The organism is Bradyrhizobium sp. 1(2017), from assembly GCF_011602485.2.
Lineage (GTDB): Bacteria > Pseudomonadota > Alphaproteobacteria > Rhizobiales > Xanthobacteraceae > Bradyrhizobium.
On record NZ_CP050022.2, the window covers coordinates 5,272,215 to 5,382,794 of the forward strand.

At 64.4% G+C, this 110,580-nt stretch carries 118 protein-coding genes, 1 pseudogene and 1 riboswitch; of the genes and pseudogenes, 59 read left to right on the forward strand and 60 right to left on the reverse strand.

Annotation, left to right across the window (positions count from 1 at the left end; all coding sequences use genetic code 11):
- Positions 1-93: 93 nt before the first annotated feature.
- Complete coding sequence (locus HAP40_RS25120; RefSeq protein ID WP_166815221.1) at positions 94-867, reverse strand: EF-hand domain-containing protein; 774 nt, start codon at positions 865-867, stop codon at positions 94-96.
- Positions 868-1,120: 253 nt separating this feature from the next.
- Between HAP40_RS25120 and rpe the strand changes: the two genes are divergently transcribed.
- The 5 genes from rpe to HAP40_RS25145 all read left to right on the forward strand — a co-directional run bounded on the left by rpe (position 1,121) and on the right by HAP40_RS25145 (position 3,089).
- Positions 1,121-1,822 carry a ribulose-phosphate 3-epimerase gene (gene rpe, locus HAP40_RS25125; RefSeq protein ID WP_166815220.1) on the forward strand — a complete coding sequence of 234 codons (702 nt, stop codon included), beginning with the start codon at positions 1,121-1,123 and terminating at the stop codon, positions 1,820-1,822.
- 49 nt (positions 1,823-1,871) lie between these two features.
- Positions 1,872-2,420, forward strand: coding sequence for a hypothetical protein (locus tag HAP40_RS25130; protein WP_166815219.1), 549 nt, complete (start codon positions 1,872-1,874; stop codon positions 2,418-2,420).
- 135 nt (positions 2,421-2,555) lie between these two features.
- Positions 2,556-2,690 carry a hypothetical protein gene (locus tag HAP40_RS25135; protein ID WP_256380469.1) on the forward strand — a complete coding sequence of 45 codons (135 nt, stop codon included), beginning with the start codon at positions 2,556-2,558 and terminating at the stop codon, positions 2,688-2,690.
- A gap of 4 nt (positions 2,691-2,694) precedes the next feature.
- Positions 2,695-2,847 (forward strand): hypothetical protein, encoded by a 153-nt coding sequence (locus tag HAP40_RS25140; protein WP_166815218.1) that lies wholly within the window; start codon positions 2,695-2,697, stop codon positions 2,845-2,847.
- A 50-nt stretch (positions 2,848-2,897) separates the two neighbouring features.
- A complete protein-coding gene (locus tag HAP40_RS25145) occupies positions 2,898-3,089 on the forward strand; it encodes a hypothetical protein (RefSeq protein WP_166815217.1) in 192 nt (63 codons plus the stop codon).
- Positions 3,090-3,114: 25 nt separating this feature from the next.
- On the opposite strand, the gene HAP40_RS25150 is transcribed toward HAP40_RS25145, so the two are convergent.
- From HAP40_RS25150 to HAP40_RS25170, 5 genes are all read right to left on the reverse strand, one after another.
- Positions 3,115-4,554 (reverse strand): serine/threonine protein kinase, encoded by a 1,440-nt coding sequence (locus HAP40_RS25150; RefSeq protein WP_166815216.1) that lies wholly within the window; start codon positions 4,552-4,554, stop codon positions 3,115-3,117.
- Between the two features lie 5 nt (positions 4,555-4,559).
- Positions 4,560-5,300 (reverse strand): metallophosphoesterase family protein, encoded by a 741-nt coding sequence (locus HAP40_RS25155; RefSeq protein ID WP_166815215.1) that lies wholly within the window; start codon positions 5,298-5,300, stop codon positions 4,560-4,562.
- Between the two features lie 114 nt (positions 5,301-5,414).
- Positions 5,415-6,020: a hypothetical protein gene (locus tag HAP40_RS25160; RefSeq protein WP_166815214.1), complete on the reverse strand. Its 606-nt coding sequence runs from the start codon at positions 6,018-6,020 to the stop codon at positions 5,415-5,417.
- A complete protein-coding gene (locus HAP40_RS25165) occupies positions 6,013-6,699 on the reverse strand; it encodes a hypothetical protein (protein WP_166815213.1) in 687 nt (228 codons plus the stop codon). The genes HAP40_RS25160 and HAP40_RS25165 overlap by 8 nt, the downstream gene beginning before the upstream one ends.
- Complete coding sequence (locus HAP40_RS25170; RefSeq protein ID WP_166815212.1) at positions 6,696-7,466, reverse strand: MotA/TolQ/ExbB proton channel family protein; 771 nt, start codon at positions 7,464-7,466, stop codon at positions 6,696-6,698. Before HAP40_RS25170 ends, HAP40_RS25165 begins: the two co-directional genes overlap by 4 nt.
- Before the next feature lie 211 nt (positions 7,467-7,677).
- Between HAP40_RS25170 and HAP40_RS25175 the strand changes: the two genes are divergently transcribed.
- From HAP40_RS25175 to HAP40_RS25185, 3 genes are all read left to right on the forward strand, one after another.
- On the forward strand, positions 7,678-9,048 hold the full coding sequence (locus tag HAP40_RS25175; RefSeq protein WP_166815211.1) for a sensor histidine kinase: 1,371 nt from the start codon (positions 7,678-7,680) through the stop codon (positions 9,046-9,048).
- 7 nt (positions 9,049-9,055) lie between these two features.
- Positions 9,056-9,709, forward strand: coding sequence for a response regulator (locus HAP40_RS25180; protein WP_166815210.1), 654 nt, complete (start codon positions 9,056-9,058; stop codon positions 9,707-9,709).
- Between the two features lie 110 nt (positions 9,710-9,819).
- On the forward strand, positions 9,820-10,125 hold the full coding sequence (locus HAP40_RS25185; protein WP_166815209.1) for a hypothetical protein: 306 nt from the start codon (positions 9,820-9,822) through the stop codon (positions 10,123-10,125).
- 28 nt (positions 10,126-10,153) lie between these two features.
- Here HAP40_RS25185 and HAP40_RS25190 read toward each other — a convergent pair whose 3' ends face one another.
- The gene (locus tag HAP40_RS25190) at positions 10,154-10,741 is read right to left on the reverse strand and encodes a TetR family transcriptional regulator (RefSeq protein ID WP_166815208.1); all 588 of its coding nucleotides are present in this window, start codon (positions 10,739-10,741) and stop codon (positions 10,154-10,156) included.
- Between the two features lie 570 nt (positions 10,742-11,311).
- Here HAP40_RS25190 and purB point away from each other — a divergent pair.
- Positions 11,312-12,619, forward strand: coding sequence for an adenylosuccinate lyase (gene purB, locus HAP40_RS25195; protein ID WP_166815207.1), 1,308 nt, complete (start codon positions 11,312-11,314; stop codon positions 12,617-12,619).
- Between the two features lie 104 nt (positions 12,620-12,723).
- Positions 12,724-13,896, forward strand: coding sequence for a M20 aminoacylase family protein (locus HAP40_RS25200; RefSeq protein ID WP_166815206.1), 1,173 nt, complete (start codon positions 12,724-12,726; stop codon positions 13,894-13,896).
- 27 nt (positions 13,897-13,923) lie between these two features.
- Here the strand turns inward: HAP40_RS25200 and HAP40_RS25205 are convergent, their stop codons facing one another.
- On the reverse strand, positions 13,924-15,723 hold the full coding sequence (locus HAP40_RS25205) for a caspase family protein (RefSeq protein ID WP_166819374.1): 1,800 nt from the start codon (positions 15,721-15,723) through the stop codon (positions 13,924-13,926).
- A 204-nt stretch (positions 15,724-15,927) separates the two neighbouring features.
- Entirely contained in the window at positions 15,928-17,835 is a 1,908-nt protein-coding gene (locus HAP40_RS25210; RefSeq protein WP_166815205.1) for an acyl-CoA synthetase, read from the reverse strand.
- 226 nt (positions 17,836-18,061) lie between these two features.
- Between HAP40_RS25210 and HAP40_RS25215 the strand changes: the two genes are divergently transcribed.
- Positions 18,062-19,141 carry a SecDF P1 head subdomain-containing protein gene (locus tag HAP40_RS25215; RefSeq protein ID WP_166815204.1) on the forward strand — a complete coding sequence of 360 codons (1,080 nt, stop codon included), beginning with the start codon at positions 18,062-18,064 and terminating at the stop codon, positions 19,139-19,141.
- Positions 19,142-19,392: 251 nt separating this feature from the next.
- Positions 19,393-20,199: a Crp/Fnr family transcriptional regulator gene (locus HAP40_RS25220; RefSeq protein WP_166815203.1), complete on the forward strand. Its 807-nt coding sequence runs from the start codon at positions 19,393-19,395 to the stop codon at positions 20,197-20,199.
- Between the two features lie 7 nt (positions 20,200-20,206).
- Here HAP40_RS25220 and HAP40_RS25225 read toward each other — a convergent pair whose 3' ends face one another.
- Positions 20,207-20,848: a glutathione S-transferase family protein gene (locus HAP40_RS25225; protein WP_166815202.1), complete on the reverse strand. Its 642-nt coding sequence runs from the start codon at positions 20,846-20,848 to the stop codon at positions 20,207-20,209.
- 184 nt (positions 20,849-21,032) lie between these two features.
- Between HAP40_RS25225 and murI the strand changes: the two genes are divergently transcribed.
- The 6 genes from murI (at position 21,033) to HAP40_RS25255 (ending at position 25,963) form a co-directional block, all read left to right on the forward strand.
- Positions 21,033-21,830, forward strand: a complete 798-nt coding sequence (murI, locus tag HAP40_RS25230; RefSeq protein ID WP_166815201.1) for a glutamate racemase — start codon at positions 21,033-21,035, stop codon at positions 21,828-21,830.
- A gap of 60 nt (positions 21,831-21,890) precedes the next feature.
- Complete coding sequence (locus tag HAP40_RS25235) at positions 21,891-22,664, forward strand: HpcH/HpaI aldolase family protein (protein WP_166815200.1); 774 nt, start codon at positions 21,891-21,893, stop codon at positions 22,662-22,664.
- A 68-nt stretch (positions 22,665-22,732) separates the two neighbouring features.
- Entirely contained in the window at positions 22,733-23,116 is a 384-nt protein-coding gene (locus HAP40_RS25240) for a cupin domain-containing protein (protein ID WP_166815199.1), read from the forward strand.
- Between the two features lie 105 nt (positions 23,117-23,221).
- Positions 23,222-23,989, forward strand: a complete 768-nt coding sequence (locus HAP40_RS25245) for a 2-oxo acid dehydrogenase subunit E2 (RefSeq protein WP_166815198.1) — start codon at positions 23,222-23,224, stop codon at positions 23,987-23,989.
- 200 nt (positions 23,990-24,189) lie between these two features.
- Positions 24,190-24,807 (forward strand): 30S ribosomal protein S4, encoded by a 618-nt coding sequence (gene rpsD / locus HAP40_RS25250; protein ID WP_166815197.1) that lies wholly within the window; start codon positions 24,190-24,192, stop codon positions 24,805-24,807.
- Positions 24,808-24,895: 88 nt separating this feature from the next.
- Positions 24,896-25,963 carry a threonine aldolase family protein gene (locus HAP40_RS25255; protein WP_166815196.1) on the forward strand — a complete coding sequence of 356 codons (1,068 nt, stop codon included), beginning with the start codon at positions 24,896-24,898 and terminating at the stop codon, positions 25,961-25,963.
- A 106-nt stretch (positions 25,964-26,069) separates the two neighbouring features.
- On the opposite strand, the gene HAP40_RS25260 is transcribed toward HAP40_RS25255, so the two are convergent.
- From HAP40_RS25260 to grxD, 4 genes are read right to left on the reverse strand one after another with little or no spacing between them, the layout of a single operon-like run.
- Positions 26,070-27,329, reverse strand: coding sequence for a serine hydrolase domain-containing protein (locus HAP40_RS25260; RefSeq protein WP_166815195.1), 1,260 nt, complete (start codon positions 27,327-27,329; stop codon positions 26,070-26,072).
- Between the two features lies 1 nt (position 27,330).
- Positions 27,331-28,617, reverse strand: a complete 1,287-nt coding sequence (locus tag HAP40_RS25265; protein WP_166815194.1) for a serine hydrolase domain-containing protein — start codon at positions 28,615-28,617, stop codon at positions 27,331-27,333.
- 43 nt (positions 28,618-28,660) lie between these two features.
- Positions 28,661-29,215 (reverse strand): O-acetyl-ADP-ribose deacetylase, encoded by a 555-nt coding sequence (locus tag HAP40_RS25270; RefSeq protein ID WP_166815193.1) that lies wholly within the window; start codon positions 29,213-29,215, stop codon positions 28,661-28,663.
- Positions 29,216-29,219: 4 nt separating this feature from the next.
- Complete coding sequence (gene grxD / locus HAP40_RS25275) at positions 29,220-29,546, reverse strand: Grx4 family monothiol glutaredoxin (protein WP_166815192.1); 327 nt, start codon at positions 29,544-29,546, stop codon at positions 29,220-29,222.
- A gap of 234 nt (positions 29,547-29,780) precedes the next feature.
- Between grxD and egtB the strand changes: the two genes are divergently transcribed.
- The gene (gene egtB / locus HAP40_RS25280) at positions 29,781-31,076 is read left to right on the forward strand and encodes an ergothioneine biosynthesis protein EgtB (protein ID WP_166815191.1); all 1,296 of its coding nucleotides are present in this window, start codon (positions 29,781-29,783) and stop codon (positions 31,074-31,076) included.
- A 52-nt stretch (positions 31,077-31,128) separates the two neighbouring features.
- Positions 31,129-32,100, forward strand: coding sequence for an L-histidine N(alpha)-methyltransferase (gene egtD / locus HAP40_RS25285; protein WP_166815190.1), 972 nt, complete (start codon positions 31,129-31,131; stop codon positions 32,098-32,100).
- Positions 32,101-32,112: 12 nt separating this feature from the next.
- Here egtD and HAP40_RS25290 read toward each other — a convergent pair whose 3' ends face one another.
- Together HAP40_RS25290 and HAP40_RS25295 are read right to left on the reverse strand one after the other, a co-directional pair.
- Positions 32,113-33,306 carry a low temperature requirement protein A gene (locus HAP40_RS25290; RefSeq protein WP_166815189.1) on the reverse strand — a complete coding sequence of 398 codons (1,194 nt, stop codon included), beginning with the start codon at positions 33,304-33,306 and terminating at the stop codon, positions 32,113-32,115.
- A 26-nt stretch (positions 33,307-33,332) separates the two neighbouring features.
- Positions 33,333-33,569 carry a BolA family protein gene (locus tag HAP40_RS25295; protein ID WP_011088461.1) on the reverse strand — a complete coding sequence of 79 codons (237 nt, stop codon included), beginning with the start codon at positions 33,567-33,569 and terminating at the stop codon, positions 33,333-33,335.
- A 196-nt stretch (positions 33,570-33,765) separates the two neighbouring features.
- On the opposite strand from HAP40_RS25295, the gene HAP40_RS25300 reads away from it, so the two are divergent.
- On the forward strand, positions 33,766-34,125 hold the full coding sequence (locus HAP40_RS25300) for a DUF427 domain-containing protein (protein ID WP_166815188.1): 360 nt from the start codon (positions 33,766-33,768) through the stop codon (positions 34,123-34,125).
- A gap of 129 nt (positions 34,126-34,254) precedes the next feature.
- Here the strand turns inward: HAP40_RS25300 and HAP40_RS25305 are convergent, their stop codons facing one another.
- Positions 34,255-34,428: a DUF1328 domain-containing protein gene (locus HAP40_RS25305; protein WP_166815187.1), complete on the reverse strand. Its 174-nt coding sequence runs from the start codon at positions 34,426-34,428 to the stop codon at positions 34,255-34,257.
- 180 nt (positions 34,429-34,608) lie between these two features.
- Between HAP40_RS25305 and HAP40_RS25310 the strand changes: the two genes are divergently transcribed.
- On the forward strand, positions 34,609-35,796 hold the full coding sequence (locus tag HAP40_RS25310) for an acyltransferase family protein (RefSeq protein ID WP_208024894.1): 1,188 nt from the start codon (positions 34,609-34,611) through the stop codon (positions 35,794-35,796).
- A 111-nt stretch (positions 35,797-35,907) separates the two neighbouring features.
- On the opposite strand, the gene purL is transcribed toward HAP40_RS25310, so the two are convergent.
- Entirely contained in the window at positions 35,908-38,118 is a 2,211-nt protein-coding gene (gene purL, locus HAP40_RS25315) for a phosphoribosylformylglycinamidine synthase subunit PurL (protein WP_166815186.1), read from the reverse strand.
- Between the two features lie 184 nt (positions 38,119-38,302).
- Here purL and HAP40_RS25320 point away from each other — a divergent pair, with 184 nt between their 5' ends.
- Both HAP40_RS25320 and HAP40_RS25325 read left to right on the forward strand, forming a co-directional pair.
- The gene (locus tag HAP40_RS25320; protein WP_166815185.1) at positions 38,303-38,782 is read left to right on the forward strand and encodes a PaaI family thioesterase; all 480 of its coding nucleotides are present in this window, start codon (positions 38,303-38,305) and stop codon (positions 38,780-38,782) included.
- 74 nt (positions 38,783-38,856) lie between these two features.
- Entirely contained in the window at positions 38,857-39,822 is a 966-nt protein-coding gene (locus tag HAP40_RS25325) for a DMT family transporter (protein ID WP_166815184.1), read from the forward strand.
- 1 nt (position 39,823) lies between these two features.
- Here the strand turns inward: HAP40_RS25325 and HAP40_RS25330 are convergent, their stop codons facing one another.
- From HAP40_RS25330 to purQ, 3 genes are all read right to left on the reverse strand, one after another.
- Positions 39,824-40,561, reverse strand: a complete 738-nt coding sequence (locus tag HAP40_RS25330) for a tetratricopeptide repeat protein (protein ID WP_166815183.1) — start codon at positions 40,559-40,561, stop codon at positions 39,824-39,826.
- Positions 40,562-40,737: 176 nt separating this feature from the next.
- The gene (locus HAP40_RS25335) at positions 40,738-41,712 is read right to left on the reverse strand and encodes a tripartite tricarboxylate transporter substrate binding protein BugD (protein WP_166815182.1); all 975 of its coding nucleotides are present in this window, start codon (positions 41,710-41,712) and stop codon (positions 40,738-40,740) included.
- Positions 41,709-42,410 (reverse strand): phosphoribosylformylglycinamidine synthase subunit PurQ, encoded by a 702-nt coding sequence (gene purQ / locus HAP40_RS25340; protein WP_166815181.1) that lies wholly within the window; start codon positions 42,408-42,410, stop codon positions 41,709-41,711. The genes HAP40_RS25335 and purQ overlap by 4 nt, the downstream gene beginning before the upstream one ends.
- Before the next feature lie 158 nt (positions 42,411-42,568).
- Here purQ and HAP40_RS25345 point away from each other — a divergent pair, with 158 nt between their 5' ends.
- Entirely contained in the window at positions 42,569-43,585 is a 1,017-nt protein-coding gene (locus tag HAP40_RS25345) for a magnesium and cobalt transport protein CorA (RefSeq protein WP_166815180.1), read from the forward strand.
- Positions 43,586-43,736: 151 nt separating this feature from the next.
- On the opposite strand, the gene purS is transcribed toward HAP40_RS25345, so the two are convergent.
- Together purS and purC are read right to left on the reverse strand one after the other, a co-directional pair.
- Positions 43,737-43,976 (reverse strand): phosphoribosylformylglycinamidine synthase subunit PurS, encoded by a 240-nt coding sequence (purS, locus tag HAP40_RS25350; protein WP_061847426.1) that lies wholly within the window; start codon positions 43,974-43,976, stop codon positions 43,737-43,739.
- A 15-nt stretch (positions 43,977-43,991) separates the two neighbouring features.
- The gene (purC, locus tag HAP40_RS25355) at positions 43,992-44,759 is read right to left on the reverse strand and encodes a phosphoribosylaminoimidazolesuccinocarboxamide synthase (RefSeq protein ID WP_173015815.1); all 768 of its coding nucleotides are present in this window, start codon (positions 44,757-44,759) and stop codon (positions 43,992-43,994) included.
- A gap of 321 nt (positions 44,760-45,080) precedes the next feature.
- Between purC and HAP40_RS25360 the strand changes: the two genes are divergently transcribed.
- On the forward strand, positions 45,081-45,404 hold the full coding sequence (locus HAP40_RS25360; RefSeq protein ID WP_166815179.1) for a DUF1476 domain-containing protein: 324 nt from the start codon (positions 45,081-45,083) through the stop codon (positions 45,402-45,404).
- A 5-nt stretch (positions 45,405-45,409) separates the two neighbouring features.
- Here the strand turns inward: HAP40_RS25360 and HAP40_RS25365 are convergent, their stop codons facing one another.
- Positions 45,410-46,381 (reverse strand): LysR family transcriptional regulator, encoded by a 972-nt coding sequence (locus HAP40_RS25365; protein ID WP_166815178.1) that lies wholly within the window; start codon positions 46,379-46,381, stop codon positions 45,410-45,412.
- A 106-nt stretch (positions 46,382-46,487) separates the two neighbouring features.
- On the opposite strand from HAP40_RS25365, the gene HAP40_RS25370 reads away from it, so the two are divergent.
- On the forward strand, positions 46,488-47,315 hold the full coding sequence (locus HAP40_RS25370) for an isocitrate lyase/PEP mutase family protein (RefSeq protein WP_166815177.1): 828 nt from the start codon (positions 46,488-46,490) through the stop codon (positions 47,313-47,315).
- On the opposite strand, the gene cynS is transcribed toward HAP40_RS25370, so the two are convergent.
- Entirely contained in the window at positions 47,302-47,790 is a 489-nt protein-coding gene (gene cynS / locus HAP40_RS25375) for a cyanase (protein WP_166815176.1), read from the reverse strand. The two genes, HAP40_RS25370 and cynS, sit on opposite strands and share 14 nt — an antisense overlap.
- A 298-nt stretch (positions 47,791-48,088) precedes the next feature.
- On the opposite strand from cynS, the gene HAP40_RS25380 reads away from it, so the two are divergent.
- Complete coding sequence (locus HAP40_RS25380; protein WP_166815175.1) at positions 48,089-48,841, forward strand: hypothetical protein; 753 nt, start codon at positions 48,089-48,091, stop codon at positions 48,839-48,841.
- Positions 48,842-48,969: 128 nt separating this feature from the next.
- On the opposite strand, the gene HAP40_RS25385 is transcribed toward HAP40_RS25380, so the two are convergent.
- The 4 genes from HAP40_RS25385 to HAP40_RS25400 form a co-directional block, all read right to left on the reverse strand.
- Positions 48,970-49,821 (reverse strand): carbohydrate ABC transporter permease, encoded by an 852-nt coding sequence (locus tag HAP40_RS25385; RefSeq protein WP_166815174.1) that lies wholly within the window; start codon positions 49,819-49,821, stop codon positions 48,970-48,972.
- Positions 49,821-50,705 (reverse strand): carbohydrate ABC transporter permease, encoded by an 885-nt coding sequence (locus HAP40_RS25390; RefSeq protein ID WP_246741356.1) that lies wholly within the window; start codon positions 50,703-50,705, stop codon positions 49,821-49,823. Before HAP40_RS25390 ends, HAP40_RS25385 begins: the two co-directional genes overlap by 1 nt.
- Before the next feature lie 56 nt (positions 50,706-50,761).
- Positions 50,762-52,009: an ABC transporter substrate-binding protein gene (locus tag HAP40_RS25395; protein WP_166815173.1), complete on the reverse strand. Its 1,248-nt coding sequence runs from the start codon at positions 52,007-52,009 to the stop codon at positions 50,762-50,764.
- 112 nt (positions 52,010-52,121) lie between these two features.
- Complete coding sequence (locus tag HAP40_RS25400) at positions 52,122-53,183, reverse strand: ABC transporter ATP-binding protein (RefSeq protein WP_166815172.1); 1,062 nt, start codon at positions 53,181-53,183, stop codon at positions 52,122-52,124.
- Positions 53,184-53,290: 107 nt separating this feature from the next.
- Between HAP40_RS25400 and HAP40_RS25405 the strand changes: the two genes are divergently transcribed.
- The 5 genes from HAP40_RS25405 to HAP40_RS25425 all read left to right on the forward strand — a co-directional run bounded on the left by HAP40_RS25405 (position 53,291) and on the right by HAP40_RS25425 (position 58,220).
- Entirely contained in the window at positions 53,291-53,794 is a 504-nt protein-coding gene (locus HAP40_RS25405; RefSeq protein ID WP_166815171.1) for a MaoC/PaaZ C-terminal domain-containing protein, read from the forward strand.
- A gap of 104 nt (positions 53,795-53,898) precedes the next feature.
- Positions 53,899-54,531, forward strand: a complete 633-nt coding sequence (locus HAP40_RS25410; RefSeq protein ID WP_166815170.1) for a TetR/AcrR family transcriptional regulator — start codon at positions 53,899-53,901, stop codon at positions 54,529-54,531.
- Positions 54,482-56,203: an acyl CoA:acetate/3-ketoacid CoA transferase gene (locus HAP40_RS25415; protein ID WP_208024893.1), complete on the forward strand. Its 1,722-nt coding sequence runs from the start codon at positions 54,482-54,484 to the stop codon at positions 56,201-56,203. Before HAP40_RS25410 ends, HAP40_RS25415 begins: the two co-directional genes overlap by 50 nt.
- A 15-nt stretch (positions 56,204-56,218) precedes the next feature.
- Positions 56,219-57,391 carry a dihydrodipicolinate synthase family protein gene (locus tag HAP40_RS25420; protein WP_166815169.1) on the forward strand — a complete coding sequence of 391 codons (1,173 nt, stop codon included), beginning with the start codon at positions 56,219-56,221 and terminating at the stop codon, positions 57,389-57,391.
- A 31-nt stretch (positions 57,392-57,422) separates the two neighbouring features.
- Positions 57,423-58,220, forward strand: a complete 798-nt coding sequence (locus tag HAP40_RS25425; protein WP_166815168.1) for a shikimate dehydrogenase family protein — start codon at positions 57,423-57,425, stop codon at positions 58,218-58,220.
- 37 nt (positions 58,221-58,257) lie between these two features.
- Here HAP40_RS25425 and HAP40_RS25430 read toward each other — a convergent pair whose 3' ends face one another.
- Entirely contained in the window at positions 58,258-58,587 is a 330-nt protein-coding gene (locus tag HAP40_RS25430) for a hypothetical protein (RefSeq protein ID WP_166815167.1), read from the reverse strand.
- Positions 58,588-58,685: 98 nt separating this feature from the next.
- Here HAP40_RS25430 and HAP40_RS25435 point away from each other — a divergent pair, with 98 nt between their 5' ends.
- A complete protein-coding gene (locus HAP40_RS25435; RefSeq protein WP_166815166.1) occupies positions 58,686-59,621 on the forward strand; it encodes a LysR family transcriptional regulator in 936 nt (311 codons plus the stop codon).
- A gap of 78 nt (positions 59,622-59,699) precedes the next feature.
- Here HAP40_RS25435 and HAP40_RS25440 read toward each other — a convergent pair.
- A pseudogene (locus HAP40_RS25440) lies at positions 59,700-60,928 on the reverse strand (adenylate/guanylate cyclase domain-containing protein).
- Between the two features lie 477 nt (positions 60,929-61,405).
- On the opposite strand from HAP40_RS25440, the gene HAP40_RS25445 reads away from it, so the two are divergent.
- Positions 61,406-62,635 (forward strand): cupin domain-containing protein, encoded by a 1,230-nt coding sequence (locus HAP40_RS25445; RefSeq protein WP_166815164.1) that lies wholly within the window; start codon positions 61,406-61,408, stop codon positions 62,633-62,635.
- Positions 62,636-62,795: 160 nt separating this feature from the next.
- On the opposite strand, the gene HAP40_RS25450 is transcribed toward HAP40_RS25445, so the two are convergent.
- Positions 62,796-63,995 carry a TrmJ/YjtD family RNA methyltransferase gene (locus tag HAP40_RS25450; RefSeq protein WP_166815163.1) on the reverse strand — a complete coding sequence of 400 codons (1,200 nt, stop codon included), beginning with the start codon at positions 63,993-63,995 and terminating at the stop codon, positions 62,796-62,798.
- Between the two features lie 351 nt (positions 63,996-64,346).
- On the opposite strand from HAP40_RS25450, the gene HAP40_RS25455 reads away from it, so the two are divergent.
- Together HAP40_RS25455 and HAP40_RS25460 are read left to right on the forward strand one after the other, a co-directional pair.
- On the forward strand, positions 64,347-65,561 hold the full coding sequence (locus HAP40_RS25455; protein WP_166815162.1) for an NADP-dependent isocitrate dehydrogenase: 1,215 nt from the start codon (positions 64,347-64,349) through the stop codon (positions 65,559-65,561).
- 97 nt (positions 65,562-65,658) lie between these two features.
- Positions 65,659-66,159: a DUF3455 domain-containing protein gene (locus tag HAP40_RS25460; RefSeq protein ID WP_166815161.1), complete on the forward strand. Its 501-nt coding sequence runs from the start codon at positions 65,659-65,661 to the stop codon at positions 66,157-66,159.
- A gap of 29 nt (positions 66,160-66,188) precedes the next feature.
- Here HAP40_RS25460 and alaS read toward each other — a convergent pair whose 3' ends face one another.
- Positions 66,189-68,867 carry an alanine--tRNA ligase gene (gene alaS / locus HAP40_RS25465; RefSeq protein ID WP_166815160.1) on the reverse strand — a complete coding sequence of 893 codons (2,679 nt, stop codon included), beginning with the start codon at positions 68,865-68,867 and terminating at the stop codon, positions 66,189-66,191.
- 249 nt (positions 68,868-69,116) lie between these two features.
- Positions 69,117-69,207, forward strand: a riboswitch (glycine riboswitch).
- A gap of 146 nt (positions 69,208-69,353) precedes the next feature.
- Between alaS and gcvT the strand changes: the two genes are divergently transcribed.
- The 3 genes from gcvT to gcvP all read left to right on the forward strand — a co-directional run bounded on the left by gcvT (position 69,354) and on the right by gcvP (position 73,920).
- Positions 69,354-70,502: a glycine cleavage system aminomethyltransferase GcvT gene (gene gcvT / locus HAP40_RS25470; protein WP_166819369.1), complete on the forward strand. Its 1,149-nt coding sequence runs from the start codon at positions 69,354-69,356 to the stop codon at positions 70,500-70,502.
- Between the two features lie 10 nt (positions 70,503-70,512).
- Positions 70,513-70,881, forward strand: a complete 369-nt coding sequence (gene gcvH, locus HAP40_RS25475; RefSeq protein WP_166815159.1) for a glycine cleavage system protein GcvH — start codon at positions 70,513-70,515, stop codon at positions 70,879-70,881.
- 159 nt (positions 70,882-71,040) lie between these two features.
- Positions 71,041-73,920: an aminomethyl-transferring glycine dehydrogenase gene (gcvP, locus tag HAP40_RS25480; RefSeq protein WP_166819368.1), complete on the forward strand. Its 2,880-nt coding sequence runs from the start codon at positions 71,041-71,043 to the stop codon at positions 73,918-73,920.
- 122 nt (positions 73,921-74,042) lie between these two features.
- Here gcvP and HAP40_RS25485 read toward each other — a convergent pair whose 3' ends face one another.
- Positions 74,043-75,035, reverse strand: coding sequence for a hypothetical protein (locus HAP40_RS25485; RefSeq protein WP_166815158.1), 993 nt, complete (start codon positions 75,033-75,035; stop codon positions 74,043-74,045).
- Positions 75,036-75,133: 98 nt separating this feature from the next.
- On the reverse strand, positions 75,134-76,222 hold the full coding sequence (gene recA / locus HAP40_RS25490) for a recombinase RecA (RefSeq protein WP_166815157.1): 1,089 nt from the start codon (positions 76,220-76,222) through the stop codon (positions 75,134-75,136).
- Positions 76,223-76,503: 281 nt separating this feature from the next.
- Between recA and HAP40_RS25495 the strand changes: the two genes are divergently transcribed.
- Positions 76,504-76,758, forward strand: a complete 255-nt coding sequence (locus tag HAP40_RS25495; RefSeq protein ID WP_166815156.1) for a hypothetical protein — start codon at positions 76,504-76,506, stop codon at positions 76,756-76,758.
- Between the two features lie 29 nt (positions 76,759-76,787).
- Here the strand turns inward: HAP40_RS25495 and HAP40_RS37375 are convergent, their stop codons facing one another.
- Positions 76,788-77,132, reverse strand: a complete 345-nt coding sequence (locus HAP40_RS37375) for a winged helix-turn-helix domain-containing protein (RefSeq protein ID WP_414645340.1) — start codon at positions 77,130-77,132, stop codon at positions 76,788-76,790.
- A gap of 6 nt (positions 77,133-77,138) precedes the next feature.
- Here HAP40_RS37375 and HAP40_RS25500 point away from each other — a divergent pair, with 6 nt between their 5' ends.
- Positions 77,139-77,273 carry a hypothetical protein gene (locus tag HAP40_RS25500; protein WP_256380467.1) on the forward strand — a complete coding sequence of 45 codons (135 nt, stop codon included), beginning with the start codon at positions 77,139-77,141 and terminating at the stop codon, positions 77,271-77,273.
- A 498-nt stretch (positions 77,274-77,771) separates the two neighbouring features.
- On the opposite strand, the gene HAP40_RS25505 is transcribed toward HAP40_RS25500, so the two are convergent.
- Both HAP40_RS25505 and HAP40_RS25510 read right to left on the reverse strand, forming a co-directional pair.
- On the reverse strand, positions 77,772-78,851 hold the full coding sequence (locus tag HAP40_RS25505; protein WP_246741396.1) for a hypothetical protein: 1,080 nt from the start codon (positions 78,849-78,851) through the stop codon (positions 77,772-77,774).
- Between the two features lie 822 nt (positions 78,852-79,673).
- The gene (locus tag HAP40_RS25510; RefSeq protein WP_166815154.1) at positions 79,674-79,931 is read right to left on the reverse strand and encodes a DUF2798 domain-containing protein; all 258 of its coding nucleotides are present in this window, start codon (positions 79,929-79,931) and stop codon (positions 79,674-79,676) included.
- 297 nt (positions 79,932-80,228) lie between these two features.
- Here HAP40_RS25510 and HAP40_RS25515 point away from each other — a divergent pair, with 297 nt between their 5' ends.
- Positions 80,229-80,435: a hypothetical protein gene (locus tag HAP40_RS25515; protein WP_166815153.1), complete on the forward strand. Its 207-nt coding sequence runs from the start codon at positions 80,229-80,231 to the stop codon at positions 80,433-80,435.
- A 132-nt stretch (positions 80,436-80,567) separates the two neighbouring features.
- The gene (locus tag HAP40_RS25520) at positions 80,568-80,801 is read left to right on the forward strand and encodes a DUF6894 family protein (RefSeq protein WP_166815152.1); all 234 of its coding nucleotides are present in this window, start codon (positions 80,568-80,570) and stop codon (positions 80,799-80,801) included.
- Between the two features lie 10 nt (positions 80,802-80,811).
- Here the strand turns inward: HAP40_RS25520 and HAP40_RS25525 are convergent, their stop codons facing one another.
- Both HAP40_RS25525 and HAP40_RS25530 read right to left on the reverse strand, forming a co-directional pair.
- The gene (locus HAP40_RS25525) at positions 80,812-81,066 is read right to left on the reverse strand and encodes a hypothetical protein (protein ID WP_166815151.1); all 255 of its coding nucleotides are present in this window, start codon (positions 81,064-81,066) and stop codon (positions 80,812-80,814) included.
- Between the two features lie 99 nt (positions 81,067-81,165).
- Positions 81,166-81,459 carry a hypothetical protein gene (locus HAP40_RS25530; RefSeq protein WP_166815150.1) on the reverse strand — a complete coding sequence of 98 codons (294 nt, stop codon included), beginning with the start codon at positions 81,457-81,459 and terminating at the stop codon, positions 81,166-81,168.
- 369 nt (positions 81,460-81,828) lie between these two features.
- On the opposite strand from HAP40_RS25530, the gene HAP40_RS25535 reads away from it, so the two are divergent.
- The gene (locus tag HAP40_RS25535; protein ID WP_166815149.1) at positions 81,829-82,293 is read left to right on the forward strand and encodes a PaaI family thioesterase; all 465 of its coding nucleotides are present in this window, start codon (positions 81,829-81,831) and stop codon (positions 82,291-82,293) included.
- 136 nt (positions 82,294-82,429) lie between these two features.
- On the opposite strand, the gene HAP40_RS25540 is transcribed toward HAP40_RS25535, so the two are convergent.
- Entirely contained in the window at positions 82,430-82,723 is a 294-nt protein-coding gene (locus tag HAP40_RS25540; RefSeq protein ID WP_166815148.1) for an HdeA family protein, read from the reverse strand.
- A gap of 182 nt (positions 82,724-82,905) precedes the next feature.
- Here HAP40_RS25540 and HAP40_RS25545 point away from each other — a divergent pair, with 182 nt between their 5' ends.
- Positions 82,906-83,148, forward strand: coding sequence for a PilZ domain-containing protein (locus HAP40_RS25545; RefSeq protein WP_166815147.1), 243 nt, complete (start codon positions 82,906-82,908; stop codon positions 83,146-83,148).
- 44 nt (positions 83,149-83,192) lie between these two features.
- Here HAP40_RS25545 and HAP40_RS25550 read toward each other — a convergent pair whose 3' ends face one another.
- Positions 83,193-85,232: a pyrroloquinoline quinone-dependent dehydrogenase gene (locus tag HAP40_RS25550; RefSeq protein WP_414645341.1), complete on the reverse strand. Its 2,040-nt coding sequence runs from the start codon at positions 85,230-85,232 to the stop codon at positions 83,193-83,195.
- Between the two features lie 13 nt (positions 85,233-85,245).
- A complete protein-coding gene (locus HAP40_RS25555) occupies positions 85,246-85,476 on the reverse strand; it encodes a hypothetical protein (protein ID WP_166815146.1) in 231 nt (76 codons plus the stop codon).
- Positions 85,477-85,629: 153 nt separating this feature from the next.
- Between HAP40_RS25555 and HAP40_RS25560 the strand changes: the two genes are divergently transcribed.
- Positions 85,630-86,034, forward strand: a complete 405-nt coding sequence (locus HAP40_RS25560) for a hypothetical protein (protein ID WP_166815145.1) — start codon at positions 85,630-85,632, stop codon at positions 86,032-86,034.
- Positions 86,035-86,140: 106 nt separating this feature from the next.
- On the forward strand, positions 86,141-86,473 hold the full coding sequence (locus HAP40_RS25565; RefSeq protein WP_166815144.1) for a hypothetical protein: 333 nt from the start codon (positions 86,141-86,143) through the stop codon (positions 86,471-86,473).
- Between the two features lie 73 nt (positions 86,474-86,546).
- Here HAP40_RS25565 and HAP40_RS25570 read toward each other — a convergent pair whose 3' ends face one another.
- Both HAP40_RS25570 and HAP40_RS25575 read right to left on the reverse strand, forming a co-directional pair.
- Complete coding sequence (locus HAP40_RS25570) at positions 86,547-87,014, reverse strand: YeeE/YedE family protein (RefSeq protein ID WP_166815143.1); 468 nt, start codon at positions 87,012-87,014, stop codon at positions 86,547-86,549.
- Positions 87,015-87,019: 5 nt separating this feature from the next.
- The gene (locus HAP40_RS25575; RefSeq protein ID WP_166815142.1) at positions 87,020-87,448 is read right to left on the reverse strand and encodes a YeeE/YedE family protein; all 429 of its coding nucleotides are present in this window, start codon (positions 87,446-87,448) and stop codon (positions 87,020-87,022) included.
- A gap of 176 nt (positions 87,449-87,624) precedes the next feature.
- On the opposite strand from HAP40_RS25575, the gene HAP40_RS25580 reads away from it, so the two are divergent.
- On the forward strand, positions 87,625-88,794 hold the full coding sequence (locus HAP40_RS25580; protein ID WP_166815141.1) for a GNAT family N-acetyltransferase: 1,170 nt from the start codon (positions 87,625-87,627) through the stop codon (positions 88,792-88,794).
- Positions 88,795-88,800: 6 nt separating this feature from the next.
- Here the strand turns inward: HAP40_RS25580 and HAP40_RS25585 are convergent, their stop codons facing one another.
- Entirely contained in the window at positions 88,801-89,466 is a 666-nt protein-coding gene (locus HAP40_RS25585; RefSeq protein ID WP_166815140.1) for a DsbA family oxidoreductase, read from the reverse strand.
- Positions 89,467-89,634: 168 nt separating this feature from the next.
- Here HAP40_RS25585 and HAP40_RS25590 point away from each other — a divergent pair, with 168 nt between their 5' ends.
- On the forward strand, positions 89,635-90,435 hold the full coding sequence (locus HAP40_RS25590; RefSeq protein ID WP_166815139.1) for a thioesterase family protein: 801 nt from the start codon (positions 89,635-89,637) through the stop codon (positions 90,433-90,435).
- On the opposite strand, the gene HAP40_RS25595 is transcribed toward HAP40_RS25590, so the two are convergent.
- The 11 genes from HAP40_RS25595 to HAP40_RS25645 form a co-directional block, all read right to left on the reverse strand.
- Complete coding sequence (locus tag HAP40_RS25595; protein WP_166815138.1) at positions 90,423-91,247, reverse strand: helix-turn-helix domain-containing protein; 825 nt, start codon at positions 91,245-91,247, stop codon at positions 90,423-90,425. The two genes, HAP40_RS25590 and HAP40_RS25595, sit on opposite strands and share 13 nt — an antisense overlap.
- Before the next feature lie 40 nt (positions 91,248-91,287).
- The gene (locus tag HAP40_RS25600; RefSeq protein ID WP_166815137.1) at positions 91,288-92,109 is read right to left on the reverse strand and encodes a helix-turn-helix domain-containing protein; all 822 of its coding nucleotides are present in this window, start codon (positions 92,107-92,109) and stop codon (positions 91,288-91,290) included.
- Between the two features lie 101 nt (positions 92,110-92,210).
- A complete protein-coding gene (locus tag HAP40_RS25605; protein ID WP_166815136.1) occupies positions 92,211-93,614 on the reverse strand; it encodes an amidase in 1,404 nt (467 codons plus the stop codon).
- A gap of 91 nt (positions 93,615-93,705) precedes the next feature.
- Positions 93,706-94,467, reverse strand: a complete 762-nt coding sequence (locus tag HAP40_RS25610; protein ID WP_166815135.1) for an SDR family NAD(P)-dependent oxidoreductase — start codon at positions 94,465-94,467, stop codon at positions 93,706-93,708.
- Positions 94,468-94,518: 51 nt separating this feature from the next.
- Complete coding sequence (locus HAP40_RS25615) at positions 94,519-95,244, reverse strand: ABC transporter ATP-binding protein (RefSeq protein WP_166815134.1); 726 nt, start codon at positions 95,242-95,244, stop codon at positions 94,519-94,521.
- Positions 95,234-95,953 (reverse strand): ABC transporter ATP-binding protein, encoded by a 720-nt coding sequence (locus HAP40_RS25620; RefSeq protein ID WP_166815133.1) that lies wholly within the window; start codon positions 95,951-95,953, stop codon positions 95,234-95,236. Before HAP40_RS25620 ends, HAP40_RS25615 begins: the two co-directional genes overlap by 11 nt.
- 2 nt (positions 95,954-95,955) lie before the next feature.
- On the reverse strand, positions 95,956-97,029 hold the full coding sequence (locus tag HAP40_RS25625; protein ID WP_166815132.1) for a branched-chain amino acid ABC transporter permease: 1,074 nt from the start codon (positions 97,027-97,029) through the stop codon (positions 95,956-95,958).
- Between the two features lie 13 nt (positions 97,030-97,042).
- Positions 97,043-97,909, reverse strand: a complete 867-nt coding sequence (locus HAP40_RS25630; RefSeq protein ID WP_166815131.1) for an ABC transporter permease subunit — start codon at positions 97,907-97,909, stop codon at positions 97,043-97,045.
- 90 nt (positions 97,910-97,999) lie between these two features.
- Complete coding sequence (locus tag HAP40_RS25635; RefSeq protein ID WP_414645342.1) at positions 98,000-99,241, reverse strand: urea ABC transporter substrate-binding protein; 1,242 nt, start codon at positions 99,239-99,241, stop codon at positions 98,000-98,002.
- Between the two features lie 34 nt (positions 99,242-99,275).
- Entirely contained in the window at positions 99,276-100,274 is a 999-nt protein-coding gene (locus HAP40_RS25640; protein WP_166815130.1) for an acetamidase/formamidase family protein, read from the reverse strand.
- Positions 100,275-100,291: 17 nt separating this feature from the next.
- Complete coding sequence (locus HAP40_RS25645; RefSeq protein WP_166815129.1) at positions 100,292-101,692, reverse strand: amidase; 1,401 nt, start codon at positions 101,690-101,692, stop codon at positions 100,292-100,294.
- A gap of 411 nt (positions 101,693-102,103) precedes the next feature.
- Between HAP40_RS25645 and HAP40_RS25650 the strand changes: the two genes are divergently transcribed.
- The 4 genes from HAP40_RS25650 (at position 102,104) to HAP40_RS25665 (ending at position 104,643) form a co-directional block, all read left to right on the forward strand.
- Positions 102,104-103,279, forward strand: a complete 1,176-nt coding sequence (locus HAP40_RS25650) for a transporter substrate-binding domain-containing protein (protein WP_166815128.1) — start codon at positions 102,104-102,106, stop codon at positions 103,277-103,279.
- A gap of 74 nt (positions 103,280-103,353) precedes the next feature.
- The gene (locus HAP40_RS25655; protein WP_246741318.1) at positions 103,354-103,863 is read left to right on the forward strand and encodes an ANTAR domain-containing response regulator; all 510 of its coding nucleotides are present in this window, start codon (positions 103,354-103,356) and stop codon (positions 103,861-103,863) included.
- Positions 103,864-103,982: 119 nt separating this feature from the next.
- A complete protein-coding gene (locus HAP40_RS25660; RefSeq protein WP_208024892.1) occupies positions 103,983-104,213 on the forward strand; it encodes a hypothetical protein in 231 nt (76 codons plus the stop codon).
- 31 nt (positions 104,214-104,244) lie between these two features.
- On the forward strand, positions 104,245-104,643 hold the full coding sequence (locus HAP40_RS25665; RefSeq protein ID WP_166815125.1) for a hypothetical protein: 399 nt from the start codon (positions 104,245-104,247) through the stop codon (positions 104,641-104,643).
- Positions 104,644-104,709: 66 nt separating this feature from the next.
- Here the strand turns inward: HAP40_RS25665 and HAP40_RS25670 are convergent, their stop codons facing one another.
- Positions 104,710-105,279, reverse strand: coding sequence for an SET domain-containing protein (locus HAP40_RS25670; protein WP_166815124.1), 570 nt, complete (start codon positions 105,277-105,279; stop codon positions 104,710-104,712).
- Between the two features lie 159 nt (positions 105,280-105,438).
- Between HAP40_RS25670 and HAP40_RS25675 the strand changes: the two genes are divergently transcribed.
- Positions 105,439-106,044 (forward strand): hypothetical protein, encoded by a 606-nt coding sequence (locus HAP40_RS25675; RefSeq protein WP_166815123.1) that lies wholly within the window; start codon positions 105,439-105,441, stop codon positions 106,042-106,044.
- A 9-nt stretch (positions 106,045-106,053) separates the two neighbouring features.
- On the opposite strand, the gene HAP40_RS25680 is transcribed toward HAP40_RS25675, so the two are convergent.
- Both HAP40_RS25680 and HAP40_RS25685 read right to left on the reverse strand, forming a co-directional pair.
- The gene (locus HAP40_RS25680) at positions 106,054-106,686 is read right to left on the reverse strand and encodes a DUF6321 domain-containing protein (protein ID WP_166815122.1); all 633 of its coding nucleotides are present in this window, start codon (positions 106,684-106,686) and stop codon (positions 106,054-106,056) included.
- 43 nt (positions 106,687-106,729) lie between these two features.
- Positions 106,730-107,455, reverse strand: coding sequence for a TetR/AcrR family transcriptional regulator (locus HAP40_RS25685; protein WP_166815121.1), 726 nt, complete (start codon positions 107,453-107,455; stop codon positions 106,730-106,732).
- A 106-nt stretch (positions 107,456-107,561) separates the two neighbouring features.
- On the opposite strand from HAP40_RS25685, the gene HAP40_RS25690 reads away from it, so the two are divergent.
- The 4 genes from HAP40_RS25690 (at position 107,562) to HAP40_RS25705 (ending at position 110,547) form a co-directional block, all read left to right on the forward strand.
- On the forward strand, positions 107,562-108,959 hold the full coding sequence (locus HAP40_RS25690; protein ID WP_166815120.1) for a carotenoid oxygenase family protein: 1,398 nt from the start codon (positions 107,562-107,564) through the stop codon (positions 108,957-108,959).
- A 105-nt stretch (positions 108,960-109,064) separates the two neighbouring features.
- Positions 109,065-109,328, forward strand: a complete 264-nt coding sequence (locus HAP40_RS25695) for a hypothetical protein (protein WP_166815119.1) — start codon at positions 109,065-109,067, stop codon at positions 109,326-109,328.
- A gap of 77 nt (positions 109,329-109,405) precedes the next feature.
- Entirely contained in the window at positions 109,406-109,981 is a 576-nt protein-coding gene (locus HAP40_RS25700; protein ID WP_166815118.1) for a hypothetical protein, read from the forward strand.
- A gap of 11 nt (positions 109,982-109,992) precedes the next feature.
- Complete coding sequence (locus HAP40_RS25705) at positions 109,993-110,547, forward strand: septation protein IspZ (RefSeq protein WP_166815117.1); 555 nt, start codon at positions 109,993-109,995, stop codon at positions 110,545-110,547.
- Positions 110,548-110,580: the final 33 nt, after the last annotated feature.

Below are 110,580 nucleotides of genomic sequence, written 5' to 3' on the forward strand. Positions count from 1 at the left end.
GACGACAGTGATTGAGCCGGCAGGCCCGCGGCGTACTGGATGCCCGCTTTCGCGGAGCATGACACCATCATCTGTTGAGAGAGCGATCTGCGCTCACACGCTCATCGACATCGAGGATGCGGCCGATCCCGCCGCGGTCTGCGCCTGGCGCTGCATCATCTGTCCGAACCAGTCATAGGGCGAATTGCCGCCACCGTTCGCATTTGAAGAACTGGAGGCGCCAGGGACCGTTGTCGACATCTTGAAGCCGTCGGCATAGGTGACGGTGGTGGTAGACGAGCCGTCGGCATTGGTCGTCGTCGTCGAGGTCGACCCGCCGCTGGACTGCGATCCGTCGCCCGCCCCGCCCGCACCTTGCGCGTGATGATGGCCCTGATGGCCGCCCTTCAGCGCTTTCGACATCTCGTCGAGGCTGACGCTGCCGTCGGCGTTCGAATCCATCTTCGAGAAGACGTCGTCGGCCTGCGCGAGGTTGGTGCCGCCGGCGCCCAGCGCGTTCTCGAATTCGGACTTGGTGATGCTGCCGTCGCCGTCCGCGTCGATCTGCGAGAACAGGTCCTTCAGCGCGGCGTCACGGCTCGTCGAGGTCGAGGATGTCGAGCTGGCCGAGCTGCTGCTCGTGCTGTCCGTCGACTGACCTTGCGCTGCGAACAGCGCGTTCATCGTCTCCGGCGCGATCTGCGGATATTTTCCCGCATTGACCGACGAGGTCGCACCGCTGGTCGTGCTGCTGCCGCTATCGATTGCGAACGGATTGGTTGTGCCTTGGGAAGATCCCGTCTTCTGCGTCGGGGATGACGATTTCGAGCTCGTCAGCGACTGGATCGCATCGAGTGCGCTCGATACCGCGCCAAGGGCGAACAACATTGCACAACTCCAACCGACGCGGCATGCCGCGGCCAATGTTCCGGAGTTGAGGTCAGCAAGCGTCGTGCCAGCGTGAAAAGCTCAATGAAATCCGCCTTGGCTGCGCTTGGCACTGCCCGGAAGGACCGGCAATTCGTGCCGGTCACGGCAGAAATTTCCGCCCACAGGAAGCAGCCTCCCCCTGCATTGCCGGCCGCAGGGGCCCATGTTAGGCGAGGCCATTCCTCGTTCGGCCGCCACCGGAAACCGCGCCATGACCCAAGCCTTCGCCCCTCGCCCCCTGGCCATCGCGCCCTCGATCCTGGCCTCGGATTTCTCCAGGCTCGGCGAGGAGGTGCGCGCCGTGGATGCCGCCGGCGCCGACTGGATCCATCTCGACGTGATGGACGGACACTTCGTTCCCAACATCTCCTATGGCCCCGACGTCATCAAGGCGATGCGCCCGCATACGAAGAAGATCTTCGACGCGCATCTGATGATCTCGCCCTGCGACCCCTATCTCGAGGCCTTCGCGAAGGCCGGCTGCGACCACATCACCGTGCATGCGGAGGCGGGTCCCCATCTGCACCGTTCGCTCCAGGCCATCCGCGGCCTCGGCAAGAAGGCAGGCGTCTCGCTCAATCCGGGCACGCCGATCAGCGCGCTCGAATATGTGCTCGACCTCGTCGATCTCGTGCTGGTGATGTCGGTCAATCCCGGCTTCGGCGGCCAGGCCTTCATCCCCTCCGCGATCGGCAAGATCCGTGACATCCGTGCGATGATCGCGGGACGCCCGATCGACATCGAGGTCGATGGCGGCGTCGGTCCCGACGTTGCCGGCGCGCTCGCAGCGGCCGGCGCCAACGCCTTCGTCGCCGGCACGTCAGTTTTCAGGGGCGGCACGCAGGAAGCCTACAAGGCCAATATCGCTGCAATCCGCAACGCGGCCGCGGGCGCGCGCGGCGAGGCCATCTGATCGCCATTCGCGGTCCGAACCGGCCTTGTAGCCGGTGCGACCAATGGGAATGGATGAGATTCGTGCCACTCCGTTTTCTGCGGGCTTGAGGCGCCTGTGCGCCGAGGCGTTGCTGGACGGCGAGCGGGTGATCTGGGAGGGTCAACCCGACGGCATCGCCCGGATGATCATGTGGCGATTTCTGTGGTGGCTCGGATTCCCCTGGCTGCTTCTGACCGTCGTCGCCCTCAGGAACGATTGGGTCGACCAAGCGGCCCAACCTCTCGTGATGCTGGGAGTTGCAATGATTGCGGCTCCGCTGGTGATGCTGCTGCAAGACCTGCAGACGCTGTACATGATCACCGATCGCCGCGCGCTGATCCTGCGAACAGCCTGGGGCCGACGGACGGTCAGCCAGACGCCGTTCAAGGCGATGGACGCGGTCTTCGAAATCCTCGACATCGGCGGTGGTGTTGGCCACCTCAACTTCGCATCAGGTCGATCGACCCGCTCGCCCGATACCGACTACACCGGCCGCTACGGGTTTCGCTGTGTTCGAGATGCTGCGCGCATTCGCCATATCCTCGAAGGCGCGCGCGCAGGCAAAACGCGGCGGTAGCACACGCAAAGACTGCGGCTTTCGGGAGCGGCAGCACGCAATGCTTAAAATTGCCCAAATCCGTACTCCTCCGGACTTCCCTGATTCGCGCAAATCACTGCTAGTGATTCTTGCCTGTTTTCGCGGGAGCACATCATGACGACGACCCTGGTTTGGACTGGCGTGGCGTTGTGGCTTGGTTTCAGTGCGTTTGTTGTGTTTGGCCCTTCGGCCGGACCGGTGCAGGTCCCGGCACGTTCGGCGCGCAGCATCCGTCGCAATCGGATCTGACACCATGCAAGTCGCGCTCGTGAAGCGTCAGCCGAAGCGCAGGTGCCGCATCCCGCGGCGTCCGCATCCGGACCTCGACTATTTCTTCGGTCGGCTCGAACGCACCGAAGGCGAGATGCGCGACGATCCGGGAGCTGAAGCGGCGGACCTGGACTAACCGATCGGTCACCGTGCCGGCAATGAGATTCTGAATTGGACTTGAGACCGATGAAGCCGCACTGCCCGAACTGCCTGAAGGAAATGACCAAGGCGTCCGCGTCGCGTAACCTGTTCAATTGCGAGCCCTGCCGCGAGATCATCCAGTATTTCGGCGGCAGCTGCGATCACGGCGAGCCCGGCCCGCAATTCTCCTGGCCGATCCGCCGCAAGCGCGTCGCGCACACCGCCCACGCGGCCTGATCCGCCGTCCGGGCGCGCAAGCGGCCTATCCGGCCGCCTCGCCCGCATCCACGTCAGGCGCATCCCCTGCCATCCGCGGCGGCCGGACCACCGTGACGGTGCAACTCGCCTCCGAGGCCACCTTGGCCGAGACGCTGCCGAGCAGCGAGCGCCTGAACGAGCTCTGCCGCGCCCCGATGATGACGTGGTCGACCTGGTTGACCTCGGCGAACTCCAGGATTGCGGCGGCGGGGTCGACGGCCTCCAGCACGTGAACCGACAGCCGGCTCTCGTCCAGCTTGAGCGGCGTCGCCCAATGCCTGAGCGCCACCAGGCGGTCGATATGCTTGTTGGAGCCCTGCTCGTCGAGCGTCCGGTCGATCGCGATACGGTTGAGCTTGAGCACGTTGAGGCAGGCGAGCCGCGCCGAGGGCAGCGTGGCGAGAATGCGCTCGGCCGTCACGCGCAGCGCCTCGTTCAGCTCCGGTGCGCCTTCCACCGTGTCGAGCGCGACCGCAAGAATTGGGCTCGACGCGATCTGCGCCGCGACGTCCGCTTTTGCGCGCGGCGCCATGACGCCCAGGTTGAAGCGGCGCCGCCACGCGACGCCGAGGGAGTCGCGCTTCAGCCGCTCCGCGCGCGCGGTGAGCTTGACCTGGTCCGGATGGGTGAGATCGAAGGCCAGCTGTGCCGCGGTCGGATAGCGCCAGACCGGCTCGATCTCCAGGCACCGCAGCACCACCTCCTGGAGCCAGGGCGGATAGTCGGCGCGCAATGCCCGCGGCGGATAGGGATCGCGCCACAGACGGCGCCGCATCGCGCGCAATGTCTCACCCTCGCCGAAGGGGCGCTCGCCCGTGGTGAAGAAGTAGAGCAGCACGCCGAGCGAGAATAGGTCGCTGCGCGGATCGTCACGCGCCCCGAGCAGCCGCTCCGGCGCCATATAGGGCGCGGTCCCGTAAGGCAGGCGAAATTCCTCCTGCAACAGGTCGGGCAGATGGTTGTGGTGGGACAGGCCGTAGTCGATCAGCACGGCCTCGCCACTGTCGCGGAACATGATGCTGCTCGGCTTGATGTCGTGATGGATCACGTTCTGCCGGTGCAGGTCGGCGAGCCCGGTCGCGATCCTCGCCACGAGCTGCCGCGCCTCGTCGTATGGCAGCGGCAGGTCCGGCAGCCGCTTGTACAGCGTCGTGCCGACGATGCGCTCGATCACCACATAGGCCTGGTGGGCGAAATCGCCGGTGCCGAAGCAGGCCGGCACGTGCGGCCCCGCAAGCCGCGGCAGGATCATCATCTCCATTTCGAAGGAGACGATCGCGGCGGGGTCCTCGCCCTCCGACACCCGCGGGATCTTCATCAGCAAGGGCATGTCGATGCCGGGATGGGTCACGGTCCACAGCGTCGCCATGCCGCCGGCATGGACGCATTCGCCGATGGTGTAACCGTCGATCTCCGCGCCTGATTTGACCAGCGTTTTGGGCATCGTCGTCAGCGCCCCTGCGACAGGCGGTCGGCGAGCCAATGCGGCAGGCCGTTGTCCCGGATCCTGCCTGCGGCAGTCGCAACGTCATAGGGCGCGCGACAATAGGTGATCTGGCACGAGACCGTGTCGAACAGCACGAAGGATGCCGACGGATCGCCGTCGCGGGGCTGACCGACCGAACCGACCACCGCCAGCCATTGCCGGCCGCGCAGGAGCTGCACGGACACGTCGGTCTTCGGCACGAAGCTCGTCATCTTCGCCGTCACCGACATCGAGTAGAGCGCCGGCCTGTGGATGTGGCCGCAGAAGGTGACATGGGCCTGTGTCGCGATCAGGCTTTTGGCAGCATCCGCGGTCGAGCGGACATAGTGCCAGCGCTGCGGGCTGGAGGCTTCCGAATGCACGAACAGACGGCCGTCGTCCTCCACCAGCATCGGCAACTCGGCCAGGAAGCGGCGTTGCGCGGTGTCGAGACGGCCGCGGGTCCATTCGATCGCGACCTGCGCCTCCGCATTCATGGTCTCGGCCGACGAATTCACCGCCTGGTCGTGATTGCCGCGTATGGCCACGGCGCCGCCGGCGACGAGCTCCATCGCGGTGTCCACGACCCATTCCGGATCGGCGCCATAGCCGACGAAGTCACCGAGCAGGATGAAGCGCTCCGCGCCTTTCGCACGGGCCATCTTCAGGCTCGCCTCGAACGCCTGCCGGTTGCCGTGGATATCCGAGAAGACAGCTAGGAGCACGCATCCTCCACCCTCAAAGGCTTATCGGAACCCGATAAGGCCAAATTGAGGGACGTCAAGACGATGCGCCGGCCGGGCCGGTTTTCCAGCTGCCTCTGCCGCGAAGGTGAAGGCCTATTGCTCGTCCTTTGGCGGCATCCGGGGCGGCGGCAAAGGGGTGAACACGGCGCCTTGGGCGCCGGCCGGCGGGGCGGTGAATTCGCCGGTCGAGGAATCGCCGCCGCTGGTCTCCAGGATGGTCTTCGGCGTCACATATTCCCGCACCATGTCGATCAGGCTGCCATCGCCACCGCCGAAATCGGCGGCGCGGCCTCCTTGCGGATGTCCCAATGCGATCTCGTTCTGCGCCGCATGGGTCTTGTTGGCCAGCCTGTCGTCGTAGGGCACCCGGAACGCCCGGGGAATGCCGCTCGGACGATTGTCCTCGTCGAGCGCCTCGACCCACAGATAGATCGAGCCAGGATCGCCTTGCAGCGAATGCGGCTCGACGATGCGGGCCTGGAGCAGCTTGAAAGCGGTCGGCATCCGGTCGGAGCTGGCCCAGCCCAGCAGCCCGCGCATCTCGGAGAAGCTGACGACATAGAAGGCGCTGGTGATGACGACGGCCACGGCCTTCAGCGACCAGTGCAGCCGCGCATAGACCAGCACGACCAGCAGCAACGCGCCGATGACCGCATAGGCGACCGACAAAGTGAGGATGACCGTCTGAAGGCTAATCACGGCGTATCCTCGCAGTGTTCTTGCTCACGCCGGTCCTCGGGTCGAGATCGGCGCCGTTGCGCCAGCCGCTGCGGAACGTCTCAAGCAGCGATTTCGGCCGCTGGTCGACGTTGACGACCTTGCCCTCGGCATCGATCCGGAACCGCACCGCGGTCTTCTCATCGCCGGTGTGGTCGAGTGTGAACTTGTTGTCGAAGACCACCTGCGCGGTCGGATTGAGCTTCTGCACCTTCACACTGGCCGTGACGGGTTCGCCCGTCGTCGCCACGAAATGCGAGACGTTGACGGTATATTCGCCGGCGAGGATGCCGCGCACCGTGACGATCTCCTCGCGGATGGGCGAGGCGATCTTCTTGCCGGCGACGATGATGAAGTCGTTGGCCCCGCCGCGGTCGTCGCGATCGAGCGTGAGGAAGCCGGCCTCGCGGTGCCGGTACCAGGCAATGTTGCCGGCGGGATCCTGCACGAACAGGTCGAGATCGTCAGGATGGTTGTCCGGCCAGTCCAGTGTGATCATGAACTCGGCCTTGGAGTCGATCTTGCCTTCCTTGGCGTCCGGGGACACCGCAAGCAGCGCCAGAAAGAACAGAAATGCGATCACCTGGAGCGCCTTGAACAGCATCACGCCGAGCGGATCGAACGGCTCCTCGCGCGGATACAGACCAAAATCATCCATCATGACGCTGTCCCGGCACCTTTGCGCTCCAGGACCGGCGTCACATAGGTCTCGGTCAGCACCACCGCATCAGAGAACACCCGCTGGGTCGCGGCATCGAGCATGTAGTACTGGATGCGGACCAGGATGGAGCCGACGAGGCCCGCCAGCGTCGTGTACATGGCAACCGCCATGCCGTCGCTCATCAGGCCCATCGAGGACCGCATCGCGACCTTGTCGGCGGCATCCAGGCCCGCGATCGGCGCCAGCATGATGATGAAGCCGATGATGGTGCCGAGCAGGCCGAGCTTCATCAGCGTGTCCGAGACGAAGGCACCGAAGCCGTTGGAGCCGCGCAGGCGGTCGGCCAGCGTCCGCAGCAGCAGCGTCTGGTCGACCGGCCGGTAGTCCTGCGCGGCGGCCTTGGTCACCAGGCTCTCGATGTGATCGCGCACGAGGCCGCGCGGCAGCGCCGTCGCACGCCCATCGAGCAGCTTGCCGCCGTCGGGTGCTGCGAGCGCCGTCCGGCAGCGCCGCGCCGCCGCCCCCTCCCGCGCGATCGCCCGCGTGCGCAGGAAGCAGTGGCCGCAGGTGACGATGTAGAGCACCGCAATCACGCTCGAAATGTAGGTGCGGTCGGACGTCACCATCAGATGGATCAGGCCAAAGCGCCACAGCAGGACGACGGCGAAGATCGAGAGCCCGGTGAAGATCATCCAGAACAAGAGCGCGCTGCGCTCGGATGGGTCGGCAGCCTGCCCCGCGATCGGTCCAATCGTCATCGAACTCATGCTGCACCGCTCCTGCCCGCAACGATTGGCCTGAAAAGATCGGCCTGAAGGATTCCAGGCCGATTAGATCAAAGCCGCCGCGCCCGGTCCAAAGAGCCATGCCCAATCCGGCTTGGGAAATTTGCCCGAGCTGCCAACTTGCCGTTCCCCGCAATTGGCAAGGGGCGGCGGCGTTGTTAGGCTGAGCTTACCAAACGTTGGGGGTGATCGCATGCGCCTCGTGCTTCAGCTCGTCGCCCGTCTGCTGCTCATCGTGGCGCTGTGCCTGGGAGCTGCGACGGTGTGGGCCACATTCGACGCCTATCGGAGCGTCGACCGGGCAACGGCAGCCTCCGCGCAGCGGGTGGCGCAGGCGCTTCAGGCGCTCTATTGGCGCGAGCTCTTGTTGCGGAGCAGCAGAGCGCGCGAGCATCTCCTACCGGTTCCAGATTGGCGTTCGCTGGAGACGATGAAGCTGATCTCGCCCGGCGTCTGCATCGAGTTCCAGCCCGCCACGGCATTCGAGAAGCCGCTGTGCGGTCAGAGCGAGGGACTCGGCAAGACGCCGCCGCGCTGGTTCGCCGCGATCGTGCCGAGCTTCCTCGGCAGCCATGCCGAAGTGGTGCGGCCGGTCAGCCCGCGCGCTGCATCGGCCGGCACTGTGGTCGCGACACCGGACCCCGCAGCCGCAATCTCGCTCGCCTGGGAGTACATTCTCAACGTTATCGACGTCGCGCTGCTGATGGCAGCGGCAATAGCGCTGCTGGCGTCGCTCGCAATCGCGCATGCACTGGCACCGGCGCGCACCATCGTCACCGCGCTGCAGCGCATGGCGCGCGGCCAGTATCGCACCAGGCTGCCGCGTTTCCGCTCGATGGAGCTTGCAATGATCGGCAACGCCGTCGATGCGCTCGGCGGCCGGCTGGAGGAAGCGACCGAGCAGCGCGCGGCACTGACGCGGCGGCTGATCGAGATCCGCGACGACGAGCGCCGCGCACTCGCCCGCGAGCTCCACGACGAGTTCGGACAGAATCTCTCCGCCATCCTCGCCTTCGCCAACACCATCGAGACCGCAAGCGCGAAGGCCGACAAGGATAGCGGCATCGCGCAGGATGCGCGGATGATCTCGCAGGCGACCCATCATCTGATGGCCTCGCTCCGCGATGCGCTGAAGCGCCTGCGCAATCCCCTGCCCGCGGAGCTTGGGCTCGAGGCGAGCCTCGTCAACCTCGTCGACAGCTGGCGCTCGCAGAGCGCGGCGCGGCCGACGATCCAGCTCGACCTCAAGGGCGACCTCACCGACATCAGCGGTCCGGCGGCCACCACCGCCTATCGCGTCGCGCAGGAATGCCTGACCAACGCGCTGCGCCACAGCGCGGCCCGCGAGATCTCGCTCAGGATCGAGCGGCGTGCCGGCGACGATGACGCGCTCCTGATCCGCGTCGAGGACGACGGCGGCGGCGATGCGGAACGCGTCGCGCAATCGGCCGGGTTCGGCCTCACCGGCATCCGCGAACGCGTTGCGGCCGCCGGCGGGTCGCTGTCGATCCTGCCTGCGAACCGCGGCCTCAGCGTCGCCGCCACCATCCCGCTCGCCGCATGAGGCCGACGTGAACGATGTCGCGGCAACAGGCATCTCCGTTCTGCTGGTCGACGACCACCCGATCGTGCGGCAAGGCTACCGGCGCGTGCTCGAAAGCCAGGGCGATCTTCGCGTCGTGGCGGAAGCCGACAACGCCGCGGACGCCTACGGCGCCTTCAAGGCGCACGACCCCGATGTCGTCGTGCTTGACATCTCGATGCCCGGCGCGAGCGGCCTGGAAGCAATCCGCAACATCCGGGCGCGCAATCCGCGGGCGCGCATTCTCGTCTTCACCATGCACAACGAAGCCGTGCTGGTGAAAGCCGCCTTCGGCGCCGGCGCCTCCGGTTTCGTCACCAAGAGCAGCGAGCCGTCCGCCGTGGTGCGCGCCATTCGCGGCGTCGCGCGCGGCGAGCGCGCCATGAGCGACGATGTCGCACATATTCTCGCCGAGGACAGCCTGTCGCCGACGGGTTCAGTGCTGGATCAGCTGGGCGAGCGCGAGATCGAGATCCTGCGCCAGTTCGCCGGCGGCGCCACCACCGAGCAGATCGCGGCGCATCTCAATCTCAGCGTGAAGACGGTCCAGAACTACCACTACCTGATCAAGTCGAAGACCGGGGCGCGCACGGACGCCCAACTCGTGCGGCTCGCGGCGACGTGCGGGCTCACGCGAATCTAGCAGCAAGACTGCCGCACAGCCTTGGTTCATGGAGCCACTCAATCTGCCGAACGACATGGAACAGAGCGCATGCGGTTCCGGTTAGTACGACAGTCAAGGAGTCAAAGGTCATGAGTAAGGGTCATCACAACGCTGTCGACCATCCCCCGATCATCACAGTAGGCGAGCTCATCGACGAACTCTGCCGCTTGCCGGACACCGCCGTCGTCCACTTCCGTTGCCCCATGCTCGAACAGGAACTGACCTTCTATCGCCTGCGCAAGCGGTCAAAGGACGCCGTGGAAATCGCGGTCAATGCCTATCCGGAAAGTCCCCCGGTCGTGCCATCGTCCGAGGCGAACTTCCATGCGCGCAGACGCTCGGCGTCCTCGCAACCGGCTCACAATGGCGCCCTGCTTCAGAAGGCACGCGGTTGACTGGTATGCGGTGAAGAGGTGCGGCGGTCTATCCCGCCTTCAGCCCGCGCAGCAGCAGTGCCAGCGTCGCGTCGACGCGCGCCGGCAGATCGGCGTCCTTCCACTCGTCGGCGTGGGCCGGATGATGGAAGCGGACAGTCGCATCGAACATGGCGCGCGCTGTGGTCTTGACGTCGTCCACGGCGAAAACGCCCTGCTTGACGCCGTCGGTCAGGATCGCCCCGATCTGGTCGATCATGGTGTCCTTGTGACATTTGACGGCCGCGCAGGCCTCACGCGCCAGCGTCAGATAGGTTTCGAACATCTCGGGGTCGTCGAGGACGCGCGAACGCTTGGCGGCGAACAGCGTCCGCAGCCAGCGGTCGAGCCTGTCAGGGGCGGGCCCCTGTTCCTCGGTGATCGCGCGCAACGGCGCGTCGATGCGGTCGAGCCAGCGCTTGGCAACGGCCTCGCGCAGCGAGGCCTTGCTCGGGAAATGGCGATAGACGCTGCCGTGGCTCACATCGAGCGCACGGGCAACGTCGACCACGGTGGCCTTGGCCAGCCCGAAACGCCTGAGCACGTCCTCGGTAACTTCGAGGATCCGCTCCGGCGTCAAGACAACGGCTTCATTCATGCCAGCACCATGTTCCCGTTCGGGGCTCAGTCACTCCGGCAGTAGGGCTGCTTCCGAAGCGCCCTGGCCGGTCGTTTCGGAAAGCCTATGCCTTAATGAGGCAGTTTTGCAGCCTGCGCCGCGATCTGGCGCGCCACCAGCACATTGAGCCAATGCCCAATCACGCCGGTGAAATTGAGGATTTCGGTTGTCATTGTCTTAAGTCTCCATTCGTCCGCGGTCCCCGTTCTTCAATCTGCCGTCCGATCCGAAGGTTGTTCGGATGTCAGGCTCCCCGGGGCTTGTCGCGGGACACTCCAATCGAAGCGTCCGAGAACGGATATACACGTCTCGCTGACAGATTTCAATATCTGTCAGTCAATGATCCGTGATTGACAGCCGATTTTTGGCTCGGGTGCCGCTCGCTCACCCCCGACCGGTGGATAGGTGCTCCCGCGCTCCGCTCCATCGGCCGGATCGTTTGTTTCGCCCTCCCCGCTCTGCTAAATCGCGGCGTAAAAAGCATTTGGCCGGAGACCCACGCCCCCAATTTCTCCCGGGGCGCCCCCGCCTACCTCTTGGAGCCGTCAGATGATCCCCCGCTATACCCGCCCGGAAATGGCCTCGATCTGGGAACCGCAGACCCGGTTCAAGATCTGGTTCGAGATCGAGGCGCATGCGGCGGACGCTTTGGCCGAGCTCGGCACCATCCCCAAGGAGGCTGCCAAAACGGTCTGGGCCAAGGCCAAGGACGCGACATTCGACGTCGCCCGCATCGACGAGATCGAGCGCGAGACCAAGCACGACGTCATCGCCTTCCTCACCCACCTCGCCGAGATCGTCGGCCCCGAGGCGCGTTTCGTGCACCAGGGCATGACCTCCTCCGACGTGCTCGACACCTGCCTCAACGTCCAGCTCACCCGCGCCGCCGACCTGCTGCTCGCCGACCTCGACAAGGTGCTGGCGGCGCTGAAGAAGCGCGCCTTCGAGCACAAGATGACGCCGACCATCGGCCGCAGCCACGGCATCCATGCCGAGCCGGTCACCTTCGGCCTCAAGCTCGCTTATGCCTATGCCGAATTCTCGCGCGCCAGGGAGCGCCTGATCGCGGCACGCAAGGAGGTCGCGACCTGCGCCATCTCCGGCGCGGTCGGCACGTTCGCGCAGATCGATCCGCGCGTCGAAGAGCATGTCGCCAAGGCCATGGGCCTCGTACCGGAGCCGATCTCGACGCAAGTGATCCCGCGCGACCGCCACGCGATGTACTTCTCGACCCTCGGCGTGATCGCCTCCTCCATCGAGCGCATCGCGGTGGAGATCCGCCACATGCAGCGCACCGAGGTGCTGGAGGCGGAAGAGTTCTTCTCGGAGGGGCAGAAGGGCTCGTCCGCGATGCCGCACAAGCGCAATCCGGTGCTCTCGGAAAACCTCACCGGCCTCTCCCGCATGGTGCGGGCCTATGTGACGCCGGCGCTGGAGAACGTCGTGCTCTGGCACGAGCGCGACATCTCGCACTCCTCGGCCGAACGTATGATGGGGCCCGATGCCACGGTGACGCTCGACTTCGCACTGGTGCGCCTCGCCGGCCTGATCGACAAGCTGTTGGTGTACCCCGCCAACATGCAGAAGAACCTGGACCGCCTCGGCGGCCTCGTGCATTCACAGCGTGTGCTGCTGGCGCTGACGCAGAAGGGCGCCAGCCGCGAGGATTCGTACAAGCTCGTGCAGCGCAACGCCATGCCGGTGTGGCGCGGCGAAGGCGATTTCCTTGAGCTGCTGAAGAAGGATACCGAGGTGAAGAAGTATCTCTCGGACGCCGAGATCGAGGAGCAGTTTGACCTCGGCTATCACCTCAAGCACGTCGACACGATCTTCAAGCGTGTGTTCGGGGAGAGCTGAGCGCGCGTCCGTAGCCCGGGTGAGCGCAGCGAGACCCGGGAGCCCAAATCGCAAGAAATCCCGGATGTCGCTATCCGGGCTACAACACCAGAGACGGAGCCTTCATGCCCATCGTCAACCGCGTTGCCGCCCTCTCCGACGAAATGGCCGCCTGGCGCCATGACTTCCACGAGAACCCCGAGCTGCAATACGACGTCCACCGCACCGCCGGCATCGTCGCCGACAAGCTCAAGGAGTTCGGTTGCGACGAGGTGGTGACGGGCATCGGCCGCACCGGCGTGGTCGGCGTGATCCGCGGCCGCAAGTCCGCCTCCGGCAAGACCATCGGCCTGCGCGCCGACATGGATGCGCTGCCGATCATGGAAACCTCCGGCGTGCCCTACGCCTCGAAGGTCCCCGGCAAGATGCACGCCTGCGGCCATGACGGCCACACCGCGATGCTGCTCGGGGCCGCCAAATATCTCGCCGAGACCCGCAATTTCGACGGCACCGCGGTCGTGATCTTCCAGCCCGCCGAGGAAGGCGGCGGCGGCGGCAAGGCCATGGTTGAGGATGGGCTGATGACGCGCTGGAACGTCCAGGAGGTCTACGGCATGCACAACATGCCGGGCCTGCCCGAAGGCCATTTCGCAACCACCCCCGGTGCGATGCTCGCCTCCTCCGACAACATCCAGATCACCGTGCACGGCAAGGGCGGCCACGCCGGCGCCGGCCCGCACAAATCGGTCGACAGCGTGCTGATCGGCTCGCAGATCGTGAACGCGCTGCAGTCCATCGTCGCACGCAACGTCGATCCGCTGAAGTCAGCGGTCATCTCGATCACGCAATTCCACTCCGGCACGGCCTTCAACATCATCCCCGAGGTCGCCGAGCTCGCCGGCACCGTGCGCACGCTGGATCCTGAAGTCCGCGATCTCGTCGAGCGCCGCATCGGCGAAGTCGCCGACAGCGTCGCCCGCGCCTATGGCGGCTCGGCGGAGGTCAAGTACACGCGGATGTATCCGGTGACGATGAACCATGCGCGCGAGGCCGGCCTTGCCGCCGACGTCGCCCGCGACATCGTCGGCGCCGACCGCGTCAACGACAAGTTCATCCCGATGATGGGCGCCGAGGACTTCTCCTTCATGCTGGAGGCGCGTCCCGGCGCGATGGTGCTGGTCGGAATGGGCGACGGCAACGAGTGCCACCACCCTGCCTACGTCTTCAACGACAACATTCTGGGCCACGGCGCCTCGTTCTGGGCGCGTCTCGTCGAGACGAGGATGCCGGCGGGATAGGATCGCGTTCGCCCAGACGAGCGACACTCAATTGCAGACCTCGGCAGTAACGCTGACTCCGTTGTTGAGCTTCGTCGTTGCGAGGCGGCACCCCTTTGCAACCGGCCGGCATCCCGCGCTGCCGCAGACCATCTGTCCCGCAGCCTGCGGTGCCGACGGGGCCGCCTCCGTTTGCTTTCGATCCGTGTCCCGCCTCCGTGACTCCTCGCGTGTCGCCACAGGTTTCTTCTCCGGGATCTTCTCGCACTCGTTGTCGTCACCGACCCGATAGCCGGCCCCGCAGGTGATCTTCACGCATTGATCGCCGTCTGCCTTGAAGCCGAAATTGCAAACGAGCGGGCAGACCCGTCCCGGCTTTGCCTTCAGCGCATCGAGGGCATCCACGCTGGCAAGCTTCACGTCGAACTGGGTGCCGGCATATTTGTTGAACAGCGTCAGCGAACGCTGCGCCGCCGGCGTCCACTCGCTCTCCGCAGACGCGGTCAGGCAGCCGACGCGGCGCAATTCGCTTTGTACGGATTTGGCGAGGTCGGCCGCCGACAATGAGGACGTGGGCCCCGGGGAGAGCGCGGCCACTTTCTGGTTTTCGATTTCGGGCAGCTGCCGATCGGCGGCCGGCTTTGCGGCCTGCCCCGCCTTCTCCGCCGCCTGCTTTGCGGCGAGCTCGGCCTTGGCCTTCTCCGCCGCCTGCTTCTCGGCCAAGGCCTTCGCTGCGGCCGCCTCGGCCGCCTTGCGCTGCTGCTCGGCCGCCTCGGCCCTCGCCTGCTCGATCTGCTTCTGCTTCTCCGCGGCAACCCGCGCCTCTTCGGCCGCCTTGGCCGCGGCGGCTGCCTTCTCCTGCTCGGCCTTCTGGGCGCGCTCGGCAATCAGCCTCGTCTTTTCCTGCTCGGCCGCCTTGGCCCTCAGTTCGGCCGCAGCGCGCGTCTCCTCGGCGCCGATCTTGTTCAACTGACCTTTGGCGAGGTTGGCGTAGAAGCCGTCCGGATATTGCGCCAGAAACGCCTCCCAGGCGTCGCGCGTGGCGAGCTGGAGCGCGAGCTCGTAGTCCCTGCGGACCGCTTCCTGCGGGTTGGCCTGCGGACCGGTCGCAGCCGGCTTGAGCGCGACCAGCGGCACGTCGTCGCCCCCGAGCGAACCATAGACATAGGGCTCCTGCTTGTAGCCGGTCACCTTGAGCACGTCATCACGGACGAAGCCGAAGGCCTTGCGAAGATCGAGCCCCGGCTTCGGCAAATGCTCGACGAGCGCGGCGGCGAACGGACTGTTTCTGGAATCCCCGTCGGACGCGGTCGATCCGGCCTTGGCGGCGAAGGCGATCATCGTATTCGGGCTGGTTGGTTCGACCTTGGCGAGGCCGCGTCCGATCGCGCGCGATGCCAGCGTGCGCTTCATCGTCTTCGCGAACGGGTTGTCGCGGCAGGCATCCAGGATGATCAACCGCAGTTGCTTGGCCGGCTCGACCGCGAACAACGCCCGCTCGACCGGTATGGTCTCATCGAGAACGTCGCCGTCGGTCTCCAGCGTCGCGTCGGTCGGGATGAGATAGTTGTTGCCGTCGAGCTCGATGCCGTGACCGGCGTAGTAGATCACCGCCATGTCGGCATCGCGCGTCCTCCCGGCGAACTCGCGCAGCATGCGCCGCATCTCGCTGGCACTGAGATCCAGCCGCACGTCCACGGAATCGAAGCCGGCCTTCTTGAACATGCCGCCGACGAGGGTGGCATCGTTGGCGGGATTGCCGAGCTTGGGCGCGCTCTTGTAGGCGGAATTGCCGATCACGAGCGCCACCCGCCGGTCGGCATGCGCCGGACCGCAGACAAAACCCATCGTCAAAATAAACAATACAAATAGCCGAAACGGAATCACTTGCGTCCCCCCGGATGCAATTCCCTGAGACTATTCGGTAGCGTTGCCGATTGCCAATCGTACCTATGTGATACCTGTCACATAAGGCGGTCTGACGCGGGTATGATAATGCGACGAAGCGTCGCCCCGCTTTTCCAGCCGAGGCGACGCCACGCGCAGGGTTCGCTACATCTGCACCACCTCGTGGCGCATCACGAACGGTGCAAGCAACACGTGCACTTCGCTCGCAACCACCCTGCGCTGATCCGGCGGCAGGCCCGCGAGCGTCACGGTCGCGATCGATCCATGACTGCCATGGGCACCGACCTTGACCTTGCAATCGATGCCGCGCTCCGCCAGCGGCGCCAGCACCTTGGTGAACACGCGCTCCGCGGCGTCCCAGCGCAGCTGCGGCTTGAACACCTTGCCGACGCCCGTGACCGGCATCGGATTGATCGGAATGACCTGCACCGGAACGGCAGCGCGCTCGGGCGTGCGCTCGCGGACCCAGGCTTCGAGCTCGCCCGGCTCGACGGTCGCACCCGGCTTCAATTGCACATATCCCACCGGAAGCTCGCCGGCATAGGCGTCGGGCTGACCGACCACCGCGGCGAAGCCGACGGCGGGATGTCTGAACATGATCTCCTCGATCGGCGCCGGATCGATGTTGTGACCACCACGGATCACGAGGTCCTTGGCGCGGCCGGTGATCCAGAGATAGCCATCGGCATCGAGCCGGCCGAGATCGCCGGAATTGACCCAGACCTCGTCGACGAAAGCGCCCTTGTTGTGCTCGTCGTTGAGATAGCCGCCGAACACGCCGGGCCCGGCCATGATGACGACACCGATCTCGTCCGGCGCGCAATCGCGGATCAGGCGGCCATCGGCATCGAGCTGCACGATGCGCACGCGCGCGTAAGGCATGGGAAGGCCGACAGAGCCGAGCCGGATCGGCCGCGACGGATAGGCCAGCGTGTGCACGCTGGAGGTCTCGGTCATGCCGTAGACCTCGACCACCGGCAGCTTCAGCTTGTCCTGGATTGCCGAGCCCACGGCGACGGGGATCGCAGAGCCGCCGCCGGCGGCATATTTCAGGCTGGAAAGATCCGCGTCACCAGGCGGCACCGCCAGCGTGGCGGCAAGCACCGTCGGCACGCTCGACAGCGCCTCGGGCTTGTAGCGCTCGACGAGCTGCCAGATGTTCTTCACCGCATTCGGATTGCGCCAGCCGCTCGGCGACAGCACGACCATCGAGCCGCCGCTCGACAGGGTCAGCAGCACCTGCGTCAGCGAGCCCCCGACATGAAACAGCGGCATGCCGAACAGCAGGTTGCCGCCCGGCTTCGCCTTCAGCAGCAGATTGAGCGCCCAGGCCTGGTAGACCTGGTTGGCATGGGTGTGCCGCACCAGCTTCGGCGTGCCCGTGGTGCCGCCGGTGTGGAAATAGGCGGCAATGTCGCCCCCCGAAATCTTGCGTTCGCTGACGAGCCGGTCGGACGGCTGCTGCTTGATCAGGTCGTTGAAGGCATAAATGCCCTTCGCCGGATCGCCGCCGCCGAACACCTGTACGATCGCCTTGAGATGCTTCAGTTGCGGCCTGATCTGCTCGACCTTCTGCCAGATGTCGGTGCCGGGCATCGGTCCGAGCGCCACCAGGATCTTCGTGTTGGCGGCCTCCAGGATTTCCGCAATCTGGTGCGGCTCGAGCAGCGGATTGACGGGATTGGCGATGCCCGCGGCCTCGGCGCCGAACAGCGTCACGAAGGCATCGGGAACCAGCGGCAGCATGAAGCTGATGACGTCGCCCTTCTCCGCACCCAGCGCATGAAACATGTTGGCGGCCTGCGTGGCGCGCGCGATGAAATCGCGGTACGTGACCACGACCGGCGTGTCGGCGGGATCGGCATTCTGCAGGAACTGGATCGCCGCGCCGTCGGGATTGCGCGCGGCACCCAGCCTGATCGCTTCATAGGTGCTCTCGGCCGCGACGCGATCGGCATAAGGAACCTGCTCGAAGGCCCGCACCTCCGCGTCCGTCAAAAATTCCGGATAGTCGTTGCCGATGAGCCGATCGAGCGCGTGGATGCCCGCCATGGAATTCCGTCCTCCCTCAGATGCTCGTCCCGCCGCCCTGTCTTTTGACATTTTGGTCCGGCGAGGCCTCGGCCGATGGCCGGCCGAGCGCGGACAGAATGATGGATGATTTGGCGTTCGTCCATTGCCTGGCGTCTGCGTCGCTTGAACCTCTGCGGCCGGTCTGGGGACCAAGAACTGGCACTGAATTCGCGCGCCAGCGCCCTGCCGCAAGACTTGAGGTCACATGACGACGCCCCCGCGGAACCGCATCACAAGGCTGATCGCCGCGTTCGCCGTCGCATCCGCGATCGCGTTGCCCTCCGCAACATTCGCCGCGGACAGCCAGCTCGACAAGATGCGTGCGAAGATCGCGGCATTCATCACCGACAAGATGGAGAAGCTGGGCGGATCGCGCATCGTCTACAAGGTGGACAGCGACGCCTTGCGGGAGGCGGTCGTCACGGATCTGCGCGACGACGTCTACAGGACCTTGCGCGAGGGCCGGATCGCCTTCTCCGGCCTTGCGATCCGCGACGGCGGCGTCGACGTCAAGATCGCGGACGCCAAGGGCCGCCAACTGCTCACGCGCAAGCTCGCCTCGGCCGCAGAGGGATTGCCCACGCATGCGCTCACCGTGACCGATGCCGGAGACGGGCTGATCAGGCTCGCGCCGACCGATGCCGCGTCCGCCGCACGGCTGCACGACCTCGTCGAAGATTCCATCGCCATGATCGAGCAGCGCCTCAAGGACGCCGGCGTCACGCTGGCCAGCGTCCAGCCCGAGGGAACGGACCGCATCCGCATCTTCCTGCCGGGCATGATGGAGCCCGAGCGCATCACCGCGATCTTCGCCAAGAAGGTGAAGGTCAGCTTCCGCCCGATCGACGTCACGATGTCGGCGGAGCAGGCGCAATCCGGCACGCCTCCCGCGGGCACGGAAGTCATGTTGGGCTTCAAGGACAAGCACCAATATCTCGTCAAGGCCAGCGCGCTCGACGGCGACGACATTAGCTACGCCGGACCTGGATTTACCACCGACACGAAGGAGCCGATCGCCTCGTTCCGCTTCAACGGCCGCGGTACGCGGCGCTTCGCCCACATCACGGCAGAGAACGTTGGAATGCCCTTCGCCATCGCGCTCGACGACAAGGTGATCTCCTCCCCCGTGATCCGCGAGCCCATCACCGGCGGCTCCGTCCAGATTTCCGGCAACTTCACCCTGGAAGAGGCCAACAGCGTCGCCATGCTGCTGCGCGCCGGCTCGCTGCCCGGACGTCTTGGCCTTCTCGAGCAGCAGGTGATCCAACCCGCCGCCAAGCCGTAAGGCGAAGATCGTCCAACGCCCCGCCATGGGCCTCAAGCCCCTTCCGCAACGCCGAAGCCCGCCCCGAATCACGGCCGCATTGCAGCCAGACGCGCAACCAACGGGCAATTGCCGAAACGCCCGATCAGGTTAAAATTTGCCTCTTGCGACATGGCGGCCGAAGGCTTCATTTCAGACGGCCGTCACTCGATTTCGGCTATACCTGTCGAGCATACCGACCAAGACTGAAGGCCTTACGCGGGGTTAGTACCATGCCGTCCGGCAGCGCAGACATTTCGTCGATCCTCGACCGCATTCTAGATGCGGCGACGGACAACCTCAGGATCGCGAAGATCCTGGTCCAGATGGGCCTCGATCCGAACAACGTCACCTATGATGCGATCTTCAACCGGCTGCTGGAGATCTTCGTCCACAACATCACGTTTGCCAATCTGTTCGCCGCGGTCGGCGCTGGTTTCTTCGTCGCCACCCTCTTGATGCGGACCATGGTGCCGCTGCGCGTCGCCAACATGATCGGCTGCGCGTTCTTTGCCGTTTTCGGCGCGCTCTCCGCCAACGTCGCCACGTTCCTGCTCTATCTGCTGCTGCTTCCGATCAACGCCCTGCGCCTGCGGCAGATGCTCAAGCTCGTCAAGAAAGCGCGCCACGCCGCCGAAGGCGACATGTCGATCGAATGGCTCAAGCCCTTCATGACCGAGCGCAAATATCGCCGCGGCGATACGCTGTTCAAGCTGCGCGACCCCGCGAAGGAGATGTTCCTCACCGTCACCGGCAAGTTCCTGGTCAAGGAGATCAATGTCGAGATCGGGCCCGGAGCGCTGATGGGCGAGCTCGGCTTCCTCACGCCGGACAACCGGCGCACGGGAACGGTCGAATGCATCGAAGACGGCCAGGTGCTGACGATCACCTATGACCGGCTGCTCGAGATCTACTTCCAGGATCCGCAGTTCGGCTACTACTTCCTGGTCCTGACCAGCCAGCGGCTCCTGCAAAACATTGACCGCCTGCAGAAGCAGCTCGCCAGCGAGCGAGCGGCCACCACGAACAGGATCGCATGATCGCTGCTCAGCTCAGCAGCAGAGCCATGCCCGGATCGCCCTTCTCCATCGCGCGCCGGTAGGCCGGACGGTCACCGATGCGGCCGAGATATCTGACCACGTTCGGACAGCGCTGGAGATCATAGGGCTGGAAGTAGCGCATCGTGGTCAGCGAGAAACCCATCATGATGTCGGCCGTGGTGAAGGTGTCGCCCGCCAGATATTCGGCCTCACGAACGCGCGCATCCACCAGATCGAAGGCGCGATCCACGCGTCCCCGGGTCGCGCGCAGCATTGGATTGTCCTCTGCGAGCTTGAGCTGGTTCAGGATCATCAGCCGGCCCATGCCTGCTTGCAGCGTGCCGTTGGCGAAGTGAAACCAGTACAGGAATTGCGCGAAATCGGGATCGTCGGCGCGCAGCACGAGGCGCCCATTGCCGTATCTGGCCATGATGTAGTCGACGATGGCGCCGGACTCCGCGAGCACGAGAGCGCCGTCGGTCACGACGGGCGCCGCCCCGATCGGATGCAGCGCCTTGTACTCCGGGGGCGCCAGCATGGTGACGGAATCGCGCGCGTATCGCTTCAGCTCGTAGGGCAGCCCCAGCTCCTCGCACAGCCAGACGATGCGCTCGGATTGAGACTTGCCGAGGTGATGGACGGTGAGCATGAGGCCTCCTGGGACCGCAAGATTGGAGCACTGTGATGCCGCATCATACGTCGTGATGGCCGGCTTCCCGGAATTTTGCGGGCATGTCCCGCCGCATTCAACCCCTCGAGATCGGTCCCAGGCGGGCCCGCCGCAAAATCGCCCTAAAAACCGAATGGTAACCATGGCGGGCTAGGGTAACGACGTGACCAATTCTCCGACCATCCTGGTGTTCGATTCCGGCCTTGGCGGGCTCACGGTGCTCCGTGAGGTCGTGGCCGCTTGCCCGGACGCCCATTACGTCTACGTCGCCGACGACGCCTTCTTCCCCTACGGCCACCACAGCGAGGACGAGATCATCGCACGCGTGGTGCCGTTGATGGGTGAATTGATCGGCACGCATGATCCCGATCTCGTCGTCATCGCCTGCAACACGGCATCCACCCTGGTGCTGTCGCACCTGCGCGCCGCTTATTCGCTGCCCTTTGTCGGCACGGTGCCGGCGATCAAGCCGGCCTGCGCGCAGTCGAAGACCCGCCGCGTCTCGGTCCTCGGCACCAAGGGCACGGTGAAGCGGGAATATACCAAGGCACTGATCCGCGACTTCGCGCAGGGCTGCGAGGTGACGCTGGTCGGCTCGCCCGAGCTTGCCTCGCTGGCTGAAGCCGAGCTCAGCGGAGCTCCGATAAGCGACGAGGCCATCCTCGCCGAGCTCGCCTCCTGCTTCGTCGGCAAGGCCTCGGATGTGGCATCGCGCACCGACACGGTGGTGCTCGCCTGCACGCATTATCCGCTGCTGCTCGACCGGATGAAGAAGCTCGCACCCTGGCCGGTCGACTGGATCGACCCCGCGCCCGCCATCGCCCGCCGCGTCTCCGATCTGCTTGGCCCGCGGATCGGCGCCATCGCGCAGGACCGCGCCGCGATGATCTTCACCTCGAACCGCGTGCATGGCCTGTCGGCCATGCTGACATCGTTCTTCGGCGGCCGCGCAGTCGCCTGACCTTGCGTCCCGACGGCGCGCTGCTAGGCTCGCCGTCGTCATCTCTGCGCAGGTCATCACATGTCGGTCCCCGCAAAGCCGCTCAATCGCCTCCGCCAATTGTGGAGCGAGGGACGCCCCGCCTTCGGCGCGATCGCGACCATTCCGAGCGTGCAGATGGTGCAGATCATGGCGCGCTCGCTCGACTGGATCATCGTCGATCTCGAACACGGCCCGATCGGATTGACCGAAGCACATGCGATGATCGCCGCAACAACCGGCACGCCATGCACGCCGCTTGTGCGGATCGCCGCGAACGAGCCATGGCTTGCCAAGGCGCCGATGGACATCGGCGCCTTCGGCATCAACTTCCCGATGATCACGAGCCGCGCCGACGCCGAGAAGGCGGTGCGAAGCGTGCGCTATCCGCCGCGCGGCGATCGCCTCTGGGGCCCCTTCCACGCGCCGTTCCGCTGGGGCCAGTCGATGCCGGATTACATGGCCAGTGCCGACGACGAGATGATCTGCATGATCACCATCGAGCATGTCGATGCGGTCAATCGCATCGACGAGATCATGGCCACGCCCGGCATCGACGTTGCCGTGATCGGTCCGGGCGACCTCGCCACCTCCATCAACAAGCGCGGCCAGATGGACGATCCGGAATTGCTGGAGCTGGTCGCCCGTGCGGAGGCCGGCATCCTCAGAAGCGGCGTGCCGATCGGCGGCGTGGCGCGCACCGCCGACCAAGCCAACGCCCTGATCGACCGCGGCTACCGCGCGATCGCGCTCGGCTTCGACTGGTCCCTGTTCCAGCGTGGCATCATGACGGCGTTCGACGGGATCAAGCGCTGAACTGGCGAGCACGGCCTTGCCGGGAACCGCGACGCTGCTAGGGTCGGCGGCTCCAGGGAGGAAAAATCATGCTCAAAAAGACCTTGCTCGCCCTTGCCTTCACCGGCCTTGCCGTTGCCGCCTTTGCCCAGCAGCCCGGCATCAAGCGCACCCCACTCCAGAAAGTCGAGTTTCCGGAGGGCTACAACACCATCACAGCCATCGCAGAAGTCCCGGCGGGCGGCGCTGCCGGACGTCATACCCATCCGGGGATCGAGACCGGCTACGTGCTGGAGGGCGAGCTGAATCTCCTCATCGACGGGCAGCCGGCGAAAACCCTGAAGGCCGGTGATTCCTACCAGATCCCGGCAGGCGTCGTACACGACGCCAAGGCTCATGGCGACAAGGCCATGAAAGTGCTTGGAATTTACGTCGTGGACAAGACCAAGCCGTTGGCCTCGCCGGCGCCCTGATGCGGCGAACCGACCGGCCCCAAGCAGGTTGGTTCATGCTAGAGCGAGCGGGCGGGCCCCGCTCGCTGCACATATTTTAATCTTTGATCCGGAACCGAAAGACCAATGCGCGGGACGCCCAAGACCATCTCGCTGCGGCGCCGCCTGATTTGCGACCTCATGCATGCCTCGATGGGCGTGCCTTTCGTCTCGCTGTCCCGCACGCTCAGCATCCGCCCCGTGCTGGAGGCCCGCGCAGGCACAACGGCGCCTGCCGGCTGGGCTGCGATGTTCGTCAAGGCCTTTGCCCTGGTGGCCAGGGATGAGCCGATCCTGCGCACCGTCTACGCCAAATGGCCTTGGCCGACCCTTTATGAATTGCCCAAGAGCGTGGCGCTGGTGGCGATCGCCCGGGTCGACGACGGCGAGGAATGCGTCATCCCGCAGCGAATCGTGGCCCCCGACGCGCTGGCGCTGACGGCCGTCGATGCCGAGATCCGGCGCGCCAAGACGGCGCCGGTCGAGGATGTTCCCATGTTCCGCAAGATCATGCGGGCGACCCGCCTCCCGTTCCCGCTGCGGCGCCTGTCCTGGGCGGTGGGGCTGAATTTCGGCCGGCAGCGCGGCAATTGGTTCGGCAGCTTTGCGGTCAGCTCGGTGGCCGCCTATGGCGGCGGCGAGCTCCACCCCATTACGCCCGGCCCCTTCATCGTCAGCTATGGAACGGTCGAGGCGGACCAGACCATCCATGTCGTGATCCGCTGGGATCACCGGGTGACGGATGCCGCCCCGATCGCCCGGGTCCTGACGCGGCTGGAACAGGTCCTGAACACTGAAATCGCTGGCGAATTGCGGGCGGCCGGGTCAAAGCCGATCCGGGCGGTCAGGACCTGATTCCGGGGCCATTCGCATTGACAGCGAACCCCAAACTCCCCTAAAAGCCGCCTGCTCGCGGGCCGATTTCGGCCCGCGAAGCGTTTCGCGACCCGTGGTCCACTCCCTTAAGCTTTGGGGATCGGACCTGTCGGTGCCGGGCTTATGCCCGTCACACAGGAGGGCGCGTTTCCTCAAACCATGCAACCGAAGAGGACGCGATGACTAAGCGCAGTGAGGCGAAGTACAAGATCGATCGCCGTATGGGCCAGAACATCTGGGGCCGCCCGAAGAGCCCCGTGAACCGCAGGGAATACGGCCCCGGCCAGCACGGCCAGCGCCGCAAGGGCAAGCTCTCCGACTTCGGCGTGCAGCTCCGCGCCAAGCAGAAGCTGAAGGGCTACTACGCCAACATCAGCGAGCGCCAGTTCCACGGCATCTACGTGGAAGCCAGCCGTCTCAAGGGTGACACCGGCGAGAACCTGATCGGCCTGCTCGAGCGTCGTCTCGACGCGGTCGTGTACCGCGCCAAGTTCGTCTCCACGATCTTCGCCGCGCGCCAGTTCATCAACCACGGCCACATCAAGGTGAACGGCCGCAAGGTCAACATCTCGAGCTACCAGCTCAAGGTCGGCGACGTCATCGAGGTGAAGGAAGCCTCCAAGCAGCTCGCCCACGTGCTCGAAGCCAGCCAGCTCCCCGAGCGTGACACGCCCGACTATCTCGAAGTCGACCACGGCAAGATGACCGCGAAGTACACCCGCATCCCCAGCCTCTCCGACGTGCCGTTCCCGGTGCAGATGGAGCCGCATCTGGTCGTCGAATTCTATTCGCGCTAAGATCTGAATATCGAAAGGCCCCGGTTCGCCGGGGCCTTTTTGCTTTAGAGCCACGTCAGTGGCCGTCCCCGCCGCTAGGAGGCGTCTCATGCTCTACACCCCTCCCCCCATCGATCCCAAGGCGCCGCCGGTGCGCATCAATCTGCTGTCGGACACGCAGACCAGGCCGACGCCTGCGATGCGCGAGGCGATGGCGCGGGCAGAGGTCGGCGACGAGCAGGTCGGCGACGATCCAACCGTCAATGCGCTGTGCGAGCGCGTTGCCGATCTGCTCGGCAAGGAGGCCGCGGTCTACATGCCCTCGGGCACGATGTGCAACGTCACCGCGACGCTGGTGCATTGCCGCCCCGGCGACGAGATCCTCGCGCATGAGACCGCGCACATCATCGCCCGCGAAGGCGGCGCGCACGCTGCCATCGGCGGCTTCCAGGTCACCCAGCTCAAGGGCCCCGACGGCCAGTTCACGCCGGAAACGTTCCGCAAGGCGCTGCATCCGCGCACCCGCTACCAGCCGCCGCAGACCGTCGTCAGCGTCGAGCAGACCGCCAATATCGGCGGCGGCACGATCTGGAAGAAGGCCGCGCTCGACGAGATCGTCGCGATCGCCAAGCAGCACGGCCTCATCACCCATATGGACGGCGCCCGCCTGCTCAACGCCACCGTGGCGAGCGGCATCTCGCCGCGCGACATGACCGCGGGATGGGATTCGGCCTGGATCGATTTCTCCAAGGGCCTCGGTGCGCCGATCGGCGGCGTGCTGGCAGGCTCGCGCGCCTTCATCGACGCGGTGTGGCAGTGGAAGCAGCGCCTCGGCGGCTCGATGCGGCAGGCTGGCGTCTGTGCGGCTGCCTGCATCTATGCGCTCGATCATCACGTCGAGCGGCTCGCCGACGACCACACCAATGCGCGCGCGCTCGCCCGCGGCTTGTCGCAGATCGCCGGCATCGAGGTGCAGGAGCCCGAGACGAATCTCGTGTTCTTCAAGCCTGATGGCGCCGGCATTCCCGGCGACAAGATGGTCGCGGCGCTGCGCCAGCGCGGCGTCACGCTCGCGATGATGGACGGCCGCATACGCGCCTGCACCCATCTCGACGTCAATGCGGGCCAGATCGAGGAAACGATCGGATACGTCCGCGACATCGTGCGCGGGGCGTAAAGTTCAGTCCCGTAGCCCGGGTGAGCGAAGCGATACCCGGGACTTCGCTCGCAAGGATCCCGGATGTCGCTGCGCTCATCCGGGCTACGCGGTCTGCGAAAAGGACTCACCGCCCCATCGCCTGATAGATCAGCGTCTTCAGCGCGAGCTGGATCCGGCCGCGCTGCGATGGCGTCTGCACCATGAATATCCCGAACAGATCGTCTTCGGGATCGATGAAGAAGAAAGTCCCTCCGACGCCGTCCCAGCGATATTCGCCTAAAGGCCACGACGTACCTGCCGGCACGGAGGTGCGCACCGCAAAGCCGAGGCCGAAGCCGGAATTGGCGCCCGGATAATAGCTATGGTCGCGCGCGATCTTCGTCTCCGGCCCGACATGATCGGACGCCATCAGCGCGACGGTCTCGGGCTTGAGATAGCGCCGCCCCTCGTAGCTGCCGCCATTCAGCAGCATCTGCGTGAAACGGGCATAGTCACCGATCGTGCCGACCATGCCGCCGCCGCCCGATTCCCATTTCAGCGGTCGCCTGATGTCGCGCATCGGCGTTGTCGGGTTGATGTTGCGGTCCTCCGGCATCGGCTCGGCGATGCGCGGGAATTTGGCGGGATCGGGGACGAAAAAAGCCGTCTCGGTCATGCCGAGCGGATCGAGCAGCCGCTCCTTCTCGAACTGGAGCAGCGTCTTCCCGGAGACGACCTCGACGACGCGGCCGAGCACGTCGGTGGAAAAGCCATAGTCCCACGCGGTGCCGGGCTGCTCCGCCAGCGGCAGCGTCGCGACCTTCGCGACGAAGTCGGCATTGCCAAGATTGCTTTGGAAGAGATTGGCCTCGGCATAGAGCTCGCGCACCATGCCGCCGCCATGATAGCCGTAGGGCAGGCCCGAGGTATGGCGCAGCAGGTCCTTGATGGTGACCGGGCGCGCGAGCGGCTCCAACACCAGCGTCTCCTTGCCGTCCCCGGACTTCTTCTCGACGCCGACCTTCATCTGGGCAAAAGCCGGAATGTATTTCGAGACGGGATCGTCGAGCGAAAGCTTGCCCTCCTCGACCAGCATCATCGCCATGACCGAGGTGATCGGCTTCGACATCGAATAGAGGCGGAAGATCGTGTCCGCACTCATCGAAAGCTGGGTCGCGACGTCGCGAACGCCGAAATTCTCGTAATAGACCGGCTTGCCATGTTGCTGGAGCAGCAGGATGGCGCCGGGGATCTTTCCGGTGGCGATCTCGTTCCGGATGTAGTCGGAGACCTTTGCGAGGCCTTCGGCTGAGAATTTGTGCGCAGCGCGCTCGGAGCTCGCACGCGCACCGACCGCGCTCACCAGAAGAACGAGCGCCGCGATCAGGGCGCGGCGCCCGCGCATTTCATTTCTCCATGGCTTCATAGACGAGCTGCTTCAATGTCCGCTGCACGCGCTGGCGTTCGGTGGGTGTCTGCTCCAGAAGGACGAAGAACATGTCCTGCTTGGGGTCGATCACGAAATAACAGCCGGAGGCGCCGTCCCACTTCAATTCGCCGAGATCGCCGGGCGGCGGCGGCTTGGCATTGCCGGGATCGGTGCGGACGGCAAAGCCGAGGCCGAAGCCAAAACCGTCGCCGGGAAAATAGAAAAAGTCGCGATCGACGCCGGAGCCTGGTCCGACCTGATCGGTCACCATTAGCTTGAATGTCTCGGGCTTGAGGATGGTCTTGCCGTCGAGGCTACCGCCGTTGAGCAGCATCTGGGCGAAGCGCTCATAGTCGGCCATGGTCGTGACCATGCCGCCGCTGGCGAATTGGATCTTCTTCGCGACGGTTGGATCGTTGATCCGGCCAACCCGAAAATCGCTGTCATTCGGCACCGGCTGCGCCAGCAACTTTTGCTTTTCGGGGGCGCTGACAAAGAAGCCGGTATCGACCATACCCAAGGGATCGAGCAGTTTCTCCCGCATGATGTCGATCAGCGGCTTGCCGGCCGCGACCTCCATCACGCGCGCCAGCACGTCGGTGGAATGGCCATATTGCCAGAGCGCGCCGGGCTGGTTGTGCAGCGGCAGTTTCGCGATCCGCTCTGCGAACTCGGCGAGGTCGAAATCGCCGGCATAGATATTGGCCTCGCGATAGGCCTTGCGCACCAGGCTGTCGCCATAGAAACCATAGGTGATGCCCGAGGTGTGGCGCATCAGGTCGAGCACGGTCATCGGCCGGTTGGGTGGCACCAGCTCGAGCGACTTGCTGCCGTCCTCGGCCTTCTTCTCAACGCCGACCTTCACGTTGGCAAAGGACGGGATGTATTTCGAGACCGGATCGTCGAGCTTGATCTTGCCGTCCTCGATCAATTGCATCGCGACCACCGAGGTGATCGCCTTGGTCATCGAGAACAGGCGGAAGATGGTCTTGTCCGTGATCGGCGCCTTGCTGACCACGTCCTGCACGCCGAAGGCCTCGTGATAGACCGGCTTGCCGTGCTGCTTGATCAGCACGGTCGCGCCGGCGATCTTGCCGGTCGTGACCTCGTTCTTGAAGAACTCGCTGATCTTCGCAAGCTTGTCCTGATTGAAATGCGCGCCGGCCGGAATTTCGTAGGTGCCCTCCGCCCGCGCGAACGATATCGCACCAAGCCACACCAGCGCGCCGCAGATCAGCGCACGCAGTCCAGATTGTGAAATCATATCCCCTCCCCGGAACATGGTCCGGTGGAGTGTACCGGCGGCGTCATTGGGCACAAGAGCTACCATGACGCGCAAGCGCCCCGGCATGAAGCTCGGCGCTCGGCTCGGCGAAGCAAGAGAACACCACGCGGGCAATGGACGGAGCGGCGGAGAGCCCTTCGATCACCGTACGCACCGCGATATCGGCCGCCCGGTCGGCGGGAAAGCGGAAAACGCCGGTCGAAATCGCAGGAAATGCCACCGAGGTCAGCTCGTGCCTCCCGCACAGCTCCATCGAGCGGCGATAGCAGGCGGCGAGCAGATCGTCTTCTCCGAGGGTGCCGCCGTTCCAGACCGGCCCAACGGTATGGATCACATGCGCGGCCTTAAGCCGATACCCACTGGTGATCTTGGCGTCGCCGGTCTTGCAGCCGTGGAGCATGCGGCATTCGGCGACCAGATCGGGCCCGGCGGCCCGATGGATCGCGCCGTCCACGCCGCCCCCGCCAAGGAGCGACGTGTTGGCGGCGTTGACGATGGCGTCAACACCAAGCGTGGTGATGTCGGCAACGATGACCTCGAGCTCGGCGCCACCAATCTGGCGCGTCAGCACGGCCATCTCATCAGGCCGCGACGACGACGCCCTTCTCGGTGAACAGCTGCTGCAATTCGCCGGCCTGGAACATCTCGCGGACGATGTCGCAGCCACCGACAAACTCGCCCTTCACATAGAGCTGCGGAATGGTCGGCCAGTTCGAATATTCCTTGATGCCGTTGCGCAGTTCGGCGGATTCGAGGACGTTGAGGCCCTTATAGCCGACGCCGATGTGGTCGAGGATCTGGACGACCTGGCCGGAGAACCCGCACTGCGGAAATTGCGGCGTGCCCTTCATGAACAGAACCACGTCGTTCGACTTCACTTCGTTGGCGATGAATTCCTCGATGCTCATATTCCGTGTCCTTCTGGGGCCTCAACGATCGCTTCGGGCCGGCCCAGCCGATCTAACCCGATATTTGCTCATATATGTAGCCCAAACCGTTGTGCATCCAAAGTAAAATGGCGGCGAACGGCCCCGGGGCAGCCGACCTTGCTGGCGCCAGGTGATGGGCTGATGACACTAATATTAACAGCCGGGAGGACTTTTATCTCGTAACGGAGGCCCCATTTAGGACGAACCCCGGTTTTGGAACCTGGCAACGCCAACAACGTTCTCTTGTCCTGTCTGGAGAAAAACGTGACGAAACAAGCCTCCGCTACGGCCGCCCCCTCGCTTTCGTCACCGTCCTCCGCCGGCAAACTCGCCCAGCGCCTGGAGAGCGCTTTTCGTGCCGTCCGCAACGAGACCGAGCGCCGGGCCGCGCCATTGTCGCCCGAGGACCAGCAAATCCAGTCCATGCCCGACGCGAGCCCGGCGAAATGGCATCGCGCCCATACCACCTGGTTCTGGGAGCAATTCCTGCTCGGCGAGCACTGTCCCGACTACCGGCCCTTCCACCCCGATTTCGCGTTCCTGTTCAATTCCTATTACGTCAGCGCCGGACCGCGTCATGCCCGCAACCATCGCGGCGACATCACCCGTCCGAGTGCGAACGAGGTCGGCGCCTATCGCAACTACGTCGATGCCGCCGTCGTCAAGTTCTTCCGCGAGACCACTGAGGCCAAGCTGCGCGCGATCGCGCCGCTGGTCGAGGTCGGGCTGAACCATGAGCAGCAGCATCAGGAGCTGATGTTCACGGACATCCTGCACGCCTTTGCACAGAACCCGGTCTACCCCGCTTATGATCCGAACTGGCGCTTCCCGGCCGCAGCGCGCAGCGGCGACGACTGGCTGCCACTCAACGAGGGCATCCACACCGTCGGCCATGTCGACGACAGCTTCCATTTCGACAATGAGAAGCCCGCGCACCGTGCCCTCGTCGGCCCGATCAAGCTCGCGCGCAATCTCGTCACCAACGCCGAATGGCTCGCCTTCATGCAGGATGGCGGCTACCGGAATGCAACGCTGTGGCTGATGGACGGCTTTGCCGCGGCCAGCAAGGAAGACTGGCAGGCGCCGGGTCATTGGCGCGAGGTCGATGGCGGATGGCAGGTGATGACGCTGGCCGGCCTCATGCCGGTGGATCCGAACGCGCCGGTCTGCCACGTCAGCTATTACGAGGCGGATGCGTACGCCCGCTGGGCCGGAAAACATCTGCCGACCGAGATGGAATGGGAGGTCGCCGCGCGCACCAGGCAACTCAACGATGCTTTCGGAATCGTATGGCAATGGACCCGCAGCGCCTATGCGCCCTATCCGGGTTATCGCGCCATCGAAGGCGCGCTCGGCGAATACAACGGCAAGTTCATGGTCAACCAATTGGTACTTCGCGGCTCCTCGCTCGCAACTCCCGAGGGCCACAGCCGTATTTCCTATCGCAACTTCTTCTATCCGCACCACCGCTGGCAGTTCACGGGGCTGCGGCTCGCCGACTACGAGTAGAACTCTTATCCGACGACAAATGCGCGCCGGACAGCGCGTTCAGGAGAGTATCATGAATGTGCACGCCAGCGCTTTGGCCGAAGCCCATCTCCCCGACGAGCAGACCACCGCCTTCGCCCGCGAGGCCATCGCGGACCTCTCGCAGCAGCCGAAAAAACTGTCGCCGAAATATTTCTACGATGCGACCGGGTCGGAATTGTTCGAAGCGATCACGCGCCTGCCGGAATATTATCCGACGCGCACCGAGCTTGCGATCCTGAAGGAGCGCGGCAGCGAGATCGCAAAGATCATTCCGGAGCACGCGGCGCTGGTCGAGTTCGGCGCCGGCGCGACGACGAAGGTTCGCCTGCTGCTGGGCCACTGCAGGTTCGCGGCCTATGTCCCCGTCGACATTTCCGGCGACTTCCTGAAGGCGCAGGCGAACGGCCTGAAGCGGGACTTCCCCTCGCTCGGCATCTATCCGGTCGCGGCCGACTTCACGACGCCGTTCGAGCTGCCCCGGCAGGTCGCATCCATGCCCAAGGTCGGCTTCTTCCCCGGCTCGACCATCGGCAATTTCGAGCCGCAGGAAGCGCAGGCCTTCCTGAAAAGCGCCCGCAAGATCCTCGGCAAGGGCGCCCAGATGATCATCGGCGCGGATCTTGAGAAGGACGAACGGGTGCTGCACGACGCCTACAATGACGCGGCCGGCGTCACCGCACGCTTCAATCTCAACGTGCTGGTGCGCATCAACCGCGAGCTCGGCGGCAATTTCGACCTCTCCGCCTTCACCCATCGCGCGATCTACAACCGCGAGCGGCACCGCATCGAGATGCACCTGATCAGCAAGAAGAGCCAGACCGTGCGCCTGCTCGGCACCAGCTTCTCGTTCCGCCCGGGCGAGAGCATCCACACCGAGAACAGCTACAAGTACAGCATCGAACGCTTTGCGGCGCTGGCGCAGGGCGCAGGCTGGCGCGTGCGCGAGAGCTGGACGGATACGGACGAGATGTTCTCGGTGCACGCGCTGGAGGTGGCGGAGTAGACGGTGCGGGGCTCAATGCCCCTCCGCTTCCCCCGACGTCGCCCCCAGCGACAGCGACTCCCACACCGCCACCACGATCATGATCATCGTCGTCGCGACCGAGAGCCAGAGCGGCGACATGTCCGAGGCGAACCAGCTCAGCGCCAGCAGCAGGATGATGCCGACGCCATGCGAAAGCTGGAGGAAGCCGCGGATCGCGTGCTTGAACAGGATAGTACCGACCAGGAACACCAAGGGTCCACCGATCGTGCTCACGATGGTGCGCATGTCGGAGTGTCCGGTGGGGTGCTTGAGCACCAATTCGTCAGACACGGCCGTCAGGATGATGCCCGCGACGATCGGCGTGTGCAGATAGGTATAGGCGAGCCGCGCCAGGCGGCCGGATTCGGCGGATTTCGAGATGCGCTCGGAGCCGGCCTCGGCGCCCTTGTGAAAATAGATCCACCACATCGCGATGGCGCCGACCAGCGCCGACACGAAGGCGAGGATATTGCTCGCGGTCCACTCCAGCTCCGCGAAGGTCGCGCCGTTGACGACGATGGCCTCGCCGAGCGCGATGATGACAAACAGGGAGCAGCGCTCGGCCATGTGCGTGCCTTCGACGGCCCAGGCCTCGACCGAGGAAAAGCCCAGCTTCGGCACCCAGAACCGCACCGCCGGTGAGATGTATTCCAGAGTCACCGCCGCGATCCACAGCCATAGCCGCGTGTCTCCCTCGGACAAGCCGCCTGCGATCCACAACACCGCGGAGACCGAGAGCCAGGTCAGAATGCGGATTGCGTTGTGCCGCACCGCGGTCCGGTGATGCGGAGTCGCAAACATCCAGAACGCCGTACGTCCCACCTGCATGGTCGCGTAGGCAATCGCAAACCATAGGCCCCGCCCCTCGAAGGCGGTCGGGATCGTCGTCGACAGCACGAGGCCGCCCAGCATCATCGCAAAAAGCAGGATGCGGACGGGCGTCAGCTCAGGATTGAGCCAGTTGGTGACCCACGCGGTGAAGACCCACACCCACCACACCGCCAGAAACAGCACGGCGACGTGCACCGCGCCGAGCGGCGTGAAATGATGCAGCAGCGTGTGCGAGATCTGCGTGACGGCGAAGACGAAGACGAGGTCGAAGAACAGCTCGACATTGGTGACACGGCTGTGCTGGTTCGGCGTGACGACGCGAAACATCGTGCCGCGCGGGTTGTCCGCAGCCATCGTCTTCCCCCGTCGCGCTGGTCAGATCAGGTGCCGGGTACGCCGGTTTGCAGCGCCAGCGCATGCAGCACGCCGCCCATCTGGCCGCGCAGGGACTGGTAGACGATCTGGTGCTGCTGGACGCGGGACTTGCCGCGGAAGGATTCAGAGATCACGGTCGCGGCATAATGGTCGCCATCGCCGGCGAGGTCACGGATGGTCACCTCGGCATCGGGGATCGCTGCCTTGATCATCGCCTCGATATCGTGGGCGTCCATGGGCATTCGGGTCTAGCTCCTTGTCTCGGCTGCGAATCAGCCTCGTCGTCGAATCGCTGCCGGGGTCCCCGGCCCGGCAGGGCCAAACTTAGCGTGAACGGCCTTCTGCGTCACGCCTTCAGGTACTATATCTCTGATCCGATCACGATAAAGGCACGACAAAGTGCCGCGCGCGACAGGTTGATCGAAAAGGCGTGACATCATGAAGCTTCCAGGGCCCGACCACCCCATCACCATCACCCAAAACCCCCGGCGCGTCCGCGTCACGGCCGGCGACATCGTGATCGCCGAGAGCAGCAAGGCTCTGACCCTGAAGGAAGCCAGATATCCGGCGGTGCAATATTTGCCGCGGGAGGATGCCAACATGGCGCTGCTGGAGCGCACCGAGCGCGTCACCCATTGCCCGTACAAGGGCGATGCGAACTATTACAGCGTCAAGGCCAGCGGCAAGACGCTCGACAACGCGATCTGGACTTATGAGACGCCCTTCCCCGCAATGGCGGAGATTTCCGGCCATCTCGCCTTCTATCCGGACAAGGTGAAGATCGAGGAGGTGGGGTAGCAGCCCCGCGCCCTGCTCCGTCATGGCCGGGCTTGACCCGGCCATCCACGTTCTTTGATTGCCACGGATGAGGAAGACGTGGATGCCCGGGACAAGGCCGGGCATGACGGTTGAGCGTGCGGCGCAGCGCTACGCCCTGAAGATCGTGAGCCCCAGGACCAGCAGCACCAGGAAGATCACAACGAAGACGTAGAACAGGAAACGGGCGACGTCGGCGGAGGCGGCCGAGATGCCGGTGAACCCGAGCACGCCGGCCACGATCGAGATCACGAGGAAGATCAGCGCCCATTTCAGAATCGTCATCGCCAACTCCGACTTAAGGCCGTGTCGCGGCCCTCAACCCATGCCCGGACGCTAACTTTGCTTCGCGGAACTGGTTCCTGATGGCGTCAGGGGAGACCTGCGGCGCAGACTGCCCTTGCTGAATCGAGTTCCCGGCGTCACAGTCCAGCCGGGAGCAAGAACGCGATCGGGGCCACCACGATGACGATGTCACATTCAGCGACGATCGGCGCAGAGGTGTATGCCGCACCGAAGAGCAAGGCGCGCAATCTGGCGATTGATCGCGCCCGCACCTTCCTCACTCTGGTGGTGCTGCTGCATCATGCGGTGATCCCCTATACTTATTTCGGTCATACCGATCCGAAGTACTTCTTCGGCTTCGACATGATCGTGCTCGCCACCGACAGTTTCTTCATGGCGATGTTCTTCTTCCTGTCGGGCCTGTTCGCCTGGTCAGGTATCGCCCGGAAGGGACCGCTGAACTATCTGCAGGATCGCCTGCTTCGGCTCGCGCTGCCATTCGTGATCTGCGCTTTCACGGTCATTCCGATCGCCTATTACGCCATCTCGCTGCGGCACCATCCCGAGATCGGCTTTTCGGAATACTATTGGAATATGATCACGAAGGGCCCGTGGCCGAGCGGGCCGATCTGGTTTCTCTGGGTGTTGTTGGGTTTCGACCTAGTTGCCTGCCTGCTGTACCGGCTGTCGCCCAATCTGCTCGATCCGATCAATCGCCTCTCACTGCACGGCCGCCGCCGGCCCGCGGTGTTCTTCGCAGTGATGCTTGCCGTCACCGCTGTCTTCTACGTTCCCGGGCTGGTCCACTACGGGCATAGCAGTTGGTTCGAGTTCGGGCCGTTCTCGGTCCAGCAGGGGCGCGTGATGCTCTACGCGACCTACTTCTTTTTCGGTGCCGGCATCGGCGTTGCGCAGATGGATCGCGGGCTGCTCGCAGTCGACGGCCGCATGGCAAGGGTCAGCTGGGACTGGATGGTGCTGGCGATCGTTCCGTATTGCCTCTTATGGGTGCTGATCTTCATCAAGCGCGAAATACTGGGCAACCCGTCGCCGTTGCCGGACTGGTATGAAGCGCTCTATGCGATCTGCTTCACGGTCTTCAGCGTTGCCGTCATGTTTCTGATCCTGGCCTTTTTCCAGAGGTTCAGGCAGTCAGGCTCAGCCAAGCTGCTCGATCCAATGCAGGGCGACGCGTACGGCATGTTCCTGGTGCACTATCCGATCGCACTGTGGCTGCAATACTGGCTGTTCGACTATGATCTGCCGGCGATCGTCAAGGCCACGATCGGGTTTGTACTGACCGTTGCGGCAAGCTGGGCGCTGACGCGCGCGTTGCGGCAGATCCCGGGCGCGACAAAGGTGCTTTGAGGAACAGCTCGTAGCCCGGATGAGCGTAGCGATATCCGGGAACCCTCTCGACAAAGACCCGGATGTCGCTTCGCTCATCCGGGCTACGGGCTCTGAGCTCGCGGCGGCGCCTTACGCCGCCTTCCCGCCCATATACTCCGGCAGCCAGCGCTCGAACGATTTGCGCAGCACGTCGATCGCAACCGGCGCCTCGCCCGCGATGGCAATCGCATCCCCGCCGGTGGTGCCGATGCGCACGCAGGGCACCTCGCAGCCGCGCATCTTGGCGAGCACGCGGCCGGCTTCCGTTTCCGGCACGGTGACGAGATAGCGCGCCTGGTCCTCGCCGAACCAATAGGCCTGCGAGACCAGCGAAGTCGGTGCCGCCAGCAGCTTGGCGCCGATGCCGCTCGCCATCGCCATCTCGGCGAGCGCGATCAACAGGCCACCGTCGGAGAGGTCGTGCACGGCGGTCGCGGTGCCCGCATGGATCATGCCGCGCACGCAATCGCCGTTGCGCTTCTCGGCGGCGAGATCGATCGGCGGCGGCGCGCCCTCCTCGCGACCGCAGATGTCGCGCAGGTAGACGGACTGGCCGAGCCAGCCATGGGTCTCGCCGATCAAGAGGATCGCCTCGCCCTCGGCCTTGAAGGCGAGCGACGCCGATTTGGTGAAATCGTCGAGCAGGCCGACGCCGCCGATCGAGGGTGTCGGCAGGATGGCGCGACCGTTGGTCTCGTTGTAGAGCGAGACATTGCCGGAGACGACGGGGAAGTCGAGCGTACGGCAGGCTTCCGAGATTCCCTTCAGGCAGCCGACGAACTGGCCCATGATCTCGGGCCGCTCAGGATTGCCGAAATTGAGATTGTCGGTGATCGCGAGCGGCTTGCCGCCGACGGCGGTGATGTTGCGCCACGCTTCCGCCACCGCCTGCTTGCCGCCCTCGAACGGGTCGGCCTCGCAATAGCGCGGCGTGACGTCGACGGTCAGCGCCAGCCCCTTCGGCCCGTCCTGCACGCGCACCACGGCGGCATCGCCGCCGGGACGCTGCATGGTGTTGCCGAGGATGACGTGGTCGTACTGCTCCCAGACCCAGCGCTTGCTGCACATGTCGGGCGTGCCGATCAGCTGCTCCAGCGCGGCCCCGAGGGCCATCGGCGCCGGCACGTCGCGGGCATGCACGATCGGGAGCGCGGCGGAAGGGACATGCGGACGGTCATAGACCGGCGCCTCGTCGCCGAGCTCCTTGATCGGCAGGTCGGCCATGACGTCGCCGCCATGCTTGACCACGAAACGCTTGCTCGGCGTGGTGTAGCCGACCACGGCGAAGTCGAGGCCCCATTTCCGGAAGATCGCCTCGGCTTCCTCTTCCTTCTCGGGCTTGAGCACCATGAGCATGCGCTCCTGGCTCTCCGAGAGCATCATCTCGTAGGCGCTCATGCCGGTCTCGCGGGTGGGCACCGCATCGAGGTCGAGATCGACGCCGAGATCGCCCTTGGCGCCCATCTCGACCGCCGAGCAGGTCAGGCCAGCCGCGCCCATGTCCTGGATCGCGATGACGCAGCCCTTCTCCATGATCTCGAGGCAGGCTTCCAGCAGCAGCTTTTCGGCGAAGGGATCGCCGACCTGAACGGTCGGGCGCTTCTCCTCGGACTTGTCGTCGAACTCGGCCGAGGCCATCGAGGCGCCGTGAATGCCGTCGCGCCCCGTCTTGGAGCCGAGATAGACGATCGGCATGTTCACGCCGGACGCCGCCGCATAGAAGATCTTGTCGGCATCGGCGAGGCCCACGGCCATCGCGTTGACGAGGATGTTGCCGTCATAGCGGGTGTGGAAGCGCACCTGGCCGCCGACCGTCGGCACGCCGAAGGAATTGCCGTAGCCGCCGACGCCGGCGACCACGCCGGAGACGAGGTGCCGCGTCTTGGCATGCTCGGGCGCACCGAAGCTCAGCGCATTGAGGCAGGCGATCGGCCGCGCGCCCATCGTGAAGACGTCGCGCAAGATGCCGCCGACGCCGGTGGTCGCGCCCTGGTAGGGCTCGATATAGCTCGGGTGGTTGTGGCTCTCCATCTTGAACACCACGGCCTGGCCGTCGCCGATGTCGATCACGCCGGCATTCTCGCCGGGGCCCTGGATCACCCAGGGTGCTTTCGTCGGCAGGCCGCGCAGATGGATGCGCGACGACTTGTACGAGCAATGCTCGTTCCACATCGCCGAGAAGATGCCGAGCTCGGTGAAGGTCGGCTCCCGCCCGATCAGCTTCAGGATGCGCTCGTATTCGTCCGGCTTGAGCCCGTGGGCGGCAACCAGTTCGGGGGTAATCTTGGGTTCATTCTTCATGGATTCGGGGCTTTCGGCGGCGGTTGGCCGTTCTTAGGAACATCGGGCGGCTTGGAAAAGCCCTTTATGGCGCATTTTCCCGCTGTCCCACGTTTTGCGCCGGGGGCCCCGCGGGAACAGGAATTGCACGGCGCGGACGGATCGGATTTAAGGGCTCAAGACCAGCAATTGAAGGCCTATTTCCTTGCACGAATTGACCAAAGTCCCCTCCACCCGCCGCCCTGACCTCCATGTCGCCACGGAGGGCGAATTCGCGGGCTGGCGAACGTGGATTCGCGACAGTTTTGAGAGCCATATCGGCCCGTTCTGGCACAAGATCGAGGACGACGGCAGCGTCCGCTCGGCGTTCCGGGTCGAGAAAAAGCACCTCAACGGCTCCGGGAACGTTCATGGCGGCTGCTTCATGGCCTTCGCCGACTACTGCCTGTTCGCGATCGCCACCCATGAGCTGGACGGCCCGGCCGTGACCACCAATTTTGCCTGCGATTTCCTCGACGCCGCCCGCGAGGGCGAGTTGGTCGAATGCGCAGGCGAAGTCTCGCGCGCCGGCGGCTCGCTGATCTTCCTGCGCGGCAAGCTGACCTCGGCCGGCCGGCCGCTGTTCACGTTCTCCGGGACGATCAAGCGGGTGAAGCGGAAGCCGGCACTGCAGGCAAACGCATAGCTCGCGACCTTTCCTTTTCGCGTCCCCTCGCCCACAGTTGCGGAAGCGCTGTTGCGCCGGGGAGCAGAAACAAGGTGCCGCAGAGCACACCGCCAACGGGCAGCACGGCGGCCACCGCATCAGTGCCATTGCCAACGAAACCCGCTACCGGCGCGCGTGGTTGGCGCGACTATGCCCTCCTGTTCGCACTCGCCTGCTGCTGGAGCTCGACCTATCCACTGACCAAGCTGGCGCTGGACACGATCCCGCCCATCACCTTCATCGCGGCGCGCTCGCTGATCGCAGCCGCCTTCCTGTTCGCGATCCTGTGGATGCGCGGCATCAAGGTCCCGACCGACGCCAGGGCCTGGAAGCTGTTCGCCACCCAGCAATTGATCAACTCGACCTTCCCGTTCCTGATCATCACCTGGTCGCAGCAATATGTGCCGGCGTCGAACACGGTGGTGCTGGCCTCGACGACGCCCATTTTCGCCTTCCTGATCACCTCGCTGATCACGCGGCACGAACCGGCGACGCTGCTCAAGCTCGCCGGCGCGATTTTGGGGCTCGCCGGCACCATCGCCATCGTCGGGCTCGACGCGTTGCGCGGCTTCGGCAGCGAGATCATTGCCGAGATCGCGATCCTGCTCGCCACCATCTCCTTTGCCTGCGCGACCATCTTCGGCCTCAGGCTGTCCGAATACGACCCCATGGTGGTGGCGGCCGGCTCGCTCTTGTTCGGCGGCCTCGTGCTGCTGCCGCCCTCGCTGATCATCGACCAGCCCTGGACGCTGCAGCCGACGCCCACGGCGATCGTCGCCACCATCGTCATGGGCATCGTCTCCAGCGCGCTGGGTCTGATGCTGTTCTACGTCTGCCTCGGCCGCCTCGGAACGCTGACCACGAATGCCCAGGGCTATTTGCGCATCCCGATCGGCGTCGGCCTGTCCGTGCTGCTGCTCGGCGAGAGCGTGCCGTCGAACCTCGCACTCGGCCTGCTGCTGGTCATGGCGGGCGTTGCGGCCATGACGGTGCCGGCGGAGCGGTTGAAGTGGCGGTAGCTCACGGCGAGAGCTGCTTCTCCGCGATGGACAGCCACTCGGCCTGCGCCTTGCGGAGATATTTCGGTGCGCGGCGCATCTGGATCAGCAGTTCGTTGAAGACCATGCGCGCCTCGGCGGTGCGGCCGACCATTTGCAGCAGCATGCCGTAGCGCACCCGCGCTTCGGCTCCGGGAAAATAGCCGGCGAGCGCTTGATATTCCTCGAGCGCTTCGTCGAGACGTCCGACCTCCGCAAGCGCGCGGGCGTACAACAGATGCGCGTCGGCGGAGTCGAAGTCGGGCCATTGCTTCTGGAAATCGTCCAGCGTCGCGAGCGCGTCAGCCGGGCGCTTGGCGGAAAATTCCGCCTGCGCCTTGCGCAGGGCATAGGCGGGATCGTGACCCATGGGCAGCTTCAGGATGTGATCGTAATGCGCTTCCGCTTCGCCGAACCGGCCGATCGTCGCGCACTCTTCCGCCAGCGCGGCGCGATTGGCGATGGTGTCGGTGCCTGCCAGACGGTCGGACAGCTCGCGATAGCGCTTCTCGGGATCGAGGCGATTGGCGACACGCTGGCGCGCCTGCCGCGCGCCAGCGCTGGAGAACCATTCGGGAATGAGCTCGACCGCGATATAGGCGAGCGCGCCCATCATCGGCACCAGCAGGATGATGAAGGCCCAGGGCCGCAGCCGGCCGGTTCGCGACGCGTGATAGATCAACGTGATATCGAGCAGCAGAACGACCAGAGCGACGGGCATGTGACATCCAGGAGCACAACGAGAGCGCACCGCCCTGATATCGCAACTCGTGCAGCAAAACAACTTTGAGTTGCTTCCACCCGCACAGTGCGCGAACCCGGACGCGCGCGCCTGTAACGGCGACGCAGGGTCAGTCGCCTCGAACGCGATGCAGGTTCATGAAAGCGTAGCCGCAGCTATGGCTTGGCGTCGTCCGCGAGCATCTTCCGGTACTTCTCGACGTCGCGCGTCACGAGCTTCGCAAGCACCTCGGGCGTGTGCTCGTCGGGATCGGGGGCAACCGTCGAAAGATCGGCAAAGCGCTTCTTCACCGCGTCGGTTTCCACCGCCGTGCGTGCGGCCGCGTTCAGCTTGGCGATGACGGCGGGCGGCGTTCCCTTCGGTGCGAACAGGCCGTTCCAGCCCTGCGCCTCGAATTCGGGCAGGCCGGCTTCGGCGGAGGTCGGCAGGTCCGGCAGCGTGGCGAGGCGCACGGTCGAGCCGACCACGAGGCCCTTCACCAGCTTCTCGTTGATCGACTGCGAGACCGAGGCGGCCGCGTCGCAGACGCCGTCGATCTGGCTGCCGACCGCGTCGGTCAGCGCAGGCGCGGCGCCGCGATAACCGACCAGCGTCGCATCGATCCCGGCTGATGTGACGAAGCTCTTGCAGATCAGATAGTTCGAGGAGCCGACGCCGGCATGGCCGAGATTGATCCTGCCGGGATTGGCCTTGGCGTAGGCGATGAACTCCTTGAGGTCCTTCGCCGGAAAATCCTTGCGCAGCGCGATGATGCCGAAGGTCTTCGCCACCATGGCGATCGGCACGAAGGACTCCGGCGTGAACGGCAGCTTCGGATAGATCGTGTAGGTCGCAGCATTGGTGCCGGCATTGCCGATCGCGATGGTGTAGCCGTCGGGCTCGGCGCGGGATGCGCGTGCGAGCGCAGTCGAACCGCCGGCGCCGGCGACGTTCTCGATCACGATGGTCTGGCCGAGCGCGATGCCCATCTGCTCGGCGACCGTACGCGCGATCACGTCCGAGGTGCCGCCGGCCGCGAACGGCACGATCATGGTGATCGGACGTTTTGGATAATCCTGCGCGAATGCGGCGGTCGCAAGCGAGGCCGCCGCGAGCGCGGCGAGCGTCCGCTTCAACACGAACGCAATCACGCGGCCTTTTCCAGATGCTGGACCAGGCCGGCGAACAGGCCGCGGCCGTCGGTGCAGCCCATGATGTCTTCGACGTGGTTTTCCGGATGCGGCATCATGCCGAGCACGTTGCCCTGGTCGTTGACGATGCCGGCGATCGACTGCGCCGCGCCGTTGATGTTGCTGATGTCGTCGATGCTGCCGTCGGCCGCGCAGTAGCGATAGAGCACGCGCCCCTCGCCTTCGAGCCGCTTGATGGTTTCCGCGTCCGCCGCGTAATTGCCCTCGCCATGGGCCACGGGCACACGGATCACCTGGCCCGCATTGTAGCCGCGGGTGAACGGCGTGTCGGAGCGCTCGACGCGCAGATGCACGTCGTGGCAGATGAATTTCAGCCGCGCGTTGCGCATCAGGATGCCCGGCAACAGGCCGGACTCGCAGAGGATCTGGAAGCCGTTGCAGACGCCGAGCACGAGGCCGCCCTTGGCCGCATAATCGCGCACCGCATCCATCACCGGCGCACGCGCCGCGATGGCGCCACAGCGCAGATAATCGCCGTAGGAGAAACCGCCCGGCACCACGACAAGATCGGTGCCCGCGGGCAGCGAGGTCTCGGCGTGCCACACCATCGCGGGCTCATGGCCCGAGATCAGCCTTAAGGCGCGCGCCATGTCGCGCTCACGGTTGATTCCGGGAAAGACGAGGATGGCGGCTTTCATGGCTCAAGGTTCCGAAAAGGGGCTGGCCGACGGGCCAATTCGCGAAAAGACATATCCATTTGACGGGGATTTTACCAGTGCTAGCCTCGGCACAGGGCCTTGTGCACAGGTGATAGTCGCACGCTGTGCGGCCGCTCGATTTGCCCGGGATTGAAGCCATGAACGTCCCGTCGCTGCCCACCTCCCCGTCCGAACCGGTGTCCGCCGAGGGCGTCGTCGCTGCCGGCGCCTATGTCGACGGCCGGCGCATCGCCAATATCGCCATCAGCGAGGCCTCGAGCTGGCGCGCCAAGCCCGGCCACGTGGTCTGGATCGGCCTGCACGAGCCTGACATGGCGCTGCTGGGCGCGGTGCAGAAGCAGTTCGACCTGCACGATCTCGCCATCGAGGACGCCAACCACGCCCATCAGCGCCCCAAGATCGAGCAGTATGGCGATGCCCTGTTCATCGTCGCGCGCACCGCGCAATTGATCGAGCGCCGCATCGCCTTCGGCGAGACGCACATTTTCGTCGGCGAAGGCTATCTGGTCTCGGTGCGCCACGGCGCCTCGACGTCCTACACGCCGGTACGCGAACGCTGCGAGAGCTGTCCGCGGGCGCTCGCGCGCGGCGAGGACTACATCCTCTACGCCATTCTCGATTTCATCGTCGACAATTACTCGCCGGTGCTCGAGAGCATTCACGAGGAGATCGAGGGCATCGAGGATGACGTGCTGTCCAAGGCGATCAGCAAGGCGCAAATCGAGCGCCTTTACATGCTGCGCCGCGACCTGTTGCGGCTCAGGACCGCGATCGGCCCGCTGGTGGAGGTCTGCCGCCGGCTCGAGCATGACGAGCTGTCGATGGTGCGGCAGGCCATGCAGCCGCTGTTCCGCGACGTCACCGACCACGTCCGCAACATCCAGGAGCGCATCGATTCCATGCGCGAGGTGCTGGCCTTCGCCTTCGAGGCGAGCCTGCTGGTCGGCCAGGCCCAGGAGACCGCTGTGTCCAAGAAGCTCGCGTCCTGGCTCGCGATCATCGCCATTCCCACAGCGCTCGCCGGCATCTACGGCATGAACTTCAAGCACATGCCCGAGCTGGAATGGGAGTACGGGTACTTCATTCTGCTCGGCGTGATGCTGACGGCATGCGGCTCGCTGTACTGGCGTTTCCGCAGCGTGGGGTGGCTGTGAACGAATCGCAGCTACGCCCCAGTCTTGCCTCTCATCGTGAGGAGCGCGCTCTTTGCGCGCCTTGCAGGATGAAGGCCGAGGCGTAAGAGCCGGGCCCGCGTGGTTCGAGACGCGCTTCGCGCGCCTCGTCATGAGGGCCTACGAGGCAGCCTCAGACGATCTCGACCCGATAATTCTCGATCACGGTATTCGCCAGCAGCTTGTCGGCGGCGTCCTTCAGCGCGGCCTCTGCCTTGGCCTTGTCGGCGCCGGCAAGCTCGATGTCGAACACCTTGCCCTGGCGGACGCTGGCGATGCCATCGACGCCGAGCGATTTCAGCGCGCCTTCGATGGCCTTGCCTTGCGGATCGAGGATACCCGTCTTCAGGGTCACGGTGACACGTGCCTTCACGTCAAAGATCCTCTCTCAGCTCTTCACCAGCACCGGGCCGGAGCCCTGCGGACGCTCGTTCTCCATGAGGATACCGAGGCGCTTTGCGACTTCGGTATAGGCCTCGAGCAGGCCGCCGAGATCCCTGCGGAAACGGTCCTTGTCGAGCTTCTCGTTCGACTTGATGTCCCACAGACGGCAGGAGTCCGGGGAGATCTCGTCGGCGACGATGATCCGCATCATCTCGTTCTCGAACAGGCGGCCGCATTCCATCTTGAAGTCGACGAGGCGGATGCCGATGCCGAGGAAGAGGCCGGTGAGGAAGTCGTTGACGCGGATGGCCAGCGCCATGATGTCGTCGATCTCCTGCGGCGTCGCCCAGCCGAAGGCGGTGATGTGCTCTTCCGACACCATGGGGTCGTTGAGCTGGTCGTTCTTATAGTAGAATTCGATGATCGAACGGGGCAGCTGCGTGCCCTCCTCGATACCGAGGCGCTGCGACAGCGAGCCGGCGGCGACGTTCCGCACCACTACCTCCAGCGGCACGATCTCGACCTCGCGAATCAACTGCTCGCGCATGTTGAGGCGGCGGATGAAATGGGTCGGCACCCCGATGTCGTTGAGGTGCTGAAACAGGTACTCCGAGATCCGGTTGTTGAGGACACCCTTGCCCTCGATCACCTGATGCTTTTTCGCATTGAACGCGGTGGCGTCATCCTTGAAGTGCTGTATCAGGGTGCCGGGCTCCGGGCCTTCGTAGAGAACCTTTGCCTTGCCTTCATAAATGCGACGCCGACGGCTCATGGGGATGTACCGTGTTTTGTTGAAATCCATGAATTTGGTGTGCTCCGGTTGACTAGGATTACGAACCCACAGCGGAGCTGCCGTGAACGGCTGGGAACCCGCCTGTAACCCCTGGAAACAGAACAGGAACCAAACCTCCAGGCAACCTATCCGATTGGCTGTCCCAGCACAATCGATCCGGCCGTCCGGCACCAACTTATACCGTCTTGCCTGCGGCTTAACGGCCCGTTGTTTTGCTCTTTTGTGCTATCTATGTAGGCACGGGGCCGGGTCGCCGCAACGTAAGGCGCCCGCTCCATTGAGAAGGGATTTGGAACAGGCATGAGCGAGTTCGACAAGCGCCAGGAAGGTTTCGAGAAGAAGTACGCCCTCGACGAGGAGCAGAAATTCAAGGCAGAGGCCCGTCGCAACCGGCTGCTCGGTCTGTGGGCGGCGGAGAAGCTCGGAATCACGGGCGATGCCGCCGCGGCCTATGCCAAGGAAGTGGTCGCCGCCGATTTCGAGGAGGCCGGCGATGCCGACGTCCTGCGCAAGATCACGGCCGATTTCGCCGCCAAGAACGTCGCCATCACCGAGCAGGCGATTCGCGCCAAGATGAGTGAACTGATCGCGGTGGCGGCCGCCGAGGTGAAGGCGGGGAAATAACCGAGTCAAACCGAGCGCCGGCGCGCAACACCCTTGCGCGCCGGCGAACTTTTTCGGGCGTCCCGCCTCGCCAAGACATCCAGCGCATAGTTGCGGCGAATGCTCTCGAGCAGGCGCTCGGCGGCAGCGCTTAGAAACCCGCCACGACGCGTGACAAGGACGATGTGCTGCTGCGCGGCAAGATCGCCCACGGCGATCGTCGCGATCGAGCCCGCACGCAGTTCCTCCGCCAAATGGCTTTGTCCCAGCAGTGCAAGGCCAAAGCCCGATTCCACGAGCCGCTTCTGCGCGGTGAGGCTGTCCACGGCCGTCCACTCCACCTCGCCAAGTCCCTGCGTCAGAAACAACGCGAACACGTGAGCCGCGGCGATTTCGCGCCGCCCGCGGATCTCCGGAAAGGCGATCCAGCGCTCGCCACCGAGCTCGGCGAGGCGCTTCACGCGCTTTCCGGCCAGAGGATGATCCGCCGCACAGACGACCTGCAACGCCTCGCTCAGCACCTGCTCGCAGGCGAGATCGCCGGAGCGGTCGGTGTTGTAGCGCAGGCCGATGGTGGCCTCGCCGCGCCGGATGAGATCGCTGACCTCCGCGCTGGTCGCCGTCCGCAAGGCCAGCGTGACGGCCGGATGCTCCTTGGCAAACCGCTTCATGATGCTGGAGAGGCGGCCGTCGGCGAGCGTGCCGGTCACGGCCAGCGATACCGGCCCTGCGTTCTGCTTGGTCAACGCGCGGATCGCCTGTTCGGCGTCCTGCGCCGCGGCAACCGCGCGCTCGGCATAGGGGATCAGCACGCGCCCGGCATCGCTGAGCCGCGTGCGGCCCGCCACCCGCTCGAACAGGGGCACGCCGAGCTCCTGCTCCAGAAGCGCGATGCGGCGCGAGATCGCCGGCTGCGAACGGTGCAGGAATTTTGCGGCATGCGAGATCCCACCCCTGCGATGAACGGCCAGGAAGGTGTTGAGGGCGTCACTGTCCATCCCAGATCATCCCATGCAAAAAGCTGATGATATCCGACAGGATAACAAATTTGGCGGATGACGGAAGTGCGCCTAAAGCTCGTGGGACAGACAATGGAGACGAGCCATGACGAGCCAGCTGGACAAGGCGACGGCGTTTCGCGCGCTGCACGAGCGGCGTGGTGCCTTCATCATTCCCAATCCGTGGGACGCGGGCACCGCCAAGCTGCTCGCGGCGATGGGCTTCGAAGCCCTGGCGACCACGAGCCTCGGCGTCGCCAACATGCTCGGCAGCAGCGGCGTCAGCCTCGACCTCATCCTCGCCAATGCGCGCACGATCGTGGATGCCACCGAGCTGCCGGTCAGCCTCGACCTCGAGAATTGCGGCGCAGATGAGCCAAGGCGTGCTGCCGAAGCGATCCGGCGTGCCGCCGAGGTGGGCGCGGTCGGCGGCTCGATCGAGGATTTCAGCGGCGACCGCGATCGCCCGATCTACGACTTTTCCCTGGCCGTCGAGCGCGTCCAGGCCGCCGTCGAAGCGGCGCGCGCGCTGCCCATTCCGTTCACGCTGACGGCGCGAGCCGAGAACCTCCTCCACGGCCGCAAGGACATCGACGACACGATTCGCCGTCTGCAGGCTTTCGAGGCCGCTGGCGCCGACGTCCTGTATGCGCCGGGCCTGTACGATCTCGCCACGATCCGGACGGTGGTCTCCTCGCTCGGCAAGCCGTTCAATCACGTGATGGGCTTTGCCGACCCGACGCTGACAGTCGAACAATTGTCCGCCGCCGGCGTCAAGCGCATCAGCGTCGGCGGGGCGATGTCGCGCTACGCGCTCGCAGCGTTCCTGAACTGCGCGCGCGAGATGAAGGACAAGGGATCCTTCACCTATGTTCGCGGGATGGCTCCGGTCGGCGAGTTGCGCGCCGCCTTCGCCGCCGTCACTCCTCCCTGAAGCCGTACTCCGGCACATTGCCGCTGGCGCCGTAATATTTGTACGGCAGGAACTTGCCGCTCATGGTGATCCTGACGCGGTCGCCCTTCGGGTTGGCGACGCGCTCGATGGCCATGTCGAAGTCGATCGCCGACATGATGCCGTCGCCGAACTCCTCCTCGATCAGCGCCTTCCAGGCGGGGCCGTTGACCATTACCATCTCGTAGAAGCGGTAGATCAGGGGATCGGTCGGCGGCATCGGCGTGCCGGTGCCCCGCATCGGCACCTCGTTCAGCATCGCGACTTCCGCCTTCGACAGGCCGAACAGCTCGCCGGCATTGGCAGCCTGCGGTTTCGTCAGCTTCATCTGGCCCATGATCGCACCAACGATCAGGACTTCGGAATAGCCGCCGATCTTCTCGCAGATGTGCTTCCAGCTCCAGCCCTTCTCGCGCTTGATGTCGAGCAGCTTCTCGGTGAGGTCTTCGCGTTTCATGTCGGGTCTCCCTTGATCAGGCACTGTGTCGGGCCTGCCGCTTTGGGAGGCACGAAACGTGCCAGTAAATGAGGCCAGCGCTTCACCGGCGTCCTCGCGAAATTCCCCGCGGGAGGCCGCCCGCGCGAATGACATGCTGATGCAATGGCTGGCCGAGGGAAAGATCCGCCCGCACATCGATCGCGTCCTCCTTTGGAGGGGTCGGGCAAGCCATGCGCGCGCCGTGCCCAATCGCTCGGTTCAGGGCAGAATTGTCCTCAAGATCGGGTAAGGTGCACCAACGACGAAGAGAGAACCGATGGCACCGATCATCATCGACAAGCGCTATTGCGGCCCTCCGAATTCCGGCAACGGCGGCTATGTCTGCGGCCGGCTCGCCCGGCACATTTCCGGCGGCGCCGAAGTGACGCTACGCGCACCGACACCACTGGATACGGCGCTCGACACCGTCGCGACGGACGACGGCACGTGGGAGCTTCGCGATGGCGCCAGGGTCGTGGCGACGGCGCGAGCGGCAAGCGTCGAGCTGGCGCGCGTGGAGAGCGCCAGCTTGCCGGAAGCACGCGCGGCCGCGCTGCTGGCGCTGTTCGAGCCGCACCAGCATCCGCTGCCGCACTGCTTCGTGTGCGGTCCCGCAAGGGCACAAGGCGACGGCCTGCGCGTCTTTGCGGGGCGGCTCAGCCGTCATGCACCGGTTCCCGTTCTCGCGGCGACTTGGACACCGGATTCGAACCTCGCCGCCGAGGATGGCCTGGTCGCGCCCGAATTCCTCTGGTCAGCGCTCGATTGCCCCACCGGCTTTGCCTGCAATTGCGAGCCGCAGAGCGGCGGCTTCGACAAGACCCCGCTCCTGCTCGGACGGATGTCCGCCCGCATCGAGGCCCGCCCGCGTCCTGGCGATGCCTGCATCATCACGGCCTGGCCCACCGGCCGCGACGGCCGCAAGCGCACCGCCGAAGCTGCGTTGCATGATGAAGGTGGGAGATTGCTGGCCGTGGCCCGCACGACATGGATCGCAGTGGACCGCGACGTGCAGCTCGGACGCGGGTGATGCGCGGCGAGGCCTACGCGCCCTGCTCGATCATCCCCTGCAGCCGCACCAGCTCCGCCTCCAGACCGCGCTCCACGTCCGCCGCGCGAATGTCGAGCACCCGATAGTCCCGCGCCTCGAGCGCATCCTCACGATTTTACGGCTCCGACCGTGAGGCCTGCGACGAAATGCTTCTGAGTCAGAAAGAACAGTGCAACAGGCGGAAGCGCCGCGGCCAACGAACCTGCCGAGATGAGATTCCAGGCGGTCAGCCATTCTCCCTTGAGACCTGCAAGTCCAAGCGTAAGCGGCTTTGCCGCATCGCTCTGGACCAGCACGAGAGCCCAGAAATAATCATTCCAGACAAATGTGAAGACAAGCACGGAAAGGCCCGCCAGAGCCGGCCTCAGAAGAGGCACGATGATCTGCCAGATGATCGTGAACTCGCTCGCTCCTTCGAGCCTCGCTGCTTCGAACAGTTCATTCGGCAGAGCGACCACGAAATTGCGCAGAAACAGCGTCGCAAAGCCCGTTTGAAATGCGGTGTGAAATATGATCAGGGCCCAGATGGAGTCGTAGAGGCCGAGTGAAAGTACGATGCCGCGCACCGGAATCATCAGGATCTGATACGGCACGAAGTTGCCGGCAATGAACATGGAGAAGACGAGCGTCCGGCCCGGGAAAGGATATTTGGCGAGTGCCACCGCAGCGAGCGTACTCAGCACGAGCACTCCCACCACGGTCGTCACCGTGACCACGATGCTGTTCACGAAGAACATGCCCATCGGCGAACTGGCAAAGATCTCCCGGAAATTCTCGACCAACGCGAACTGCTGGGGCATGCCCCAGTAGTTTCCAGCCAGCAGATCGCCTTGCGCGCGGATCGCCGTCATGACGATGGCGATGAGGGGGGCGATCCAGGCCGCGATCGCGACGTAGAGGACGAGGCGATAAGCAACACGGACCGGAAGCGGTCGGTCTTGAATGGGGGTCGGGTACATCAGCGCTCCGCGGCCTCCTGCTTGAGGGTGTACCGGAGAAACCAGGCGATGTAGACGCTCATGATCGCGAACAGAACGGTGGCGATTGCCGCCCCGTACCCGGCCCGATAGCTGAAGATGGTAGCATCGAACATCTGGTAGGCGAGAACCGTCGAGCTTCCGTACGGACCTCCCTGCGTCATGATTGCAATCATGTCGAAGTTTCGCAGCGACATGATCACGGTGATGATGGTGGCGACGAACGTTACAGGCCTGAGCTGAGGCAGCACCACGTAGTAGAACAAAGGCCATCCGCTCGCGCCGTCGAGGCGTCCTGCGGCGATCAGATCATCATCAAGCTGAGACAGACCCGCGAGAAAGAGAACGAGGCAGAACGCGATCTGCGACCACAGCGCGGCGGCAATGATGCCGAACGTGACCAGGTGCTCGTTGGATAGGATCGCTGGCGGCGTCATTCCCACGGCTCGCGCCAGAATGGCGATGATGCCGAACGTCGGATCGTAGAACCACGTGAACACGACGCCGATGATCACGTGCGCAAGAACGAGAGGAATGAAGAAGATCGATTTGACGAAGCGCATTTCCGGAAGAGTTTGATTCAGAAATACGGCGATCGCCAAGCCGATGACCGGCGCCAGCAGAAACAGGAGCAGCCAGATGATGTTGTTCTTCAGCGAGACGTAGAACTGCGGATCGGCGAAGAGCTCGGCATAGTTGCCGAGCCCGACCCAACTTGCCGGGCCGGTCCCGTCCCAGTCGTAGAAGCTGATCCAGATACTTTGGATGATCGGAATGACGATCAAAAGAACGAATATCGAGACCGGAGCGGCCAGCAGGAGAAGCGGTGTCAACCAGACCGCGCGAGTCTCCCACACGCGCTGCAGGCGCGTGGGGGGAATCACAGCTAGGTCCGCATAGTCGGCCATCGCGGTCTTCTCGCTCATTTGAAGATACGCTTGCGGGCTGCTTCAAGGCGCTCAAGGATGGCCTCGCCGCGCTGCGGGTTCGCCAGGAACTCCTGGAAGCCCTTCATTCCGATCTGCGCCATCTCCGGATCCGTGTCGCGGTCGTAGAACTGCGACGATCCCTTCGCGGCCTGAACCAGCTTCATCTGAACCTGGGAGAATTGGTCGTCGAGCGCGACATCGGTTCGGGCGGGCAGCACGGCGCCGGCCTTGGCAAACGCCGCGAGATTGTCCGGCTGTGCAAGGAATGCGAGGAACTTGAGCGCAAGCTCCTTGTTCTTGGCGCCCGACGGGATGCCGACGCCGTTGATCGAGACCTCTTCGAAGCCGTCGTTCTTCGCATCCATCGCCGGGAACGGGAAGAAACCGATTTTGCCGTGAACGTCGGCGGGCAGCGAAGTCAGAACATAGGGCCCAAGCAGGTACATCGCCGCCTTACCCTGGGCAAGCAGCGGGATCGCCTCCTGCCAGCCATAGGACGACGCGTTTTCCAGGAAGTACCCCTTCTCGATCGGCTGCTGCCAGGTCGCGAAGACTTTCTTGACGCGCTCGTCCGTGTACGACTCCTTGCCGTCCATGAGCGCCATGTGGAAATCGAGGCCGTTCAGCCTCAGATCGAGGTAGTCGAACCAGAGATCGTTTGCCCACAGATCGCGGGTGCCGATCGTGAAGGGAATCACGCCGGCCGCCTTGAGCTTGGCGGCGGCTGCCATCAATTCGTCCCAGGTCTTGGGCGGCGTAACGCCGACGCGCTCGAAAACCTCCTTGTTGTAGAAGAAGCCCCACGTCGTGAAGTTCGTCGGCATCATGAATTGCTTGCCGCCGTCGGTGACCGCCGGAAGGAACGGCGCCATGACCTCCTTGAGGTTCTGATCGGTGTAGAACTTGCTGATGTCCTCGAACGCACCCCGCTTGCTGAAGGCTCGCATGCGCGCGCCGGTGAACCAGAACGCAAGGTCGGGCGGCGTCGTGACGAGAAAGTTGCGGATCGACGTCTTGTAGGATTCGACGTCGCTGAAATTGATGGTGACCTTCGTACCCGGGTTCTTGGCCTCGAAGTCGCTGGCGATCTTGGTCATCGCCGCCTTTTGGCCCGCTCCGCTGCGGTCGGTGTTGATCGTCAACTGACCGGTCTGTGCGACCGCTGGCGCGATCGCCAGACCGCCGAGGGCAGCACCTATTGCAATGGCCGAACGAACCCTGCGTAGATCAATTCTCAACATCGCGTCTTTCTCCCTTATCGTTTCTATAATGTCGGCAAACGCTATACTTACTTTCCAGTAAGTCAATAAAATTGACCTGCGGCAGCTTGCGCACCGCGGCCCATCGCTTGGTTCATGCTGCGGCCAGTCGCTTGCCGTCAGTCGGGTCGAACAGATGAGCGGCCCTTGGATCCGCCGAGATGCGGATCGTCTCGCCGGGCGAGGCCGCCACTCGCTCCCGAAAAACGCAAACGATCTGCTGGCCGCCGGCGTCGGCGAAGACCTGCGTTTCTGATCCTGTCGGCTCGACCACCTTCACGGTGACTGGAACGCCCGAAGGATCGAGTGCGATATGTTCGGGACGCAGCCCGTAGATCGCCGGCCTCCCCTCGGAACCCGCTGGGGCAGAGCGCATTGGCAGCCGAAAACCGCCCGTGGAGTGAAAGCCCTCGCCGGTCACATTCCCCTCGAAGAAATTCATGGATGGCGAACCTATGAAGCCCGCGACAAATCGATTTCCTGGCCGGTCATAAAGATCCAGCGGCGAGCCGATCTGCTCAACGAGACCGTCATGCATGACAACGATCTTGTCGGCCATGGTCATCGCCTCGATCTGGTCGTGCGTTACGTAGACCGTGGTCGTTTTCAAGCGCTGGTGAAGATCCTTGATCTCGGTTCGCATCTGCACGCGGAGCTTGGCGTCCAGGTTCGAGAGCGGTTCGTCGAACAGAAAGACCTGCGGGTCGCGCACGATAGCTCGCCCCATCGCCACGCGCTGACGCTGGCCACCTGATAATTGCCGAGGATAGCGATCGAGAAGCTTCTCGAGACCGAGAATGCCAGCCGCCTTGGCCACTCGATCATCCATGATGGATTTGGGCGCCTTCCGGAGTTTGAGGGAGAACGCCATATTTTCCGCGACCGTCATATGCGGATAGAGCGCGTAATTCTGGAATACCATCGCGATATCCCGCTCCTTCGGCGGAACATCGTTCACGATGCGCTGACCGATGCGGATCGCTCCCTTCGTGACGCTCTCCAGACCGGCGATCATCCGCAGAAGGGTCGACTTGCCGCATCCGGAGGGACCGACCAGGATCACGAACTCTCCGTCGACAATGTCCACATCGACGCCATGAATGACAGGGCTAGCCCCAAAACTCTTGCGAACGTTTTGAATTTGAACTGAAGCCACGACGCACTCCATCGACCAGACACGCGGACCAACCCACGCTCAAATAGCCGTTGACGGCGCACGCCGTCAACGCGATAATTTACTTATCGGAAAGTAAGGGAAACTCAATGACGCCCAATGACGCGCCTGGTGGCGTTCCGGCTGGCCGCAAACTCACCGCCGGTGAATACGGCTACGACGATCTGGAAATTCACGACCGCTATGACACGGCGGGGGTAACAGTGACCGAAGCCCATGTAGTTGGATTTGCTGGCCTTTCAGGCGATCTGTTCGACGTTCACATGGACGATGAGTTCGCGAGAAACGTCGGGTTTCCGGGGCGCATCGCGCATGGACTGCTCGGGCTCTCCCTCGCGGACGGACTGAAAACACGAAGTCCGATCCGCTTGCTCGGTGTTGCCACCTTGAGCTGGAATTGGTCGTTCAAGGGGCCAATCCTGATTGGCGACCGCATTCACGCGGCGATCGTGGTCGCCGGAAAGCGCGCCACCAAGCGCCCCGACCGTGGAATCGTGACCCTCGGCATGCGGGTCCTCAAACAGACGGGAGAAACGGTCCAGGAAGGAGAAACCTTGCTGATGATGCGCCTTCGGGATAGCGCGTCGGCTTGACGGTGCGCCGCGCTCCGGTTCAAGTGATCGGCAATCCAAGCAACCCCTGCGGGTAGGTTATGCCACAGAAAACGAAGACCCGGACGGCAGGCGCTCGTACGGGAATGCGAGATACGATCAAGCGCGTCGCGACTGATCTCCTGATCAGACACGGATTTCACAACACGAGTTTCCGCGACATCGCGGATCAGATCGGAACGACCACTACGAACATCCACTATCATTTCGGCAGCAAACAGCAGCTCGTTGAAGAGGTGCTGACGGACTATGTCGCGGAAGCCTCGGCCAGACACAGGTCGATCTGGCTCGACGACGGCCATACGCTGGCAGAGAAGTTAAGAGCGGTCGTCGAGTACAATTACGAGCGATACAAGCGCTTCAATCGCGGCAAGGTGGGCGGACGGCCATGGAGCCTGATCGGACGCCTTCGTCTCGACAGCGAGGACCTTTCGCCGGTTGCACGGGAAAGCCTCGCATCATTCAGCCGATCAGTTCATGAAGCGATCAAGTCGGCTTTCGAGCAGGCTTGCAGGTCGGGAGAGCTGCAAGCGGACGCTCCGCTCGACGACCTGACGCTGCTGGTCGTCAATCTGGTGAACAGTTCCTCGGTGTTTACGCAGGATGCCGGCAGTTTCGACCGTCTGGAAGAATTCTTCACCGCCTTCGAGCGCGTGATGTTGAAGGTCTATGCCGGCAAGCCGACCGAGTCACGGGAGCGTCGCGCAAACCGTCATTGACTTACTACTAAGTAAGTGTACACCTTCCTGGAATTCTCGTTCCTTGGGAGGTTTTGACGTGAGGGTAATCACCCCCGAACAGGCCGCGACGCTGATCCGCGACGGAGACACGGTTCTCATCGGAGGCTCCGGCTCCGGACATGCCGTGCCCGAGCGATTGATCGAGGCGATCGAAGCGCGCTTTCTGGCGACCGGCGCTCCACGCTCCATCACCTCGATCCATCCGGTCGGACTGGGCGACCGCGGTCAGCGCGGCGCATCGCGATTTGCGCATGAGGGGCTGCTCAAGCGGATCGTCTGCGGGACGATCGTCGATGCGCCCCCGATTGCGGCGATGGCGGCGGACAACAAGATCGAAGCCTACACCCTTCCGCAGGGTGCCATATCGCAGCTGATACGAGAGATCGCGGCCGGGCGGCCCGGCCTCATCACCCATGTCGGCCTGCACACCTTCGTCGACCCGCGGCAGGCGGGAGGCCGGCAGAGCGAACGCGCAACCGAGGATCTCGTCGAACTGATCGAGCTCAAGGGCCGCGAATGGCTGTTCTTCAAGCCCTTCCCGATCGACGTCGCCTTCATCCGCGGAACGACGGCCGATGAAGACGGCAACATCTCCATGGAGCATGAAGCGATTTTCGGCGAGATGCTCTCGATGGCGCAGGCCACCCGCCGCTGCGGCGGACTGGTGATCGCGCAAGTCAAGCGCCTCACCCGCCGCGGCACCCTCCCGGCGAAGACGGTCAAAGTGCCGGGCATGCTGGTCGATGCGGTCGTTGTGGTGCCGGATCAGGCGCAAACCTATCAAACGTTCTATGACGCGGCCTTCGCTGGCGAGCTGAAGATCCCGCTCGATTCCTTTCCCAACCTGCCGCTGGACGAGCGGAAGATCGTCGCCAGGCGCTGCGCGATGGAGTTGGAGCCCGGTGCCGTCTGCAACGTCGGATCCGGCATCTGCACCGGCATCGGGCTGGTTGCTGCGGAGGAAGGACTTCTCGATCACATCACCCTGACCAACGAACAGGGCATCATCGGCGGGGCCCCGGCGAGCGGCCTCGATGCCGGGGCGGGACGCAACTATGCGGCGATGATCGACCAGCCCTATCAGTTCGATTTCTACGACGGGGGCGGACTGGACATCGCCTTCCTTTCGGCCGTCGAGGTCGATCCGCGCGGCAGCGTGAACATAAGCCGGTTTGCCGGACGCGTCGTCGGCATCGGCGGCTTTGTGAATATCAGCCAGAATGCCAAGAAGATGGTGTTCGGAGGCACCTTGACGGCGGGCGGTCTGAGGATCGGCGCCGGTGATGGCAAACTGGCCATCCTGTCGGAAGGCAAGTACAGGAAGTTTGTCCCGCAGCTCGAACAGACCTCCTACAATGGCCAGTACGCAAAGGCGCGCGGACAAACCACGGTATTCGTGACCGAGCGCGCCGTCTTCCGCACCGGGGAGGAAGGGCTCGAATTGATGGAGGTCGCGCCGGGCATCGATCTCGAGCGCGACGTCCTGGGCCAGATGGGTTTCCGGCCCAAGATCTCCCCGAACCTCAAGACGATGGACGAGCGGATCTTCCGGAGCGGGCGAATGGGGGTGGGCGACCACTTCGCCGAGGCGACGCCGAGCGTCCATCCGCGCCTGCAAGCTCTCGCCGCGCAATCCGCGACAACGTCCTGATCAGGAGATGCCAGCGTGACCGCCAAAACAGTCCTTCGCCTGCCTCTCGCGAACGGAAGCCTGGAGCCCTACGCGCTGAGCCAAGCAACGCGTTTTCCGGACCGCCAGCCCGGTCGCATGAATCGGATTGCCTTCTCGGCGGCTCACGTGGTCGCCGATCCGCTCGCAGATTGCGATCCGTGGCTCACCTGCGCAGTCGACTGGGATCGCACGATCGCATTCCGTGAATATCTGTGGGATCTCGGGCTCGGCGTTGCCGAGGCGATGGATACCGCGCAACGCGGCATGGGTCTCGATTGGCCGAATTCGCTGGAGCTGATCCGTCGCTCGGTTGCCGCAGCGAAGGCGCGCGACGGGCTCGTCTTTTCAGGGGCCGGCACTGATCATCTCCCGGATGATGCACCATCGACCATCGATGAGGTCATCGCGGCCTACGAACGCCAGATCTCCGACATCGAGAAGCTGGGCGGGCGGATCATCCTGATGTGTTCGCGCGCGCTGACCCGTGCCGCTAAGAATGCGGAGGACTACGTCAAGGTCTACTCCCGAATCCTCCGACAGGTCCGCGAACCCGTGATCCTCCACTGGCTTGGCGACATGTTCGACCCTGCCCTCTCCGGCTATTGGGGATCGAAGGACGTGGACGCTGCGATGAACACGGTCCTGGAGATCATCGACGAGCACGCCGCCAAGGTCGACGGCATCAAGATTTCGCTGCTGGACAAGGGCAAGGAAGTCGCGATGCGCAGGCGCCTTGCAAAGGGCGTCCGGATGTACACCGGAGACGACTTCAACTATGCGGAATTGATCGCCGGCGACAGCGAGGGCTACTCGCACGCCCTTCTCGGGATATTCGATGCCATCGCGCCTGCAGCGGCGGCGGCCCTGACCAGTCTGGCGAAGGGCGACCATAGGACGTTCGACGAGATCCTCGCGCCGACTGTTCCCCTCTCCCGTCATATCTTCAAGGCGCCCACGCGCTACTACAAGACCGGCGTGGTGCTTCTCGCTTACCTCAACGGGCATCAGGACCACTTCACGATGATCGGCGGCCAGGAGAGCGCACGCTCGACCCTGCATCTGGCCGAACTCTTTCGTCTATCCGACCAGGCCGGAATCCTGCGCGCCCCCGACCTTGCGACGAGGCGAATGAAGACGATCATGGCAGCGCGCGGCATCGAAGCCTGAAACGTGAGAGCGCCGGCAGCAGGAGAGTGACTTGCAGTCCATCGTTGACGGAAGCACGCGGATCTTCGCCATTCTCGGTGACCCCATAGGTCAGGCGAAGTCGCCGGCCGAGGTCACCGCCTCGCTACGGGCAAGATCACGCAATGCAATCCTCGTCCCGTTTCACGTGACCTCGAACGACTTCGATGACGTCGTGCGCGCGCTGAAGGCCATCCGCAATCTGGATGGCATCGTCATCACCGTTCCGCACAAGTTCACTGCGTTCCAACACTGCGAACGGGCGACCGAACGGGCCTCGTTTTTGCGCGCTGTCAACGTCATGCGCCGGTCCACCTCCGGTGCATGGGAGGGAGATATGTGCGACGGGCAGGGCTTCGTTGACGCCATCCTGCAGAAAGGCGGCGTTCTGACCGGAAAGCGGGCCTTCCTTCTCGGCGCCGGCGGAGCAGGCACCGCTATTGGCTATGCGCTGCTCGAGGTGGGCGTCGCCGAACTTTCGATCCAAGACATCGATCAAACGCGCCAAAGCGAGCTGGCGGGAAAGCTGCGACATCGCTTTGGCGATCGGGTCGCCGAGGTGGGACCCACCCCTGACGAATTCGATATCATCGCCAATGCAACTCCGACCGGCATGGAGAACCTTCAAGACTCTCCGGTAGATCCCCGCCGGTTGCGCCCCACGATGATCGTCGGTGACGTTGTGACGGCGACTGGCGAGACTGCCCTGATGCGAGCCGCCCGCTCCGCGGGCTGCGTCTGCTCGACGGGCCACGATATGTATCGCGCGCTGCGGGAGACGATGGTCGACTTTCTCCTATCATCTGACTGACGCAATGTCGGTACGAGCGCGCGCGACGCCTCGAACCTTAGTTCGTCACCGCTGCGGCCCTGCGGACCAGCACTTCGTTGCCCGCCCGACTGATTTCAAGCCCGCGGCGCTGCTGGGATGTTGAGAGAACAACGCTCTGACCCGGCGAAAGAACGGAAACGACACGGATTGGCGTTCCGTTTTCGCCCTGAGCAAGCGTGGTCACGACATGGAATCCATCTTGCTCAACGGTATAGTAGGCGACGCCGGAAACCTCGCCGAGATCGATGCTCTTTGCCTGGATTGGCCGAAGACTATCGGCGTGGGCGGTTCCGAGAGCGACTAGCGTTAATGCGGCGACGACGAAGAGGCTGTTGCGGATTGACATATCGGTCTCCTTTGGCTGGGCGGTGGGCCGTGCCCTCCGTTCTCTTGCCACCCAAGATGGTCGGCTTATGATCATTGATCAAACAGATTGGATCGATAATGGGTATCGATGCCGTCAATCTAGGCCGGATCGACCTAAACCTCCTCGTTCACCTCGATGCCTTGCTTCGCGAACGTAGCGTGACGCGTGCTGCGAGCCGCGTTGGCATTGGTCAGTCGGCCATGAGCCATAACCTCGCCCGCCTGCGTGACCTCTTCGGCGACGAACTCTTGACGCGAGGGCCCGATGGCCTGCGCCTCACGCCTCGTGCGGTGATGTTAGTCGAGCCGGTGCGGGATACGCTGTCTCAAATCCAAACGATGGTCTCACGCGACGAAGCGTTCGATCCAGCGACAGCAGAGCGGACTTTCAGGTTCGGACTCCCAGACAGTATGGAAATCCTGGTCCTCCCCGCTCTCCTCGCGCACCTGCGCGAAGTTGCGCCTGGCGTCCACCTGCGGCTCTACAATATCGACTCGTCGAAACTTCTGGATGATCTCGACGCCGACGAGTTGGACCTCGCTATTGGCTATGACGTCTTTCCCGGGGGCCAGGTCCACCATAAGCGGCGTCTGCTATTCAACGAGAGTTATCTCTGCATGTTCAACAAGGAGATAACGGGCATTACTGACGCTCAAGTCTCGCTTGAAGATTACGTGCGGTTGCCACATGTCCTCACGAGCCTGCGGCCCGGCCGGAGTGTTCGCGGCGTGGTAGACGATGCTCTTGAGAAACTAGGATTGCGGCGGACGGTTGTCCTGACAACGCCTCGCTTCCTGACGGTCCCTTCCTTGGTGGCACGCGCACCTGTCTTGGTAACCATGCATGCGCGGTTGGCTCGATTGTTCGCCACAGAACTCAAGCTCAGCTTGAGCAATCCCCCGGTGGATTTGCAGGACGTAGCCGTATCACTGCTCTGGCATGCATCCTACGATCACGATCCATCTCATGCGTGGCTGCGCCAGACCTTGGTGGAATTGGTCTCCAAGCTTTGAGTTGGCCATGCGACCCGACTGGAGCAGTGTGGCCGCACGGACCAAATGTCGCCTTTGACCCATAGCGGACGTCCCGCTCTAAGCGGAGCCCGACTTCGCACGTCCGGCGAGAAACCAAGTCCGCATGGATCCTTTCCCGCGCACTTCAATGGCGCCACGTTCGATCAGCGTGAATTTATCGTTTATGGACGCCGCGATACCAGGTCCGATCTGTATCTTGCCGGGGATGCAGGTCGACTCCATGCGCGAGGCAACATTCACGGTGTCGCCCCAAACGTCGTAGAAAAACTTTCGCGTACCTACAATGCCTCCCACGACAGGACCCGACTCGACGCCAATCCGAAAAGGTATCGGGCGCCGATCCTGGTCGGTCAGATTTCCGAGTTCGTGTTGAATCGCCAGCGCAAAGTCCAGGATGATCTCGGAATGATGAGGATTTGGAGTAGGCACTCCACTCACAACCATATAGCCGTCGCCTGTCGTCTTGATTTTCTCGAGACCAAAGCGTTGGACCTGTCGTCAAGCCTCGTGAACATGTCATTGAGAAAAGACACGAATAAATCGGGAGAAAGATGACTTGCTAACGCCGTTGATCCCGCCAAATCAAGGAACAGCACGGATGCATTCTCAAAACGATCCGCAATGATCTTGCCTGACTGAAGCTTCAGGCGCTCTGCCACGTCGCGCGGCAAAATGTTCACCAGCAGTTCTTCGGAGCGCTGAAATTCACGTTCTGCAGCGGCCTCGGCTCGCGCGATTTGCCCCACCGCGTAGTACACAATGACGAAAATGAGGGCCATATTGGCGAGAACATTGAAGATGAAGTTGCCAAAGAACAGCGATTTGTCCGAGAGCAAGCCCGTATTGTCGGGGACAAGAGTCTGCAGGCAGATCACAATGAACGCTGCGATTGCGCACAAAGCGATACACAGCCATAGCCGTTCGGTGCCGACCAACAACATAGCAAGGGCAGCGGCGGACAAATAAGCAAGCCACGCGCCGCCATCCATCCCGACCTGCATTACGACATAGATGAGAAACAAATAGACGAAGCCGATCAAGGTAAGCGGCGCCACGAGCGGTCCAAAACGATGCAAAAGGGGTACGGACGCGAGTACCAAAGTAGCTCCCAAATTGGCGAGAGCGCGCGACAACATCTCGGGCCTTGGGTCTAGAAAACGGAGAATTGCGAAGAACAGCGTGGCCGCGGCTATTGACCAAGCAGCGATATTGACTGCGCGAAGACGCCGAGCGACCTTTTCCGAATAGGCCTCGGTGCCGTAACTGATGCGTGGCAATAGGGGCACGCCCAAACCTCGTGGGTGGTCTAGGATTGGATCATACTTGATCGCAAAATTAAGTCAGCTTGGCGGAATTGTCAGGCAGGCACATTCTTATCGATTTCAGCTATCTCGCACGTCCGCTGTTGGCCCATCAGCGAAATGGCGGGACGCCTCATTGAGGTCCGCGTGGTGGGGCGGTGCGGACTAGATTTTCTTACGCTGAGTTCTTCGCATTTCGACCCGTCGCGGGCGAGCCGTCACCTCTGTCGATTCATTGGGTCACGGCCTGGTCTGAAAACCGATACATATCGAAGCATCGAGGCGGAGAGTGCAAATGTTAGCGCTCGCCTTGCCGGAAGCCGCTGGAACTCGTGCTAACGAGGAATATCGAAATGTGCTGCTTTGATAGTGTGAATTGCTTCCAGCGGACGACGCTCGGAGATGTCAGGCGCGGGTGTCGTGCGCAGAGGCTTACAGCCTGGAATCATGGGAGAACCGAACATGGATTCCATTTCCCGTCGCCGTATGTTGGCAGCGACCGCTACCGGTGGTCTTCTGACAAGCGTTGCGCTGGCGCACGCGCAAACCGCGGGCGGCGAGATTCCTCAGCCACAGCGACCGGGTCACGGCGGCACCGATCCCGGTCCGCGCAATGTAATGCGCGATCAGCAGAACCCGGATCTGCTGGTACCCCCGTCTACCGATCACGGTACCTTGCCGAACCTGCGCTTCTCGTTCTCGGATGCCCATGTGCGGCTTGAGCCGGGCGGCTGGACCCGCCAGGTCACGCAGCGTGAGCTGGGTATCGCCAAGTCCATGGCCGGCGTGAATATGCGCCTGAACGCGGGCGGTGTGCGTGAGCTGCATTGGCATAAGGCGTCAGAATGGGCCTACATGCTCTATGGCAAGGCTCGGGTGACGGCGGTCGATTCCGAGGGACGCTATTTCGTCGATGACGTCGGCGTCGGAGATCTTTGGTTCTTCCCGGGCGGAACTCCGCACTCGATCCAAGGCCTCGGCCCCGACGGCTGCGAATTCCTTCTCGTTTTTGACGATGGCGATTTCGACGAAGACAACACCTTCCTGCTCAACGACTGGTTCAAGCGCATACCGGCCGATGTGCTGGGCAAGAATTTCGGAGTGCCTGCCTCGCTGTTCGGCCATACCCCCGATGAAAGCGAACGCTATATTTTTCAGGCTCCATTGCCAGGGCCGCTTGGATCGGAAGCCATACCGGGCGCAAAGGCGTCGGAGACAAGCTACACATGGCGAATGATGGAGCAGGTGCCCATCAAGACGAAGGGCGGAACGGTGCGGATCACCGATTCCCGTTTGTTTCCAATTAGCACCACGACCGCAGCAGCCCTGGTTGAAGTCGAACCAGGCGGATTGCGTGAGGTGCACTGGCATCCTAACGGCGACGAGTGGCTCTACGTCATTGAGGGGCGGGCGCGCATGGGTGTGTTTGCCGGTCAGGGGCAGGCGCGCACATTTGATCTGCAGGCCGGTGACGTCGGTTACGTCCCGGTAGCGATGGGCCACTATCTCGAGAATACCGGCTCGACCAACTTTCGATTCCTAGAGACGTTCAAGAGTGACCGCTTCATTGATTTTTCTCTGGATACTTGGATGGCGGCAACACCGCCGGAACTAGTGGATGCCCATCTCAAACTTGATCCGAAGGTGATGAGCGCGCTGCGCACGAACAAGGCTCTAGTCGTACCGGAATAGCGCCTACGTCGGAGTGCTGGCGGCGCACTCCTCCGGCGTCCAATGGGTAACGCGGCGGGCCGCGGGTGCAAATGCCTCAACGAGTGACGGTCGAACGCGGAACATTCCGCCCTCGCTCTTCGGGCTACGGCGGACAAGCGCTTTGCCTCCCCTGCAAGACCTACGCGCTCTGCTCCATCATCGCCTGCAGCCGCACCAGCTCCGCTTCCAGATCGCGCTCCACATCTGCCGCGCGAATGTCGAGCACCCGATAATCCCGCGCCTCGAGCCAGGCCCGCCTCGCCGAGCGGTCGGCGGCAATCGCCTCGCCCTCGCCCGAGTTCACCAGCTCGACCGCGATCCGGTGCGGGAACGAGACGAAGTCCGGGATGTGCCGCCCCACAGGGGTCTGGCGCTTGAACCCGCCTGCGAAGCGGCGGTCGCGTGTCAGCGCCTGCCACAACAGCCGCTCGGCATCGGTCGGGTTGCGGCGGAGCAGGCGAGCAAGGCCCCGCACCGTCGAGCCGCTGTCGGGCGCGCCGCCGCCCTGCCCGTGCTCGGCCAGCAGCGCGCGCAGGCGCGTCGCCTGCTCGCCGTCGAGCACTCCGCCCTTGGCCGGCCCCTTGCGCCCCTCCGCGATGGCCATGACGACGCCATGGAGGGTATGCATGTCCTGCTTGGTCGGCTCCATCCGGGTGAAGATGTTGCGCAGGTTGACCAGCATGGTGTCGCGTTTCTCGGCCGGGCGCAGGAATTCGACCTTGTCGAGCTCACGCACGAGGTTGTCGAAGAAGGCCTGCATCTGGTGCTGCGAGGCGCGCTCGGAGCGCTCCGGCATGGCGTGCGGCAGCTCGCCCGATGTGGCCCGCTTGAACCATTCATAGCCGACCAGCAGCACGGCCTGGGCAAGGTTGAGCGAGGCAAAGCCCGGATTGACCGGGAAGGTGATGATGCGGTTGGAGAGCCCGACCTCCTCGTTGGTCAGGCCCCAGCGCTCGCGGCCGAACAGGATACCGGCCTTGCCGCCGGTCGCGACGTGCCCGGCGATCTCGGCCGCGGCCGCCTCCGGCCCCACCACCGGCTTGGCCTGGTCATGCGGGCGCGCGGTGGTGGCGAACAGCAGGTCGAGATCGGCGACTGCCTGCTCGACGGTGTCGAACAATTCGACCTTTTCCAGAATGTGGTCGGCGCCGGCGGCGGCACGCTGGGCCGCGATGTTGGGCCAGCCGTCGCGAGGATTGACGATGCGCAGCCGGCTCAGGGCAAAGTTGCCCATGGCGCGCGCGGTCATGCCGATGTTTTCCCCGAGCTGCGGCTCGACCAGGATCACGATCGGACCGTCGAGGGAAAGTCCCGCCTTGCTCTTGTCAGTCCCCGACATCCCGCTTCGCTTTCACTCTTCGTCTCAAGGCCTTGCAGAGGCCGCCTGAGGAATTGATTCAAGCACCGTTCCGGCCGGCGCCGCCCCGCTCTCGCCTGTCGTTTGCCTGTCCTGACGAAATTCTCAAGGGAAATAACGACTTGGATTCGACTTTTGAATCTCGCCGGGAACATGCGGCCAAGGCCCGCCCAAAGCCTGACCAAGGCCCGGCTGCCGCTCCCCATCTGCGGAAGCTGGATGAGCTAAAAGTGCATAATCCCTTGGCTTTCGCCCGCCGCGCGGCGGTGCTAAGAGGCGGCGGATATTCCCGTGGCGCGCCAAAAGCGCCGTTCGAAAGAGGCTTCCCCGATCATGGCAAAAATCAAGGTATCCAATCCCGTCGTCGAGCTCGATGGCGACGAGATGACCCGGATCATCTGGCAGTACATCAAGGACAAGCTGATCAACCCGTTCCTGGATGTCGAACTGCTCTATTACGACCTGGGCATGGAATACCGCGACCACACCAACGATCAGGTCACCATCGACGCCGCCGAGGCGATCAAGAAGGTCGGCGTCGGCGTCAAGTGCGCCACCATCACCCCTGACGAAGCCCGGGTGAAGGAGTTCAACCTCAAGCAGATGTGGAAGTCGCCGAACGGCACCATCCGCAACATCCTCGGCGGCGTGATCTTCCGCGAGCCGATCATCTGCAAGAACGTGCCGCGCCTCGTTCCCGGCTGGACCAAGCCGATCATCATCGGCCGCCACGCCTATGGCGACCAGTACCGCGCCACCGACATCAAGTTCCCGGGCAAGGGCACCCTCTCGCTGAAGTTCGTCGGCGAGGACGGCACCGTGATCGAGAAGGAAGTGTTCAAGGCGCCCGGCGCCGGTGTCGCCATGGAGATGTACAATCTCGACGACTCCATCATCGACTTCGCCCGCGCCTCCTTCAACTACGGCCTGCTGCGCGGCTACCCGGTCTATCTCTCCACCAAGAACACGATCCTGAAGGTCTATGACGGCCGCTTCAAGGACATCTTCCAGGAGATCTTCGACAAGGAGTTCAAGAAGGAGTTCGACGCCAAGGGCCTGACCTACGAGCACCGCCTGATCGACGACATGGTGGCCTCGGCGCTGAAATGGTCCGGCGGCTATGTCTGGGCCTGTAAGAACTACGACGGCGACGTGCAGTCCGACACGGTCGCGCAGGGCTACGGCTCGCTCGGCCTGATGACCTCGGTGCTGCTCACCCCCGACGGCAAGACCGTGGAAGCCGAAGCCGCCCACGGCACGGTGACCCGCCACTACCGCGAGCATCAGAAGGGCAAGGAGACCTCGACCAACTCGATCGCGTCGATCTTCGCCTGGACCCGTGGCCTGTCGCACCGCGCCAAGCTCGACAACAATGCCGAGCTCGCCAAGTTCGCCAACACCCTGGAGAAGGTCTGCGTCGACACCGTCGAGGCCGGTTACATGACCAAGGACCTCGCGCTGCTGGTCGGCGCCGACCAGCGCTGGCTCTCGACCACCGGCTTCCTCGACAAGGTCGCCGAGAACCTGACGAAGGAGCTGGCGGCGTAAGCCGTCTGCAATGTCGCCCGACTGGGCCAGACAGCATCACGGGCCGCGCCTCAAAGCGCGGCCCGTTTTTTTATGAGCCTTTTGCGGAGATGCGATCATGTCGATGAAGCTTGCTACCCCTGCCCTGGTGCTCGCGGCGCTGATCGGGCCGGCAGGAGCCGCGGAGCCGCTTCCCGCGGCCATTGCCGCACCGGGCGAAACCGTCGTCCTGAGTGTCCACGCCGAGGGCGCGCAGGTCTATGAGTGCAAGGCCGCCGCCGACGGCAAGCTCGCCTGGGCCTTCCGCGAGCCGATCGCGACGCTGCTGTCCGAAGGCAAGACCATCGGCCGCCACTATGCCGGCCCGAGCTGGGAGCTCGCCGATGGCAGCGCGGTGGTCGGCAAGGCCGCCGCCAACGCACCGGGCGCGACGGCCGCCGACATTCCCTGGCTGAAGCTGGACGTCACCTCACATCGCGGCAGCGGCGTGCTCACGCCGGTCACGACGGTCCAGCGCATCCACACCCATGGCGGCACGCTCGACGGCGCCTGCGACAAGGCCGGCGCGTTCAGGAGCGCGCCCTACTCCGCCGCGTATATCTTCCTGAAGAAGGGCTGATCGCTCAGCGGTCCGGGCGACGTCGGGGTTTAAGCGCCCGCCATCGCTTTTTCGATCGCCGAGAGCGCCGCGGCCGCCTTGGCCCCATCGGGGCCGCCGGCCTGCGCCATGTCGGGCCTTCCGCCGCCGCCCTTGCCGCCGAGCGCCTCGGAGGCGATGCGCACCAGGTTCACGGCGTTGAAGCGCGCGGTGAGATCCGGCGTCACGCCGACCACGACGCCGGCCTTGCCGTCCTCGGTGACGCCGACGATGGCGACGACGCCGGAGCCGATCTGTTTCTTGCCGTCGTCGGCGAGGCTCTTGAGATCCTTCATCTCGATGCCCTCGACCGCGCGCGCCATCAGCTTGACGTCGCCGACCTCGCGCACGCCTGCGGCCGCACCGTTGCTCGACGATGCGCCGCCACCCATCGCCAGCTTCTTGCGGGCGTCCGACAGCTCACGCTCGAGCTTCTTGCGCTCCTCCATCAGCGCGGTAATGCGCGCCGGCACGTCGTCGATCGAGGTGCGCAGCTCGTTGGCCGCGGTCTTCGCCAGCGCCATGGTGTCGTTGGCGTGTTTTCGCGCGTAGTTGCCTGTTAACGCCTCGATGCGGCGCACGCCCGAGGCAACCGCGCTCTCGCCGGTCAGCGTGATCAGGCCGATGTCGCCGGTGCGCCGCACATGGGTTCCGCCGCAGAGCTCGACCGACCAGCCGAACGCATTGGCGCCGCGCTCGCGCGCCGTCCTGCCCATCGAGACGACGCGGACCTCGTCGCCGTATTTCTCGCCGAACAAAGCGCGCGCGCCCGCCTCACGGGCTTCGTCGACACCCATGATGCGCGTGGTGACCTCGTCGTTCTCCAGCACCACGTCGTTGGCGATGTCCTCGATGCGAGACAGTTCCTCCGCCGTGATCGGCTTGGGGTGCACGAAGTCGAACCGCAGACGGTCCGGCGCAACCATCGAGCCGCGCTGGGCGATGTGATCGCCGAGCACCTGGCGCAGCGCCTCGTGGATGAGGTGCGTCGCCGAGTGATGCGCGCGGATCGAAGACCGCCTGCCGTGATCGACCTCGAGCTGCAGCGCGGTGCCGAGCTTGACTTCGCCGCTCTCGACCGTGCCGATGTGAACGAAGAGATCGCCGAGCTTCTTCTGCGTGTCGGTGATGCGGATCTTGATGCCGCCCTCGCCGGTGAGCACGCCGGTGTCGCCGACCTGGCCGCCGGACTCCGCGTAGAACGGCGTCTGGTTCAGCACGATCGAACCGGTCTCGCCGGCCTTGAGGCTGCCCGCCTCCTGGCCGTCCTTGACCAGCGCCGCGACCACACCTTCAGCGCTCTCGGTCTCGTAGCCGAGGAATTCAGTCGCGCCGAGCTTCTCGCGCAGCGGGAACCAAATCGCCTCGGACGCCGCTTCACCGGAGCCTTTCCAGGACTCGCGCGCCTTGGCCTTCTGGCGCTCCATCGCGTCGGTGAACGCGGCCTGGTCGACGCCGATGCCGCGCGACTTCAGCGCGTCCTGGGTCAGATCCAGCGGGAAGCCGTAGGTGTCGTAGAGCGTGAAGGCGACGTCGCCGTCGAACATGTCGCCCTTCTTCAAGGAAGCGCTCTTCTCGTCGAGGATGGCCAGGCCGCGCGACAGCGTCTTGCGGAAGCGGCTCTCTTCCAGCCGCAACGTCTCCTCGATCAGCTTCTCCGCGCGCATCAGCTCGGGATAGGCCTGGCCCATCTCGCGCACCAGCGCCCAGACCAGCCGGTGCATCAGCGGCTCCTTCGCGCCCAGCAGCTGCGCATGGCGCATCGCGCGGCGCATGATCCGGCGCAGCACATAGCCGCGGCCCTCGTTCGAGGGCAGCACGCCGTCGGAGACGAGGAAGGCCGAGGAGCGCAGATGATCGGCGATGACGCGGAACGAGGCCATCGTCTGCTCGTTCGGCCCGGTGCCGAGCGCGGACGACGTCGCATCGATCAGATTGCGGAACAGATCGGTCTCGAACACGCTCTCGACGCCCTGGAGGATGCAGGCCATGCGCTCCAAGCCCATGCCGGTGTCGATCGAGGGACGCGGCAGATTCACGCGCTCCTCCTTCGTCACCTGCTCATACTGCATGAACACCAGGTTCCAGAATTCGAGGAAGCGGTCGCCGTCCTCTTCCGGCGAGCCCGGAGGTCCGCCCCAGATGTGCTCGCCGCGGTCGATGAAGATCTCCGAGCACGGGCCGCACGGGCCGGTGTCGCCCATCGCCCAGAAATTGTCCGCGGTCGGGATGCGGATGATGCGATCGTCGGAGAAGCCCGCGATCTTCTTCCACAGGCCCGCCGCCTCGTCGTCGGTGTGGTAGACCGTGACGAGCAGCTTGTCCTTCTTCAGGCCGAACTCGCTCGTGATCAGCTTCCAGGCGAGCTCGATCGCCCGCTCCTTGAAGTAGTCGCCGAACGAGAAATTGCCGAGCATCTCGAAGAAGGTGAGATGGCGCGCGGTGTAGCCGACATTGTCGAGGTCGTTGTGCTTGCCGCCGGCGCGCACGCATTTCTGCGACGTGGTGGCGCGCTGATAGGGCCGCTTCTCGACGCCGGTGAAGACGTTCTTGAACTGCACCATGCCGGCATTGGTGAACATCAACGTCGGATCGTTGCGCGGCACCAATGGCGAGGACGCCACGATCTCGTGGCCGTTCTCGGCAAAGAAGTTCAGAAAGGTCGACCTGATCTCGTTGACGCCGCTCATGTTCATCCAATCGGGTGTGCTTGGACCCGCGTTTCTCGCCATAAAAACCGGACGTTAAGGCTGATATCTGCGGGCCAGAGCGCTTTTAGACAAGGCCAGCTTCGCTGTCCAGAAACTGTGCAGAGAGATCAGAGGGTTGCCCAAGGCGCGCAATGGCCGCAATCCGGTTGGAAGGCCAATCCCGTTGATAGGCCATGTCGCCGCGTTGACAGGCTTGGCCGCCCTGTGGTCTGTACCCATCTGTATCGTACGGCCACGTCGGGAGAGACCGGCTTTAGGCAGCCGGCGCCGAAGGAGCAACCGCCCCGGAAACTCTCAGGCAAAAGGACCGCGTGGCTTTGACGACATCTGGAAAGAGGCGCCGACGGGCTTGAAACCCGGGTGGCACCCGCCGACGGGATAATACTCTCAGGCACAGCGACAGATGGGGCTTCGATGGGTTGCTTCCGGGGAATCGTCCCCGGGGAACCGCCGAGGGCCCCTGTGATGCTAGCGTGCGACGACCGAGATTCCCTCCGACATACCCCGCTCCATGCCCTGCACGTGTCCCTGGGCGGCAAGATGGTGCCGTTCGCCGGCTACGACATGCCCGTGCAATATCCCGCGGGCGTCCTCAAAGAGCATCTCCATACCCGCAGCCAGGCCGGGCTGTTCGACGTCTCCCATATGGGCCAACTCGCGCTCCGGCCCAAATCCGGCAAGGTCGAGGACGCTGCCCGCGCGCTGGAGCGGCTGGTACCGCAGGATATCGTGGCGATTGCCGAGGGGCGGCAGCGCTACGCCCAGTTCACCAATGCGGATGGCGGCATCCTCGATGATCTCATGGTCGCAAATTTCGGCGATCACCTGTTCCTGGTCGTCAACGCCGCCTGCAAGGCGGAGGACGAGGCGCATCTGCGCGCGCATCTGTCCGGCGACTGCGTCATCGAGCAGCTCGCCGATCGCGCGCTGATCGCGCTCCAGGGCCCGAAGGCGGAATCGGTGCTGGCGAAATTCTGTGCAGATGCGCCCGCCATGAAGTTCATGGATTCCGGCCCGCGCGAGGTTGCCGGCATCAAATGTTTCGTCTCGCGCTCGGGCTATACCGGCGAGGACGGGTTTGAGATTTCGGTCCCCGCTGCGGACGCCGAGCGGCTGGCCAAGATGCTCCTCGAAAACCCGGACGTGCTGCCGATCGGTCTTGGCGCCCGCGACAGCCTGCGGCTGGAAGCCGGGCTTTGCCTTTATGGCCACGACATCGACACCGCGACCACGCCAGTCGAGGCCGCGCTGGAATGGTCGGTGCAGAAGAGCCGCCGCAGCGGCGGGACGCGCGCCGGCGGTTTTCCCGGCGCAGAGAAGATTCTCGCCCATTTCGACAACGGCGCATCGCGCCGCCGCGTCGGCCTGCTCGCCCAGGGACGCGCGCCGGTGCGCGAGGGCGCGTTGCTGTTTGCTGATAGCGCGGGCGGCGAGCCGATCGGTAAGGTCACCTCGGGCGGTTTCGGCCCGAGCCTGAATGCGCCGGTGGCGATGGGCTACGTGCCGACGAGCCAGAGCGCGCTCGGCACAAATCTCTTCGCCGAAGTGCGCGGCCAACGCCTGCCGCTCACCGTCGCCGCCATGCCCTTTGTGAAAAACACCTACAAACGCTGAGGACAAGACAATGACCACGACGCTGTACACCTCCGACCATGAATGGCTCGCCATCGAGGGCGATGTCGCGACCGTCGGGATCACCGACTATGCGCAGTCGCAACTCGGCGACGTCGTGTTCGTCGAACTGCCCAAGGTCGGCCGCACGCTGAAGAAGACGGAAGCCGCAGCCGTCGTCGAATCCGTGAAGGCCGCGTCCGACGTCTACGCCCCTGTGACGGGCGAGGTGCTCGAGACCAACGAGGCGCTCGCCGCCGAACCGGCGCTGGTGAATTCGGACGCGCAAGGCAAGGCGTGGTTCTTCAAGATCAAGATGGCCGACAAGAGCGAGCTCGGCGGCCTCATGGATGAGGCCGCCTACAAGGCCCATACGGCGTGAGGATTATGAGCCGAACAGCCTCAACATACTCACTGTCATGCCCCGCGAAGGCGGGGCATCCAGTAAACGCAGCCGGTTCGGCTAGAGCCGAGAGGCCGCGGCGTACTGGATCGCCCGCCTTCGCGGGCGATGACAGCAACTCCTAGCGAGGACCCAATGATGACCGCGCACCGCAAATCCAACAGCGACACCGCCAGCTTCGTTCGGCGCCATATTGGCCCCTCCGCGCGCGATGTCACCGCGATGCTGGAGGCTGTCAGCGCCAAGAGCGTCGATGCGCTGATGGCAGAGACGCTGCCGGCCTCGATCCGCCAGGCCTCGCCGCTCGACCTCGGCAAGCCGCTCAGCGAGAGCGAGGCGATCGCGCATATGGGCGAGCTGGCGCGTCAGAACCAGGTCTTCACCTCGCTGATCGGCCAAGGCTATTCCGGCACCATCCTGCCCGCAGTGATCCAGCGCAACATCCTGGAGAACCCGGCCTGGTACACGGCTTACACGCCCTATCAGCCCGAGATCAGCCAGGGCCGGCTGGAAGCGCTGCTCAACTTCCAGACCATGATCTGCGACCTCACCGGGCTCGACGTCGCCAATGCCTCGCTGCTGGATGAGGCGACCGCGGCGGCCGAAGCCATGGCGCTCGCCGAGCGGCACTCGAAGGTCGAAGCAAAGGCCTTCTTCGTCGACAAGGACGTGCATCCGCAGACGCTGGCCGTGATGCGCACCCGCGCCGAGCCGCTGGGCTGGGAGCTGATCGTCGGCGATCCCCTCACCGATCTCGACAAGGGTGACGTGCTCGGCGCGCTGCTGCAATATCCGGGTTCTTCCGGCGCAGTGCGCGACTTGCGGCCCGCGATCGCGACGCTGAAGGCCAAGGGTGCGCTCGCGATCGTCGCCGCCGATCTGCTCGCGCTGACGCTGCTGGCCTCGCCCGGCGAGTTAGGGGCCGACATCGCGATCGGCTCGGCGCAGCGTTTTGGCGTGCCGATGGGCTATGGCGGACCGCACGCGGCCTATATGGCGGTGCGCGATGCGCTGAAGCGTTCGCTGCCCGGCCGTCTCGTCGGCCTCTCCGTGGATTCCCGCGGCGCGCCCGCCTATCGCCTGGCGCTGCAGACCCGCGAGCAGCACATCCGCCGCGAGAAGGCGACCTCCAACATCTGCACCGCGCAGGTGCTGCTCGCCGTGATCGCCTCGATGTATGCGGTCTATCACGGCCCCGAGGGGCTGGCGCAGATCGCGCGCAACGTGCATCGCCGCACGGCCGTGCTCGCGGCCGGCCTGCGCGAGCTCGGCTTTGCGCCGCAGTCGGGCAGCTTCTTCGACACGCTCAGCATCGATGCCGGCGCCAGGCGCGCCGAGATCGTCGCGCGCGCGGTCGCGGAGAGAATCAATCTCGGCATCGGTGAAACCGCGCTCCGCATCGCGCTGGACGAGACCACGACGCCGGCGACGGTGGAAGCGGTCTGGCGTGCCTTCGGCGGCACGCTCGTCTATGCCGAGATCGACGCCGAGACGCGCGAGGCGCTGCCGGACGAGTTGAAGCGCACCACCGCCTTCCTCACCCATCCCGTCTTCCACGCGCATCGCTCGGAAACCGAGATGCTGCGCTACATGCGCAAGCTCAGTGACCGCGACCTCGCGCTCGACCGCGCGATGATCCCGCTGGGATCCTGCACCATGAAGCTGAACGCGACCACCGAAATGATGCCGCTGACCTGGCCGGAATTCGGCTCGCTGCACCCGTTCGTTCCGCGCGAGCAGGCCGCCGGTTATCACGCGCTGTTCGCGCGGCTGGAGAAATGGCTGTGCGACATCACCGGCTATGACGCGATCTCGCTGCAGCCGAACTCGGGCGCGCAAGGCGAATATGCCGGGCTCTTGGCGATCCGCGGCTATCACGCCGCGCGCGGGGAGACGCATCGCAAGATCTGCCTGATCCCCTCCTCCGCGCACGGCACCAACCCGGCCTCGGCCGCGATGGTCGGCATGGACGTGGTGGTGGTCGCCTGCGAGAAGAACGGCGACGTCGACGTCAATGATCTCCGCGCCAAGGCTGAGAAGCATTCGAACGATCTTGCCGCGGTCATGATCACCTATCCCTCGACGCATGGCGTGTTCGAGGAGCACATTCGCGAGATCTGCGACATCGTGCACAGCCATGGCGGCCAGGTGTATCTCGACGGCGCCAACCTCAACGCGCAGGTCGGCTTGTCCCGGCCCGGCGATTACGGCGCCGATGTCAGCCATCTCAATTTGCACAAGACCTTCTGCATCCCGCATGGCGGCGGCGGCCCCGGCATGGGCCCGATCGGCGTGAAGGCGCATCTCGCGCCGTTCCTGCCAAGTCATCCTGAAAATCGCCACCCCGCGACAAAGGCGGATGCCCCGGTTGGCCCGGTCTCGGCCGCGCCGTTCGGCTCGGCGTCGATCCTGACCATCTCCTACATCTACATCCTGATGATGGGCGGCGAAGGATTGAAGCGCGCGACCGAGATCGCGATCCTCAATGCCAACTACATTGCCGCCCGCCTCGATCCGCATTTCCCGGTGCTCTACAAGAACGCCAAGGGCCGCGTCGCACATGAATGCATCGTCGATCCCCGTCCACTGAAGACGACATCAGGCGTCACCGTGGACGACATCGCAAAGCGCCTGATCGATTACGGCTTCCACGCGCCGACCATGAGCTTCCCGGTGCCTGGCACGCTGATGATCGAGCCGACCGAGTCGGAGTCCAAGGCCGAGCTCGACCGCTTCTGCGACGCTATGATCGCGATCCGGAAGGAAATCGCCGAGGTCGAGGCCGGCCGCTTCAAGATCGAAGCGTCACCGCTGCGTCACGCCCCGCACACCGTGCACGACATCGCGGATGATGATTGGAAGCGCGCCTACACCCGCAGTGAAGGCTGTTTCCCCGCGGGCACCTCGCGCACCGACAAATACTGGTGCCCGGTGGGGCGCGTCGACAACGTCTACGGCGATCGCAACCTCGTATGCTCCTGCCCGCCGGTGAGCGATTACGCGGAGGCCGCGGAGTAAGACTCAAGAGGATCTCGTAGGGTGGGCACAGCGAAAGAATGCCCACCGCCTCTTTGCTTGTTGAAATATAATGGGCACGGCGCTCGCGCATGTTTGCCCACCCTACGGCACTGCACGCTCGTCTACGGCGCAACCAATGATCGGCTTTCGCGCTCCCATCGCCAGAGCCGTTCGTTGGTGAGTTCAGTGCCGCCCCACCAGCGCTTGATCGGGTTGTGCCGGCGGAAATCCTCGCGGCCTGCCAGAACGGCCTTGCCAAATTCGGTCAGCGACAGCCGGCTCCGGCGAAACGCGGCGTTGCGGCCTCTTTCATTGTACTTATCGAGTGTCGCCAGCTTGCTGTCCAGACCCGCAACCGCGGGCGTCGGTCCGAATGCGAGTCCTTCGAGCAGCGTGCCCAACTCCCACGGATCGAACACGCGTACCCCAAGCATGCCCGGCCGAAACAGCTCATCGGTGCGATTGTGTCCCGTTGCGATCAGTTCGAGAAGCCGCGTCTCGGTCATCCCCAGTCCCGTCGCCGGCGATGGCAGTTCTGAGAGCAGGCCTTCCACGGCCGGCTTCAGGAAAGTCAGCTTGCCGAGCGGCCTGTCGAGCAGCGCGGCCCAAAGCTCGGGGGTCGGCGCGCGGTAGGCCTCCCAGGCCATGCTGGCGATTCCAAAATCACTTTCTGCGATATCGAACTGCCGCACCTCACGATGACGAAGCTCTGCGGGATCGGCTCCGCGCAGATCGAAATCGACACATCGCAATCTCAGACTCTCTGTGACGGACGGCTCGGAACGCAGGTAATCGAGGATCCAGATCAACTGCAATTGACTGTTGGGTTCAGGGTCGAACCACAGTTCGATGAGATCGACCCCGTAAGTCTCGCAGACCCAGAGCAGCGGCCCTGCCCGATCCTGGCGCCTGATAACGGGCGATAGACGGACGCAATCTGACCAGTGCATCTGATCGTAAAACTTGTCCCAGCGGCTGCCGAGATAGTTGTTGAGGTGGTCAGGCGACGGAAGTGGCCCCGAAACGAAGCGATAGATGAACGGGACGACCATGTCCGCGCGATCGGCATGGGTGAGACCGACGCCGGACGAACTCGTCAGGATCATACGCTTCATCGTCGACGCCAACCCCACGCCAAACGAAACGGGCACTGACGACGTCGGCAACTCAACGTCATCAGCGCCCGCTCCTCGCGAAAACTCTATTCCAAGGCCTACTCGTCCGCCGGCTCCTCGCCGTCGGCGTCGCTCTCGGGCGTGCCGGCCAGGATCTGCTCGGAGATCAGGCCCGAGTTCTGGCGGATCGAGGTCTCGATCTTGGCGGTGATATCAGGGTTGGCCTTCAAGAACGCTTTCGAGTTCTCGCGGCCCTGGCCGAGGCGCTGGCTGTCATAGGAGAACCAGGCGCCGGACTTCTCGACGATGCCGGCCTTGACGCCGAGATCGAGAATCTCGCCCATCTTGGAGACGCCCTCGCCGTACATGATGTCGAACTCGACCTGCTTGAAGGGCGGCGCCAGCTTGTTCTTCACCACCTTCACGCGCGTGGTGTTGCCGACCACTTCGTCGCGCTCCTTGATCGCGCCGATGCGGCGGATGTCGAGGCGGACGGAGGCGTAGAACTTCAGCGCGTTGCCACCGGTCGTGGTCTCGGGCGAGCCGTACATCACACCGATCTTCATGCGGATCTGGTTGATGAAGATCACCATGGTGTTGGACTTGTTGATGGAGGCCGTGAGCTTGCGCAGCGCCTGGCTCATCAGGCGCGCCTGCAGACCCGGGAGCGCATCGCCCATTTCGCCCTCGAGCTCGGCCTTCGGCACCAGCGCGGCAACCGAATCGACCACCAGCACGTCCACCGCACCCGAGCGCACCAGCGTGTCGCAGATCTCCAGTGCCTGCTCGCCGGTGTCCGGCTGCGAGATCAGGAGCTCGTCGATGTTGACGCCGAGCTTGCGGGCATAGACCGGGTCGAGCGCGTGCTCGGCGTCGATGAAGGCGCAGATGCCGCCCTTCTTCTGCGCTTCCGCCACCGTATGAAGCGCCAGCGTCGTCTTGCCCGAGGACTCCGGCCCGTAGATCTCGACGATGCGCCCCTTGGGCAGGCCGCCGATGCCGAGCGCGATATCGAGGCCGAGCGAACCGGAGGACACCGCCTCGATGTCCATGGAGCGGTCGCTCTTGCCGAGCTTCATCACCGATCCCTTGCCGAACTGGCGCTCGATCTGAGAGAGCGCGGCAGCGAGGGCTTTACTCTTGTCCATGGAAGATCCTTCGACGATACGCAGGGCAGTGGCGGACATTGGGTCGTGCTCCTTATGGCGAGGATTCGGGTGCGGGACAAACGGTGAGGCAGCGGGTCGTCGATAAAAACAATGTACCCCATCTGTTCTTTGTTCGCAATATGTTCTTTGAGTTTTTCGGGCACTGGCCTGTTTCCGAGCGCGGTGGCCTAAGTTGATTTTCGCAGTGGCCTAATTTGTTCTGTGCGCGCCAGTTTGGGGGGACGCGGGCGCCTCTTGATCTAGGTCAACTTGGCCAGCTACCGGGCGCAGTATCCTAGGGAACCAACAGGAGGGCGCCCATGAAACTCAACATCGCGTTGATATCTTTGGGCGTGGCTGGGATCATTGGTCCCGCCATCGCTCAGGAGAAGGCTCCCAAGACCCTTCAAGAGCAGCGTCGCCCCGGAGTGACCTACGAGGACTGCGTCGAGCGATGCAACAAATGCGGCAGCGGGAAAAACCCTGACTGCGTCAAGAACTTCTGCACCGGCTATGAACACCGCAAGCCCGGAGTGAAACCGCTGCCGGTCACCTGCATGGATTACGGCGGGTGAAGTAAGGCCGCCTCAGTTGGCGGCCTCTTTCATTTCATTACGTCTTCGCGCGGCGGAAGCCCCCGAGACTCCCGGAATTCAGCATCCCCGGGCGGCGGAGGGACGACGGGGCCACCTTGGGGACGTTTGTCGTCCTTCTTTTCGTCGTCCTTCACCTTGAAGCTGCGGTTCGGATACCATTCCCTAAGGCCCCAAGTCCCGCGCCCCACTCTCACCACATCACCGACCTCTGCCATACGCCGTGTCAGCACGGAACCAATGGTATTGGCAGGCTCTTTCGAGTTGGACTTGGCCGATCCGATCAAGAGGAAGTAGCGCCAGCTGCGTTCCGGTTGATCTAGCTCAAAGGGCGTCCACCTCCGCCAGCAGACCATCGGTCCGTGCCCGACCCCAACAAGGACATCGAGAATAAGGAAGCCAAGCCGTCGCGCCTGGACGAGGTCCGCCGCGCCATCGAAGAGTACGCCGCCGACCTCCGGGAGGTCATCAGGAGGCTACGCCAGAAGATGAACTAGGGCCTTCTCAAGGGCGAAGGCGATGTCCGTTCACCACCATGCGGAGGGATGACGCTGAACCTTGGCACAGCTTGTGCAGACGTATCAGAACCGGGGAATTGCATTCCCACCCGGGGCTGGAAAGCCGCCGCCTGCGATCATTTAAGCAGGCGGCGTTTTTGCTCCAAGGCGGCGCTCCGGGGCTGGCAAGAGCGCCCACAAGTGCATGAAACCAAGCACAGATCGCCTCGGACCGCATTAGTCTATGTGAAAAAAAGATCCAATTTGCTTTTGCGGGGCTGTCGTAGTCGGGACACCTGGACCGGGGTGCTGTCCGTATGTGACCCGGGTGTCCCAGATTGGTTTCTGGAATGGCTCATTCGATGGGACGGCCTATGGCACGCCGAGGAGCATTCCCGGATCGTCGGCTCGCTGCCGAAACGCGAACGCCGCGACGCGTGGATCCTTCGCGCTGGATCTGTCTCTTCGCCGCTTCGCTCACTTTGCCGCAACCCGGCTTTACAGGCCCGGAACGCGCCTGGGTGCCACGGTCGTTCGTCGCTCGACCTGCGCTTTGGCATCCAGCACCTTGTCGCCCGCTCGCGCGGCCCGCGGCACGCTGTTCTGGTTCGAAAGGCTGGAGCCCCTGCCAGTATCAACGCTGTTTCCCTGAGCCTGTGCTGCCGGCGGGGCGTTCGTTCGGGTCGACGCGGACGCAGCGGCCTTCTGATCCTCGTTGCTCGTGCCGGACCCAATCGCGCCAATCGGCAGACCATTCGGAGCACGGCCAGCTCCGGCATTTCTGGCGGCCTGGGCTGCGGACCGCGACTTCGCCGGCGTGGCGGGCTGAACGTTCGGATTCGCCGGCTCGGCGCCGGCGCCGAGATTTCCGCTGGCGCCGGTATCCTTCGTCCCCATTCCCGAGGGCGCTGCCGCGCCGGCGTTGCCTGCGCCCGTCCCCATTCCAGAAGGGGCCGATGCGCCGGCGCTGCCGCTGCTTGCCCCCGTCCCCGTGCCTGCTCCCGCGGAGCCGGCATTCGCGCCGCTTGCCTGCGCCAGGAGCAGCAGAGAGGAGGTCGCGACGATCGCGGCGATGATCAAAGGGGTGGCATGGGACATCTGACAATCCTCCTTGGCCAGACCGTTAACCATGATGGGGGAGCGGGGTTCCGACGTGAATTCGAAATTGGCGAAGCTTAATGTCCGTCGGATCTGCTTGAAAGAAGGCTCTGCATTCAAGATCGCGCTGGTCCTGTTCGTCCTTACCGGTTCGGTATCGGTGCAGGCGGCTTCTGCGTCCGGACTTTCCGGATTCCCGCTGCGCGTTCTTTGCCAAAGCTGACGCGGATCAAAGACGCGCGGGCTGCGCGCCGTCAGAATTCCGTAATCTTGCGGGACTGAACCTTTTCGTGGCCTGCGGCCTTCTGTGCGGATGGGCCGGCAAATCTTGGGACCTCTGTCATGGCGGAAGACACGCAGCACGACGTCAACAGGCGCAATCTCCTGCTGGAGGCAGCGCGGGAGGAGATGGTCAAGTTCGAGCGCAGGGAAAACGAATTCCGCAGAAAGGACCGCGAAGAGCGCGCGGCCGAGCTCCATTTGCCCCTAGGCGAGATCCAGGTCCACTGAGGCTCGCCGGCGGGCGTTGGATCCGAGCGGTCTGGAACGAGCCTCGCAGGCCCTGACGTTCAGGGGCATGGCGGCTGAACAAGGTTCACGCGCGCTCAAGGTATCTAAATACCCTGATTAACTCATTGATCGCGTATGGGAATCCTGCAGCCGCCTACTGTGCATGGGGTTGTTTTTCAATTTTTTGCGGCGGCGCCTTCGCCATCCCGCATTGGGGCGGTTCGGCTTGGTCTCGTCTTACGGCACGCCGTGCCCGCCCCTACAGCAGCGCCAGCAGCACGACGCCGATCACCAGCACGATGAAGCCAGCCGCCGTCGCGGCGGCGAATGACCGCTCTACCTTATCCATGATGCCACCCCGTTGCCGCCGCGCCACGTTTCCCCCATGGCTGCGCCGAACGATGGAATCTTGCCGACCGATGTGTCGCCAGTTGTGCGACCGGATGTCGAAATTGGGACGGGCGCGAGGCCAGTCTGCGGCCTCGCTCGCGACTTTTCCGGACACCGTCAGGCGCGTGTAAGCGGGATCGCCTAGTCTCGCGAGGCCCGGTGGACCAACATCGGGTCTCCATACCCAGCCGACGACCCCGCTCCTTGCGAGCGGGGTTTTCTGTTTGGGGCATGGACAAAGGCACCATGGACGAAGCGCGACGCCCGCCCGGAATCCGATCTTGCCGTGTCAGGCTGCCGTAAGCGGAGCGGGTTAGTGTCATCTGGCTATGGTGTTGCAGCCCAGCACCTCAGCCTCCAATAACTTCCTGCCCCGCCTGGCTCTCCCCGGGCGGGGTTTTTTTATGCTTGCCGGCCGGTTCGCAGCTCTCCTTCCTCGCGCGTCAGCCGCAGCGAAACGGCGCGGATCGCAGGCGCCGCGAGCAGCACGACCGGCAGCATCGCGGCCCATGCGATCAGCCACGACATCACCCAGTGCCCGAGGAACACCATCGCACTGGCGGCGGGAAGGCTGGCGATGCCCGCCGCGATCAGCGAGGTCAGTCCGGACTGGAGCACGCCAAAGACGACATGCGCATAGCGGCGGGGGATGCGGAGCATGAGAGGTCCATGGTTGCCGTCACCGAGCCAAGCAAGGCATATGCCGCCGCCGGCGACGGTACTCCGTGGTTCTCCGACCATGAACAGAGTTCCAGCTGTGCGCGCTCAAAGCGGATGGTCTGGCGCCCGCTCCGCCGGGCTCGATTTTGCGAAACCGATCTCGATTGTTTCGGCGCGTGCACGCTTTCGAGATTTCCGTGAATGGCCCGGGGTTTACCCTGCAAATTTCGCTTGGTCGGGGAATATCGTGACGTCCAACATGTTGCAGTCATGGAAGGTGAATCGTGGGAGATGACCATGAATCACAGGGGCGTCGAGTTCACCGTCGCCAAGACGGCCAATCCCCGCATCTGGCAATGGGAGTTCCGCATCGGCGAGCAGATCAAGACCGGCAGGACCGAGACCAAGATCGACTTGTTGGCGATCCGGCGGGTGCAGCTGCGCATCGATCGGGAACTGAAAGCGATGGAGCGCGAGCGAGACGGCCCAAACCGGCCGGGCTGAGTGAGATCAGCGGCGGCGGGGCGCCACAAGGCGATCCCGTAGCCGCCCGGAATTGATCTGGTCGGGGTTTGGGATTGCACTGCGCGCCCATGGCCTTGGGGGTGGGGCCATCACGCGCGATCGGTGCCAGCCATGCCGCTCTATTTCTTTCGAATCCGCAACGGCCGCTATTCCGGCTGCGCGGACCAGGCGTCGGAATTTGCCGATCGCGATGCGGCCTGGAAGGAGATGACCAGCGTCTGCGCCGACATGGCCGCCGGCATCGCGCGCAAGCTCCAGGAAAATTCCGAGTGGCACATGGAGCTCCTGGACGAGGCCAAGGAGCCGGTGTTCCGGATCCGCATCGTCGCGGAGACGCTCGAATAGGGCCGCAGCCTTAATCCGCGCTGGGCAGCCGCCGCATGGTGAATTCGATGTCGCCGCCGGGCAGTTCGCGCCAGGTCTCGACCGCGCTCATGTAACCCGCCTTGGGGTAGCGGGCGAAGAAGGCCTCTGCCCTCGCCCGCGCCGCTGCGCGCGGCAGCGTGAAGGTCTCGCGCAGATAGCCGTCGGCGATCGCATGATCCGGCTTGCCGCCCGCCTTGCGCCGGCGCGCCATCCGCTCGGCGAGATCCCGCGGACGATCGGCCATGTCACGCCTCCTCTACGCAAATACGCTCCGGCCAAATGTAGGGAGCGGATCGGATGAAGAGGAGTCCCGCTGGGAGGCGCTATTGCGCCCCCGTCGCGATCAGTTGGCTGACGTGCCGGATTTCTTCTTCGGCGCGCTGGTCGCAGCCGAAGCCTTGGGCGCTGCCGCCTGCTTGGGCGGATCGGAGCGCATGCCGCCCCAGGGATCGTTGGACGCCTTGGAGTCCGGAATCTTCTTCAGCGTTTCCTTGTAGGCCTTGTCGCGCTCGGCCTCGGCGGCCTTCTCCTCGGGGGTCTTGCTAGGGGCGTCCTGCAGCAAATTGAGATTGGGCATTTGCGCATAGGCCGGTCCCGCCAGCACGGCCAGCACCGCGGCCAAACGGAAAAGCTTCATCATCCACTCCTTGAATCATCCATGAAGCGCGGATCGCCCGCGCCTTGTCGCGCTTGTCGCGGCGAAGCGCAACCTCAGGGGTCGCGTGGCCGCTAGAGCCGGTCCGATCTGCACGATTTCGGCGCATGCAGCCAGTCGTCCCAGATCGAGCCGCATCTGGTTTACCCGTTCAGCACAAGGCCGAGCGCGGCCAGACAAAAAACCAGGACACATCGACGCAACATAACCCACCCGCACCCAAGCGAATCATCATATCGGGCGAAGTCGGGCATTTTCAAGCCGATGGGGCCGGCGCCGGACCGGGTGACTTTGCCCCGCCGATCCGCGCAGAATGAGAAACATCCGGCAACAATGGAGGGAACGACAGCAATGCCAACGCAGCCAGACGCCGAGTTCGGCATCACCGACGCCAGGCGCATTCTCGGCGAGGTCTTTGCGCCCTGGGTCCAGGATCTCGGCCTTTCCGTCGAGCGCATCGAGCACACGCAGCCTGCGGACGCGCCGGACTGGCAGCCGGGCGCGCTCTTGCGGATGCCGTTTTCGGAGCGGTTGTGCCGGAACGGCGGCATCGTCTGCGGCCAGGCGCTGATGGCCCTCGCCGACACCGCGATGGTGATCGCCATCCTCGCCGCCAATCGCGGCTATCGTCCGATGACCACGGTCGACCAGACCACGCACTTCATGCGCGCGGCCACTTCCTCGGACGTGCTGGCGGACGCCCGCGTGGTGCGGCTCGGGCGCACCATGAGCTTTGGCCGCGTCACGCTGCTCTCGGCCTCCGACAACAAGCCGGTCGCGATGGTGTCGAGCGCGTTCGCGATGCTGCCGGGGTAAAACCCGAAACGAAGAGAGCCGCGGGAGCGCAAAGCGCACCGCGGCCCTTCCATCAGCTTCACATCATCACGTTCGCTTCGAAGCAACAGGCCGAAGCGCGATCGCATCCGCGCTTTCGGCCGGCACAATTCAAACGTTACTTGCCGAGCACCTCGTCGGCCGCGGTGACGATGCTGGCAGTCGGATTCTTTCCGCAATAGGCACCGAACTTCTTGGCGTTCTCGATGAACACGTCGGTGTCGATGATCGCGTTGTCCTCGTCGCCCTTGTACCAGCCGTCCATCCAGGTCAGCACCACCTGGATGTTGTCTTCGCCGCTCTCGAGGAACTGCTTGCAGCTCATCGTCGAGAGGTCCCACTTGACGGCGTGGGCGGGCATCGATGACAGCGAGAGCGCTGCGGCGAACAGAATCGAAAGCGTGGTCTTCATCAATATCTCCATCGGCGTGCAACGCCATAAAGGAAAGGCTTGTGGGGAAAGTCGGCGGAGAGACTCTCCGCATCAACGTCGTAAACGAAGTATGAAGCGCTGTGCAAGTAGCGCCAGTATTGAGTTTGGTTCTACGTAATTTCTATGCGCTATTTCACAATCGTGGTTATGGATTAACGGGCATGATCGAGAAGCGTACGACGCAGCGGCACCGCGTTTTCAAGGGTGGAGCGATCACCTTCGAAGGCAGCGACATCGCCTGCACGGTGCGAAACATGTCGGCGGGCGGCGCGGCGATCGACCTCGAAGGTGCCGTCACATTGCCGCAAGCGTTCACACTCTCGATCGCGTGCGACAAATTCGTGCGGAATTGCCGCCCCGTTTGGCGCAACGACCGCCGCGTCGGCCTCGCTTTCGTGCAATAATGCATGCGATGTGAACGATGGTTCGCATCGCATCCACAACACGATTATGATTGCATGATACGACGACGACGGCGACGCCACCGCAGGCTTGCGATCACGAGCACGACGATCGCGAGCGCGATCACCGATGACGCCGCAACAAATCGTCCGCCCGGACGATCGATGCTGCGCGACCACAATGTCGGCGCCTCGCCCGGCCGCGCCAGGCGAAACGCAACGACGCTGTCGCCGATCGAAGTGCCTGCCTCGGAGTGGCCGCCGGCGCCGATCGCGACATATTGCTCGCCCTTCCAGAGATAGGTCATGGGATTGGCGACGCCGGGCACCGGCAGCCGTCCCTGCCATAGCTCCCTGCCGCTGCGCGCATCGAAGGCCCGCAGATAGGCGTCCATCGCGCCGGTGAAGACGAGGCCGCTCGCGGTGACCGCGAGCCCGTTGACGAGCGGCGCGCCCCAGGGCAGCGGCGCGCCAAACGGCGCAAGGTCCTCGGTGGTGCCGACCGTCGAACGCCAGAGGATTTTGCCGGCCTTCAGATCGACCGCGACCATCTCGCCCCAGGGCGGCTTGTTGCAGAGCAGACCGAGCGGCGACATCACGACTGCACGCGACATCGCAAACGGCGCGCCACGCTGCTGGCCGAAATCATGACCCGGCGGCGGATTGAATCCGACGGCTTCCGCGCGCGGGATCAGCTTGATGCGATGAACGGCGCGGCTGGTGTTCGCATAGAGGATCTGGCTGACCGGATCGAAGGCCGCGCTGCCCCAGTTCACGCCGCCGCCGGTGAACGGAAACACCAGCGTGCCCTGCACCGAAGGCGGCGTGAACAGACCTTCGTTGCGCGCTTCTGAAAACTGGCGTTCGCATGAAGAGCCGCCCAATCCCGGCAACAGCGAGAGCGCATCATCGGTCGAGATCGCCTGCGAGGTCAGCGGCGGCACATGCGTCGGGAATGGCTGCGTCGGTGACAGCGCTTCCCCCTCCGCGCCGTTTTGCGGCACCGCGCGCTCCTCGACCGGCCATACCGGCTTGCCGGTGTCGCGATCGAGCACGAAGACAAAGCCTTGCTTGGTTGGCTGGATCACAACATCGCGCTGATCTCCCCCGGTGTCGATGCGCGCGAGCGTCGGCTGCGCTGCCAGATCGTAGTCCCAGACGTCGTGATGCACGGTCTGGAACGCCCATGCGAGTTCGCCGGTTTCGATGTGCAGCGCGACCACCGAATTGGCGTGCTCGTTGTTGCCTGGCCGCTTGCCGCCCCAGAAATCCGGCGAGGGCGACGACGTCGGCAGGAATACGAGCCCGCGCGCGTCATCGACCGACGTCGGCGCCCAGACATTGGCGTGACCGGCTTCGATGCCATCGCGCTTGAGCGGCTCGAAGGTCCAGCGCGGCTCGCCGCTACGCGCATCGAACGCGCGCACCACGCCGCTCGGCGCGTCGACGCGGCGATTGTCGCCGATCGCAGATCCGACCACGACGACACCGCGGCCGACCGCCGGCGGCGAGGTGATCTGGAATTCGCCGGGCCAGTCCAGAGCCATTCCGACATCGAGCCTGATCTCGCCGTCACGACCAAATCCGGCACAGGGGACGCCCGTCTTTGCATCGAGCGCGATCAGGCGGACATCGTTGGTGCCCATGAAGATGCGCGAGCGGCAGGCGGCTTCAGGCGGCGCCGTGTCGTCGACCCAATGGGTGACGCCGCGGCAGACATAGCGATTGGCGGGACGCTGGCTGGTCGCGATCTTCGGATCATGACGCCATCTCTGTGCGCCCGTGCCGGGATCGAGCGCGATGACCTCGTTGAAGGGGGAGCAGAAGATCAGGCTGTCTTCGACGAACAGCGGCGTCGCCTGGAATTTGGTTCGCCGCATCAGCTCGGGCGAGCGTGCCGTGAGATCGCCGGTGCGATATTCGAAGGCGCGGACGAGCTGGCCAACATTGCCGGGCGAGATCTGTCGCAAGGACGAGAAGCGCGAGCCGCCGGGATCGCCGCCCCAGCTCTCCCAGGCGAGGCATGGCGGCACTGCAAACCACAGGAGCGTAACGAAGGCGGCCGCAACGCGCAGGTTGGTCCGCAACGCCCGCCTCGTCCTATTTCGACTTCTTGGCGGGCTCGCTCGGCCGGGCCCCGCCCCACGGATCGTACTTGTCCTTGGGCTCGGGAATACGCTCGAGCGCGGCCTTATAGGCCTTTTCGTCGATCTTGGGCTTGTTGTCGGGCTTGGCATCATTGCCATGCCGCTTGCTGCCGGCGCCCATCTGCGCCTCGGCCGATCCTGCCGCAAGTGCCAGCACTGCGGCCGCGATGACCAACATCCTCATCGGTGCAATCCCCCCTCTTCTGGGTACAAACTAGCCTGCAATTCCGTAATAGCAAATGCTGGAGGTTCCAAGGCTTCAGCAAAACTTGATCGCGCCGGACTTCGCGGGATCGCATTCGTGCCTATCTGTTGACCCGCGGGGGACCTTTCACGGATGTTACGGATCATTGCTCTTGCGGCGGTGCTCGCCGGCGCACTAGCACTCGGTGCCTGCGGCTTTGCCGACAGCCGCGCGCCGGTGCCCGAGTTCATGCGCATGAAGGAAGCCGAAGAGGCGCCGCCCGAGCCCGTACCCGACGTCAAGCGCGTGGTGCGCGAGCAGATCGACGTCGTCTTCCTCAACACGTCCTATCCGCGCGAGGTGCACGTCGCCCGGCCTCATCGTGAGGTGCGAGGGCCGGGCTGGACGGCCTGCGTCCGCGCCCAGCTCACCTCCGCGACCGGGACGCCGCTGGGCGCCCAGACCTACATCGTGACCATTGCAGGTGGAAAGGTCGTCGACCGCCGCCGCGCGGAAGCCGACGACATCTGCGGAACCGAGACATACGAACCGATCTAGGAACCCGGGCTCGACGACCACCAAGTTCCGGGAAAAACCAGCATCGCGCCCGGAACGATCATCGCCTCCCTTTCTTGTTACCGCCGAGGGCAGTTTCGAGGAGGACATGATGAGGACATTCACGATTGCGCTGTTGGCAGGCGTCGGCGCGCTGGCCGCAGCAACCGGCGCCAAGGCTGCCGATATCTATACGACCAGCGAATACACGAACCCTGAGCTCATCCAGCAAGTGCGGCTCGTCTGCGACGACGCCGGCAACTGCTATCGCAGCCGTAGCGGCGCGCGCGTGATCGTGCGCGACTCCTATGCGACCATGCCGCGCGATCGCTATTATGAGCGTCGGACGTATCGTCGCGACTGGGATGACGGCCCGCGCGCCGGCGTCGGCATCCGCGCGCCTGGCGTCAGTGTGGGCGTCGGTGTCGACGACCGCTGGTAATTGACCGACCGCTGGTAATTGGCGAAGTCGATGGGCGGGACCGGACGAGACAACTCGCCCGGTCCCGTCTCTGTTACGTTTCGAGCGGATCGGCCGGCGTGACGACGCGCCTTGCCGTGGGCACGTGCGTGACGAACCGCGCAGCCACCATGCCCACAAACATCGCCACGACGTAAATGAAGGCGGAACGCGAACCAAATCCGAGCGCTGTCAGTGCCGGCCCCGGACAGAAGCCCACGAGTCCCCAGCCGATGCCGAAGATCGCCGGACCAACGACAATTCTTGGATCGATGTCTGCTCGCGTGGGAACGTAGAAGCGCTCGGCGAAGAACGGGCGTGCGAGCTTCAAGACGCGGCTGAAGCCGAGGAAGGTGACCGCGACCGCGCCAGCCATCACGAAAGCAAGGCTGGCGTCCCACGTGCCTTTCGCGATGCCGCCGACATCGAGGAAATTCAGAACCTTTGCCGGATTCGACATGCCGGAAACGATGAGGCCGAGGCCGAAGATCAGGCCAATGATGAATTGGACGAAGATTGCCATCGCGATCAGCTCCAGTGCCGCATCAAGAAGACAGTCACCATCGCCGTCACCATGAAGGTGATGGTCGCCACCAACGAACGCATCGAGAGCCGCGACAGCCCGCAGACGCCATGGCCGGACGTGCAGCCGCTGCCCCACACCGCGCCGAAACCGGTGAGCAATCCACCGACGATCAAAACGGCCGCCCCAGCCAAAATCGTCTGCTCCGGCAAGCTTCCGGTGACGAGCCGGACCAGCACGGGCGCGGCGACGAGGCCAGCGACGAAGGCGAAGCGGCCGGCGAATTCGCGGTCCTCATAGGGCGGAAACAGCCGCGCCGCGATACCGCTGACGCCGGCGATCCGTCCCGTCGCCCACATCAGCAGCACGGCGGACAGCCCGATCAGCGCTCCGCCCAGGAGCGATGCCAATGGCGTGAAAGGCGTCGCGATCATCGTGATCCTCCAGGTCCAGAGCAATCCCTGTGCTTCCATCGATACGACCGGCGATCGGGCGCACGGATGCTCAACGAGACGTTAACACTACCACTCGAATTGACGCGGCGTCCCAACGGTATTTTCCAATCTTTACGCTAAGCATGGCCGCGTAACACGGGCTGGGACGACGGGACGTGATGAACATCGCGCAGCAGGCAGCGATCAATCCGGCATCGGCAAGGGATGCCGCGGCCGGGCGCGCCCGCGTTCCGCTCACCGCCGTCGACCCCGGTCAATGGCGTGCGCTTGCGCAACGCGCGATCGAACCGAACGGCTATTACCTGCCCGGCTGGGAGCTCGCCGTCAGCGCAACGGCCCGCGGCCGCACGGACGCCTCGGCGTTGACTGCGTTCGACGGGCTTTCGGCGCACCTGATCGGGCTGATGCCGGTGATTTCGCTCTCGCGGGCCTTGAAAATTCCCCTGCCCGCACTGGTAAGCGCCCATCCCTATGGCACGCTGTGCAGTCCGCTGCTCGACCGCGGCACTCCGGTCGAGGCCGCCACGCGTCTGTTGCAGCAGGCGCGCGCGGCCGGCGCGCATGCGCTCGTGCTGACCGACGTCGCGCTCGAGGGCGCTGCGATGACTGTTCTCAATCAGGTGCTCGATCGCGACGGCCTGAGGCCACGCGTGCTCAGCTCCTACGTCCGCGCCAGCCTCGATGCGACGCAGGACGGCGATGCGCTGCTGCGCGAGGCGCTCGGCGCCAGGAAGCTCAAGGAGCTGCGTCGCCAGCGCCATCGCCTCGAAGAAAACGGTCCTGTCACGTTTGGAGTCGCGCGAGGGCGCGACGAGATCGGGCCGGCGCTCGAAACGTTCCTGCAGCTCGAGGCCAGCGGCTGGAAAGGCAAGCGCGGCACCGCGCTGGTCCAGCATGCGGGCGATGCCACCTTCATCCGCCGCGCCGTGCCGGCGCTGGCGGAAACTGCGCAGTGCGAGATCATCAGCTTGCGCGCCGGCGCGACAGCGGTCGCCGCCGGCATCGTGCTGCGTCACCAGGATCGCGCCTTCTTCTTCAAGCTCGGCATCGACGAGCGCTTTGCGAAATATTCGCCGGGCGTGCAGCTCACGCTCGACCTCACCCGCCATCTCTGCGCCGACCCGGCCATTGCCAGCGCGGATTCGACCGCAAGCGCCGATCACCCCATGATCAATCCGATCTGGCGCGGACGTCTTGCAATCGGTGACGTGCTGCTCCCGCTGCGGCGGAACGATCCGGTGGTCACGCTCATCCACGGGGCGCTCGCGGCGCACGGTGCCGCCTACGCGGCGGCGCGCCGCGCCGTTCGCTTGCTTCGCAATTAAGCCAGTTTACTCCGCCGCCTGCGCGTTGATCTCCTCCGAGACCTGGCGGATGGCGCGGGCGAGCAGGTTCGGGTCCTGCGCGCCGGAGACGGCGTATTTCTGCGCGAAGACGTAGGTCGGCACGCCGGAGATGCCTTTCTCGGCGGCCTCCTGCGCATCGGCCGATACGCGTGCGACGTCCTCGTCGGTGGCAAGGCGCTTGCGCACGTCGGCGGCGTCGAGGCCGATATCGGCGGCCGCCTGCACCAGCACGTTGACGTCGGTGAGATCGCCGCCGTCACGGAAATAGAGCTCCATCAGGCGCTGCTTCATCTCGGGCGCCTTGCCGATCGCCTCGGCCCACAGGATCAGGCGATGGCAGTCGGTCGTGTTGGGCTGACGCGCGACCAGCTCGGGCTTGTAGATCAGCCCCTCCTCGCTTGCCGCCGCGACAACGCGGCCGGCAATGCCCTTATAGGCTTCGACCGAGCCGAATTTCTGGGTGAGATAGGCCTCGCGGCTGATTCCCTCGCGCGGCACCCAGGGATTGAGGAAGAAGGGCCGGAAATTGAGCTTGACCGGAACGTCCGGCACGAGCGCCAGCGCGCTCTCGATGCGGTGCTTGCCGATATAGCACCACGGGCACACCACGTCGGAGACGACGTCGATCTGGAGCGGTTTCAGCGTGCTCATGGCGGCGCCTCCTTCGGGCAATCTATGGGTCTGCCGGAAGATAAGCCGAACCGGAGGCCGCGCAAGCCGCCCGCCCCGCATGGCTCACGACTTCACCTCTGCGGTTATTGTGAGGGGCCGGCCCCGCACGGATACTCACGGCCACGATCGAACCAGCGGGAGACTGCAATGACAGCCATTTTCAAGCCGGAAGGTCATCATTTCCGGGCGACGGAGCATGCCGGCGGTCCGTGGTCGCCGGACATGTTGCAGGGAAGCGCCACCACCGCGCTGATGGCGCGCGAGGTCGAACGGCTCGCGACCGAATCGGGCTTTGCGGTGCGGCGGCTGACCTTCGACCTCTGGCGGCCGGCGGGCCTGCGCACCTTCGGGACCGCGACGGAATGGCTGCGCGACGGCCGCAAGGCCAAGACCGTGCAGGTGCGGCTGATGGACGGCGAGACGGAAATTGGCCGGTGCACGGCGCTGCTGACGGCGCAGGGCGGAGAATCGCCGGCCGATCCCTTCGCCAGGCCCGCGACGCCCGACAAGACGCCCGAAGCAGGCAGCCCGCCGCCGGCCTTCGCGCAGAAATGGAGCCGCTATTTCCAGAACGTGTCGGTGCGGCTGATCGAGGGCGCGCTGGAAAAGCCGGGTCCCGCGGCCGCCTGGATGCGGCTCGACGCCGCGCTGGTCGACGGCGAGCTGAACACGCCGATGCTCCAGGCCGTGCAGGCTGCGGACTTTTCCAGCGGCGTCGCGCAGATCGTCGACATGCGCAGCTGGACCTTCATCAATCCCGAGATCAGCCTCTATTTCTTCCGTCCGCCCGAGGGCGAATGGATTTTAATCCGCGCCGCCACGCGCGTTGGGGCCAATGGCGCGGGCCTCACCACGGCAACGTTGAGCGACCACAAGGGTCCGTTCGCGGAGGTGATGCAGGCGATGACTTTCGAACGGCGCGAGGCCGTGCAGGCTCAGGCGTCCTGAGAGGCAAGCGCGATGAGCGTGGCTTCGGACGCCGCATCCGCCGGCATGAACATCTCGACGCGAAGCTCCTGGAGCGTCACGTCCTGTGGCGTGCCCAGCGTCAGAACCGCACCGATCAAACCGATGCCGACCTCGCCCCTGCGCAGGCGCACCTCGCAGAGCGGGCCCGGCACGGCGTTGTCCTCGAGCTGAGGCGCAGGCAGATCCGGCAAGCGCATCAGCTCGCGCCAGGTCGATTGTAGGGCGTCATCGAGCGGCGCGGCCATCGCTTCATGGCGCGCCCGCGACAACAGCGCCGCCGCGACGCCCGGCCAGTTCTCGACGAACGGCCTCAGTTCGTTCGGCGCAAGGAACATGCGCATATGGTTGAGCGGGCGCTGCATGCGCTCGGAGCCGAGCAGCATGGTCATCAGGCGTGTGGCGGCGCGATTGGCCTGCTTCACGTTCCAGCGCCGGTCGGTCACGATCGCAGGGAACGGCTCGTGCCGCCGCAGCAGAAGATCGATGGCGCGCCGCGCATCGGCAAGCTCAGGCGCGGCGAGATCGCGCTCGCCATATTGCCGTGCGAAGCCACCGGCCTCGAGCAGTGCGTTGCGGTCGCGCAGCGACAAATCGAGGGCGGAGGCGAGCTGGAGCAGGATGTCCCGGCTGGCCGCCGCCTTGCCGGTCTCGACATGGCTGAGGTGCTTGACCGAGATGCCGGCCTCGAACGCCAGTTCCGCCTGGCTCAACGCACGGCGCATGCGCCAGGCGCGCAGGAGATCGCCGACCGGATTGGCCGGCCGCAAGGACCGGGACGAGCGTGTGTCCATCCGCCGATTATGCGAGGCTCGCTGCGCGCTGTAAACGCCGCTAGGAAACGCCGGCCGCCATCTGCTTCAGCCGTTCCGCGGTGCGCTCGTCCGCCGGGAAGAAGGTCTCCAGCGCCAGCTCCGACAGGGTGATGTCGACGGGCGTGCCGAACACCATGGTGGTGGAGAAGAAGCTCAGGATCTCCCCTCCGTGGCGCAGCTTGAAGGGGATCGCGACATTGTCGCTCGACAGCGGCGCCGACCGCGCGGGGATTGGGTAGCTCTTGAGATCGGTATAGAGCTTGATCAGCTCGGGATCGGCCGTCGCCTCGCACTGCCGGTGCAGCCGCTCGAGCAGATGTCCGCACCATTCCGCAAGGTTGACCGTGCGCGGCGCGAGCGCCTCGGGATGGAAGGCGAGCCGCAGCACGTTGAAGGGCTGGCCGAGCAGATGGTGTGGGATGCCGTCGAGCAGCGGCGCCACCATGCGGTTGGCCGAGACCAGGTTCCAGTGCCGGTCCACTGCCAGCGCCGGATTGGGCTCATGCGCCCTGAGCACGAGGTCGATCGCCTGGCGAGCTGATTTCAACGCGGGGTCCTCCAGCGGGCGCTGCTGGAACGCCGGCGCATAGCCCGCGGCGACCAGCAGCACGTTGCGTTCACGCAAGGGCACGTCGAGACGTTCGGCGAGCCGGAGCACCATGTCGCGCGACGGCGCGGCGCGGCCGGTCTCGACGAAGCTGAGGTGCCGCGCCGAGATCTCCGCCTCGCCGGCGAGATCGAGCTGGCTCATGCGACGGCGCTGCCGCCATTCGCGCAAATGGTCGCCGATATGGACCGGCTGGCTGCGTTCGGTGCGTGCCGTGGATGCATGTGCGTTCATGATCCAGCGTTTAGCACGCGGATCTCGGCCGTTCCATTACCCGCGAGGTAATGGATGTCGGCACTCAAGCGGCTGAAAGTCCCTGGGCTATCGCGCGGCCTTCAATCGACAGGGGCACGCCGCGTATGCCAATCCGTCGCGGATTGAAAGGCATGTCCGGCGCGCGCGAGCAGGCCTTCGGACAGATGCGGGCCGACGAGCTGCATGCTGAGCGGCAACCGGTCCGACGCCATGCCATTGGGCAGCGTGATGGTCGGACTGCCCGAGAAATCGAACACCGCCGTGAAGCGCAGGATGCTGAGCAGCACATTTGGATCGGCGCCGTACTCTCCCATTTTGGTCAGCGTCGGGATCGGCACCGGCATGGTCGGAATCAGCAGCAGATCGATATCGTCGAACAGCGCGGCAAGGTTGCCGCAGAACTTCAGCCGCTCATGATGGATCGCCGCGATGTCGACGCCGCTCATCGACCTGCCCTGCTCGATCAGTTGCGCCAGATCGGGACCGTATTCCGATTTGCGCGACGGATAGGTTTCGAGATGCGCCTCGGCGGTCTCGACCGAGCACATCGGAATCCACATGCTGACCAGTTTTTCGAAGGCCGGAAACTTGACCTCGCGGATGTCGGCACCGAGCGCCGCAAGCGTCCGCTCGGCCTCCAGCAAGGCCGCGACCACCTGAGGATCGATGCCGTCCTGGGTATAGCTGCGATCCACGCCGATCCTGAGCCCACGAATGCCCTTGTCGATCCCGGCCAGATAGTCCGGCACCGGCGCCTGCAAGGCGGTCGGATCGTTGACATCAGCGCCTGCGATGACACCGAGCATCGCGGCCGCATCGGCCGCACTCCGGCACATCGGCCCGACGTGATCGAGCGAGTCCGCCAGCGGAAAGATGCCGTGACGGCTGACGCGTCCCCAGGTCGGCTTGATCCCGGTCAGCCCGCACGTCGCGGAGGGAAACCGGATCGAACCGCCCGTGTCGCTGCCGATCGAGCCGAAGCAGAGCCCGGCCGAGGTCGCAACGCCCGATCCGCTCGACGACGAGCCGACCCAATAGTCGACGCCCCAGGGATTGAGCGGCGCCTGGTCGTCGGGATGGTGGCTGGTATAGGCGCCCTCGGTCATCTTCAGCTTGCCGAGCGTGACGGCGCCGGCGAGCTCGAGCCGGTCCACGATCGTCGCATTGAAGGACGGGACGAACCTGGCGTGGATCGTGGTGCCGCCCGCGGTCGGCGCGAAGCTGGTGTAGCAGAGATCCTTCAGCCCGATCGGCACGCCGTGCAACGGCCCGCGCCAGATGCCTCTGGCAAGCTCGGCATCACAGCGCTTTGCCTGCGCCATGGCGCGTTCGGCCAGCACGAGCGCATAGCCGTGAAACTTGCCGTCGAGCTTCGCGATCCGGTCCAGCATCGCCTCGGTCACCTTCGAGGGCAGCAGCTCGCCGCGGCGGAACAGTTCGGAGAGTTCGAGGATCGACTTGTAGTGAATTGGATCTGCTGACATCTGACAGCCCTGCTGTTGTCGAAAGACGGCTTCGCCCACCGGCGCCGCAGACACGGCGCGGTCTCGTGATGACGTTGCGCTCAGGACGCGCCTAGAACTGCACCCCGCGCGTGAGGGCGCCATCGATCACGAGGTTGGTCCCCGTGATGAAGCTCGCCGCCCTGCTGGCAAGGAACACGGCGCCATTCGCCATTTCCTGCGGCGTGCCCATGCGGCCGGTCGGGTTGAGCGCCAGCGCAGTCTTGTACAGCTCGGGATTGCCATCCTTGATCATGTTCCAGACGCCGCCCTCGAAATAGGTATTGCCCGGCGACACCGAGTTGGCGCGGATGCCCTTGCCGGCAAGCTGGAAGGCGAGCCCCTGCGTGTAGTGAATGATCGCGGCCTTGAACGTGCCATAGGGACCGCTGGCGAAATCCACCTCGCGTCCCGACACGCTGGAGATGGTGACGATCGCGGCAGCCTTGCTTTTCTCCAGATACGGCATCGCCGCATTGACCAGCCGAACCGTGCCCATCATGTCGGTGGAGAATTCCTTCTCCCAGCTTTCCTCATCCTGCCCGATCGACAGCGCGCTGACATTGGCGACGACGACGTCGATGCCGCCGAGCTTGGAGGCCATGTCCTCGACCCAGGTCTTGAGCGCCGGGCCGTTGGAAACGTCGACCGAGCTGCCAAAGGCGGCAACGCCCTTCGCCTTGATTGCGGCGACCGCGCTGTCGACGTCGGCCTGGTTGCGCGCGCAGATACCGACATTGGCGCCTTCAGCCGCAAAGGTGTCGGCGATCGCCCTGCCAATGCCCTTGGTGCTGCCGGTGACGAGAACCTTTGCTCCCTTGAGTCCCAGATCCATGTCCATTCCCTCCGTTGTTGCCGATGATCAATCAGGTCACGCGCCCCCCCATCAGAGCAGGAGCTGCTCGCGGACATTGTCCTCGTTGACCTCGTGCCCCGCCAGCGACCGCGTGACCTTGCCCTTCTCCATGATGTAGCAGCGCTCGGCGATCGCCAGGATCGTGTCGAGATTCTGCTCGACGAAGATGATCGTGGTCCCGAGCTCGTCCCGGAACGATTTCAGCGACTCGCAGATGTGCTGCACGATTGAGGGCTGGATGCCCTCGGACGGCTCGTCCAGGATCATCAGGGAAGGATTGCCGATCAGCGCGCGGCCAATGGCGAGCTGCTGTTGCTCGCCGCCGGACATGGTGCCCGCGGCCTGCCGCCGGCGCTCCTTCAGCCGCGGAAAATACTCATAGACGAGCTCCGGCAGCTTCTTGCCGCCGGGGCCGCCGATCAGCTCGCCAACCTCAAGGTTTTCCTCGACGGTCATCTGCGGAAACACATCCCGCCCCTGCGGGATGTAGCCGAACCCCGCCCTCGCCCTCGCGTCGGCTTCGAGCGCCGTGACGTCCTGCCCCATGAAGCTGATCGTCCCGCGCCAGGTTTGCAGCAGGCCGATCAGGCACCGCATCAGGGTCGACTTGCCGACCCCGTTGCGGCCGATCACACCGACGATCTCGCCGCGCGAGACCGACATGGTGACACCCTGCAGGATCGGCGTCGCGCCGTATCCGGCCCATAATTCGGCGACGTCCAAAATCCGGTCAGAGGGCGAAGTTTTAGTGAGCATGGGTCTTACCGAGATAGATTTCCGCGACCTTCTCGTCCTGCAAAATGCCTTCGAGCGTGCCGCGCGCAAAAATCCGGCCGAGATGCAGCACCGTGACGCGCTGGGCAACCTGGCGTACGAAGGCCATGTCATGCTCGACCACGAGCACCGTCATTCCCTCGACATTGAACGACTTGATCAGCTCGCCGGTCTTGAAGGTTTCTTCCGGCGACATGCCCGCCGTCGGCTCGTCCAGCAGCAGGAGTTGCGGCTTCAGCGCCAGCGCCATCCCGATCTCGAGCCATTGCTGCTGCCCATGCGACAGCGCACCGGCGAGCTTGTCGCTGTCCGGTCCGAGGTTGAGCAGCGTCAGCAGGCGATCCTCCTCGGCGATCCGTTCCGCGCCGGACAATCGCTCCTGCAGCGCGGTCTGGATGTTCTGCCGCACCGGCAGCTCCTTGAACACGCTCGGAGCCTGCATCTTGATGCTCATGCCCCGCTGCACCCGCGCGTAGGGACGCTCGGCCGTGATGTCGACGGTATCGAACAGGATGCTGCCCTCGGTCGGCGGATAGAGACCGACGATGAGCTTGAACAGCGTGCTCTTGCCGGCGCCGTTGGGTCCGATCAGGCAGTGGATCTCCCCGGCATCGACCGTGAGGTCGACGCCGGAGACGGCCGTCAGTCCGCCGAAGCGCTTCGAGACGCCTTTGACTTCGACCAGCGCCATGATCAGGATTCTTCCGGTTGCAAGCGAGCGGCCTCCGCCATGACGGAGCCGTCATGACGCCGCCGGCGTCCGTTCCACCAGTCGGCTGCGAGTTTGCCGATGCCGAGCACGAACCCCTGCGGCGCCAGCATCACCGTGGCGAGAAGCAGCGCGCCCATCAGCACCAGCGCCGCCTGCTGGCTGTAGACCGTGATGGTCTGAAAGCCGAACAGCAGCAGGAACGACCCGACCAGGGTCGCAGTCAAATCGCTGCGCCCGGAGAAGGCCACCCACACGATGGGCATCGCGGCGGCCGGCAAGCCGATGCTGGACGGCGTGATGAACTGCCCCCACGATGTGTAGAGAGCGCCGCTGAGGCCTGCGAGACCGCTGCCGATCACGAAGGTCAGCAGCTGATACTTCCTGACGTCGTATCCCAGCATCTCGGCGCGCTGCGGGTTTTCCCGCGTCGCCACGATGACGTTGCCGATGCCCGAATTCACCAGCATGCGCAGCGCGAGATAGACGATCACGATCAGCGCGACCATGACGTAATAAAGCGCCGAGCCCTCGATATAGAAGTCGCCCACGGTCAGAGGGTCCATGCCCTTCATGCCGTTGAAACCGTTCAGCCGCGCCGGGCCGATGTGCCATTCCGGCCCCGCGGTCTGCCCGAGAAAAAACGCGAGCACCAGCGTCGCGGACAGCGTCACGATGCCGAAAAAGATGCCGTTGATCCCGCCCCAGATCATGAAGTAGCCGAGGATGCCGGCCGCGATCATCGCGAGGACGACGGAGAGCGCGAGCGCAGCGATCGTCGCGGTGCCGCCGCCCATGTTGATCGCGAGCACGCCGTAGCCGTAGCCGGCGATGCCGAAGAACAGCGTCTGGCCGAAGGACAGCATGCCGCCATAGCCCCACATCAGGCAAAGGCCGAGCGCCATGAAGATCCAGATCAGGAAGTAGGCGAAATTGCCGACATCGTAGGAATCGGCGAACAGCGGATAGGCCAGCGCACCCGCCAGCACCGCCAGGAAGCAGGACCAGAAGACCTTGCCGCGTCCGAGCGTCTGCGGCCCTTCCAGCAGCTTGAACATCACGCTTCTCCCTTTAGCGGCCACGACGAACCAGCACGCTGGAGAGCCCCTCGGGTAGCACCCGGATAATCAGGATGACGGCCACCAACATGCCGATCTGTCCGATGATCTGGCCGTAGCTTGCGTTCAATGCCATCCGGATCATCGCCAGCAACACGGCCGCCGGCGCCGTCCCGAGCAGCACGTTCGCTCCGCCGATCACCACCGTCACGAAGCTCTCGACCACGAAGGTCGCGCCCATGGTCGGGATCAGCGTCATGGTCGGCGCGTAGAGCGCCCCGCAGAGACCTGCAAGGCCGGTGCCGATCCCGAAGCTGATCGCATAGATGCGGCCGGTGCGCGCGCCCAATGCCTTGGCCATCGCCGCATTCTGCATCGTCGCGCGCGCGATCACGCCGAAGCGCGTCTTCATGAAAATGATGTAGAGGCCGGCCAGCACCGCCACGGCGCAGCCGAACAGCACGAGGCGGTAGCTCGAGAACGTATAGCCGCCGATTGCAAAACTTCCCTCGGGCGTGCCGATGCCGCGCACGGCAGAGCCGACGATCAAGAGCATCGATTGCGTCACGATCAGGCTGAGCCCCCAGGTCGCGAGCAGGGAATCCAGCGGGCGCTTGTAGAAGCGCCGCACCACCAGGAACTCGACCAGGACACCGATGAGCCCTGCGGTCAGCGCCGCCAGGATCTGGGCGATCGCGAGCGGCACGCCCAGATTGACGAGGCCAACCGTGACATAGGCGCCGCACATGATGAACTCGCCATGCGCCATGTTGATGACGCCCATCATGCCGAACACGATGGCGAGGCCTGCGGCCGAGAGAATGAGGAACGCGAAGACGTCGGCGAACTGATAGAACAGCGAGAACAATTCAGCCGACATCTCGATCCCCTCGATGGCGGCGCCGCATCGTCGCGGCGCCGGCGTGTTTTGAAATCGTCGTGCTCGACACGAGCAAGATCCGTGCCCGCGTCAGGACTTCTTGGGGAGATGGCTTGGTGTGTACTGATCCTTGTCGTTCTTCTTGGTGAGGTCGCAACCGATCTCGCCAAGCCAGTAAGGCTGGATCGTACCATAGTCCTTCTCGACCTTCACCTCATGCTTCGGCCCGACCGAGATCAGGCGCATGCGGTGAGAGGTGTGCTGGCTCTTCGGATCGATGCAGACCTTGCCTTCGGGCGCGTCGATGCAGGCATCGCCGGTCGCGATCACCTTGCGCATGTCCTCGAGCTTGGTCGACTTGGCCTTCTCGACCAGCGTCTTGTACATGTAGAGCGCGTTATAGGCGTTGTAGCCCATGTCGTTGATGTAGAGCTCGTCGGGGAATTTCGCGCGCCAGCGCTTCTTGAACTCGTTGGCCTCGGGCGTATCGATCTCCTCGAACCAGTTCGCGGTCGCGTGCATGTTGTTGAGCGCCGGCGGCTTGAACCGCTTGTGCTCGAAGCCGAGCATGACCTTGATCGACGAACCCATCGGCAGGTTGAGGTTGGCGGCGGCCGCCTGCTCGAAGAAGGAATCCTGGGCCGCACCGACATTGATCGTCAGCAGCCAGTCCGGCTTGGCCTTCTGGATGTTCTGGATGGTCTGCGCGAACTGGGACACGCCGAGCGGAATGAACTCCTCGCCCACGACCTCGCCGCCGAGATCCTTCATGATCTTGCGGTTCCACTCCGCCGAGATCTGACCGAAATTGTAGTCGGCAGCGATGACATAGACCTTCTTGCCGAATTTCTCGACCATCCAGGGGATCAGCGTCGAGAACTGCTGCTCGGGCACCGCGCCCATGCTGACCATGCTGGCGTCGCAGACGCCGCCTTCGTATTGGTTGGTGTAGAAGTACGGCGTCGTGGTGCGATCGACGATCGGACGCAGCGCCTCGCGCGAGGCCGAGGTGATGCCGCCGATCAGCACGTCGACCTTGTCGCGATTGAGCAGGCGCCGGCCGAACTCCTGATAGCGCGCGTTGTCGCCTTGCGGATCGAGGTGGATCAGCTCGATCTGCCGCCCCAGAATGCCGCCGCTCTTGTTGATCTCCTCGACGGCCAGCTGAGAGCCGTGCAGCTTCGGCATGCCCATGAAGGCGAGGTCGCCGGACACGTCCTCGAGCAGTCCTACTTTCAACGGCGGTTCGGCCGCCTGGGCAGCGCTCATTGCCGCCGCTGATCCGAGCATGGCGCCGAGCAGGACCATTCCAAGCTTGCGTCGCGAGTTCATCGTGATATCCCCTGTTCTTGAAAGCGGCTAGTTGTCATGGCTTGAGGTAATTCTTCAGGATCGATGCCCCCATCGTGTATTTGGGGTCGACCATGTTGCCGAGGCGCATGCGGCCGGCCTGGCTGAGCAGCATGTAGGCGTCGATCTCGTCGAAGCCGTAATCAGCCGCCATCCAGCGCACGAGCTCGCGATAGGCGATGCGTGCCGCATCCTCGAGCGGGCGCGCGCTGCCGATCGTCATGATGAAGTCCCTGGTCTCGAGCCGCGGCCAGGCGAAGCTCCAGTTCTTGATCAGGTCGACCTGGAGCGTGACGGTCGCGCGCTGCTCGAGCGCAACGCCGGACAGCTCGCCGTCGCCCTGCGTCGCGTGGCAGTCGCCGACGTAGAGCATGCCGCCGTCGGTATGCACCGGGAAATAGATGATCGCGCCGGGCGCGACATCGGGCAGGTCCATGTTGCCGCCGTGATAGTCCGGCTGCAGCGACGAGATCGCCTCGATCTCCGGCGAGACGCCGATGGTGCCGATGAACGGCTCGTAGGGCAACGTGATCTTGTCGTTCCAGCGCACGCCGTTCCTGTCGACATGCAGCTTCTTCACGCGCTCCGGCAGCGGCGGATTGAGCAGTGCCGTCGAACCGGTACCGACGAGTCCACCGAACTCGGGAATGATGCAGGTCGTGCCGGCCGGCTGTTCGCCCCGCGTCTCGACGTCGCGGATGTAGATCGCGAGGCAATCGCCCTTCTTGGCGCCCTTGACCGCGATCGGTCCGCATTGCGGATTGAGGTAGGGAAAGTTCAGTTTGGCGGTCGGGCTGTCGGTCTCCTTGGTGAGCACGCCGCCGAAGGCGTCTTCGGTCTCGACGACGACCACCCCGCCCGGGTCGATCGACAGCGTCGGCTTGGCATAGGGACCGTAGACGTAATGGAAGCCGCCCTGCTGCTCGATCGTCAGACTATGCGTTGTGCCGGTTGCGCCCTTGGCAACCGCGCGCTTGGCCATGATGGATGTCTTCAACCAGTCTTCTGCGGACATGTGATCGGCTCCTCGACTCAGATCCCGGGATGACGCTTGTGCCAATCGGTGACGCGCTGGAATGCGTCGCCGGCGCGAACGAGGCCGGCTTCGTCGAAATGACGGCCGACGAACTGGAAGCCGACCGGAGCGCCATTCGCGGTGAAGCCACCGGGCAAGGTCACGGTCGGGCTTCCCGTCATGTCGAAGGGACACGTGAAGCGGAGCAACCCGGCGATGAGGGACGCGTCCTCGCCGAGGGCCGCCATCTTGGCGAGGGTTGGCGCGGCGAAGGCCTGCGCCGGCACCGCAATGAGATCGACCGTCTCGAACAGCAGGCGGACCGCGCCGCGAAACGCTTCGCGGCGGAGCACGATCTTCTGGTAGTCCATGCCGGACTGCTGCCGGCCAAGGTCGAGCAGACCTGCGAGCGCCGGGCCGTACTCCTCCTTGCGCACGGGATAGGTCTCCTCGTGCGCGACGGCAACCTCGACGCCGCACAGCGGAAACCAATCCTCGATGACGGCCTTGGGATCAGGGAAGTTGATCTCCTTGACCTGCGCGCCGAGGTCGGCCGCCACACGCAGACCTTCGGCGAGCACCTTGGTCGCATCGCTGTCGGTGCCTTCGCTGGTCCAGCGCCGGTCGATGCCGATCGTCACGCCATTGAGATTACCAGAAAGGCCGGCAAGATAGTCGGGCACCGTCAGCGGTACGGATGTCGTGTCCTTGGGATCCTGTCCTGCGATCACGCCGAGGATGGCGCCGCAATCGCGCGCGCTCCGGGCCATCGGGCCGATGTGATCCAGCGTGGCTGCAAGCTCGAACGCGCCGTAGCGGCTGACGCGTCCCCAGGTCGGCTTGAGCCCCGTGACGCCGTTGGCCGCCGAAGGAAAGCGGATCGATCCGCCGGTGTCGGTGCCGAGCGACCCGAAGCAGAGACCGGCCGCCGTCGCGACACCGGAGCCGCTCGAGGATGCGCCGGGCCAGAGATCCGTATTCCACGGGTTCTTCGGCGGGTCGATCTTCGGATGATGATCGGCGTAGGCGCCCTCGGTCTGCTGCAGTTTGCCGAGAATGACTGCGCCGGCATCCTTGAGCCGCGCGACCACCGTTGCATCCTCCGTCGGACGGAAATCGCGATGGATCGTCATGCCATGCGCTGCCGGCGCGCCCTTGGCCCAGCAGAGATCCTTGACCGCCACCGGCACGCCGTGCAGCGGTCCTCTGATCTGACCGGATGCGATCTCCTTCTCGGCCGCGGCGGCATCTGCGAGCGCGGACTCCGCCATCACATGCGCATAGCTCTTGAGCTTGCCGTCGAGCTGCTCGATCCGCCCGAGCATCGCCTTGGTGACTTCGACCGGCGACAGCTCCTTCGCTTGGATCTTCCGTCCGACTTCGGCCAGTCCGAGATAATGGAGATCTGTTGCGGCCATCGTTGGTCATCCTCACGCTCGACGTGACGCACCGCCGTCTTCGCGCATGCGTCACCGTTCAGGCGACACGGGCGCATCGCCAGCTTCCCTGGCGGCAAACGAAAAAAGCCACCCGTCCCTCCCGAATGAGGCGACGAATGGCTCAGATGCCGCGGCTATGATCTATCACTTAGGGTCCGAAATCGAACGAAGCATTTGATGTGGAGAGCTGGACGTCATCGGCCAGATCACCGCACGCGAGGTTCGACAGGTAGCCCTGTAGTCGAAAATTCTATGTAACTGCCTATCGCATTGTCAACGAGGCTGTCTGCCTAAATTTCGCGAGCCTGCTGCGCAGCAAATCGGCAAGCCACTTGCGCTGTCATCGCCGATGATGATTTCATCTTCGCGTTGCGCCGCCGAAAGCCGTCAATGACAAAGCCGTCCATTCCCGTTGGCATCATCTGTTCGCAGTCCGGGCCCTATCAGGCCATGGGTCGCGAGATCCTCAAGAGCGCCATCATGGCGGTCGACGAAATCAACGAGCAGTCCGAGTTCGATTTCTCGATCGCCGCCCACATCCGCGATCCCCGCGGCATCATCTCCGAGTACCATACGGCTTGCGACGATCTCATCCGCAACGTCGGGGTCAAGCATATCATCGGCTGCTACACCTCGGCATCGCGCAAGCAGGTCCTGCCGATCGTCGAGCGTACCGATCGCCTGCTCTGGTATCCCGCGCGCTACGAAGGCTTCGAATGCTCCGACAACGTGATCTATGTCGGCGCCTCGCCCAATCACAACGTCCTGCCGCTCGTTCGTTACGTGCTCGACAATCTATCGCGCGAGATCTTCTGCGTCGGCTCCAACTATGTGTGGACATGGGAGACCAATCGCGTCACGCGGGAATTGGTCAGCGCGGCGAACGGCCACATCCTGGCCGAACGACTGCTCGAACTCGGCGAAAGCGCGGTCCAGCACATCGTCGACGAGATCGTTCGTCGCAAGCCGCCGATCGTGTTCAACACACTGGTCGGAAGCTCCAGCTACGACTTCATCCGCGCCTTCGACGCCGGCACCAAGGCGGCCGGGCTCGATATTCCCATGTTGAGCTGCAGCCTGTGCGAGCCGGAACTCGCGATCGTCGGACCGGCATCGGCCGGCTGCATCACGTCGTCGGCTTATTTCGAGAGCATTCGCCTGCCCGAGAACCGCGCCTTCGTCGCCCGCTGGAAGGCGCGCCATGGCAACGACAGTAGCCCCTCCGTCGACGGGCAATCCGCCTATGTCGCCGTCCATCTGCTGGCACGCGCGCTGCAACGGGCCGGGACGTCCGATATCGGCGAGGTCAGGCGCGCCGCGGCCGGTTATCGCTACAATTCACCGCAGGGACCGGTGTGGATCGACGGCAGCAACAATCATTGCGTCCTTACGCCGCGGCTCGCGGTCTCCAATACGGCGGGACAGTTCGACATTTTCTGGGAAGCTGATGCGCCCGTTAAACCGGATCCTTACCTGACGCAGCTCGACGTTGCCGTCAGCCCCGCGAGGGACACCTCGAAGGGCGGTGCATCGCCGAACGCGCCCCACCTGCGGGTTGTAAAATGAGCAAGCCGTCATCATTCTCGCTACGCGGACGCAAGGCCCTCGTCGCCATCAAGGACGACCGCGATGCCTCGATCGTGCGACGCCAGTTCGAGCGTCTGGGGATAGAGGGCGTCGCATGGGAGCCCGGGGCAGCGATCAATTTCGCTCCGGATCTGATGCTGATCGACGATGATTTCCTGCCAGTGGTACACCCGGCGCTGCGCGCGCTGCTGGGACACTGTCCGGTCATCGCCCTGCTCGGCACCGAGACGCCGAGCCGGCTCAAGCTGGTGTTCGAGCTCGATCCGGCCTCGTTCCTGGTCAAGCCGCTGCGTTCGGCCGGCATTTACGCGGCCCTCGTCATGGCGTTCGAACGAAACGAGCGCACCAACGAGTTCAAGCAGCAGATCGTCAAGCTGGAGCAGCGCCTTCGGTCGCGTCGTATCGTGCTGGCCGCCGTCCTGCAGGTCATGCATTCGCGCGCGCTGGCCGAGCCGGCCGCCTTCGCGTTGATCCGCCGAACCGCCATGGAACAACGCAAGTCCATCGAAGAACTTTCAGCGGAAATCACCGCAAAGGGCATGCTGCCGCGCGCCATCGGGTAGATCCAATCTTCTGATCTCCCGCACTCGGCCTCCGCCGCAAACATAGCCGCCCCTTTTACCCGCGAGGTAATCGAAACGAGGCGCGAACGCGCGCATCTTGGTCTCAACAGGAGATGACCATGATCGCGCTGCTGCTCTACCGGACCATCGCAGACCACGTCTTGCCCTGGGCGATGGCATTCGCAACCCGGATGCTGGCGCGCAGCCTCAACATGCCGGAACCGCTCGTGCATTCGACCGGCGACTATGTCGTCGCGCAGGTCGTTGCCTTCGAGCACGGCGTGGGCAGGAGCCTCTGCCCATTCCGCCTCGCCCGCCTGCTGCGCGCCTGGTGGCGCGGCGTGCGGTGATTTCCCCCGACCTCAACCAAGGAGAACCACGATGATCGAAGCATCCACCTTCCTGCGCCGTGCCCTGCTCGCCGACGCCGTCTTCAGCGGCGTCGCCGCCCTCGGCTTCACCTTCGGCGCTGGCGCGTTCGCGACACTGTTCAACCTGCCCGAGGCGTTGTTGCGCGAGACCGGCCTGTTCCTGATCGCCTATACCGCACTCGTGGGCTGGCTCGCCGCACGTCCAGCGGTTTCCAGGGCGCTCGTGCTGCTGGTCGTGATCGGCAACGCGGCCTGGACGGTCGGCAGTATCGCACTGCTGCTCTCAGGTTCCGTGTCACCGAACCTCGCAGGCGAATTGATGGTCGTGGCGCAGGCCATCGCGACCGGCGTGTTCGCCGAGCTGCAATATGTGGGATTGCGCAAGAGCGGGAGTGTGGTGGCGGCGTGAGGCCACATACGTCCTATCGTCGCCCGGCCTTGTGCGCAATAGCGCACTGGACCGGGCGGCCCGGTATTACGCCCGCGCGCGGCCGTTCGCCTTGGCGACGGCGTGACCGTTCAGTTTCTTCTTGGCGGTCTTCTTGATATCCTTGGCGCCGGCCTTCTTCGCCTTGCGCTCGTCGCGCGCCTTCACCTTGGCACGTTCGGCCCGCGCCTCGGCGCGCAGCTTCTTGCGCTTCTTCTCGCAGGAGGCGCATTTGCAGCCGATCGGCTTCAGATAGGCTTTGAAATAGTCGGTGCCGTAGTCGTAGTTGATCTCGTCGCCCGGCTCGATGTTCCTGATGGCGCGAATGAAGACCTTGCGCTCGCGCGGACGGACGTCGGATTCCGCGTTGGGCCGGCAGGAATGGTTGATGTAGCGGGCGAGGTTCTTGCGCACCGAACCGTCGATTGTCCAGCGGTTGTTGAGCTCGAACAGATATTTGTTCTCGATCTCGTCATGCGCGGGAATGCGCGAGTCCAGGATCGGCCCGAAATAGCGGATGATCCTCGTCCCCTTCTTGATCGGCATGGTGGCGAAGAGGCCAAGTCCGGTCTTGGAACGGCCGACGCGATAAGATTTGCTGGAAGCGATGACTGGCATGATCGAATGAGATGGTCGCGAGCGAAGCGCGGTGAGCGCGGGCGGAAGCGGCCCTTCTAGAACGATTCCGCGCCGCTGTCAGGTGTTTGGCGGCCTTGTTTGAACCTTGCCCACAATCAAGACGTCTGATGGTACGGAGTTCCGCATCGAGCCGCCATCATGATCCGCATCGTCACCACATGCCTGTCCGTGTTGCTGGTTTGCGCCGGCTTCGACGGCGCCCGCGCCCAATCCCTGGGCAGCATCTACACCTCGACGGCGCCGAAGGATTGCCGCCAGATCGGCAAGCCCAGCGACCTCGACGGGGGCACCACGCGGGTGTGTCAGGGCAAGGATGGGCTCGTGGTGCTGATCGCGGAGGACGATCTTCGCGAAATCGTCTCGGTCGGCCGCAGTCGCAAGCAGGCGGCCGAGGAACCGGCGGCCAATGTCTGGTTCGCACCGTTCAACTCGTCGGAGACCATCGTGGAATGGCGCAGCTCGGGCACCAAGCCGTTTGCGATCATCCAGCGCTGGCACATCGCCGACGGCGGCGATCTTGACAGGCAGGGACGGCCGAACACCAAGGGCATGCTGGTCGTGACCCGGCTTCCGCCGGGCCCGGTCTGCCACGTCGCCTATGTCGATGCGATCGCCAACCCCACAGCCAACGAGCTCGCCCGCAAGGCCGCCGACGATTTCGCCCGCGGTTTCACCTGCGGCAAGGACCAGGTGAAGATCATCGGCACGCGCGGCCGCGCCGTCGAGCTTGCGACGATGCGGTGAGCCGCCGCGCTATTTCGCCTTGGCACGGCGGTAACGCGCCAGCAGCCGCTCGCCCTTCGCGGCAATACGCCGTGCCGCGGCCACCGTCTTCGGGACCGGCTCGCCCCAGGCATGGGCCGACAGCGCGTGCCGGGTCGGCTGCCCCTTGGCATCGACCAGCGGCGGCAGCTTTGCGCGGCCATAGAAGCGCACGGCCCAGCTTCCCTTCCGCCGCATCTCCTGCAGCGTCATGTCGGACTCTTTCTTGGTGACGCCGGGCCGCAGGCGAGCGCCCTGCTTGCGCGCAAAGGCCTTGCGGCCCGCGGCGGTCAGGCCACCGCGCGGATCCTTTTCCTGGGCCGTTGCGCGGCGTTTGCGCGAGGCCTTTGCCGCTTTCTTCGCAGTACGCTTCCGGGCCTTTTTCGCTGATTTCTTCTTCGCCGATTTCTTCGTCTTCGAGGCTTTGGCCTTCGACGATTTGGACTTCGATGTCTTTTTCGCTGCCATGCGCATGTTGTCCGCGAGGTTGGGATAGCGGCGACCGGCGCGGCGGGCGCGTGCCTTCGCGGCCGACTTCTGCGCGGGACTGAGATGCTTGGACGCCTTGCCCGCGCGCTTGCGCGGGTTCTGGCGCTTCCAGGGAGAGCGGGATGCCTTTGCCATGCAGCGTCAACGCCCCGCCATGGCAAGAGTTGCGTTCACCGGATCAGGGACAATCCGGCAGCTTGCCCGTCACCGGTGCCGTCAGCATCGCCTCGAACAGCCGTTCGGCGGTGGTCCCTTCGGGCAGCCGCTCCAGAATATCCTTCAGCCGGCCGTCGAGCAGCAGCATGGTGAAGCCGTGCACCATCGACCAGGCGCGAGCGATCGCTGCACCCTGGTTCAGCGTCAGCGCATCCTCGCTGATCTGCTCCTGACGCATCGCGCCGATGGCGTTCGCAAGTCCGGCGAAGGAGGCTTCGGCGGCCTCGTGCAGCGAGGGCCTGGAATAATCGAGCCGCTCGGTGCGGAACATGATGCCGTACATGCCGGGATGCGCCTGCGCGTAGGCGACATAGGCCTTCGGCCGCGCCAGCGCGCGTTCGAGCGGCGTGGTGGCCGCGTCGGAGGACGAGGCCATCGCGGCGTTGAACTGGCGGAAGCCGACGGCAGCGAGCTCGCTGAGGAGCCCGGTGAGGTCGCCGAAATGATGGGTGGGCGCGGCATGCGAGACGCCTGCCTCGCGCGCCACCGCGCGCAACGTCAGGCCGGCAAGCCCGTCGCGCTCCAGCACCCGTTCGGCGGCCTGCAGCAGCGCCTCGCGCAGAGCGCCGTGATGATAGGGTGTCTCGGGTTTCGCAGGCGCCGGGCGTCGTGCCCGACGCGGCGATGCGCTCGATGTCTTCTTCGGGGGGCGCACGCCGTGCGCGGTCCTGGTTTCGCTCTTGCCCATGGGACAAGCTATATGACGCAATATTGACAGTGTAAAGATTTCGCTTGACCTGGACGGTATTCGGCTCTATTTGATCTTTACGATGTAAAGATAAGGAGGATAGGCCGTGCAGCAGGACGCCGTGACCGAGCGCCGCAACAACATCGCGCCAATTCCGTTCGAGGCGGACGCGCCATTCCTGACGATCATCGGCGAATTGCCGCGCGAGCTGAACGGAACGCTTTATCGCAACGGCCCCAATCCGCAGTTCTCTTCACCCGGCGCGCACTGGTTCGTCGGCGACGGCATGCTGCACGCCTTCCACCTCGAGAACGGAAGCGCCAGCTACCGCAACCGCTGGGTCCGCACGCCGAAATGGCTGGCCGAGCACGATGCCGGCCGCGCCTTGTTCGGCGGCTTCGGCCGCAAGCTGCCGGATGCACCGGCCGGTCTCACCGACGGCGGCGTCGCCAACACCAACATCATCTTCCACGCCGGCAAGCTGCTGGCGCTCGAGGAAGCGCATTTGCCGACCGAGATCGAGCCGGGCACGCTGGCGACGCGCGGCTACCACAATTATCAGGGCCGCGTCGCCGGCAGCTTCACGGCGCATCCGAAGGTCGATCCCATCACCGGCGAGCTCGTGTTCTTCGGCTACAACGCCGCGGGACCGCTGACATCAGCCCTCTCCTACGGATCGATCGACGCCACCGGCAAGGCGACGCGCTTCGAGCGGTTCGAGGCACCCTATGCCAGCATGGTGCACGACTTCATCGTCACCGCGAACCATGTGCTGTTTCCGATCCTCCCGATCACGGGCAGCATGGAGCGCGCGATGAGCGGGCGGCCGCCTTATGCCTGGGAGCCTGACAAAGGCGCCTATGTCGGCGTGATGAAGCGCAGCGGCACCGCAAAGGACATCGTCTGGTTCCGCGGTGAAGCCTGCTACGTCTTCCACATCATGAATGCGTGGGAGGACGATGGCCGCATCGTCGCCGACGTCATGCAGTTCGAAGAGGCGCCGCTGTTTCCGCATCCCGATGGCCGGCCGACGGATCCGGAGAAGTCGCGCGCCCGGCACTGCCGCTGGACCTTCGATCTCTCGGGCAATACCGACCGCTTCCAGCAGACCTATCTCGACGATCTCACGGGCGAATTCCCGCGCATCGACGATCGTCGCGCCGGTCTGAAGAGCCGTCACGGCTGGTACGCCTGCGCCAATCCGAGGCTGCCGATGTTCGGCGCGCTCTCGGGCATCGTTCATGTCGACGGCAACGGCAGGCGGCTCGGCCATTATCTGCTGCCGGCCGGCGACACTGTCTCCGAGCCTGTTTTCGTCGAGCGGTCGCAGGACGCGCCTGAAGGCGACGGCTGGCTGCTCGCGGTGGTCTGGCGCGCACGGGAGAACCGCAGCGACCTCGCCGTGTTCAACGCCACCGATATCGAGGCCGGGCCAGCGGCCCTGGTGCAGCTCGGCCATCGGGTGCCCGACGGCTTTCACGGCAATTGGGTGGGCGCGGCGTAGTTCCTGTCACCGGGCGTTCTGCCAATCGATCGAATCCCAGATGCGCGATTGCGCGTCACAGCTCGACCCTGGCGCCGTCCGGAATGACGGAAAGAGGAGTTTCCCATGGACATGCCCTCGATCACCGCAAGCTGCCTTGCAATTTTCGCCCTGGCCTGCGCCGCGCTCGCACTCCAGGCGATCCGGCTGCAGCGAAGAAGCCATACCTTCTTCGACGGTGGCATCCTGCTCACCGTCGGCCTCGTGCTCGCTTCCGCGCTGCCGATCCTGTCGCGCCTGCCCTGGGCGGAATTGGCCGACGAGGCCACCGACCAAGCCGTCGCCGCGCTTCATCTCCTGGAGGTCGCCTACGTAATTTTGACACTGTAAAGATTACCCTTGACCCCGGCACCGGCCCGGAAGTATCGATCTTTACATCGGAAAGATCGATTTGACCGAGGCGGCCCATGGCGATTTTCCTGATCCTCGCGCCCTACGGCGTCTACACGTTCCTGATGCTGGTGACCTCCGCCACGACCAGCGTGTTCGCAGCGTCCGCGATCTGTCTTGCCACCATCGCAATCGATGTCGCACGCGGCCGCTCGGTGAAGATCCTGGCCGCGGGATCGGCGATCGTGTTCGCCGCAATCGGCCTCGCCCTCGCGCTGCTCGGTCCCGTACTCGGCACGCTCGGCGTCAAGCTGTCGATCGATATCGGGATCTTCCTTCTCTCGCTCGGCTCAATGCTGGCCCGCCGTCCGTTCACGCTGCAATATGCGCTGGAATCGGTTCCGGCCGAGACCGCGGCGATGCCTGGATTTCTCCATGCCAACTACATCATTACCGGCGCCTGGACTGCCGCTGCACTCTTGATGGCGGCCGCCAATCTCATGCTGCTCTACGTCCCCGGCCTGCCGCTCTGGTCGAGTCTTGCGGTCGCTTTCGCCGCTCGCAACAGCGCGATTTACTTCACAAAATGGTATCCCGAGTATCGCCAGACCAAGTATGCTACGTCCACCCGCGTATTGCCCATCGCCCGCTGAACAGGATCACGATGAAGGACGTATTTGCCCGTCTCGGCTCCGATCTCTTCTCCGCCATCCTCTTCCTGGCCGTCTACCTCATCACCGACAATGTCATTCTGGCCACGTCGGTGGCGGTCGCCGGCGCGGTCGCGCAGGTGATCTATGCCCGCATCAAGGGGCAGCAGCTCAACTACATGACTTATGCGAGCCTCGTGCTCGTCGTGGGACTGGGCGCGGTCACCTTGCTGACCAACGATGCCCGCTTCATGCTGGCAAAGCCGGCGATCGCACATTTCGCGATCGGCCTCATCATGCTCAAGCGCGGCTGGATGCTGCGCTACATGCCGCCGATCGTCGTCGAGACCGTTCCGGAATATGTGACGGTCGCGGGCTATGCCTGGGCGCTGCTGATGTTCGTGATCGGCGCCGGCATGATCGCGGTGGCCTCCACGGGCGACCTGAAGCTGTGGGCGTTCTACCTCACGGTGGTCGCGGGCGGCGGCAAGATCCTGGCCTTTGCCGTGCAATATCTCGTTCTGCGCCTCATCGTCAGCAGCCGCCGGCGCGCGGCTGCCCGCGCCTAGATGGTGCCAATGCTGCGTTAGGCACGAGCACCG

Bases quoted from the DNA above. Each gene is read 5' to 3' on its own strand.
- HAP40_RS25120 (WP_166815221.1), bottom strand. From the start codon at position 867: ATGTTGTTCGCCCTTGGCGCGGTATCGAGCGCACTCGATGCGATCCAG.
- rpe (WP_166815220.1), top strand. From the start codon at position 1,121: ATGACCCAAGCCTTCGCCCCTCGCCCCCTGGCCATCGCGCCCTCGATC.
- HAP40_RS25130 (WP_166815219.1), top strand. From the start codon at position 1,872: ATGGATGAGATTCGTGCCACTCCGTTTTCTGCGGGCTTGAGGCGCCTG.
- HAP40_RS25135 (WP_256380469.1), top strand. From the start codon at position 2,556: ATGACGACGACCCTGGTTTGGACTGGCGTGGCGTTGTGGCTTGGTTTC.
- HAP40_RS25140 (WP_166815218.1), top strand. From the start codon at position 2,695: ATGCAAGTCGCGCTCGTGAAGCGTCAGCCGAAGCGCAGGTGCCGCATC.
- HAP40_RS25145 (WP_166815217.1), top strand. From the start codon at position 2,898: ATGAAGCCGCACTGCCCGAACTGCCTGAAGGAAATGACCAAGGCGTCC.
- HAP40_RS25150 (WP_166815216.1), bottom strand. From the start codon at position 4,554: ATGCCCAAAACGCTGGTCAAATCAGGCGCGGAGATCGACGGTTACACC.
- HAP40_RS25165 (WP_166815213.1), bottom strand. From the start codon at position 6,699: ATGATGGATGATTTTGGTCTGTATCCGCGCGAGGAGCCGTTCGATCCG.
- HAP40_RS25170 (WP_166815212.1), bottom strand. From the start codon at position 7,466: ATGAGTTCGATGACGATTGGACCGATCGCGGGGCAGGCTGCCGACCCA.
- HAP40_RS25175 (WP_166815211.1), top strand. From the start codon at position 7,678: ATGCGCCTCGTGCTTCAGCTCGTCGCCCGTCTGCTGCTCATCGTGGCG.
- HAP40_RS25185 (WP_166815209.1), top strand. From the start codon at position 9,820: ATGAGTAAGGGTCATCACAACGCTGTCGACCATCCCCCGATCATCACA.
- HAP40_RS25190 (WP_166815208.1), bottom strand. From the start codon at position 10,741: ATGAATGAAGCCGTTGTCTTGACGCCGGAGCGGATCCTCGAAGTTACC.
- purB (WP_166815207.1), top strand. From the start codon at position 11,312: ATGATCCCCCGCTATACCCGCCCGGAAATGGCCTCGATCTGGGAACCG.
- HAP40_RS25200 (WP_166815206.1), top strand. From the start codon at position 12,724: ATGCCCATCGTCAACCGCGTTGCCGCCCTCTCCGACGAAATGGCCGCC.
- HAP40_RS25205 (WP_166819374.1), bottom strand. From the start codon at position 15,723: ATGGGTTTTGTCTGCGGTCCGGCGCATGCCGACCGGCGGGTGGCGCTC.
- HAP40_RS25210 (WP_166815205.1), bottom strand. From the start codon at position 17,835: ATGGCGGGCATCCACGCGCTCGATCGGCTCATCGGCAACGACTATCCG.
- HAP40_RS25215 (WP_166815204.1), top strand. From the start codon at position 18,062: ATGACGACGCCCCCGCGGAACCGCATCACAAGGCTGATCGCCGCGTTC.
- HAP40_RS25220 (WP_166815203.1), top strand. From the start codon at position 19,393: ATGCCGTCCGGCAGCGCAGACATTTCGTCGATCCTCGACCGCATTCTA.
- HAP40_RS25225 (WP_166815202.1), bottom strand. From the start codon at position 20,848: ATGCTCACCGTCCATCACCTCGGCAAGTCTCAATCCGAGCGCATCGTC.
- HAP40_RS25235 (WP_166815200.1), top strand. From the start codon at position 21,891: ATGTCGGTCCCCGCAAAGCCGCTCAATCGCCTCCGCCAATTGTGGAGC.
- HAP40_RS25240 (WP_166815199.1), top strand. From the start codon at position 22,733: ATGCTCAAAAAGACCTTGCTCGCCCTTGCCTTCACCGGCCTTGCCGTT.
- HAP40_RS25245 (WP_166815198.1), top strand. From the start codon at position 23,222: ATGCGCGGGACGCCCAAGACCATCTCGCTGCGGCGCCGCCTGATTTGC.
- rpsD (WP_166815197.1), top strand. From the start codon at position 24,190: ATGACTAAGCGCAGTGAGGCGAAGTACAAGATCGATCGCCGTATGGGC.
- HAP40_RS25255 (WP_166815196.1), top strand. From the start codon at position 24,896: ATGCTCTACACCCCTCCCCCCATCGATCCCAAGGCGCCGCCGGTGCGC.
- HAP40_RS25260 (WP_166815195.1), bottom strand. From the start codon at position 27,329: ATGCGCGGGCGCCGCGCCCTGATCGCGGCGCTCGTTCTTCTGGTGAGC.
- HAP40_RS25265 (WP_166815194.1), bottom strand. From the start codon at position 28,617: ATGATTTCACAATCTGGACTGCGTGCGCTGATCTGCGGCGCGCTGGTG.
- HAP40_RS25270 (WP_166815193.1), bottom strand. From the start codon at position 29,215: ATGGCCGTGCTGACGCGCCAGATTGGTGGCGCCGAGCTCGAGGTCATC.
- grxD (WP_166815192.1), bottom strand. From the start codon at position 29,546: ATGAGCATCGAGGAATTCATCGCCAACGAAGTGAAGTCGAACGACGTG.
- egtD (WP_166815190.1), top strand. From the start codon at position 31,129: ATGAATGTGCACGCCAGCGCTTTGGCCGAAGCCCATCTCCCCGACGAG.
- HAP40_RS25290 (WP_166815189.1), bottom strand. From the start codon at position 33,306: ATGGCTGCGGACAACCCGCGCGGCACGATGTTTCGCGTCGTCACGCCG.
- HAP40_RS25295 (WP_011088461.1), bottom strand. From the start codon at position 33,569: ATGCCCATGGACGCCCACGATATCGAGGCGATGATCAAGGCAGCGATC.
- HAP40_RS25300 (WP_166815188.1), top strand. From the start codon at position 33,766: ATGAAGCTTCCAGGGCCCGACCACCCCATCACCATCACCCAAAACCCC.
- HAP40_RS25305 (WP_166815187.1), bottom strand. From the start codon at position 34,428: ATGACGATTCTGAAATGGGCGCTGATCTTCCTCGTGATCTCGATCGTG.
- HAP40_RS25310 (WP_208024894.1), top strand. From the start codon at position 34,609: ATGACGATGTCACATTCAGCGACGATCGGCGCAGAGGTGTATGCCGCA.
- purL (WP_166815186.1), bottom strand. From the start codon at position 38,118: ATGAAGAATGAACCCAAGATTACCCCCGAACTGGTTGCCGCCCACGGG.
- HAP40_RS25330 (WP_166815183.1), bottom strand. From the start codon at position 40,561: ATGCCCGTCGCTCTGGTCGTTCTGCTGCTCGATATCACGTTGATCTAT.
- purQ (WP_166815181.1), bottom strand. From the start codon at position 42,410: ATGAAAGCCGCCATCCTCGTCTTTCCCGGAATCAACCGTGAGCGCGAC.
- HAP40_RS25345 (WP_166815180.1), top strand. From the start codon at position 42,569: ATGAACGTCCCGTCGCTGCCCACCTCCCCGTCCGAACCGGTGTCCGCC.
- purC (WP_173015815.1), bottom strand. From the start codon at position 44,759: ATGAGCCGTCGGCGTCGCATTTATGAAGGCAAGGCAAAGGTTCTCTAC.
- HAP40_RS25360 (WP_166815179.1), top strand. From the start codon at position 45,081: ATGAGCGAGTTCGACAAGCGCCAGGAAGGTTTCGAGAAGAAGTACGCC.
- HAP40_RS25365 (WP_166815178.1), bottom strand. From the start codon at position 46,381: ATGGACAGTGACGCCCTCAACACCTTCCTGGCCGTTCATCGCAGGGGT.
- HAP40_RS25370 (WP_166815177.1), top strand. From the start codon at position 46,488: ATGACGAGCCAGCTGGACAAGGCGACGGCGTTTCGCGCGCTGCACGAG.
- cynS (WP_166815176.1), bottom strand. From the start codon at position 47,790: ATGAAACGCGAAGACCTCACCGAGAAGCTGCTCGACATCAAGCGCGAG.
- HAP40_RS25380 (WP_166815175.1), top strand. From the start codon at position 48,089: ATGGCACCGATCATCATCGACAAGCGCTATTGCGGCCCTCCGAATTCC.
- HAP40_RS25385 (WP_166815174.1), bottom strand. From the start codon at position 49,821: ATGTACCCGACCCCCATTCAAGACCGACCGCTTCCGGTCCGTGTTGCT.
- HAP40_RS25395 (WP_166815173.1), bottom strand. From the start codon at position 52,009: ATGTTGAGAATTGATCTACGCAGGGTTCGTTCGGCCATTGCAATAGGT.
- HAP40_RS25405 (WP_166815171.1), top strand. From the start codon at position 53,291: ATGACGCCCAATGACGCGCCTGGTGGCGTTCCGGCTGGCCGCAAACTC.
- HAP40_RS25410 (WP_166815170.1), top strand. From the start codon at position 53,899: ATGCGAGATACGATCAAGCGCGTCGCGACTGATCTCCTGATCAGACAC.
- HAP40_RS25415 (WP_208024893.1), top strand. From the start codon at position 54,482: ATGCCGGCAAGCCGACCGAGTCACGGGAGCGTCGCGCAAACCGTCATT.
- HAP40_RS25430 (WP_166815167.1), bottom strand. From the start codon at position 58,587: ATGTCAATCCGCAACAGCCTCTTCGTCGTCGCCGCATTAACGCTAGTC.
- HAP40_RS25435 (WP_166815166.1), top strand. From the start codon at position 58,686: ATGGGTATCGATGCCGTCAATCTAGGCCGGATCGACCTAAACCTCCTC.
- HAP40_RS25445 (WP_166815164.1), top strand. From the start codon at position 61,406: ATGGATTCCATTTCCCGTCGCCGTATGTTGGCAGCGACCGCTACCGGT.
- HAP40_RS25450 (WP_166815163.1), bottom strand. From the start codon at position 63,995: ATGTCGGGGACTGACAAGAGCAAGGCGGGACTTTCCCTCGACGGTCCG.
- HAP40_RS25455 (WP_166815162.1), top strand. From the start codon at position 64,347: ATGGCAAAAATCAAGGTATCCAATCCCGTCGTCGAGCTCGATGGCGAC.
- HAP40_RS25460 (WP_166815161.1), top strand. From the start codon at position 65,659: ATGTCGATGAAGCTTGCTACCCCTGCCCTGGTGCTCGCGGCGCTGATC.
- alaS (WP_166815160.1), bottom strand. From the start codon at position 68,867: ATGAGCGGCGTCAACGAGATCAGGTCGACCTTTCTGAACTTCTTTGCC.
- gcvT (WP_166819369.1), top strand. From the start codon at position 69,354: ATGCTAGCGTGCGACGACCGAGATTCCCTCCGACATACCCCGCTCCAT.
- gcvH (WP_166815159.1), top strand. From the start codon at position 70,513: ATGACCACGACGCTGTACACCTCCGACCATGAATGGCTCGCCATCGAG.
- gcvP (WP_166819368.1), top strand. From the start codon at position 71,041: ATGACCGCGCACCGCAAATCCAACAGCGACACCGCCAGCTTCGTTCGG.
- HAP40_RS25485 (WP_166815158.1), bottom strand. From the start codon at position 75,035: ATGAAGCGTATGATCCTGACGAGTTCGTCCGGCGTCGGTCTCACCCAT.
- recA (WP_166815157.1), bottom strand. From the start codon at position 76,222: ATGTCCGCCACTGCCCTGCGTATCGTCGAAGGATCTTCCATGGACAAG.
- HAP40_RS25495 (WP_166815156.1), top strand. From the start codon at position 76,504: ATGAAACTCAACATCGCGTTGATATCTTTGGGCGTGGCTGGGATCATT.
- HAP40_RS37375 (WP_414645340.1), bottom strand. From the start codon at position 77,132: ATGGTCTGCTGGCGGAGGTGGACGCCCTTTGAGCTAGATCAACCGGAA.
- HAP40_RS25505 (WP_246741396.1), bottom strand. From the start codon at position 78,851: ATGGAGCTCGGCCGCGCGCTCTTCGCGGTCCTTTCTGCGGAATTCGTT.
- HAP40_RS25510 (WP_166815154.1), bottom strand. From the start codon at position 79,931: ATGCTCCGCATCCCCCGCCGCTATGCGCATGTCGTCTTTGGCGTGCTC.
- HAP40_RS25515 (WP_166815153.1), top strand. From the start codon at position 80,229: ATGAATCACAGGGGCGTCGAGTTCACCGTCGCCAAGACGGCCAATCCC.
- HAP40_RS25520 (WP_166815152.1), top strand. From the start codon at position 80,568: ATGCCGCTCTATTTCTTTCGAATCCGCAACGGCCGCTATTCCGGCTGC.
- HAP40_RS25525 (WP_166815151.1), bottom strand. From the start codon at position 81,066: ATGGCCGATCGTCCGCGGGATCTCGCCGAGCGGATGGCGCGCCGGCGC.
- HAP40_RS25530 (WP_166815150.1), bottom strand. From the start codon at position 81,459: ATGAAGCTTTTCCGTTTGGCCGCGGTGCTGGCCGTGCTGGCGGGACCG.
- HAP40_RS25535 (WP_166815149.1), top strand. From the start codon at position 81,829: ATGCCAACGCAGCCAGACGCCGAGTTCGGCATCACCGACGCCAGGCGC.
- HAP40_RS25540 (WP_166815148.1), bottom strand. From the start codon at position 82,723: ATGAAGACCACGCTTTCGATTCTGTTCGCCGCAGCGCTCTCGCTGTCA.
- HAP40_RS25545 (WP_166815147.1), top strand. From the start codon at position 82,906: ATGATCGAGAAGCGTACGACGCAGCGGCACCGCGTTTTCAAGGGTGGA.
- HAP40_RS25555 (WP_166815146.1), bottom strand. From the start codon at position 85,476: ATGAGGATGTTGGTCATCGCGGCCGCAGTGCTGGCACTTGCGGCAGGA.
- HAP40_RS25560 (WP_166815145.1), top strand. From the start codon at position 85,630: ATGTTACGGATCATTGCTCTTGCGGCGGTGCTCGCCGGCGCACTAGCA.
- HAP40_RS25565 (WP_166815144.1), top strand. From the start codon at position 86,141: ATGATGAGGACATTCACGATTGCGCTGTTGGCAGGCGTCGGCGCGCTG.
- HAP40_RS25570 (WP_166815143.1), bottom strand. From the start codon at position 87,014: ATGGCAATCTTCGTCCAATTCATCATTGGCCTGATCTTCGGCCTCGGC.
- HAP40_RS25575 (WP_166815142.1), bottom strand. From the start codon at position 87,448: ATGATCGCGACGCCTTTCACGCCATTGGCATCGCTCCTGGGCGGAGCG.
- HAP40_RS25585 (WP_166815140.1), bottom strand. From the start codon at position 89,466: ATGAGCACGCTGAAACCGCTCCAGATCGACGTCGTCTCCGACGTGGTG.
- HAP40_RS25590 (WP_166815139.1), top strand. From the start codon at position 89,635: ATGACAGCCATTTTCAAGCCGGAAGGTCATCATTTCCGGGCGACGGAG.
- HAP40_RS25595 (WP_166815138.1), bottom strand. From the start codon at position 91,247: ATGGACACACGCTCGTCCCGGTCCTTGCGGCCGGCCAATCCGGTCGGC.
- HAP40_RS25600 (WP_166815137.1), bottom strand. From the start codon at position 92,109: ATGAACGCACATGCATCCACGGCACGCACCGAACGCAGCCAGCCGGTC.
- HAP40_RS25605 (WP_166815136.1), bottom strand. From the start codon at position 93,614: ATGTCAGCAGATCCAATTCACTACAAGTCGATCCTCGAACTCTCCGAA.
- HAP40_RS25610 (WP_166815135.1), bottom strand. From the start codon at position 94,467: ATGGATCTGGGACTCAAGGGAGCAAAGGTTCTCGTCACCGGCAGCACC.
- HAP40_RS25615 (WP_166815134.1), bottom strand. From the start codon at position 95,244: ATGCTCACTAAAACTTCGCCCTCTGACCGGATTTTGGACGTCGCCGAA.
- HAP40_RS25620 (WP_166815133.1), bottom strand. From the start codon at position 95,953: ATGGCGCTGGTCGAAGTCAAAGGCGTCTCGAAGCGCTTCGGCGGACTG.
- HAP40_RS25625 (WP_166815132.1), bottom strand. From the start codon at position 97,029: ATGTTCAAGCTGCTGGAAGGGCCGCAGACGCTCGGACGCGGCAAGGTC.
- HAP40_RS25630 (WP_166815131.1), bottom strand. From the start codon at position 97,909: ATGTCGGCTGAATTGTTCTCGCTGTTCTATCAGTTCGCCGACGTCTTC.
- HAP40_RS25635 (WP_414645342.1), bottom strand. From the start codon at position 99,241: ATGAACTCGCGACGCAAGCTTGGAATGGTCCTGCTCGGCGCCATGCTC.
- HAP40_RS25640 (WP_166815130.1), bottom strand. From the start codon at position 100,274: ATGTCCGCAGAAGACTGGTTGAAGACATCCATCATGGCCAAGCGCGCG.
- HAP40_RS25645 (WP_166815129.1), bottom strand. From the start codon at position 101,692: ATGGCCGCAACAGATCTCCATTATCTCGGACTGGCCGAAGTCGGACGG.
- HAP40_RS25650 (WP_166815128.1), top strand. From the start codon at position 102,104: ATGACAAAGCCGTCCATTCCCGTTGGCATCATCTGTTCGCAGTCCGGG.
- HAP40_RS25660 (WP_208024892.1), top strand. From the start codon at position 103,983: ATGATCGCGCTGCTGCTCTACCGGACCATCGCAGACCACGTCTTGCCC.
- HAP40_RS25665 (WP_166815125.1), top strand. From the start codon at position 104,245: ATGATCGAAGCATCCACCTTCCTGCGCCGTGCCCTGCTCGCCGACGCC.
- HAP40_RS25670 (WP_166815124.1), bottom strand. From the start codon at position 105,279: ATGCCAGTCATCGCTTCCAGCAAATCTTATCGCGTCGGCCGTTCCAAG.
- HAP40_RS25675 (WP_166815123.1), top strand. From the start codon at position 105,439: ATGATCCGCATCGTCACCACATGCCTGTCCGTGTTGCTGGTTTGCGCC.
- HAP40_RS25680 (WP_166815122.1), bottom strand. From the start codon at position 106,686: ATGGCAAAGGCATCCCGCTCTCCCTGGAAGCGCCAGAACCCGCGCAAG.
- HAP40_RS25685 (WP_166815121.1), bottom strand. From the start codon at position 107,455: ATGGGCAAGAGCGAAACCAGGACCGCGCACGGCGTGCGCCCCCCGAAG.
- HAP40_RS25695 (WP_166815119.1), top strand. From the start codon at position 109,065: ATGGACATGCCCTCGATCACCGCAAGCTGCCTTGCAATTTTCGCCCTG.
- HAP40_RS25700 (WP_166815118.1), top strand. From the start codon at position 109,406: ATGGCGATTTTCCTGATCCTCGCGCCCTACGGCGTCTACACGTTCCTG.
- HAP40_RS25705 (WP_166815117.1), top strand. From the start codon at position 109,993: ATGAAGGACGTATTTGCCCGTCTCGGCTCCGATCTCTTCTCCGCCATC.